103 protein-coding genes (1 of these 103 running past the window's edge) are annotated in these 113,287 nt (G+C 62.9%); 57 read left to right on the forward strand and 46 right to left on the reverse strand.

The annotated features are described in order from the left end of the window. Together H1S03_RS08955 and H1S03_RS08960 are read right to left on the reverse strand one after the other, a co-directional pair. Positions 1-506, reverse strand: the start of a protein-coding gene (locus tag H1S03_RS08955) for an AMP-binding protein (RefSeq protein WP_185804125.1). It extends 1,432 nt beyond the left edge of the window; only the first 506 of its 1,938 coding nucleotides appear in the window; the start codon lies at positions 504-506; its stop codon lies off the left edge, out of view. A 112-nt stretch (positions 507-618) separates the two neighbouring features. Further along, positions 619-1,380, reverse strand: coding sequence for a glucose 1-dehydrogenase (locus H1S03_RS08960; RefSeq protein WP_185804126.1), 762 nt, complete (start codon positions 1,378-1,380; stop codon positions 619-621). A 126-nt stretch (positions 1,381-1,506) separates the two neighbouring features. Here H1S03_RS08960 and H1S03_RS08965 point away from each other — a divergent pair, with 126 nt between their 5' ends. After that, a complete protein-coding gene (locus H1S03_RS08965) occupies positions 1,507-2,835 on the forward strand; it encodes a TetR/AcrR family transcriptional regulator (protein ID WP_185804127.1) in 1,329 nt (442 codons plus the stop codon). A gap of 80 nt (positions 2,836-2,915) precedes the next feature. Here H1S03_RS08965 and H1S03_RS08970 read toward each other — a convergent pair whose 3' ends face one another. The 6 genes from H1S03_RS08970 to H1S03_RS08995 are packed head-to-tail and all read right to left on the reverse strand — an operon-like array spanning position 2,916 to position 7,899. Then, complete coding sequence (locus H1S03_RS08970; protein WP_347339220.1) at positions 2,916-3,320, reverse strand: PaaI family thioesterase; 405 nt, start codon at positions 3,318-3,320, stop codon at positions 2,916-2,918. Beyond that, the gene (locus H1S03_RS08975) at positions 3,313-3,798 is read right to left on the reverse strand and encodes a PaaI family thioesterase (RefSeq protein WP_185804128.1); all 486 of its coding nucleotides are present in this window, start codon (positions 3,796-3,798) and stop codon (positions 3,313-3,315) included. The genes H1S03_RS08970 and H1S03_RS08975 overlap by 8 nt, the downstream gene beginning before the upstream one ends. 12 nt (positions 3,799-3,810) lie before the next feature. Continuing rightward, positions 3,811-4,614 carry an enoyl-CoA hydratase-related protein gene (locus H1S03_RS08980; protein ID WP_185804129.1) on the reverse strand — a complete coding sequence of 268 codons (804 nt, stop codon included), beginning with the start codon at positions 4,612-4,614 and terminating at the stop codon, positions 3,811-3,813. Next, on the reverse strand, positions 4,607-5,461 hold the full coding sequence (locus tag H1S03_RS08985) for an SDR family NAD(P)-dependent oxidoreductase (protein WP_185804130.1): 855 nt from the start codon (positions 5,459-5,461) through the stop codon (positions 4,607-4,609). The genes H1S03_RS08980 and H1S03_RS08985 overlap by 8 nt, the downstream gene beginning before the upstream one ends. Positions 5,462-5,471: 10 nt before the next feature. Next, the gene (locus H1S03_RS08990) at positions 5,472-6,671 is read right to left on the reverse strand and encodes an acyl-CoA dehydrogenase family protein (protein WP_185804131.1); all 1,200 of its coding nucleotides are present in this window, start codon (positions 6,669-6,671) and stop codon (positions 5,472-5,474) included. A 13-nt stretch (positions 6,672-6,684) separates the two neighbouring features. After that, entirely contained in the window at positions 6,685-7,899 is a 1,215-nt protein-coding gene (locus H1S03_RS08995) for an acyl-CoA dehydrogenase family protein (RefSeq protein ID WP_185804132.1), read from the reverse strand. A gap of 136 nt (positions 7,900-8,035) precedes the next feature. Here H1S03_RS08995 and H1S03_RS09000 point away from each other — a divergent pair, with 136 nt between their 5' ends. The 12 genes from H1S03_RS09000 to H1S03_RS09055 all read left to right on the forward strand — a co-directional run bounded on the left by H1S03_RS09000 (position 8,036) and on the right by H1S03_RS09055 (position 22,948). After that, a complete protein-coding gene (locus tag H1S03_RS09000) occupies positions 8,036-8,821 on the forward strand; it encodes an enoyl-CoA hydratase-related protein (RefSeq protein ID WP_185804133.1) in 786 nt (261 codons plus the stop codon). 20 nt (positions 8,822-8,841) lie between these two features. Next, positions 8,842-10,641, forward strand: coding sequence for an acyclic terpene utilization AtuA family protein (locus H1S03_RS09005; RefSeq protein ID WP_185804134.1), 1,800 nt, complete (start codon positions 8,842-8,844; stop codon positions 10,639-10,641). Between the two features lie 11 nt (positions 10,642-10,652). Further along, on the forward strand, positions 10,653-12,122 hold the full coding sequence (locus H1S03_RS09010) for an acetyl-CoA carboxylase biotin carboxylase subunit (RefSeq protein ID WP_185804135.1): 1,470 nt from the start codon (positions 10,653-10,655) through the stop codon (positions 12,120-12,122). Further along, complete coding sequence (locus H1S03_RS09015) at positions 12,122-12,625, forward strand: acyl-CoA carboxylase biotin carboxyl carrier protein subunit (RefSeq protein ID WP_221892650.1); 504 nt, start codon at positions 12,122-12,124, stop codon at positions 12,623-12,625. The genes H1S03_RS09010 and H1S03_RS09015 overlap by 1 nt, the downstream gene beginning before the upstream one ends. A 2-nt stretch (positions 12,626-12,627) precedes the next feature. Beyond that, positions 12,628-14,235, forward strand: coding sequence for an acyl-CoA carboxylase subunit beta (locus H1S03_RS09020; protein WP_185804137.1), 1,608 nt, complete (start codon positions 12,628-12,630; stop codon positions 14,233-14,235). A 339-nt stretch (positions 14,236-14,574) separates the two neighbouring features. Beyond that, positions 14,575-15,759: a lipid-transfer protein gene (locus H1S03_RS09025; RefSeq protein WP_166188221.1), complete on the forward strand. Its 1,185-nt coding sequence runs from the start codon at positions 14,575-14,577 to the stop codon at positions 15,757-15,759. Positions 15,760-15,783: 24 nt separating this feature from the next. After that, entirely contained in the window at positions 15,784-16,614 is an 831-nt protein-coding gene (locus H1S03_RS09030; RefSeq protein ID WP_185804138.1) for an SDR family NAD(P)-dependent oxidoreductase, read from the forward strand. 134 nt (positions 16,615-16,748) lie between these two features. Further along, positions 16,749-17,378 (forward strand): TetR/AcrR family transcriptional regulator, encoded by a 630-nt coding sequence (locus tag H1S03_RS09035; RefSeq protein ID WP_185804139.1) that lies wholly within the window; start codon positions 16,749-16,751, stop codon positions 17,376-17,378. Positions 17,379-17,381: 3 nt separating this feature from the next. Next, positions 17,382-18,980, forward strand: coding sequence for an acyl-CoA carboxylase subunit beta (locus tag H1S03_RS09040; protein ID WP_185804140.1), 1,599 nt, complete (start codon positions 17,382-17,384; stop codon positions 18,978-18,980). Positions 18,981-18,990: 10 nt separating this feature from the next. Further along, a complete protein-coding gene (locus H1S03_RS09045; protein WP_185804141.1) occupies positions 18,991-19,785 on the forward strand; it encodes a crotonase/enoyl-CoA hydratase family protein in 795 nt (264 codons plus the stop codon). Then, positions 19,770-21,785: an acetyl/propionyl/methylcrotonyl-CoA carboxylase subunit alpha gene (locus H1S03_RS09050; RefSeq protein WP_185804142.1), complete on the forward strand. Its 2,016-nt coding sequence runs from the start codon at positions 19,770-19,772 to the stop codon at positions 21,783-21,785. Before H1S03_RS09045 ends, H1S03_RS09050 begins: the two co-directional genes overlap by 16 nt. Then, positions 21,782-22,948: an acyl-CoA dehydrogenase family protein gene (locus H1S03_RS09055; protein ID WP_166188207.1), complete on the forward strand. Its 1,167-nt coding sequence runs from the start codon at positions 21,782-21,784 to the stop codon at positions 22,946-22,948. Before H1S03_RS09050 ends, H1S03_RS09055 begins: the two co-directional genes overlap by 4 nt. A 149-nt stretch (positions 22,949-23,097) precedes the next feature. Here H1S03_RS09055 and H1S03_RS09060 read toward each other — a convergent pair whose 3' ends face one another. Further along, the gene (locus tag H1S03_RS09060) at positions 23,098-23,568 is read right to left on the reverse strand and encodes an Lrp/AsnC family transcriptional regulator (protein ID WP_185804143.1); all 471 of its coding nucleotides are present in this window, start codon (positions 23,566-23,568) and stop codon (positions 23,098-23,100) included. A 120-nt stretch (positions 23,569-23,688) separates the two neighbouring features. On the opposite strand from H1S03_RS09060, the gene H1S03_RS09065 reads away from it, so the two are divergent. The 3 genes from H1S03_RS09065 to H1S03_RS09075 all read left to right on the forward strand — a co-directional run bounded on the left by H1S03_RS09065 (position 23,689) and on the right by H1S03_RS09075 (position 30,232). Further along, positions 23,689-26,061, forward strand: a complete 2,373-nt coding sequence (locus tag H1S03_RS09065; RefSeq protein WP_185804144.1) for a transketolase-like TK C-terminal-containing protein — start codon at positions 23,689-23,691, stop codon at positions 26,059-26,061. A gap of 346 nt (positions 26,062-26,407) precedes the next feature. After that, a complete protein-coding gene (locus H1S03_RS09070) occupies positions 26,408-28,744 on the forward strand; it encodes a Hint domain-containing protein (protein WP_185804145.1) in 2,337 nt (778 codons plus the stop codon). A gap of 165 nt (positions 28,745-28,909) precedes the next feature. Then, positions 28,910-30,232 carry a 1-acyl-sn-glycerol-3-phosphate acyltransferase gene (locus tag H1S03_RS09075; protein ID WP_249777867.1) on the forward strand — a complete coding sequence of 441 codons (1,323 nt, stop codon included), beginning with the start codon at positions 28,910-28,912 and terminating at the stop codon, positions 30,230-30,232. A 21-nt stretch (positions 30,233-30,253) separates the two neighbouring features. Here the strand turns inward: H1S03_RS09075 and H1S03_RS09080 are convergent, their stop codons facing one another. From H1S03_RS09080 to H1S03_RS09095, 4 genes are all read right to left on the reverse strand, one after another. Then, a complete protein-coding gene (locus tag H1S03_RS09080) occupies positions 30,254-32,461 on the reverse strand; it encodes a PAS-domain containing protein (protein WP_185804147.1) in 2,208 nt (735 codons plus the stop codon). After that, complete coding sequence (locus H1S03_RS09085; RefSeq protein WP_185804148.1) at positions 32,452-33,615, reverse strand: FIST N-terminal domain-containing protein; 1,164 nt, start codon at positions 33,613-33,615, stop codon at positions 32,452-32,454. The genes H1S03_RS09080 and H1S03_RS09085 overlap by 10 nt, the downstream gene beginning before the upstream one ends. 28 nt (positions 33,616-33,643) lie before the next feature. Then, on the reverse strand, positions 33,644-34,354 hold the full coding sequence (locus H1S03_RS09090; protein WP_185804149.1) for a response regulator: 711 nt from the start codon (positions 34,352-34,354) through the stop codon (positions 33,644-33,646). A 116-nt stretch (positions 34,355-34,470) separates the two neighbouring features. Continuing rightward, positions 34,471-36,234 carry a PQQ-dependent methanol/ethanol family dehydrogenase gene (locus H1S03_RS09095; protein WP_166188192.1) on the reverse strand — a complete coding sequence of 588 codons (1,764 nt, stop codon included), beginning with the start codon at positions 36,232-36,234 and terminating at the stop codon, positions 34,471-34,473. A 297-nt stretch (positions 36,235-36,531) separates the two neighbouring features. Between H1S03_RS09095 and H1S03_RS09100 the strand changes: the two genes are divergently transcribed. Together H1S03_RS09100 and H1S03_RS09105 are read left to right on the forward strand one after the other, a co-directional pair. Then, positions 36,532-37,494, forward strand: a complete 963-nt coding sequence (locus H1S03_RS09100; RefSeq protein WP_185804216.1) for an ABC transporter substrate-binding protein — start codon at positions 36,532-36,534, stop codon at positions 37,492-37,494. Positions 37,495-37,539: 45 nt separating this feature from the next. After that, positions 37,540-38,190 (forward strand): ABC transporter ATP-binding protein, encoded by a 651-nt coding sequence (locus H1S03_RS09105; protein WP_185804150.1) that lies wholly within the window; start codon positions 37,540-37,542, stop codon positions 38,188-38,190. Here the strand turns inward: H1S03_RS09105 and H1S03_RS09110 are convergent. The 6 genes from H1S03_RS09110 to H1S03_RS09135 are packed head-to-tail and all read right to left on the reverse strand — an operon-like array spanning position 38,172 to position 42,824. Further along, the gene (locus H1S03_RS09110; RefSeq protein WP_185804151.1) at positions 38,172-38,708 is read right to left on the reverse strand and encodes a tetratricopeptide repeat protein; all 537 of its coding nucleotides are present in this window, start codon (positions 38,706-38,708) and stop codon (positions 38,172-38,174) included. The two genes, H1S03_RS09105 and H1S03_RS09110, sit on opposite strands and share 19 nt — an antisense overlap. 58 nt (positions 38,709-38,766) lie before the next feature. Beyond that, on the reverse strand, positions 38,767-39,558 hold the full coding sequence (locus H1S03_RS09115; RefSeq protein ID WP_185804152.1) for an ABC transporter permease: 792 nt from the start codon (positions 39,556-39,558) through the stop codon (positions 38,767-38,769). Then, positions 39,555-40,271 carry an ABC transporter ATP-binding protein gene (locus H1S03_RS09120; RefSeq protein WP_185804153.1) on the reverse strand — a complete coding sequence of 239 codons (717 nt, stop codon included), beginning with the start codon at positions 40,269-40,271 and terminating at the stop codon, positions 39,555-39,557. Before H1S03_RS09120 ends, H1S03_RS09115 begins: the two co-directional genes overlap by 4 nt. Then, a complete protein-coding gene (locus H1S03_RS09125; protein ID WP_185804154.1) occupies positions 40,268-40,690 on the reverse strand; it encodes a hypothetical protein in 423 nt (140 codons plus the stop codon). The genes H1S03_RS09120 and H1S03_RS09125 overlap by 4 nt, the downstream gene beginning before the upstream one ends. Positions 40,691-40,698: 8 nt before the next feature. Further along, entirely contained in the window at positions 40,699-41,661 is a 963-nt protein-coding gene (locus H1S03_RS09130; RefSeq protein ID WP_185804155.1) for a YVTN family beta-propeller repeat protein, read from the reverse strand. Beyond that, the gene (locus H1S03_RS09135) at positions 41,658-42,824 is read right to left on the reverse strand and encodes an ABC transporter substrate-binding protein (RefSeq protein WP_185804156.1); all 1,167 of its coding nucleotides are present in this window, start codon (positions 42,822-42,824) and stop codon (positions 41,658-41,660) included. Before H1S03_RS09135 ends, H1S03_RS09130 begins: the two co-directional genes overlap by 4 nt. Positions 42,825-43,038: 214 nt before the next feature. Between H1S03_RS09135 and pedF the strand changes: the two genes are divergently transcribed. The 6 genes from pedF to H1S03_RS09165 all read left to right on the forward strand — a co-directional run bounded on the left by pedF (position 43,039) and on the right by H1S03_RS09165 (position 49,020). Continuing rightward, entirely contained in the window at positions 43,039-43,740 is a 702-nt protein-coding gene (pedF, locus tag H1S03_RS09140; RefSeq protein ID WP_185804157.1) for a cytochrome c-550 PedF, read from the forward strand. Between the two features lie 9 nt (positions 43,741-43,749). Then, on the forward strand, positions 43,750-44,643 hold the full coding sequence (locus tag H1S03_RS09145) for a substrate-binding periplasmic protein (RefSeq protein WP_430700895.1): 894 nt from the start codon (positions 43,750-43,752) through the stop codon (positions 44,641-44,643). A gap of 79 nt (positions 44,644-44,722) precedes the next feature. Continuing rightward, entirely contained in the window at positions 44,723-45,271 is a 549-nt protein-coding gene (locus tag H1S03_RS09150) for an SRPBCC family protein (RefSeq protein WP_185804158.1), read from the forward strand. Between the two features lie 26 nt (positions 45,272-45,297). Further along, positions 45,298-45,783, forward strand: a complete 486-nt coding sequence (locus H1S03_RS09155) for a (2Fe-2S)-binding protein (protein WP_185804159.1) — start codon at positions 45,298-45,300, stop codon at positions 45,781-45,783. Positions 45,784-45,847: 64 nt separating this feature from the next. After that, complete coding sequence (locus H1S03_RS09160) at positions 45,848-48,220, forward strand: xanthine dehydrogenase family protein molybdopterin-binding subunit (RefSeq protein WP_185804160.1); 2,373 nt, start codon at positions 45,848-45,850, stop codon at positions 48,218-48,220. A gap of 11 nt (positions 48,221-48,231) precedes the next feature. Further along, entirely contained in the window at positions 48,232-49,020 is a 789-nt protein-coding gene (locus tag H1S03_RS09165) for an FAD binding domain-containing protein (RefSeq protein WP_166188158.1), read from the forward strand. A gap of 142 nt (positions 49,021-49,162) precedes the next feature. Here the strand turns inward: H1S03_RS09165 and H1S03_RS09170 are convergent, their stop codons facing one another. Next, a complete protein-coding gene (locus H1S03_RS09170; RefSeq protein ID WP_185804161.1) occupies positions 49,163-50,041 on the reverse strand; it encodes an FAD:protein FMN transferase in 879 nt (292 codons plus the stop codon). Beyond that, positions 50,038-52,128 carry a 4Fe-4S binding protein gene (locus H1S03_RS09175; RefSeq protein WP_185804162.1) on the reverse strand — a complete coding sequence of 697 codons (2,091 nt, stop codon included), beginning with the start codon at positions 52,126-52,128 and terminating at the stop codon, positions 50,038-50,040. Before H1S03_RS09175 ends, H1S03_RS09170 begins: the two co-directional genes overlap by 4 nt. Positions 52,129-52,230: 102 nt before the next feature. On the opposite strand from H1S03_RS09175, the gene H1S03_RS09180 reads away from it, so the two are divergent. The 8 genes from H1S03_RS09180 (at position 52,231) to H1S03_RS09215 (ending at position 62,715) form a co-directional block, all read left to right on the forward strand. After that, positions 52,231-53,007 (forward strand): ABC transporter permease, encoded by a 777-nt coding sequence (locus H1S03_RS09180; protein ID WP_185804163.1) that lies wholly within the window; start codon positions 52,231-52,233, stop codon positions 53,005-53,007. 140 nt (positions 53,008-53,147) lie between these two features. Beyond that, entirely contained in the window at positions 53,148-54,431 is a 1,284-nt protein-coding gene (ccrA, locus tag H1S03_RS09185) for a crotonyl-CoA carboxylase/reductase (RefSeq protein WP_185804164.1), read from the forward strand. 190 nt (positions 54,432-54,621) lie between these two features. Next, positions 54,622-55,704, forward strand: a complete 1,083-nt coding sequence (locus H1S03_RS09190) for a PRC-barrel domain-containing protein (protein ID WP_185804165.1) — start codon at positions 54,622-54,624, stop codon at positions 55,702-55,704. Between the two features lie 98 nt (positions 55,705-55,802). Next, positions 55,803-56,435: a glutathione S-transferase family protein gene (locus H1S03_RS09195; protein WP_166188139.1), complete on the forward strand. Its 633-nt coding sequence runs from the start codon at positions 55,803-55,805 to the stop codon at positions 56,433-56,435. Between the two features lie 46 nt (positions 56,436-56,481). Further along, positions 56,482-57,291, forward strand: coding sequence for a uracil-DNA glycosylase family protein (locus H1S03_RS09200; protein ID WP_185804166.1), 810 nt, complete (start codon positions 56,482-56,484; stop codon positions 57,289-57,291). Then, entirely contained in the window at positions 57,284-57,814 is a 531-nt protein-coding gene (gene moaB, locus H1S03_RS09205; RefSeq protein ID WP_185804167.1) for a molybdenum cofactor biosynthesis protein B, read from the forward strand. The genes H1S03_RS09200 and moaB overlap by 8 nt, the downstream gene beginning before the upstream one ends. 80 nt (positions 57,815-57,894) lie before the next feature. Next, positions 57,895-59,367, forward strand: coding sequence for an efflux RND transporter periplasmic adaptor subunit (locus H1S03_RS09210; RefSeq protein WP_185804168.1), 1,473 nt, complete (start codon positions 57,895-57,897; stop codon positions 59,365-59,367). Between the two features lie 3 nt (positions 59,368-59,370). Then, the gene (locus H1S03_RS09215; RefSeq protein ID WP_185804169.1) at positions 59,371-62,715 is read left to right on the forward strand and encodes an efflux RND transporter permease subunit; all 3,345 of its coding nucleotides are present in this window, start codon (positions 59,371-59,373) and stop codon (positions 62,713-62,715) included. On the opposite strand, the gene H1S03_RS09220 is transcribed toward H1S03_RS09215, so the two are convergent. Beyond that, a complete protein-coding gene (locus H1S03_RS09220; RefSeq protein WP_185804170.1) occupies positions 62,716-63,501 on the reverse strand; it encodes a protein-disulfide reductase DsbD domain-containing protein in 786 nt (261 codons plus the stop codon). A gap of 126 nt (positions 63,502-63,627) precedes the next feature. Between H1S03_RS09220 and H1S03_RS09225 the strand changes: the two genes are divergently transcribed. Further along, the gene (locus H1S03_RS09225) at positions 63,628-64,206 is read left to right on the forward strand and encodes a YqgE/AlgH family protein (RefSeq protein WP_221892652.1); all 579 of its coding nucleotides are present in this window, start codon (positions 63,628-63,630) and stop codon (positions 64,204-64,206) included. A 19-nt stretch (positions 64,207-64,225) separates the two neighbouring features. Here H1S03_RS09225 and H1S03_RS09230 read toward each other — a convergent pair whose 3' ends face one another. From H1S03_RS09230 to thrC, 3 genes are read right to left on the reverse strand one after another with little or no spacing between them, the layout of a single operon-like run. After that, a complete protein-coding gene (locus H1S03_RS09230) occupies positions 64,226-64,801 on the reverse strand; it encodes a GNAT family N-acetyltransferase (protein WP_185804172.1) in 576 nt (191 codons plus the stop codon). Between the two features lie 4 nt (positions 64,802-64,805). Next, positions 64,806-66,068 (reverse strand): M16 family metallopeptidase, encoded by a 1,263-nt coding sequence (locus H1S03_RS09235; protein WP_185804173.1) that lies wholly within the window; start codon positions 66,066-66,068, stop codon positions 64,806-64,808. Next, the gene (gene thrC / locus H1S03_RS09240; RefSeq protein WP_185804174.1) at positions 66,065-67,447 is read right to left on the reverse strand and encodes a threonine synthase; all 1,383 of its coding nucleotides are present in this window, start codon (positions 67,445-67,447) and stop codon (positions 66,065-66,067) included. The genes H1S03_RS09235 and thrC overlap by 4 nt, the downstream gene beginning before the upstream one ends. Before the next feature lie 186 nt (positions 67,448-67,633). Here thrC and H1S03_RS09245 point away from each other — a divergent pair, with 186 nt between their 5' ends. After that, complete coding sequence (locus tag H1S03_RS09245) at positions 67,634-69,055, forward strand: FAD-binding oxidoreductase (RefSeq protein WP_185804175.1); 1,422 nt, start codon at positions 67,634-67,636, stop codon at positions 69,053-69,055. 100 nt (positions 69,056-69,155) lie between these two features. Here H1S03_RS09245 and H1S03_RS09250 read toward each other — a convergent pair whose 3' ends face one another. Beyond that, entirely contained in the window at positions 69,156-69,686 is a 531-nt protein-coding gene (locus H1S03_RS09250; RefSeq protein WP_166188094.1) for an adenine phosphoribosyltransferase, read from the reverse strand. A 279-nt stretch (positions 69,687-69,965) separates the two neighbouring features. Here H1S03_RS09250 and H1S03_RS09255 point away from each other — a divergent pair, with 279 nt between their 5' ends. Beyond that, positions 69,966-70,133 (forward strand): hypothetical protein, encoded by a 168-nt coding sequence (locus tag H1S03_RS09255; protein WP_166188090.1) that lies wholly within the window; start codon positions 69,966-69,968, stop codon positions 70,131-70,133. 30 nt (positions 70,134-70,163) lie between these two features. Here the strand turns inward: H1S03_RS09255 and H1S03_RS09260 are convergent, their stop codons facing one another. Beyond that, on the reverse strand, positions 70,164-71,033 hold the full coding sequence (locus H1S03_RS09260; protein WP_185804176.1) for an S-methyl-5'-thioadenosine phosphorylase: 870 nt from the start codon (positions 71,031-71,033) through the stop codon (positions 70,164-70,166). A 1-nt stretch (position 71,034) separates the two neighbouring features. After that, the gene (locus H1S03_RS09265; protein WP_166188085.1) at positions 71,035-71,643 is read right to left on the reverse strand and encodes a flavin reductase family protein; all 609 of its coding nucleotides are present in this window, start codon (positions 71,641-71,643) and stop codon (positions 71,035-71,037) included. Between the two features lie 143 nt (positions 71,644-71,786). On the opposite strand from H1S03_RS09265, the gene H1S03_RS09270 reads away from it, so the two are divergent. Next, positions 71,787-72,275 (forward strand): GNAT family N-acetyltransferase, encoded by a 489-nt coding sequence (locus tag H1S03_RS09270; protein ID WP_185804177.1) that lies wholly within the window; start codon positions 71,787-71,789, stop codon positions 72,273-72,275. 123 nt (positions 72,276-72,398) lie between these two features. Further along, positions 72,399-73,664 (forward strand): cation:proton antiporter, encoded by a 1,266-nt coding sequence (locus tag H1S03_RS09275; RefSeq protein WP_166188079.1) that lies wholly within the window; start codon positions 72,399-72,401, stop codon positions 73,662-73,664. 57 nt (positions 73,665-73,721) lie between these two features. On the opposite strand, the gene H1S03_RS09280 is transcribed toward H1S03_RS09275, so the two are convergent. The 6 genes from H1S03_RS09280 to H1S03_RS09305 form a co-directional block, all read right to left on the reverse strand. Then, positions 73,722-74,828 carry a site-specific DNA-methyltransferase gene (locus H1S03_RS09280; protein WP_166188076.1) on the reverse strand — a complete coding sequence of 369 codons (1,107 nt, stop codon included), beginning with the start codon at positions 74,826-74,828 and terminating at the stop codon, positions 73,722-73,724. A 71-nt stretch (positions 74,829-74,899) separates the two neighbouring features. Next, a complete protein-coding gene (gene rnhB / locus H1S03_RS09285) occupies positions 74,900-75,526 on the reverse strand; it encodes a ribonuclease HII (protein ID WP_185804178.1) in 627 nt (208 codons plus the stop codon). A gap of 37 nt (positions 75,527-75,563) precedes the next feature. Next, entirely contained in the window at positions 75,564-76,649 is a 1,086-nt protein-coding gene (locus tag H1S03_RS09290; protein ID WP_185804179.1) for a PA0069 family radical SAM protein, read from the reverse strand. Between the two features lie 150 nt (positions 76,650-76,799). Continuing rightward, positions 76,800-77,906: an alkane 1-monooxygenase gene (locus tag H1S03_RS09295; RefSeq protein ID WP_185804180.1), complete on the reverse strand. Its 1,107-nt coding sequence runs from the start codon at positions 77,904-77,906 to the stop codon at positions 76,800-76,802. 95 nt (positions 77,907-78,001) lie between these two features. Further along, complete coding sequence (locus tag H1S03_RS09300; RefSeq protein ID WP_221892653.1) at positions 78,002-79,204, reverse strand: MFS transporter; 1,203 nt, start codon at positions 79,202-79,204, stop codon at positions 78,002-78,004. Between the two features lie 78 nt (positions 79,205-79,282). After that, positions 79,283-80,317 carry an A/G-specific adenine glycosylase gene (locus tag H1S03_RS09305; RefSeq protein ID WP_185804219.1) on the reverse strand — a complete coding sequence of 345 codons (1,035 nt, stop codon included), beginning with the start codon at positions 80,315-80,317 and terminating at the stop codon, positions 79,283-79,285. Here H1S03_RS09305 and H1S03_RS09310 point away from each other — a divergent pair. Beyond that, positions 80,316-80,903: a DUF721 domain-containing protein gene (locus H1S03_RS09310; RefSeq protein WP_185804181.1), complete on the forward strand. Its 588-nt coding sequence runs from the start codon at positions 80,316-80,318 to the stop codon at positions 80,901-80,903. The genes H1S03_RS09305 and H1S03_RS09310 overlap by 2 nt on opposite strands. A 29-nt stretch (positions 80,904-80,932) precedes the next feature. Beyond that, entirely contained in the window at positions 80,933-81,577 is a 645-nt protein-coding gene (locus H1S03_RS09315) for a DsbA family protein (protein WP_221892654.1), read from the forward strand. A gap of 244 nt (positions 81,578-81,821) precedes the next feature. On the opposite strand, the gene speB is transcribed toward H1S03_RS09315, so the two are convergent. Continuing rightward, complete coding sequence (speB, locus tag H1S03_RS09320) at positions 81,822-82,763, reverse strand: agmatinase (protein WP_185804182.1); 942 nt, start codon at positions 82,761-82,763, stop codon at positions 81,822-81,824. A 190-nt stretch (positions 82,764-82,953) separates the two neighbouring features. Between speB and H1S03_RS09325 the strand changes: the two genes are divergently transcribed. The 9 genes from H1S03_RS09325 to H1S03_RS09365 all read left to right on the forward strand — a co-directional run bounded on the left by H1S03_RS09325 (position 82,954) and on the right by H1S03_RS09365 (position 90,652). Continuing rightward, on the forward strand, positions 82,954-83,601 hold the full coding sequence (locus tag H1S03_RS09325) for a GntR family transcriptional regulator (RefSeq protein WP_185804183.1): 648 nt from the start codon (positions 82,954-82,956) through the stop codon (positions 83,599-83,601). Continuing rightward, a complete protein-coding gene (locus tag H1S03_RS09330) occupies positions 83,598-84,191 on the forward strand; it encodes an extensin-like domain-containing protein (protein ID WP_185804184.1) in 594 nt (197 codons plus the stop codon). Before H1S03_RS09325 ends, H1S03_RS09330 begins: the two co-directional genes overlap by 4 nt. 37 nt (positions 84,192-84,228) lie before the next feature. After that, positions 84,229-84,972 carry a (Fe-S)-binding protein gene (locus tag H1S03_RS09335; protein ID WP_185804185.1) on the forward strand — a complete coding sequence of 248 codons (744 nt, stop codon included), beginning with the start codon at positions 84,229-84,231 and terminating at the stop codon, positions 84,970-84,972. Continuing rightward, a complete protein-coding gene (locus tag H1S03_RS09340; RefSeq protein ID WP_185804186.1) occupies positions 84,969-86,396 on the forward strand; it encodes a lactate utilization protein B in 1,428 nt (475 codons plus the stop codon). Before H1S03_RS09335 ends, H1S03_RS09340 begins: the two co-directional genes overlap by 4 nt. Further along, a complete protein-coding gene (locus H1S03_RS09345) occupies positions 86,393-87,013 on the forward strand; it encodes a LutC/YkgG family protein (RefSeq protein ID WP_185804187.1) in 621 nt (206 codons plus the stop codon). Before H1S03_RS09340 ends, H1S03_RS09345 begins: the two co-directional genes overlap by 4 nt. Continuing rightward, the gene (locus H1S03_RS09350) at positions 87,010-87,363 is read left to right on the forward strand and encodes an MmcQ/YjbR family DNA-binding protein (RefSeq protein ID WP_185804188.1); all 354 of its coding nucleotides are present in this window, start codon (positions 87,010-87,012) and stop codon (positions 87,361-87,363) included. Before H1S03_RS09345 ends, H1S03_RS09350 begins: the two co-directional genes overlap by 4 nt. A gap of 177 nt (positions 87,364-87,540) precedes the next feature. Next, positions 87,541-88,185: a 50S ribosomal protein L25/general stress protein Ctc gene (locus H1S03_RS09355; RefSeq protein WP_185804189.1), complete on the forward strand. Its 645-nt coding sequence runs from the start codon at positions 87,541-87,543 to the stop codon at positions 88,183-88,185. 81 nt (positions 88,186-88,266) lie between these two features. Then, the gene (gene pth / locus H1S03_RS09360; protein ID WP_185804190.1) at positions 88,267-88,974 is read left to right on the forward strand and encodes an aminoacyl-tRNA hydrolase; all 708 of its coding nucleotides are present in this window, start codon (positions 88,267-88,269) and stop codon (positions 88,972-88,974) included. 91 nt (positions 88,975-89,065) lie between these two features. Further along, the gene (locus tag H1S03_RS09365; protein WP_221892655.1) at positions 89,066-90,652 is read left to right on the forward strand and encodes a SulP family inorganic anion transporter; all 1,587 of its coding nucleotides are present in this window, start codon (positions 89,066-89,068) and stop codon (positions 90,650-90,652) included. 238 nt (positions 90,653-90,890) lie between these two features. On the opposite strand, the gene H1S03_RS09370 is transcribed toward H1S03_RS09365, so the two are convergent. Next, positions 90,891-91,619 (reverse strand): SapC family protein, encoded by a 729-nt coding sequence (locus tag H1S03_RS09370; RefSeq protein WP_185804191.1) that lies wholly within the window; start codon positions 91,617-91,619, stop codon positions 90,891-90,893. A gap of 154 nt (positions 91,620-91,773) precedes the next feature. On the opposite strand from H1S03_RS09370, the gene ypfJ reads away from it, so the two are divergent. The 3 genes from ypfJ to H1S03_RS09385 are packed head-to-tail and all read left to right on the forward strand — an operon-like array spanning position 91,774 to position 94,236. Further along, positions 91,774-92,643 (forward strand): KPN_02809 family neutral zinc metallopeptidase, encoded by an 870-nt coding sequence (gene ypfJ, locus H1S03_RS09375; protein ID WP_185804192.1) that lies wholly within the window; start codon positions 91,774-91,776, stop codon positions 92,641-92,643. 50 nt (positions 92,644-92,693) lie between these two features. Next, entirely contained in the window at positions 92,694-93,329 is a 636-nt protein-coding gene (locus H1S03_RS09380; protein WP_185804193.1) for a PRC-barrel domain-containing protein, read from the forward strand. A gap of 7 nt (positions 93,330-93,336) precedes the next feature. Continuing rightward, the gene (locus H1S03_RS09385; protein ID WP_185804194.1) at positions 93,337-94,236 is read left to right on the forward strand and encodes a YihY/virulence factor BrkB family protein; all 900 of its coding nucleotides are present in this window, start codon (positions 93,337-93,339) and stop codon (positions 94,234-94,236) included. A gap of 22 nt (positions 94,237-94,258) precedes the next feature. Here the strand turns inward: H1S03_RS09385 and H1S03_RS09390 are convergent, their stop codons facing one another. Then, positions 94,259-95,083: an MBL fold metallo-hydrolase gene (locus H1S03_RS09390; RefSeq protein ID WP_185804195.1), complete on the reverse strand. Its 825-nt coding sequence runs from the start codon at positions 95,081-95,083 to the stop codon at positions 94,259-94,261. A 156-nt stretch (positions 95,084-95,239) separates the two neighbouring features. Then, positions 95,240-96,445, reverse strand: coding sequence for a cation:proton antiporter (locus H1S03_RS09395; RefSeq protein ID WP_185804196.1), 1,206 nt, complete (start codon positions 96,443-96,445; stop codon positions 95,240-95,242). A 397-nt stretch (positions 96,446-96,842) separates the two neighbouring features. Here H1S03_RS09395 and H1S03_RS09400 point away from each other — a divergent pair, with 397 nt between their 5' ends. Further along, positions 96,843-97,280: a universal stress protein gene (locus H1S03_RS09400; protein WP_185804197.1), complete on the forward strand. Its 438-nt coding sequence runs from the start codon at positions 96,843-96,845 to the stop codon at positions 97,278-97,280. 11 nt (positions 97,281-97,291) lie between these two features. Further along, positions 97,292-98,833, forward strand: coding sequence for an alanine/glycine:cation symporter family protein (locus H1S03_RS09405; protein WP_185804198.1), 1,542 nt, complete (start codon positions 97,292-97,294; stop codon positions 98,831-98,833). Between the two features lie 59 nt (positions 98,834-98,892). On the opposite strand, the gene H1S03_RS09410 is transcribed toward H1S03_RS09405, so the two are convergent. The 7 genes from H1S03_RS09410 to H1S03_RS09440 all read right to left on the reverse strand — a co-directional run bounded on the left by H1S03_RS09410 (position 98,893) and on the right by H1S03_RS09440 (position 106,350). Continuing rightward, positions 98,893-99,864, reverse strand: a complete 972-nt coding sequence (locus H1S03_RS09410; RefSeq protein ID WP_221892656.1) for an SIS domain-containing protein — start codon at positions 99,862-99,864, stop codon at positions 98,893-98,895. Then, complete coding sequence (locus H1S03_RS09415) at positions 99,861-100,727, reverse strand: PfkB family carbohydrate kinase (RefSeq protein WP_185804199.1); 867 nt, start codon at positions 100,725-100,727, stop codon at positions 99,861-99,863. Before H1S03_RS09415 ends, H1S03_RS09410 begins: the two co-directional genes overlap by 4 nt. Next, on the reverse strand, positions 100,724-101,770 hold the full coding sequence (locus H1S03_RS09420; RefSeq protein ID WP_185804200.1) for an ABC transporter ATP-binding protein: 1,047 nt from the start codon (positions 101,768-101,770) through the stop codon (positions 100,724-100,726). Before H1S03_RS09420 ends, H1S03_RS09415 begins: the two co-directional genes overlap by 4 nt. 3 nt (positions 101,771-101,773) lie before the next feature. Continuing rightward, complete coding sequence (gene argH / locus H1S03_RS09425; RefSeq protein ID WP_185804201.1) at positions 101,774-103,261, reverse strand: argininosuccinate lyase; 1,488 nt, start codon at positions 103,259-103,261, stop codon at positions 101,774-101,776. Beyond that, positions 103,258-104,133, reverse strand: coding sequence for a carbohydrate ABC transporter permease (locus H1S03_RS09430; RefSeq protein WP_185804202.1), 876 nt, complete (start codon positions 104,131-104,133; stop codon positions 103,258-103,260). The genes argH and H1S03_RS09430 overlap by 4 nt, the downstream gene beginning before the upstream one ends. Beyond that, on the reverse strand, positions 104,130-105,026 hold the full coding sequence (locus H1S03_RS09435; RefSeq protein ID WP_185804203.1) for a carbohydrate ABC transporter permease: 897 nt from the start codon (positions 105,024-105,026) through the stop codon (positions 104,130-104,132). Before H1S03_RS09435 ends, H1S03_RS09430 begins: the two co-directional genes overlap by 4 nt. Before the next feature lie 70 nt (positions 105,027-105,096). Further along, positions 105,097-106,350: a sugar ABC transporter substrate-binding protein gene (locus tag H1S03_RS09440; protein WP_185804204.1), complete on the reverse strand. Its 1,254-nt coding sequence runs from the start codon at positions 106,348-106,350 to the stop codon at positions 105,097-105,099. Positions 106,351-106,474: 124 nt separating this feature from the next. On the opposite strand from H1S03_RS09440, the gene H1S03_RS09445 reads away from it, so the two are divergent. From H1S03_RS09445 to H1S03_RS09455, 3 genes are read left to right on the forward strand one after another with little or no spacing between them, the layout of a single operon-like run. After that, positions 106,475-107,653, forward strand: coding sequence for an ROK family transcriptional regulator (locus H1S03_RS09445; RefSeq protein ID WP_185804205.1), 1,179 nt, complete (start codon positions 106,475-106,477; stop codon positions 107,651-107,653). A 9-nt stretch (positions 107,654-107,662) separates the two neighbouring features. Further along, the gene (locus H1S03_RS09450; RefSeq protein ID WP_185804206.1) at positions 107,663-109,963 is read left to right on the forward strand and encodes a PIG-L family deacetylase; all 2,301 of its coding nucleotides are present in this window, start codon (positions 107,663-107,665) and stop codon (positions 109,961-109,963) included. Continuing rightward, the gene (locus H1S03_RS09455) at positions 109,964-110,827 is read left to right on the forward strand and encodes a DMT family transporter (protein WP_185804207.1); all 864 of its coding nucleotides are present in this window, start codon (positions 109,964-109,966) and stop codon (positions 110,825-110,827) included. Between the two features lie 89 nt (positions 110,828-110,916). On the opposite strand, the gene H1S03_RS09460 is transcribed toward H1S03_RS09455, so the two are convergent. Continuing rightward, the gene (locus H1S03_RS09460; RefSeq protein WP_185804208.1) at positions 110,917-112,029 is read right to left on the reverse strand and encodes an S-(hydroxymethyl)glutathione dehydrogenase/class III alcohol dehydrogenase; all 1,113 of its coding nucleotides are present in this window, start codon (positions 112,027-112,029) and stop codon (positions 110,917-110,919) included. 134 nt (positions 112,030-112,163) lie between these two features. Between H1S03_RS09460 and H1S03_RS09465 the strand changes: the two genes are divergently transcribed. Further along, a complete protein-coding gene (locus H1S03_RS09465) occupies positions 112,164-113,177 on the forward strand; it encodes an AbrB family transcriptional regulator (protein ID WP_185804209.1) in 1,014 nt (337 codons plus the stop codon). The last annotated feature ends 110 nt before the right edge of the window (positions 113,178-113,287 follow it).

Raw genomic sequence — 113,287 nt, forward strand, 5'->3', positions numbered from 1 at the left:
GCGAATCCGGAAAACAGCGGCACTGCCACGGCGCCCAGCCGGGCGATCCCCAGCAGCGCGGCCTCGATTTCGGGTATCATGGGCATGTAGATACCCACAGCCTGTCCGGGCTTCACGCCACGCTGCGCCAGCGCGGAGGCCACGCGCGCGGTTTCGGCGGCGAGATCGGAATAGGTCCAGCTGCGCTGGCTTCCGTCCTCACCCACCCAGTCGATCGCGATCTTGTCGGCCAGACCGTTTTCGATGTGAGCGTCCAGACAGGTTTCCGTCAGGTTCAAGGTGCCACCCACGGCCCACCGGATCGATTCCGGCCCATCGGATATATCCCTCAGCTGGGTGTAGGGGCGGCTGAACTTTATGCCGGCAAAATTGATTACGCGGTCCCAGAACCAATCCGGTTCAGCATTCGCCCGTTGGGCAAGGTCTTCATAACTGTCCGCGCCGCAATCCCTCAGGAAAGCTGCGAGCGTGCTTGAACGCTGAATGTCAGAATCTGGCTGGAACATGTGTCACCTTTCTTCAACGAAAAAGGGCCGCACCGGTGGCGCAGCCAGTTAGGGAGGTAACTTTGTACACGGATCGGCGGCCATGCCCAGTGAGAAGCATGGCCGCCAGCGATCATCCGTGCATGGACAGACCGCCCGAAACCGAAATCACCTGGCCGGTGATGAATCCGGCGTCATCGGACGACAGGAAGCAGATGACCCCGGGATAATCCGTGGGCTGTGCCAGACGCTTCATCGGAATGGCCCGCTTCAGCCCCTCCGCGATTTTCTGGCCGGCTTCGCCCTGTGCAACCTGGGCGAACAGCGGCGTATCGGTCGGTCCCGGTGCGACGGCGTTCAGCTGGACACCCTTGCGTGCGAGCTCACGTGCAACGGTTTTCGTGAACGAGATGATGCCGCCCTTGCAAGCGGAATACACAGCCTCACCCGACGAGCCGACACGGCCCGCATCCGATGCGATGTTGACCACGCGGCCGCCACCGTTCTTGACCATGCCCGGCAGCACCGCGTGGTGCATGTTCAGGGGGCCGTAAAGATTGATGTCGATGATCTTTTTCCAGAGATCCTCATCGGTATCCAGGAACGGCTTGATCAGATCCCAGCCGGCATTGTTCACCAGCACGTCGATCGGGCCGCCAGCCTCGAACTCCGCAACTGCCTTGTCGACCTGTGCGCGGTCGGTGATGTCAGCCTTGAAGGCGGACGCCTTTCCACCGGCATCAACGATCAGTTGTGCGGTTTCGCGTGCTCCATCCTCGTTCATATCGAAAACAGCAACCTCGGCACCTTCTTCGCCGAACCGTTCGCAGACAGCGCGCCCGATGCCGCTGCCACCGCCGGTCACGATTACACGTTTTCCACTCAATCCTCGCATATGGAGGTCCTCCTCTTTCGCTGGCGTCATTACAAAGAACTTGATTCGAGCGTCCTTTCGCGTATTCTAACACTTGTTAGATTTATTGCAATGGACAGCCTTGTCACTGACAAGTATCGACTATGAATGGTGAGGCAGTTTGATGACGACACGCAAACCGACGATGATTTGAGCAAGTCGGAGAGGACACGCGGAGACATTCTCGCAGCGGCTGCCTGCCTTTTCCGTCACGAAGGTTACTATGCGACAACGATGCGCAGCATCGCGCAGGAAACCGGTATCGAAGCGGGCAGCATCTACTACCATTTCGACTCGAAGGACCAGATATTGAGCGAGGTGCTCGATATCGGTGTTCGCGCGCTCTATGAACAGGTCAGCAGCATAATTCGCGCTAACAAGGGCCATCCGGAGCGGTTTCGCGAGACATTCGCGCAGCTCATCGAAACGCATCTGACCTATCTGTTGACGACAAGTGACTATACCTCGGCCAATATCCGGAATTATCCGATGTTGTCGGACGAGGCTCGCGCGCCCCACCGGGATCTGCGTGCCTCCTACGCACGGGTCTGGAGCGAATTTCTCGAAGAAGCCAAGGAAGCGGACCTTTTGAGGAGGGACATCTCCGTTTCGGCCATTCGGCAGTTTGTGCTCAGCGCGATGAACTGGACCGTCGAATGGTATGACGTGGACCGGCATCCCGTGCATGTCCTGGCGGAACGCATGAGCAATCTCATACTTGACGGAATGTCATCGCGTCACCGCGCGGATACCGGCGGGTCCAAGATGATCAGTCACATTGCCTACAAGGCCCCTGAGGCGACAGGCAAGGCGGCGAAAACCCGTTCCGATATCCTGCTGGCCGCCGCGCGCGTGCTGCGGGACAATGGTTTCAAGGCGACCACATTGCGGCAGATCGCTGCAGAAGCGGACATGCAGGCGGGCAGTGTCTACTATCATTTCAAATCCAAGGAAGAGATAGTGGACGAGGTTCTGAACGCGGGATTGAGCGATTTGCTATCCGGTGTCAGCGCCGCGGTAGAAGAGTTTCACGAACCTTACGACCATTACGCCAGGATCGCGACGGCCATCTGGACGCATCTGGATTTCCTGTTCAAGGCGAGCGAATTCACGTCCGCCAATATCAGAAGTTATGGGATGCTGCCCAACCACTTCAGGGAAAGACACGGCAAAATCCGGCATGATTACGGAAGGCTCTGGGACAGAATACTCAGAGACGCGCAAAAGGACGACGCGATCAGATCGGATATCAAGATCGTTCCCCTGCGGCAGGTGATGCTGGGCGCCCTGAACTGGACGGTGGAGTGGTTCGATCCAAACAGGACGGGCGCGGACGGCTACCTTTCCCTTCCCGAATTCTCCGAAATGCTCATCAAGCTGCTGCTCGAAGGGATTTGCAACAGAGCGGACCCCACCGAACAGGTGCAGATCCACTGAGTTCTGCGCTGGCGCGGCCCCCGTCCCGATCAGACGAGAGGCCGGCCCGCCCGGTCAGGGGGATCAGGTCAGAAGCCAGATCACACCAGAAGGAAGTGATATAGCCCTTCTGCGATCGGTTTTTCCCGCTCTATCTGCCAGGTAATCACGCTGAGGCTGGCGATGCGCTTGCCCTTGCGGGTGACATCGGCGCGGGCATATAGCGGCCCCTTCATGCCCGGTCTGAGGTAATCCACCGTTAGATTGATCGGCTTGGCCGGAACGTCCGCGAAATCGGGATGGACGGCGATGGCGGCCGTCGCCTCCATGAAGCTGGCGATGATGCCGCCGTGGTAATGCTCCATGACCGGGTTTCCGATATGGCGTGATTCAAAGGTCATCTCCGCTTCGGCATGCAGGTTGTCCAGGCTTTGCACCTCGAAGTTGAGAAACCGGAAGAACGGAACCCGGGAGACATTGGCATTGACGGTTTGCAAATCAATCACGGGTTTTTCCTTTTGTCATCGCGTCAAACAGGCTGACGTCGCCGCGGGTCAATGCAAACGAGGCGGTTCCACGGGCGATTTCCGCGTCCTCATGGCCATCGAAACAGATACTGCCGGAATTGAAGGCGATATGCCGGGTTTTCCGAAAGCAATGCGCGCGAACGATGACATCCGAGCGGGAGCGCGCCGGGCGCAGATAGTCAACTCTGAGGTCCAGGGTCGCCATGGTGCTGACCCCTTCGATGGACACGAAGTTCGCCAGCCCGAAGACACTGTCCAGCAGGGCCGTCAGGATGCCGCCATGCAGCAGGGTTTGATCGCTGTCGACACAGAAGTCTGGATTGAACGGCATGCGGACCCGAACCCCCTCGGAGGAGACGTCTTCGATATCGAGCGCCATGTGGGTGATCAGGCCCTTGCCACGCGCATTCCACATCTGCGCGATCTGTTCCATTTTCGTCTTGCTGATGTCAGACATGCGGTCTTTCCTTTAGCGCCCGGTAAAGCTGGGTTTTCGTTTTTCCATAAACGCGGAGACCGCCTCATGGTGGTCCTCGGTCTGATGCATCAGCGCCTGATAGGCCGCTGCGGAATTCAGGAAATCAGGCAGATCCATCCGTTCGGCGTTGCGCATCAGGCGCTTGGCAACCCGTACAGCACGCGGCGGCTTGGCTGCAATGACCGACGCCCGTTCGCGTGCCCGTTCCATGAGGTTTTCATGGGGCACGACATCCAGAACCATACCGATTTCAAGCGCCTCCTTCGCCTCGACCATACGGCCCGAGAATGTCAGGTCGGCGGCCCGTTGATGGCCCAGACGGCGCAGCATGAACCAACTGCCCGCATCGCCCGGAATGATCCCGAGGTTCAGGAACACCTCGCCGAACTTCGCTTTCTCGGATGCAATGCGCATGTCGCACATCATCGTCAGATCGCATCCCGCGCCGACCGCAGGGCCGTTGACCGCCGCGATGGTGGGGATGTCCATGTTGTAGAGCGCCTGCGGCAGGCGCTGCACGCCGTTGACATAGCTTTCGGCGGCGGCCAGCGGTTCCTTGCGGAAAATGCCGTCGGGATCGTTCATTTCCTTGATATCGCCGCCGGCGCAGAATGCCGTGCCGGCACCGGTCAGGATCATGACGCTGACCTGCGGATCGGCCTGCACCTTCGCGAAGGTATCCAGAAGGGCCGAAATCATTTCGTTTCCGGTAATCGGATTGCGACGCTCCGGATCGTTCAGCGTAACGGTGGCAATCCTGTCAGCGATATTCAGAAGGACAATGGGTTCACTCATCTTTTCCGTCTCCGCGCTCGCGTTTGTCGAACATATCGGGGTTGATCATATCGCGCGCGTCATGACCCATGTGAAGGGTTTCGCCGCCATCGACATAGATGTCCTCACCGGTGATGAAGTTCCCCAGATCAGACGCGAGGAAAATGATGGTGCCGGCGATGTCCTCGGCCATGCCCATCCGGTTGAGGACCGAGCGGTTCAGCTGTTTCCACCGCTCGGGCGGGATGGGATAGCGGCCAAGCGCTTCGGTCTTGATCGTGCCCGGCGCGACGCAATTGAGGCGAATGCCATACTCGCCCCATTCGGCGGCAAGCGTCTTCATCATGCCGGTAACACCCGCGCGGGCGGCAACGGTGTGGGTAAACCCGGTAAGTGCGGTCCGCCCTGAAATCGCAGTAACGAACACGACCGATCCGCCGTTATCATACATGAAATGATCGGCGGCTGCGCGGGTCATCTGCCATGACCCGATCAGGTTGTTGCGGATCACCGCCTCGAAGCCCTTGTTGGTGATATCGCGCGCAGCGGCGATGTACTGCCCGCCTGCATTGTTCACCAGCACGTCAAGCTGCCCGTAATGTTCCTTGATGCGGCCCATCGCGTTTTCGATGCTGTCCTCGTCGCGGGTGTCGCCAGGAACGACGAACGCCTCTCCACCCGCTGCACGGATCATTTCGGCAGTCTCCTCCAGCGGTTCCTCGCGGCGCGCGAACAGCGCCAGTCTGGCCCCGCAGGAGGCCATTTCCAGTGCCGTTGCCCGGCCCATTCCCGAACCCGATCCGGTGACAAGGGCCACCTGGCCCGCCATCAGATCCGGTGCATAACGCGATGTCTTTTTCTCGCTCATGTTTTCACTCTCAGTTTTTCAGAAGTTCGCCGGAAATGATCAGCTTGCGCACTTCCTGAGTGCCCGCGCCAACCTCCAGAACACGGCCCGTGCGGTAAAGCCGGTTCACTTCCGTGTCGCGCATGTAGCCCGACCCGCCGTGGATCTGGACGGCCTTGTCCAGCACGAATGACGTGACCTCGGCGGCCTTGAAGATCGCGGCGGCGGTCAGCTTGTGAATTTCGCCGCGTCCGCCTTCGCCCTCCTTCAGGCCCTCGCACATCGCGACGGTTTTCAGCGACAGGCTGCGCGCCGCCTCAAGCTGTGTGTACATGTCGGCCAGCATCGCCTGCACCATCTGGAAGCTGGCGATCGGCTTGCCGAACTGCTGGCGCGTCTTGGCGTAGTCGATGGAGATATCCAGCGCCCGCTGTGCAATGCCCAGGGCGTTGAAGCAGACGATAGCGCGCTCCAGGTCCAGCCCCGACATCGTGACCGCCACACCGCCGTCCAGCTTGCCCACCATGTTCTTGGCGGGCACGCGGCAATCCTGGAAAACCAGCTCCCCGGTCGGCGACCCGCGAAAACCCATCTTGTTGAGCTTCTGCGCCACCTTGAAACCGGGTGTGTCCGTCTCGACGATGAAGGCTGAAATCCCCTTGGCGCCCTTTTCGGGTGAGGTCTTGGCATAGACCAGCACCAGATCGGCAATCGGCCCGTTGGTGATATAGATCTTTGACCCGTTCAGGATGTAGTCGTCGCCATCCTTCCTGGCCGTGGTGCGCATTGAGCCGAGCGCGTCGGACCCGGCACCCGGTTCGGTCAGGCCCAGTGCGCCGACCAGCGTGCCGTTGCATAGCCCCGGCAGATATTTGCGGCGCAGATCGTCATTGGCGTTGCGGTAGATATTGTTGACGCACAGGTTGTCATGCGCCACATGCGTCAGCCCGATCGCGGCAGAGGCGCGCGACAGTTCTTCGGTGATGATGCAGGCGGAGGTAAAATCGAGCCCGGCACCGCCGAATTCCGGCGGCACGTTCAGGCCGAGATACCCCATCTCCCCCAGCTTGGGAAAGACGGAGGGCGGCAGGTCGTCGGTGTCGTCCATTTCCGCGTTCAGGTGGTGGAACTCGGACATGAAGAACTTGCCGGCCTGATCGGCCAGCGCCTGCTGTTCATCCGTCTTGAAATGAGTCGGAAGGTCGATGTCGTTGCGCAGTTGCTTGTTCATGATCTTGTCCCCCTCAGGCGCGCAGCAGTTCTTCGGCGATGATGATCTTGCGCACTTCACTGGTGCCCGCGCCGATCTCCAACAGCTTGTTTGCGCGGAACAGCCGGTTGATTTCGGTGTCCTGCATGTAGCCGGAGCCGCCATGGATGTGGCAGGCCTCGGTGACGGCCTTGTTGAACGCCTCACCCGCGTACAGGCAGGCGGCGGCGGTCAGCTTGTGAATCTCACCACGCCCACCGGCCCCCTTGGGAAGGCCGACACAGGCAGCCAGCGCGCGATAGCTGAAGGCGCGCGCGGTTTCGACCTCGGTATAGATCTCGGCCAGTTTCGACTGCACCATCTGGAAACTTGCGATCGGCTTGCCGAATTGTTCGCGGATCTTGGCGTATTCCAGACCCAGCTCCAGCGCGCGGTCGGCCATGCCAACGCAGAGCGAGGCGACCATCGCTCGTTCCAGATCCAGCCCGCTCATCACCACCGCGACGCCGCTGTTTTCAGCGCCCAGCATTGCGGAGGCCGGCACCCGGCAATCCTCGAATACCAGTTCCCCGGTCGGAGAACCGCGAAAGCCCATCTTGTCGAGCTTTTGCGCCACCTTGAATCCGGGATTGTCGGTGTCGATGATAAAGGCCGAAATGCCCTTGGCGCCTTTGGACTTGTCGGTTTTGGCGTAGAGCAGGATCACGTCCGCGATCGGCCCGTTCGTGATGTAGATCTTGGAGCCATTGATGATGTAGTCGTCGCCATCGCGACGCGCCGTGGTCGCCATGGAGCCAAGCGCATCGGACCCGGCACCGGGCTCGGTCAGCCCCAGCGCTCCGACCAGATCACCGGAACACAGGCCCGGCACATACTTCTTTATCTGTTCCTCGGACCCGTTGCGCAGCAGGTTGTTCAGGCAAAGATTGTCATGCGCCCCGTGCGACAGCCCCACGGCCGGATTCCATTTCGAGATCACTTCGGACACCAGCGCCTGCGTGAATTCGTTCTGGCCCGATCCGCCGAATTCCTCGGGCGCGGTGATTCCCAGAAGGCCAAGCTCCCCCATCTGTTTGAACAGATCGTCGGGCCACCATTCCTCCGCGTCCATGCGGGCCTGCAGCGGGTGCAGCACCTCGCGCGAAACGCGGTCCACATGATCGACGATCTGGCGCTGCTCATCGGTCAATGAATAGTTGGCCCTGATGGCTTCCAAGGCTGCCATGTCAGGTTCGTTCTGGCTGGTCATTATCGTTCCTCCCCGAACAGAATGACATCTGTAGTGTTGACCAAAATCAAACACATGTTAGAAAATAGATCAAGGCAAGCTTTTCGCGACCTGACGTTGCAAGCAAGGCAATTGCCAATGCGGGGAGGTTCTGGAGATGGCTGAGAACGTCGTACAATCGCAGGCGCGAGGGCATGAAACGCGCATCACGATTTGCCGCCCCGAACGGCGCAACGCCATGAACCGCGATGTGGCTGAGGGCATGATTGCCGCGCTTCAGGCGGCCGAGGCTGACGCCAATTGCCGGGTGATCGTATTGACCGGCGCGGGGGAGCTAGCCTTTTGCGCGGGCGGCGATCTCAAGGCGGGGGCCGAAGGGGGCCCGTTCGTTCAGGACCCGGCCGATCCCGAGCATTTTGCCGGTAAGCTGTTCGACGCGATTCAAGCCTGCCGGAAGCCGACCATAGCCCGCATCAACGGTGTCGCCGTCGGCGCGGGCGCGGGGATCGTCTGTGCCTGCGATCTGGCGGTGATGGCGGATCACGCCCGGATCGGAACGCCGGAGGTAAAGGTGGGCCTGTTTCCCATGACCATCGTTCCGCCGATGATGCGCGTGTTGCCACGGCGCAGATTGATGGAGATGTTCATCACCGGCGTCCCCCTGACCGCCGAGGAATCGCTGCGCTATGATCTGGTCAATTATGTGACGGATGGAGCCGGGCTGGATGACAAGATTTCGGAACTGGTTGACCAGATCGCCGCCCAGTCGCCCACTGCCATTCGGCTGGGCAAATATGCCTGCCACGCGATGCAGGACATGACCTATCCGCAGCAGATGCGCTTTGCCGAAACGCTGTTGCCGCGCGTGGCACAGACAGAAGATGCGCGCGAGGGCTTCGATGCTTTCATCGCGAAACGCAAACCTGAATGGACGGGCCGCTGATACGGCGCTGAGGAGGGAATATGTCAGATCGAAAACTGCGCATCGGATGCGCCTCCGGGTTCTGGGGCGATACGCCCGAAGCGGCTGGCCAGTTGGTTTCCGGCGGACAGATCGACTATCTGGTGTTCGATTATCTGGCGGAAGTCACGATGTCCCTGATGGCGCGCGCCCGTGCCAAGTCGCCTGAGGCGGGCTTTGCGCCGGATTTCGTCAAGACGCTCGTGCCGTTGCTTCCGCAAATCAAGGCCAAGGGCATCAAGGTCGTGGCCAATGCCGGTGGTGTAAACCCGCGCGGCTGCCGCGATGCGCTGGCCAAGGCCGCCGCCGAGGCTGGAATCGACCTGTCCATCGGTGTGGTTCTGGGCGACGATCTGTCAGGGCAGGCCGGTGATATTCGCGCACGCGGTCAGCGGGAAATGTTCTCCGGCGTGGATTTTCCCGACGATATCTGGAGCATGAATGCCTATCTGGGTGCCCGCCCCATCGCGACCGCGCTGGATGCGGGGGCCGATATCGTGATCACCGGACGCTGCGCTGACAGTGCCGTGGCGCTGGGCCCACTCATGCACGAATTCGGCTGGAGCGATGAGGATTGGGACAAGCTCAGCCAGGGATCGCTGGCAGGCCATTTGATCGAATGCGGTCCTCAGGGAACCGGGGGCAACTTCACCGACTGGCGCGACGTGCCGGGATGGGACAATATGGGCATGCCCATCGTTGAAGTGTCCGAGGATGGCAGCTTCGTCATGACAAAAACCCCCGATACCGGCGGGTTGGTTGTGCCGGGATCGGTCGGCGAACAGATGCTCTACGAGATCGGCGATCCGCGGGCCTATCTGCTGCCGGACGTGATCTGCGACTGGTCCGGTGTCACGCTCGAACAGGTCGGTCCCGATCAGGTGCTGGTCAAGGGGGGCAGGGGACTGGGGCGCACCGACAGCTACAAGGTTTCGGCCACCCATGCCGACGGCTGGCGCGCGGTCACCACTCTGACGCTCGCCGCCATTGACGCCCCGGCGAAGGCCGAGCGTGTGGCCGAGGCGATCCTGACCCGCTGCCGCCGGATTTTCCGCGACAGGAACTTGGGCGATTTCCGACAGGTCAGCGTTGAGGTTCTGGGGGCCGAAGCCGCCTATGGCGCCAACGCCCGCGCCAAGACCCGCGAAGTGGTGCTCAAGATCGGCGCGGTGCATGAGGATCGCAGCGCGCTCAACATTTTTGCCGGGGAAATCGCGCCCATGGCCATTTCCACGGCGCAGGGCCTGACCGGATTTTTCGCCGGGCGCCCGAAGGTGCAGCCGGTGGTTCGCCTGTTCTCCTTCCTGCAGGACAAGGCTGACACCCCCGTTGAGGTCGAGGTGGACGGAACGCAGGTGCCCGTCACCGTATCGACAAATTCGGTCACGCTCGATCCGCCGTCGGGGCCGCAGGTGGAAAGCAGCAAGGCCGGGCCTGACGCCGTCAACGTGCGGCTTGTCGATCTGGCGTGGGGTCGGTCGGGTGACAAGGGCGACATCGCCAATATCGGCATCCTGGCGCGCAAGCCGGAATATCTGCCCTACATCCGCTCCTCGCTTACCGAGGAAAGGGTGAAGGACTATTTCGCGCATCTGTGCCACGGTGCGGTCGAACGTTTCGACCTGCCGGGAAGCCATGCGCTGAACTTCCTGCTGCATGAATCACTGGGCGGCGGCGGTATCGCCTCTGTCCGCATCGACCCGCAGGGCAAGGGCTTTGCGCAGATGCTGCTGGACATCGAGATTCCCGTACCGGCCGATCTGGCCGCAAGGGACGGGCTTCATTCCGCCGAGAGCGCATGAAAGGAAGTAAGATGAGTATTTCCAAACTGCTGGTCGCCAACAGGGGGGAGATCGCTGCACGTGTCTTGCGCACCGCCAAGGCACGCGGCCTTGCCACCGCCGTGTTGCGCCACCCGTCCGAGCAGGAGGGACCGGCCCATCTGATAGCGGACGAGGTCGTGAGCATCGACGGCCCCACCCCCGTTGCCGCCTATCTCGACATCCCGCAGATCGTCGAGGTCGCGGAAAGGATTGGCGCGGACGCGGTGCATCCGGGCTATGGCTTCCTGTCGGAAAATGCAGGCTTCGTCGCGGCACTTGAGCAAGCCAGCGTCACCTTCGTCGGCCCCACATCCGAGGTCATCGACCTGATGGGCGACAAGGTGCGGGCCCGCGGCTTCGTCGAGGAGCGCGGCTTCCCGGTTGCGCCATCGGCCATCGAGGATGACGACCCCGCCACCTTCGTCGAACGCTCCCGCGCGGTGGGCTATCCGCTGCTGATCAAGCCCTCGGCGGGCGGCGGCGGCAAGGGAATGCGCGTCGTGCGTGAGGACAGCGCACTGGAATCCGAGATCGAGACCGCACGCCGTGAGGGCGAGCGCTATTTCGGTGACGGTCGTCTGTTCGTCGAACGCTACATCGAACGCCCGCGCCATATCGAGGTGCAAGTCATGGGTGACGGGCAGGGCAATGTCGTTCATTTCTGGGAACGCGAATGCTCGATCCAGCGCCGGTTTCAGAAGATCATCGAGGAAACGCCGTCTCCGGCGCTCTCGGCGCAGCAGCGTCTGGACATCTGCGAAACCGCCGCCGGGATCGCGCGCGCGGTCAACTATCGCGGGGCCGGAACCGTCGAGTTCATCTATGCGCAGGACGGGTCCTTCTATTTCTTGGAAATGAACACGCGCCTACAGGTCGAGCATCCCGTGACGGAGATGGTCACCGGCTTCGACCTCGTCGCGGAACAGCTGCGCATCGCGGCGGGTGAGGGGCTGAGCGCCGCGCAGGACGACATTGCGCAGTCCGGTCACTCGATCGAGCTGCGCATCTGCGCCGAGGACGCAACGGAGGATTTCCGCCCCGCCATCGGGGACATCCTGCTGCTGGACGAACCGCAGGGCACAGGCGTGCGAGTTGACAGCGGCATCCTGGGGGGTGGTAAGGTCACCACCGATTTCGACCCGATGCTGTCCAAGCTGATCGTTCACGCCCCGGACCGTACACAGGCCATCGCGCGGGCGCGACAGGCGGTGCAGAATTACGTTATCCTGGGCGTTACGACCAATACAGGCTATCTGGATGCGATCCTGGCGCACCCGGATTTTGCTTCGGGTGACATCTCGACCGGATTTCTGGCCGAACAGGCGGATACGCTGACAGCACCGGGCGAGGACATATCAGACTTGCTGATCGCCGCGACCGCTCTGTCGGACGACCGGCTGGTGGGCGAAGTCATGCAGATACCTGAGATGCACCGTAAAATGGGCGGGTGGAGAAACTGATGCGGCGGATATTCCAGATCGACGGCGAAGAGACCGAATGCTGGCTGTCGCATGACGGCACCAACCTGATTGTAAACATGCCCGATGGCTCGGTTCCCTGCCGGTTGGACCCGACAAGCGAACCGGGCGGTTATGTCCTGCGCGCACGCGGGCGTGTGCAGGAATTGCGTCTGGCCGTCGGACCTGACGCAACTTTTGTGCATCTGAACGGCCGTGCATATGCGATCGGGCGGGTTGATCCCGCAGAACGTCTGGCCGGAAGTGATAGTGGCGCGGCCGACGATCGCATCATCGCGCCGATGCCTGGTGTGGTCGTGGCGGTGAACGCCAAACCCGGCGATCAGGTCAAGGAAGGCCAGATCCTGCTCGTCATCGAAAGCATGAAACTCGAAACCAGCCTGGCCGCACCGCGCGACGGGGTGGTTGCTGAAATACCATTTGCCGCAGGTGACAGTTTCGGGCTGAAGGCCACGCTCGCCCAACTGGCCCCCGAGGAGGACTGACCATGCGCCGGATCGAAAGCCAGATTGACACGAATGCTCCCGACTTCAAGGCCAACCATGCGGCCATGACCGAGCGGTTGAAGGAGTTCCACGCCCGCCAGCACGCGGCGCGTTTCGAGCGCCCTCAGCGCGATATCGACCGCCTCGCCCGTCAGAACAAGCTGGGCGTGCGGGAGCGGCTGAAGCTGCTGCTGGACCCCGGCACGCCGTTCCTGGAGTTCTCGACCCTCGCCGCCTGCCGCGAATATGACGGTGCGGTGCCCGGTGCCGCCGTGGTGACGGGCATCGGCATCGTGCAGGGGCGCGAGGTCGCCATTCACGCCAACGACGCCAGCGTCAAGGGCGGTGCGTGGTATCCGCATACCGTCAAGAAAATCGTGCGGCTGCTGGATGTCGCGCTGGAAAACCGCTTGCCGGTCATTCACATCTGCGACAGCGCCGGCGGCTTCCTGCCGCTGCAACACGGCGTCTTTCCCGACCGTTATCTGGGCGGGCGGGTGTTTCGCAATCAGGTCAAGTTGAGTCAGGCCAACATCCCGCAGGTCGCCATCGTCGGCGGGCACTGCACGGCGGGCGGCGCTTATGTGCCGACGCTCAGCGATTACAACGTCATCATCGAGGGCACCGGAGCGATCTTCCTCGGCGGTCCACCGCTGGTCAAGGCCGCGACCGGCGAGGAGGTCGGCGTTCAGGAACTGGGCGGGGCGGTCATGCACACCTCTGTCTCGGGCACCGGCGACTACCGCGCCGCCACCGAGGAACACGCCTTTTCACTGGCACGCGAAATTGTCAGCCAGTGGAAGCGCACGCCGAAGACAATCATCGAGACCGCCTCCTTCGAGGAGCCATACTACGAGCCGAAAGAGCTATACGGGATCATCCCCAAGGACCGGAAGACCCAGTTCGACATGCGTGAGGTTCTGGCCCGGATCGTGGACGGTTCGCGCTTTCACGAATATCAGCCCGATTACGGCACCACGATGATCTGCGGTTATGCCCATATCTGGGGCTACAAGGTGGGGATTCTCGCCAATAACGGGGTGCTGTTCAACGACAGTTCGCTCAAGGCCGCGCATTTCATACAGCTTTGCAACCAGAACCGGACGCCTCTGGTCTTCTTCCAGAACATTACGGGCTACATGGTGGGTCGCGAATATGAGGAACGCGGCATCGCGAAGGACGGCGCAAAGATGCTGATGGCGCAGGGTGGGTCGGTCGTGCCGAAATTCACCGTGATCGCCAATGCCTCGTACGGGGCGGGCAATTACGGGATGTGCGGACGGGCCTGGGATGCGCGTACGCTGTTCATGTGGCCGCAGGCAGAGATCGGCGTGATGGGGGCGGATCAGGCAGCGAACACCATGGCCGACGTCAAGATCCGGCAGCTTGAGCGCGAAGGCAAGAAGCTGAGCGATGAGGAAATCGCCGCCATTCGCGACCCCGTGCTGGAAAAATTCCGCCACGATGTTGAGGCCTATACCTCTACCTCAGAGCTGTGGGATGATGGCATCCTCGACCCGGCGGACACGCGCAATGCGCTGGGCATGTCCATCTCCGCCTCGCTGAACGCGCCGATCGACGATCCGCATTACGGCATATTCCGGCTGTGACAACCAGGTCCGGCGCGCTTCGGCGCCCCGGATCGCCCCGCTACCCTTTCGGGGTGGCGGGCGCGTCGTTTTGTGGCGCGTTCGGGCCTCGACGCTGAGCGAGCGTTGCCGGGAATAGCGCCAGAAAATCTGCGAATTCCGGACGATACGCCATTCACGCTGTCCTTCGGCCCGCGCGGTGCGAATGCCCGAACATATGCATGGGTCCGGAACCCGATACCCTACGTCACGAAGCGATTTTGTTGACAGAGCCAAGCGTGGCTATGTAATTTCTAACAAACGGTAGAAAATGCGAGTCCGCCCGATCCGTCGTGGCCGGCTCGAACCTGGGAGAGAGACATGACAGATAAGGCTTATGTGGTTGGCGTGGGGATGGTCCCGTTCCAGAAGCCTGGAAAATCCGATAGCTATGACGTGATGGCCGCCACGGCCACCCGCTCCGCTCTGGCAGATGCGGGGCTGGATTACGACAGCGTCCAGCAGGCCTATGTGGGCTATGTCTATGGCGACAGCACAAGCGGCCAGCGGGCGCTGTACCATGTCGGCATGACCGGGATTCCGGTTGTGAACGTGAACAACAACTGCTCGACCGGTTCATCCGCCCTGTTCCTGGCCCGTCAGGCCGTTGAAAGCGGCGCGGTGGAATGTGCGCTGGCTCTGGGGTTCGAGCAGATGCAGCCCGGCGCACTTGGCGCGATGTTCCCGGATCGGATCAGCCCGTTCACGGCGTTTGACGAGGAAACCGACGATCTGGTGGGTAACTCCGAGATCCCGCTGGCGCTTCGCTATTTCGGTGGCGCGGGCAAGGCGCATATGGATGAGTTCGGCACCTCGATGGAAACCTTCGCGAAAATCCGCGCCAAGGCCAGCCGTCACGCGGCCAAGAACCCCGTCGCCCTGTTCCGGCAGGAAATGACCGCCGAAGAGGTCATGGCCGCTCCGGTCATGTGGCCCGGCGTGATGACACGGCTGATGGCGTGCCCGCCGACCTGCGGTGCGGCTGCGGCAATCATCTGTTCCAAGGAGTTCGCGGACAAGCACGGCCTCGACAGTTCCGTTCGGATCTCGGCGCAGGCCATGACAACGGACGGGCCGGAGACGTTCGGCGCGCACGACATGCGTGAGGTCGTGGGCTTCTCGATGGCCAAGCGTGCTGCCGAGCAGGTCTATGAGGCAGCGGGCATCGGGCCCGACGATGTGGACGTGGTCGAATTGCACGACTGTTTCGCCCACAACGAGCTTATCACCTATGAGGCGCTGGGCCTTTGCGCACGTGGCGATGCGGCCAAATTCGTTGACGATGGTGACAATACCTATGGCGGCAAATTCGTGACCAACCCGTCGGGCGGTCTTTTGTCCAAGGGGCATCCGCTGGGTGCGACCGGCCTTGCGCAGTGCACGGAACTGGTCCAGCAGCTTCGCGGTCAGGCCGATGCGCGTCAGGTCGACGGGGCGCGTCTTGCGCTCCAGCATAACCTTGGCCTCGGCGGGGCCTGTGTGACCACGCTTTACGAAAAAGTCTGACAGCGCCATTCGGAAGGATAAGCCATGACTGATAAACTTGACGGGCGCGTGGCGCTGGTCTCCGGCTCCGGCCGGGGCATCGGACGGGAAATCGCGCTCAAGCTGGCCTCGGAAGGGGCGCGGCTGGTGATCAACGATCTGGATGCCGATCCAGCCAACGAAACAGCCGAAGCAATCCGCGCCGCCGGTGGCGAAGCGGTGGTTTGTGCGGGCAGCGTGACCGAAGACGGCTTTGCCGAGCGGTTCATCAGCACCGGCGTCGAAAGCTTCGGTGGGCTGGACATCATCGTGAACAACGCAGGCTATACCTGGGACAGCGTCGTTCAGAAGATGACGGACGAGCAGTGGCAGGCGATCATCGACGTTCATATGACCGCGCCGTTCAGGATCCTGCGTGCCGCACAGCCGGTGATCAGCGCCAAGGCCAAGGAAGAAGCCGCCGCCGGGCGCGAGGTCTTCCGCAAGGTGGTGAACATCTCCTCCATCGCGGGGACCGGTGGCAACCCGGGTCAGATCAACTATTCCGCCGCCAAGGCCGGGATCCTGGGGGTCACCCGGACCATGGCCAAGGAGTGGGGCCGCTACAAGGTGAACGTCAACGCAGTGGCCTTCGGCCCGATCCGCACCCGCCTGACTGAGGGCAGCGCGGATGGCGACAGCACGATCACGGTCGAGGAGAAGGAGATCAAAGTGGGCGTGAACCCCGATCTTCTGTCCCAGATGGAGCGCATGATCCCCTTGGGCCGTGTCGGCACACCCGAGGAAGCCGCAGGCGCGGTCTATCTGTTCTGTGCGCCGGAATCGAACTTCATCTCTGGCCAGCACGTCATCTGCGGCGGCGGCTTCGTGATTTAACACCGGCCGGTCGGGACAGCACGAACAGGGTTGTCCCGACCTTCCATATCCAGCGAAATACGAAATAGAGCTTGCCGGATGATGCGGTTCCAGTTACCTAACAGTTGTTAGTTATGGTGGCGCGAAGGGCGATCATGTCCGAACTTGCAGCGAAACAGGCATCACAGGGCGTCCGCAGTCCGGTCGGGCGAGAGGGCGTGCTGGACGTTGCGGCAAAGCTTTTCCGCGAGCAGGGCTACGGGTCCGTATCGCTGAGAAAGATCGCCGAAGCCGCCGGGATCAAGGCAGGCAGTTTATACTACCATTTCGGCTCCAAGGACGAGATTGTCGCGGCCGTCTTGGACGTCGGCATTCAGGTCGTCCACGACAGCATGCGCCAAGCCGTTTCGGCACTGCCCGAAGGCACCGGTGCCGAGGCGAGCCTGCATGCCGCGATCGGCGCCCATCTGCGCGCGCTTCTGGATGTTAGCGACTACACTTCGGCCAATGTGCGTATTTTCGGGCAGGTGCCGCAATCCGTCCGCGATGCCAACCTGCCCACGCGCCGCGCCTATGAGGCCGAATGGGATGCACTGCTGTCCCGGCTTCAGCAGGAGGGCGCGCTGAAGAGCGACGTCGATATTCGCCACCTGCGCCTGATGTTGATCGGCGCGCTGAACGCCACGCTCGATTGGTTCGACCCGGCTCGCGGCAGCGCAGAGGCGCTGTCCCGCACCTATGCCGATGTGTTCCTCAACGGGATACTTGAAAGACAGGATACCTGATACATGGCTCGTCTTGACTCAGCGGTTCTGACCGCATCCGAGACCTTCGCGCGCAATCACGCGGCGCAAAGCGAACGCGTCGAAACCCTGCGCACGCGGATCGCCGAGGCCACGTCGGGCGGTCGCCCCGATATGGTGGAACGCCACCGCAAACGTGGCAAACTTCTGGTGCGCGAACGGATTGACCTGCTGGTGGATCCGGGTACGGCGTTTCTGGAGCTGTCATCGCTGGCGGCCTATGGTCAATATGGTGGGGAGGTTCCCGGCTCCGGCATCGTGACCGGCATCGGTATCGTTCATGGGCTGCCGTGCGTGGTTATCGCGAATGATGCCACGGTCAAGGGCGGCTCCTTCTATCATGAGACGGTGCAAAAGCACATTCGCGCCCAGGAAATCGCGGCTGAGAACAGGTTGCCCTGTCTGTATCTGGTCGATTGCGGCGGGGCCTATCTGCCGGAACAGGATCGGGTCTTTCCCGATGCACGTCATTTCGGCAATTCCTTCTATCGCCAGACCAATATGTCGGCCAGCGGGCTGCCGCAAATCTCCGCCGTGTTCGGCGGCTGCACGGCAGGCGGGGCCTATATTCCGGCCCTGTCGGACGAGCTTATCATGGTGCGCGGCAACGCCCGCATCCATCTGGGCGGGCCATCGATCGTCAAGGTGGCGATCAACGAGGAGGTCGATGGCGAAACCTTGGGCGGCGCCGAAATGCACACCAGCGTCTCCGGTGTTTGCGACCATCTGGCCGAGGATGAATACCATGCCCTCGCCCTGATGCGCGACATCGTGGCCGAGCTGGGTCAATCGCGCCCGATGCAGCCTGACACGCCACCCGCGCCGCCCGCGCATGACCCCTCCGAATTGCTGGGCGTCATCAGCGCCGATCGCAAGGAACCCTATGATATGCGCGAGGTTCTGCTGCGCATGATAGATGCCGGCGAATTTCGTGAGTTCAAGCCGGGCTGGGGCGAAACACTGGTCTGCGGAACGGCCCGCATCCACGGTTTTCGCGTTGGTATCCTGGCCAATAACGGCGCGCTTTTGTCCGAGAGCTCGCTGAAGGGCGCGCAATTCGTATCCATGTGCGACCAGCGCAACATCCCGCTTTTGTTCCTGCACAACATCTCCGGCTTCATGGTCGGCACGGAGGCGGAGCGCGGCGGCATCGCCAAGGACAGCGCCAAGCTGGTCTATGCCATGTCAGTGGCCAAGGTGCCGCGTCTGTCGGTCCTGCTTGGCGGATCCTATGGGGCTGGCAATTACGGCATGTGCGGGCGGGGGTTTGCGCCGAACTTCCTCTTTGCGTGGCCCACGGCGGAACTCGCCACCATGTCCGCCGACATCGCCAGCAATGTGATGCTGGAACTGCGCAGACAAAAGGGCGGTGATCCTGAAAAGATGCAGGCCGATCTGGCGCAGATCGAGGCGCAGGTGCGCGCTCAATACGGCGAACAGTCCGATCCCTATTATGCGACCTCGCGGCTTTGGGATGACGGGCTGATCGAACCGGGTCAGACCCGCGATATCCTCGGCCTGTGCCTGTCCATAGTCTCTTCGGTGCCCGAGGCAGGGCGCCACACGCCCGTCTTCAGAATGTGAGGCCCTTGATATGACGACCACCTACGAAACCATCCTGCTTGAGACCGACGCGCGCGGCGTCGCCACCGTAACCTTGAACCGCCCGGACAAGCACAATGCCCTGAACGGCACGCTGATCGCCGAACTCTATGACGTCGCCGAAAAGCTGGCCAATGATGACAAGGTGCGCATCGTGGTTCTGACCGGCGCGGGCAAGAGCTTCTGCGCCGGGGGTGACTTTAACTGGTTCGCCTCCAACATCGAAAAATCCCGCGCCGAGCGGGTGGAGCAAAGCGCCACGCTGGCGCATCTGCTGCGCCGCCTCGATACCTTGCCCAAGCCCCTGATCGGGCGGATCAACGGGCCGGCCTATGGTGGCGGCGTCGGAATGATATCGGTCTGCGATTACACCATCGGCGCCGAAGGGTCGCGCTTTGGCCTGACCGAGGTGAAGCTGGGCCTGTTGCCGGCCAATATCTCGCCCTATGTCGTGGCGCGGATCGGCAAGGTGCATTCGCGCGAAACCATGCTGTCGGGCGCCCTGTTCGACAGCGCGCGGGCCGCGCGGATCGGCCTGCTGACCGAGGTTGTCGCCGCTGATGGACTGGACGCTGCCGTTGAAGGCGTCGTGCACGATCACCTTCAGGCCGCACCGGGGGCCGTGGCGGATACCAAGGCGCTGATTGCCTATGTCGCGGCGCACGATCTGGAAACCAACATGATCTATACCGCCGACCGGCTGGCCGATGCATGGGAAACCGACGAGGGGATCGAGGGCATCAACAGCTTCCTCAAGAAGGGCACTCCTTCATGGCGGATAAAATGAGCTTTACCCGCGTCCTGATCGCCAACAGGGGTGAGATTGCACGGCGAATCCAGCGCGGCTGCCGCGCGCTGGGTGTGGAAACGGTCGCGGTCTTTTCCGAGGCTGACCGCGATGCGCCCTTTGTGGTCGAGGCTGATCACGCCGTGTGCATCGGCGGGGCCGCGCCCGCGGACAGCTATCTGAACGTCGATGCCATACTGGATGCCGCCCGGGTGACCGGGGCCGGTGCCGTGCATCCCGGCTATGGTTTCCTGTCCGAAAACGCAGGGTTCGCCGCCGCGGTCGAGGGGGCCGGTCTGGTTTTCATCGGGCCCGATGCCGACGCGATCGCAATGATGGGCTCGAAGATCGAGGCCAAGGCCGCAGCCGAGGCGGCAGGCGTGCCCGTTTTGCCCGGCTATCGCGGCGAGGACCAGTCCGACGCGCGATTGCTCGAAGAGGCGCAGACGCTTGGCACGCCGTTTCTGGTCAAGGCCAGCGCGGGCGGCGGCGGGCGCGGCATGCGCCTCGTCACAGATCTGGCCGATGCGCCCGAGGCCATCACCTCCGCGAGGTCCGAGGCGAAGGGCGCCTTTGGCGACGCGGCGGTGTTTCTGGAACGCTATGCGCCCCGCGCGCGCCACGTCGAGGTGCAGGTGCTGGGCGACAGCCACGGCACTGTGCTGCATCTGGGCGACCGGGATTGTTCGCTGCAACGCAACCACCAGAAGCTGATAGAGGAAGCCCCCGCCGCCGATCTGCCCGATGCCCTGCGCGATGACATGCGCGCGGCGGCGGTCCGTCTGGCACAATCCATCGGCTATCGCTCGGCAGGGACGGTGGAATACCTCTACGATCCGGCACGCGGGGAATATTACTTCCTCGAAATGAACACCCGTTTGCAGGTGGAGCATCCGGTGACGGAGGCGATTACCGGCATCGATCTGGTTGAATGGCAGTTGCGCATCGCCCGGGGCGAGGCGCTGTCGCTGGCTCAATCCGATGTGCGGTTCAACGGACACGCCATCGAGATCCGCATCGCGGCGGAGAATCCGGCCGAGAATTTCCGACCCGAAACGGGCCAGATCACCCTCTGGGCGCCGCCTGCGGGCGTGAGGCTGGACAGCGGAGTCGCGGCAGGCTCGGTCGTGGGTCACCATTACGATTCCATGTTGGCGAAGCTGATCGTCCATGCGCCCGACCGGGCCGGGGCGATCCGGCAGGCGGTCGCGGCGATTGATGCCTTCGCTGTCGGTGGCGTCGGTCTGAACCTGTCCTATCAACGCGCCCTGTTGACCCATGCGGATTTCGAGGCGTTCCGGCACCACACCTCGGGATTGCCCGAGATGTTTCCGGGCGGCTGGACCCAGCCCATACCCGATGCCCGCGACATCGGCCTGGCCGCCATGGCGCTGCATCTGCATCTTGCCCCGACGGGCGGATCGCCTTGGGAAAGCCTGGGGTCATGGCGGCTTACGGCGGCGGCGGGGCGGCCCGGTGCGGCGTCCTATTGGACCACATCCGAGGATGATCCGATCCGCATATCCGGCACCCCCCCCGCGCTTTCCGCCCTACTGCCGGATGGTCAGAGCACGACCGTCGAGTCCGCCACCCTGACCAGCGACCGCCTGTCTGGACGCATCGACGGCGTGCCCTTTTCGCGCATCGCACATGTCGAACGCGCCCGCGATCATTGGCGGGTGCACCTTCAGACCTCGGCGGGGATCTGCGCGGTGGAACTGCGCACCCTCGAAGATCGGCATCTGGTCCGCGCCGGGGCCGGGGGAAGCGGCGCTGACCTGCTGACAGCCCCGATGCCCGGTGCCGTGGCCGAGGTGCGCGTCGCACCCGGTGACCGCGTCGCCGTCGGTGACACGCTGGTGGTGCTCGAAGCCATGAAACTGCTGCAAAGCCTGCCCGCGCCGGTCGCGGGCATCGTAACGGAAATCTATTGTGCACCGGGCGATACAGTCGCCGGGCACGCACCACTCGTCAAACTCGACCCGGAGGAAAAGACATGACCAGCCAGGATACCATCACTGCGGCCAACGGCCCGTTCAACGAAGATCTCGAGATGATCCGCGCCCAGCTGCGCCGCTTCATCGAGACGGAGGTGACAGCCAAGGCCGACGCATGGGAAGAAGAGGGCATGGTGCCCCGCGACGTGCTGCGCCGGATGGGCGATCTGGGCGTGCTGGGAATGCGCTATGATGAGCAATATGGCGGCGCCGGGCTGGATGTGATGTCCAGCGTGGTTCTGGCAGAAGAGGTCGGCCGCTCCACCTTTGGCGGATTTTCGGCCACGGTTCTGGTGCATACCGACATGGCCTCGCCGCATCTTGAAAATGCCGGAACACCGGAACAAAAGGCCCGCTGGATGCCGTCGATCACCTCGGGTGAGAAGATCGCCGCCGTCGCGGTGACCGAACCCGGTGCCGGGTCGGACGTGGCGGGTATGCGCACCCGCGCGGTGAAGGACGGGTCCGACTGGGTTCTGAACGGCACCAAGATGTTCATCACAAACGGCGTGCACGGCGATATCTATTTCGTCGGCGCCAAGACCGATCCCGATGCCAAGGGCTCACGCGGGATCACCATGTTCGCGATCGAAAAGGGCACGCCTGGATTCTCGGTCGGTCGTGCGTTGAACAAGACCGGCTGGCTGTGCTCGGACACTGCCGAACTGATCTTCGAGGATGTCCGCGTCCCTGCCGAAGACGTGTTGGGTGAGGTCAACAAGGGCTTCTATTCGGTCATGAAGAACTTCCAGAACGAGCGGATCGTGCTGGGCGCAATGGCCTGCGCCGAGGCGCAGAGCGCGCTGGACATGACCGTGGACTATGTAAAGCAGCGCAAGGCCTTTGGCGGCGTGCTGTGGGACAAGCAGGCGATCCGCCAGCGTCTGGCCGATTGCCAGACCCGCATCGCGGCAGGCCGTCAGCTGGTCTATCATGCCGCAGGGATGGACGCCGCGGGTCTCGACTGCGTGAAGGAAGTCTCGATGGTCAAGGCCTATTGCGGCGAGCTGGTGAATTCCGTGCTCTATGATTGTGTGCAGTTCCATGGCGGCATGGGCTACATGCGCGAAACCCCAGTGGAGCGCATGTCGCGCGACGCCCGCGTTCAGGCCATCGGCGGAGGTGCCTCCGAGGTGATGCTGGAAGAGGTCGCCAAGCGGATGTGAGCCATCACTGCCAAGAACCCGGCGAGCTGGCGTGAAGAACGCTGGCTCGCTGAAAAGGGGCCGGTGCGTGGGTTATGGAGCCCTCTCCATGCCCTCCCGCAAAAGATTGCAGGTAGCGCGGCTAACTCACCGGTAGCCCCCGCACCAATTCACGGATTGCGCGATATGCCGGATTTCACCCGGCGGATCGGGATCGAGGATTCGATGGAGGCGACGCCGTCGATCTTGACCAACCGTTCGATCATCAACTCCTCGAATTCTTTTAGCCCCGTCACGGTAAGGCGCAGCAGGTAGTCGCGATTGCCGGTCATCAGCCAGCAGTCCACGACCTCGGGAAAGGTCAGGATCGCGGATTCGAAGCGGGCGAGGGCCTGATCCACCTGCCGGTCGAGCTTGACGGAGACAAACACCGACATCGCGAAGCCGAGCGCGGCCTCGTTTATCAAAGCGGTATATCCCACGATGGTGCCAGACTGCTCCAGCCGTCTCAACCGGCGGATGACGGGTGTCGCGCTGAGGCCGACACGCTGGCTCAACTCCGCCGCGCTGATCCGCCCATCAAGGGTAAGCTCACGAAGAATTCTGATGTCGATTTCATCCAGAGTAGGATTTTCCACCATGCTACCTCGTATCGTGGCGTATTCACCTATCATAGGACGCGCGCCAGCCAGCAATTGCAAGAAACCAACGCAAGTGCGCTGATAGGTTCGGCCGAAACATCTTGCCTGAGGATACGTGACATGAGCCGGAACCTGAAAATCGTCGAGCAGCGCCTGTTGTGGCTGTCGCACTGGATGATCCACAACGCCAACCACCTGCGCGACAAGGAAGACGGCATCAAGATCGGCGGGCATCAGGCCTCCTCCGCGTCTATGGTCTCGATCATGACGGCGCTGTATTTCTCCGCTCTGCGGCCCGAGGACAGGGTTGCGGTCAAGCCTCATGCCTCACCGATCTTTCATGCGATCCAGTACCTTATGGGCAACCAGACGCGTGAGAAGATGGAGGCGTTTCGGGGCCTGGGCGGTGCGCAATCCTATCCCTCCCGGACCAAGGACACCTGCGATGTCGATTTCTCGACCGGATCGGTGGGGTTGGGCGTGGCGATCACATCCTTTGCATCACTGGTGCAGGATTTCATCACGGCAAAATCCTGGGGCGAGGACGTGCAGCCGGGGCGTATGGTGGCGCTGGTCGGGGATGCGGAACTGGACGAGGGCAACATCTACGAATGCTTGCAGGAGGGGTGGAAGAATGACCTGCGCAACACGTGGTGGATCATCGACTACAACCGCCAGTCGCTGGACGGTATCGTGCGCGAGGGGCTGTTCCGCCGGGTCGAGAAGATCTTCGACGCGTTCGGCTGGGATGTGGTTCGGGTGAAATACGGCGTGCTGCAACGCGCCGCCTTTGCGGAGCCGGGCGGTGAAAAGCTGCGCGCCTGGATCGACGACTGTCCGAACCAGCTCTACTCCGCGCTGACATTCATGGGGGGCGCTGTCTGGCGGGAACGCCTCATGGATGCGTTGGGCGATCAGGGGGATGTCAGCGCGCTGATCGCCCGCCGCTCGGACAAGGAGCTGGCCGACCTGATGGAAAACCTCGGCGGGAACTGCGTGGAGACGATGGCCGAGGTCTTCGCCGGCATCGACCACGACAGGCCGGTCTGCTTCCTCGCCTATACCATCAAGGGCTGGGGCACGCCCATTGCCGGGCACAAGGACAACCATGGCGGCCTGATGAACAAGACGCAGTTCGCGCAATGGCAGGATCATATGGGCGTGGCCAAGGGGCAGGAGTGGGAGAAATTCGCCACCGTCGCGGACCCGGACGCGCTGCAAGGCTTCCTCGATTCCGTGCCGTTCTTCGCCAAGGGGCAACGTCGGTTCAGCGATGCGCGGCTGAGCGTCCCAGATATCGAGATGGCCAGCGACAGGGACATCTCCACCCAAACGGCCTTTGGCAAGATCCTGGATGATCTGGCAAAGGGGTCCAGCGATCTGGCGGCGCGGATCGTCACCACCTCACCCGATGTGACGGGCACGACCAGCCTTGGCCCGTGGGTGAACCGGCGCAAGCTGTTTGCGCGGACGCAGCAATCGGACACCTTCATCAGCGAGAACATCCCCTCCACCGCCAAGTGGGAGTTCACCCCCGAGGGTCAGCATATCGAACTGGGCATTGCGGAGATGAACCTGATGCTGCTGTTGGGCGCGGCAGGGTTGAGCCACAGCCTGTTCGGCAAACGGCTGATCCCCATCGGCACAGTCTACGACCCGTTCGTGGCACGCGGTCTGGATGCGCTGAACTACGCCTGCTATCAGGACGCCCGGTTCCTGTTGGTCGGCACGCCCTCTGGTGTGACGCTGGCGCCCGAGGGGGGCGCGCATCAATCCATCAACGCGCCCCTGATCGGGATGAGCCAGGACGGGCTGGCCGCGTTCGAGCCTGCCTTTGTCGATGAACTGGCCGTCATCATGGGTTGGGCCTTCGACTATATCCAGCGCGACGGGGAGGGCGACCGGGATGAGCGGACATGGCTGCGGGATGAGACGGGCGGCTCCGTCTATCTGCGCCTGACCACGAAACCGCTGGAGCAACCCGTACGCCGCGTGAACGAGGATTTCCGTCAGGGTGCCGTGGACGGGGCGTACTGGCTGCGCGAGCCCGGCCCGAACTGTTCGGTCGTCATTGCCTATCAAGGCGCCGTGGCGGATGAGGCGATCGCGGCGGCGGGGATGATCGCCGAACATCGTCGCGACGTGGCCGTACTGGCCGTGACCTCCGCCGATCGACTGCATGCGGGGTGGAGCGCCGCGCAGAGGGACCGCGCGCGCGGAAACCCCGCCGCGATGAGCCATGTGGAAAGGCTGCTGCAACAATTGCCACGCGATTGCGCGATGGTCACTGCGATAGACGGTCATCCCGCAACGTTGAGCTGGCTGGGCGCGGTTGCAGGTCATCGCACCATTGCGCACGGGGTCGAGCATTTCGGACAGACGGGAACGATCGGCGATCTTTACCGGCATTTTCGAATCGACCGCAGATCGCTGGTTCAATCAATCAGCGCCCTGACGGCCGGCGCGTCGATTGATTTTGCCCGCTCAGGTTGAGGTGTGTAGCGTGTAAATTTACACGTTATGGCTCTTACATGCATATTGAAGGTATAAAAAAACGTTAGCTGCGCGGTTCCGTAGCGTCACCGCGTGGCTTTCTTCTTGAAATGCGCACAGTATGAATATGTTAATGAATACATGCTAGTTCGGCTAGGTCGGGGGATCACGCCGTTCGGGTATCGATGGGGATTGCGCTTTGCTGCGATATAAGTATCAGCGGCGAACGCATTGGGGGACACAGTGAAGCCACTCGCCTTAAGGTTGATTTGCCAGTCATGGGCTGGCAATGATTATCGCACTCTAGGCAAGCGGGAAAACACATGTGTTGTGTGGGGGTTAGAGCATGGCCAGTAATTATCGTTACGGCGGCGCCTATATCCTGAATGTCAGCAACAATCAGATTCTAAATGTGGGCGTGACGGTGTCGATCACCGACAACGCGACAGACAACACGTACACAGCTTACACCAACGATTCGACGCAGAGTTTTTCCCTGACCGGATCCTCCGTGGACGGCAACTATACGGCTGAGGAACAGGCCGGCACCGCCACCTTCACCTCCGGCGGCACGACATTGACGGGAACGTTCGGGGTCTTCACTGACAATGGTACGACCTATGCTTTTTTCATACCGGAATCCGGCACGGGCACCTTCACTGCCGGTTCGACATGGTCCGCGAGCAATGTCACCTCGGACGGATTCGGATATTCCGACGTCACCGCACAGGGTAACGACACGGTAACACTGGACGATGCGGGCCCGCGGATCGTTCAAGGCGGTGCCGGCAATGACAACATTACCGGATCGCAACAGGCCGATACGCTGTATGGTGGATCCGGGTCCGACACGATTTCGGGTCGGGGTGGCAACGATGTCATCTATGGCGACTCGGACGCTGCTCCACGGCTTGCGTTCCAGTGGTCCGAACTGCCCGATTCATCGGGCGACGGCTCTACTGTCGATGATAACGAAGAGCTCGCCACAGTGGATGAGACCGGTTTCGCGACACAGAATGTCGGCGGTATCATCGTTTCGCTGGATTACGATGAGCAGGCGAACGGCCAGGACGTCACCTTCCAGGACCTTGCCCAATATACGACCGGTATCGACACCGGCGGTACGGGTGCGGTCGACGGCAACTCTTCGGCTCAGGTGCTGGGATCACGATCTGGCTCGGATCCGAACACGTCCGTAGTGACCGTCAATTTCTCATCTGACACATCCGAATATCAGGATACCGTTTCCAACGTTCAGTTTCGCATCAACGATATCGATCAGAATGGAACGAACGGTTTTCGTGACCGGGTCACTGTGCGCGCCTATGACGCAGATGGAAACCGCATTGCCGTCACGCTGCAATCCGGCGGCGGGGGGACAGCTGGCCCTACGCTGAGCGACCGGGCGGGCGATGGCTATACTGGTGTGGACACCGCGCTGGGCAATGCAGGGACCAACGCCAACGATGCCGGGGGGTCTATCAAGGTCACGGTCAACGGTCCCGTCGCCCGGATCGAGATCGACTATGAAAATGTCGGAACGTCGAATCAGGCGATTTACATCACGGATATCTATTTCACTCCCATCGCGGCGCCGGGAACGGGCGCAGGCGACAGCATCGACGGCGGCGCCGGCAACGACACCATCTATGGACTGGGCGGAAACGACACGATCAGAGGCGGTGACGGCACAGATTCCATCGAGGGTGGCGCGGGCAACGATACGCTGAGGGGCGATGCCGGCAACGACACCATTCTGGGCGGCGCCGGAAACGATACGCTGGACGGTGGGGCAGGCACTGATACCCTGACCGGCGGGGACGGGTTCGATACATTCGTCGCGGATGGCACGGGCGATCTGATCTCGGATTTCAACACGGCTACGGGTCAGAATATCGACGATGGCAATCAGGCCAACAACGATTTCGTGGACCTGTCTGCCTATTATAATTCCGGCACGCTGGCAGCCTACAATTCCGCCAATGGCACCGACTTCACTCAGGCCATCATTGCGTTGCGAGACGATGCGGCGGACGGCGTACTCGATTCCGCGGGCGGATTGCGCCTGCCGGGTGTCTCACCCGATGATCTGACATTCGACAACACCAACGTCATCTGCTTCACGCCCGGCACGTCCATCGTCACGGCGACAGGCGGGCGTGCGGTCGAGACGCTGCAAATCGGCGATCTGGTGGCGACCCGGGATCATGGCCTGCGCCCCCTGGTCTGGGTCGGGCGGCGTGAACTGACGAAGGCGGAGGTCGAGCAGAAACCGCAACTGGCACCGGTTCTGATCCGGCGCGGTGCTCTGGGCCCCGACAGTCCGAACCGTGACATGATCGTTTCGCCCCAGCACCGTATCCTGCTCAAGGGAATGAAACTGGCTCTCATGACAGGTGAGGCCGAGGCTCTGGCCCCCGCGATCGGGCTGGTGAACAGCGATACGATCGTCAGCTGTGCGCCGCAGGCTGTCACCTATCTGCACCTGATGTGCAGCAATCACGAGGTGATCCGCGCCGACGGGGTCTGGACCGAAACATTGTTCCCCGGCGATCAGGCCCTGTCCGGACTGACGGCGGAGGCGCGCGCAGAGGTATGCGAACTGTTCCCCGATCTGACAGGATTCGTGCCTGCCCGAACCTTGATGGCGAGCAGGGAGACCCGCTGGTTGCGCGCAGTCTGACCTCTATCCTGTGTGGGGCGTATGCTGCGAGCATCTGGTGCGAACTGCGACGCGCTTCTGTCTTGGTGAAAGCTGTTCGGGCTGGACGTCATCGTCGCGCTGACGCAAAGTCGCGCAATGTTTCAAACCGTCGAAATTCCAATCTGGCTTGTGTTTCTCGGCGGTTTGACACTGACCATCGCGGTATTGAACCGCGTGCTGGTCCCGTCGGTCCGCTGGTTTTTCCGGGCGCGCATCAACCGGGCGCTGCGCCGTGTCAACGAGCGGTTGCAGCTTTCGATCAAGCCTTTCAGCCTGACCAAACGGCAGGTTCTGGTGGACAGGCTGACCTACGACCCCGTTGTGATGTCTGCGGTCGAGGCGGAGGCACGCCATCGTGGCATCCCCAACGAGGTCGCAGCCGAGGAAGCCGCCAGATATGCGCGCGAAATCGTGCCGAGTTTCTCCGCCGCGACCTATTTCCTGTTCGGCGTGAAGTTGAGCCGCTGGATCGCGCAGAAACTGTACCGGGTGCGGCTGGGCACGAATGAGAGCGCCTCGCTGGAGGGGATCCACGCCGACGCAACGGTGATTTTCGTCATGAACCACCGATCCAATTTTGATTACCTGTTGGTGACCTATCTGGCGAGCGAGCGCACATCGCTGAGCTATGCCGCCGGGGAGTGGGCGCAAATCTGGCCCCTGGAACAGCTGGCCAAGGCGATGGGCGCGTTCTTCATCCGGCGCAGGTCGGAAAATCCGCTCTATCGCAAGGTCCTGTCGCGATACGTCCAGATGGCGACGGAGGCAGGTGTGACACAGGCCGTCTTCCCCGAGGGCGGCTTGAGCCGCGACGGGAAGCTGCGCCCGGCAAAACTGGGCTTGCTAAGCTATATCCTGCAAGGGTTCGATCCCGCGGGCACGCGCGATGTGGTCTTCATTCCCGTCGGGCTGAACTACGACCGGGTGTTGGAGGATCGGATCCTGGTCGGTTCGGAACTGGATGAAAAGGGCCGCCCCCGCTTTCGTGCGAAGGTCTCCACTGCATTGTGGTTTTTCCTGCGGCATCTGTGGATGCGCATGATCGGCAAGTGGAACCGCTTCGGCTATGCCAGCGTCAGTTTCGGGGCACCGATCACGCTGCGCTCCCTGTCATCCGATGGCCGTATCGGCGCGGAGGCATTGGGCCATAAGCTGATCGACGCGGTGGGAAAGGTCGTGCCCGTTCTGCCCGTACCGCTGGTTGCGCAGGTTCTGCTGGACAGTGGCACGCCGCTGCGCCGGGCGCAGATCGTGGATCGCGCGATGGTGCTGAAGGATCGCCTGGTGGATCACGGCGCGCATTTCCACCTGCCGCGCGGCGATTTCGATTATGCTGTCGATGTGGGTCTGCGCGCGCTCGTACGACGCAAGGTTCTGCGTGAAACTGATGAGGGCTACCGGCTGAACCCCGCTCAGGAACCCTTGCTGGCCTATTATGCAAACTCGATCGCGCATTTGCCGCGCTGATTCCGGGTCCATCTCGCCCGATCAGATGCTCTGCCCTTGCAGCGCGTTGGTAAAGAATTCCAGCAGTTTTTCCTTGTCTATGGGTTTTGAGAGGAGTTGCAGCCTGTTCGTGTGACAGGCTCTGTGCAGCTCCTCGCTGCGGTCGGCTGAAATCATCGCGGTCGGGATCCTGCCATAGGTGTCGATCAGATCGCGGTAGAGCTGAATTCCCGAGGCGTCGGACCCCAGTTGATAATCCAGCAACATGAAATCGGGCACCAGCTGGATCTCGGCCAGCAGGTTTTTGGCCTCTGTCGCGTTATGCGCCAGCAGAACCTCTGCGCCATGAGTCTCGATCATCAGGGAAATTGCGTTGGCGAGCCTGAGGTCGTTTTCCACGAGCAGCACCACCATGCCCTCGATGGCGTTGCCCCATTTGGCGCTGGATTTCGGCAGGCCCAGGCGATTGCCGTGCGAGCCGGTGGCGATCTTGACGGTCAGGCCGAAACAACTGCCCTTTCCGACTTCGGATTGCAGCGTCAAGTCATGGCCCAGACCCTTCGCGGCACGCTCCACGATAGCCAGCCCCAGGCCCAGGCCGTCACTGCTGTTCGATTGGTCGAGGCGGGCGAATTCCTGAAAGATCGTTTCGCGGTGTTCCATGGCAATGCCGGGGCCGGTGTCCCAAACCTCAATCCGCGCGGTGCTGCCCGTGCGGCGCACACCCACAACGATACGTCCGGTTTGCGTATATTTGATGGCGTTGGTGATGAGGTTTTGCAGGATCCGCCGCAAATATCCCACATCGCTCAGAATGCTCAGACCGCTGTCGATAATGGTAAGGTGCAGGCCTTTGTCCTGCGCCATCGGGGTCAGCTCATCGCGCAGCAGCGCCAGGATCGGGGACAGCGACACGGCGCTTTTGTCGAAGGCCGCCTCTCCTGCGTCAAGCTTCGAGATGTCGAGCAGCGCGCCGATGATGTTCTCCATCCCCAAAAGGGCGTTTTCCGCCTTGCTCAACACCAGCCGGGCATCGGGTTCGTCCAGTCGATCGGACAGCGATGACATGAACAGCTTCGCTGCGGACAGGGGCTGCAACAGGTCGTGACTGGCCGCGGCGACGAAGCGGGATTTGGACGCGTTCGCGCGCACCGCGTCGGCCAGCGCCTCGCCCAACTCCTCGGTCCGCGCGATCACGCCCTGTTCCAGTGTTTCGTTGATTTGGGAAAGGGCACGCGTCGCGTTTCGTTCGGCAGACACGTCCGTAATGCTGATGACGAACCCGCGATCGGGCATTTCTTGGGCAAAGATGCTGAGCGTCCGCGTCGCGCCGCGCGTTACCTCGAACGCGATGGGGCGACGGTGGGCACGTCGTTGGGTCCACCTGAGCAGCTTCTCCGCACTGAACCCGCCATGAAAGACCGTCTCTTTCTCAAGCGTCAGCAGCAGGGTCGAAAAGGGCAGGCCCAGCACGCCGCGCTCCGGCGGCAGCGCCAGCATACGGTTCATGATCTTGTTCCAGCCGACCAGTTGCCCCTGGTTGTTGAAGATGCAGACCCCCTGGTTGAGATGGTCAAGCGTGGCTTGCAGAATCTCCGACTGGTGGCCCAGCATCTTGTCACGCTCTTCGCGCTCGGACAGCATCATGTCGGTGACGTCGGTCTGCAGGATCACGGTGCCGCCATGTGCGGTGCGGTGCTCACTGATCTGAAGCCAGCGGTTCCAGACCAGACTGACATTGAACACGACGTGATCCTGGCTGTGATGCGACAGGCGCATTCTGGCCCAATCCTCGGGTGTTTGCCCCGCCGGGACGGCCAGGAAACGGCTGTGGGAGATCATCGTGACGTAATCCGAAAACAGCAGCCCCTCCTTCAACTGGTCCGCCACGTCACCGATATCGCTGCAGAACCGGCTGTTGAAATGCACCAACCGCTCGTTCGGATCGAACAGAGCGAAACCCTCGTCGATGGTTTCGATAGCCTCCGCAATGTTGGATCGGGTCTGCTCCGTCTCGACATTGGCCTGTTCCAACTGAGCATTTGTCTCTCGCAGCAGGTCGAGGGTCTTTTCCAGTTCCCGCGTGCGCTGGCGGACCTGCGTTTCCAGCAGGGCAGCCCGTTCGAATTGCTGATAGGCCAGCCCGGATTGATCGTTTTTCTGTTCGACCCGGCGCATCAGGGACTGAGCGATCTGCAACAGCTTTTCGTTCTGCCGCTCGATCGAGTCGTTGGGGTTGATCAAGGACATGTGGGCCCCGTATTCTTGCGATAGATCGCGACGCCGGTCATCGTCTGGTTCACATGCAACGGTCCGATCTGTTCGCCATAGGTCGAGAAGCCGGTGACGTTGAACTGTGACAGCACGTCGGAGACTTCGCGGGAGACCTGGCTCTGCTCCGCCTCGATCCGGCGCAGGATGCAGTCGCATCCCAGAATATCGGTAAAGGCCGCCCCGGCGGTCAGGGCGCCGAATTTCTGGCGCAGATGCTCGGCCATGTTTTGCGGCTCGGCCACGGTCAGCACCATCCCCTCATCTATGGCGGAAAAGAACACCAGCTCACCGGCCTCGTTCACCTGATGGATGGCGCGGACATGGTGGTCGCCGCCGATCCGCACGACGACCGGGTGCGACGCGAATGTGAAGGGGTCCATCTGGTCGGGGTCCTTGCCGATGATCCGGGCATATTCGCGGCCTGCGGGTTCGGCATTTATGGACTTCACGATCCGGCGTTCGGGATCGGCATCCGTCACGACCATCCGGGTTTCGGTGGGCAGAAAGTGATCCAGGCTGAAGACCTTGGTTTCATGCACGCTCTGCACGAGGTTGAGCACCGCACCCTTGAGCAGGATCTTGCCGTTGATCGCCACGAAGGTGGCCTGAAAATCCGCGCCGTCACCTGCGGACGCGCCAAAGAGCGGCATGTTGCGCAGCGCGGGTGAGATCAGGGCCGTCAGCATGTCCTCCTGCAGGGACAATCCATCGATGATCAGGAACACGAAACCGCTTTTCATGTCGGGGTTGGCCCTTTCCAGCGCCACTCGCTCACGCGCGATGCGATAGATTTCGGGCTTGGCGTGGAACCGGTCCAGATCGTTGATTGGCAGGGACCTGGTCGCGAAATCCGATTTGGGAAAGCCCACGGCGATGATCAGACCTTCCTCGTAACCTGCCATGCCGATTTCACCCGCGGTCGTGCATGCGACCGTATCTGTATCGGGATACAGCCGCTCCGCTTCCTGCACCACGGTGTGAAAGTCGGTCTGGGGTGTGACGAACAGGATCAGCAGGCTGAGGGGGGTGTCTCCGAGTTGCGCTTTCAGTTCCGCGACCGGCGCGGTCGTGCTTGCGCGGACCTGGGCCTTGTGCAGCAATCCTGTTTGGGACGGGCCATGCGTGGTCATTCAGGTCTTCCTCCCCGTGTTGCGAACGTCAGGGTGCCTGCTCCGCATTTGGCAGGGCCTCGAAATACCGTGCCTCCTGCACCACGAGGACGGCCTGCGTGCGGCGCTGAACGCCGAGCTTGCGCATGATTGCGGTGACATGCGCCTTGACGGTCCCCTCCGCTATGGTCAGATCGAAGGCGATCTGCTTGTTCAGCTTGCCTTCGCAGATCAATTCCAGGATGCGGCTTTGCTGATTGGTCAGTGAGGACAGCCGTTCGATGATCTGGGTCTGGCGTTCCGAGCTTTCGGATTCGACGAAGCCTGCGGGTTTGTAGACGCGGTCGTTGGTAATCTCGTCCAGCGCCTGCTTGAAGATTGCGCGACCGGAATGTTTTGGCACGAACCCCGATGCACCGGCGGCAATCGCCCCGGTGATGACGTTGTTTTCGGTCATCGAGGATACGACGAGCACGGGCGAGCGGTCCGACTGACGCTTGATACGCACCAGGCCCTCGAACCCCTTCACATCGGGCAGATTCAGGTCCAGCAGGATCAGCGCGGGCGGCGGGGCACGGTCGAGAACGCGCAGGCCGGCCTCGATATTGGTTGCGGTTCGAACGTCGGTAAATTCCCCTGTCGCGCGCAGCGTCAGCTCCAGCGCGTCGCAGAACAACGGATGATCGTCGATGATCAGCGCCCACCGGTGGTGGGGATCCGGGGCGTCGTGATCTGACGAAATCTGCGCGTTTGCTGCCATGCGTCAACTCTAGCGACATGGCGGGATCGCTGCCAATCCGCCAAAGGTCATAATCACGAAAAAAGACGCGCCCCCGATCAGGGAGCGCGCCAGAAAAGCCAGTTGATCCAGGGAGATCAGTTACCGGCGAGTTGCTCGGGCAGGCGGAACGTCCACAACAGGCCGCCCTGGTTGAGGTAGTTCACGGTCTGCGCGACCTCACCACCCCACAGAGGAACCGCGCCGCCCCAGCCGGAGATGACGGAGACATATTGCTCACCATCCTGTTCCCAGGTGATCGGCTGGCCGACGATGCCGGAGCCGGTCTGGAAGGACCACAGGACCTCACCGGTTTGATCGTCGAAGGCGATGAACTCACCCTCGGGCGTTCCGGTAAAGACCAGACCGCCGCCCGTGGTCATGACGCCACCCCATAGCGGAGCGGGGTTCTGGAATTCCCAGACGATTTCGCCGGTATCCGGGTCGATCGCCTTCAGGCTGCCGATATGGTCCTCGTAGTTCGGCTTGATCGTGAAGCCGGAGCCAAGATAGGCCGCGCCCTGACGGTAGGTGATCGGTTCGTTCCAGATATCCATGCCCCATTCGTTGGATGGAACGTAGAACAGTCCGGTGGACGGGGAATGCGCCATCGGCATCCAGTTCTTGCCGCCCAGGAAGGACGGGGAGGCGAAGACGACCTCGCCCCGTGCGCCGTCTGCGGTCTCGCTCGGATCGCCGGGGCGGGCATCCTCGTTGAAGATCGGACGACCGGTTTCGTCGATACCTTCGGCCCAGGTGATGTCCTTGACGAACGGTGTGGCGGATACGAAGGCCCCGTCCTCACGGTTCAGAACGTAGAAAAAGCCGTTCCGGTCCGCCGTGGCGAAGCGGTCGTTGCCCTCACGGTCGGTATAGGCGACGACTTCGTTCACGCCGTCATAGTCCCACCCCTCACGCGGGGTGGTCTGGTAATGCCACTTGATCTCACCGGTTGCCGGATCAATGCCGAGGCGGGAGGCCGCGTACAGGTTGTCGCCCGCATTGCCCTCGACCGGGGTTCCCGCGTTGCGCAGATGGCTGTTCCAGGGGGCCGGGTTGCCCGTGCCGAAGACCAGCGTGTCCGTGCTCGCATCGTAGGAGCCGCCCAGCCAGGTTGCACCGCCACCTGTCTGCCACATGTCACCGGGCCAGGTCGCGTTCAGCTCACCAGTCATGGTGCTTTCTTCGCCGTTCAGCGTGCCCATGTGACCCTCGATCACCGGGCGGGTCCAGACCAGATCGCCGGTCTCCGCGTCGCGGGCCTGCACCTCTCCGACGATGCCGAACTCACCGCCGGAATTTCCGGTGATGATCAGGCCGTCCACGATCAGCGGGGCGGCGGTATAGCTGTAGCCCGCGCGGTAATCCGCGATCTTCTTGTTCCACACCACGTCGCCGGTCATGCGATTCAACGCCACGATGCGCGCGTCCAGCGTGCCGAAATAGACGTTGTCGCCATAAATCGCGGCGCCCCGGTTCACCACGTCGCAGCAAGGCAGGATGCCCTCGGGCAGGCGGGCGTCGTACTGCCACAGTTCCTGACCGGTCTTTACGTCGATGGCGTAAAGGCGGCTGTACGATCCGGTGATATACATGATGCCGTCATAGATGATCGGCTGGGTTTCCTGGCCGCGCTGCTTCTCACCCCCGAGCGAGAACGCCCAGGCCGGAACCAGGTTATCCACGTTGTCGCGGTTGAGAATGTCCAGCGGTGAGTGGCGCTGCAAATCGCGGCCCATGCCATTGGTCAGCACATCCGCGGTGGATGTCGCATCGTTGAGCAGCATCTCCTCCGTCACTTGCGCGTGCGCCATTCCGGTCGTGGCGAGCGTGGCTGCCAGAGTAAAAGCAAACCGTTTCATTTTGACTCCTCCCATGTTTGTTCGAGATCATCCACGTCGCCCATTTCCTGACCGTAAGCGTCTGCGTGCGCCTATCGTGAAGCGTGATCACGTGGCAGTATCCGGTAAAACGGCCGTTTTGCGATATAGAACCTTGGTCATACGCCCCATGCTGGTCTGATCCGCCCCGTGCAGGGGCCCGCGCACCGGGATTCAGCCGGCCGTTCCGGCGCGGGCGCACCCCCCTTTGGTCGTATTCCGGCGCGACACCGACCTGCTAGTCTTTCACGTGACATTGGGAGGCATAAAATGACGATGATGAAAAAAATCGGCGGCGCGATCGTCGCCGCATGTATCGCCACGGCGGGTTTGGCGGATACGCCGGTTCTGCGGGCGTCCGTCTTGCAGTTCGGCACCGTGAACTGGGAGCTCGACACGATCCAGCACCACGGGCTCGACGCTGCGAACGGCTTCGATCTGGAGGTTCAGGGCGTCGCGGGCGGTTCGGCGGCGCGGGTCGCGTTTCAGGGGGGGGAGACCGACGTGATCGTCGCGGACTGGCTGTGGGTTGCCCGGCAACGCGCCGCCGGGCGGGACTATGTCTTCATCCCGTATTCGAAGGCCGTCGGCGGCATCATGGTTCCGCACGACAGCACCGCGCAGGACCTCAGCGATCTGGCCGGGCAACGCATCGGCATCGCCGGCGGGCCGCTCGACAAAAGCTGGCTGATCCTGCAGGCCTACGCGCAGAAGAACTTCGACATGGACCTCGCCGCGGAAACCGAACAGGTCTTCGGGGCGCCGCCTCTCATCTTCGGTACGGCGATGGCGGGTGATCTGGATGGCGCGATCAACTTCTGGCATTTCGGCGCGAAGATGACGGCGGGCGGGATGCGCACATTGGTGGATGTCGCGGAGGCCTCCGTCGATCTGGGACTGGATCCGGAGACGCCTCTTCTGGGCTATGTCGTGAACGGCGCGCTGGTGCGTGAACATCCCGAACTGGTGGAGGGTCTGTCGGCGGCCTCACGCGCGGCGAAGGATATTCTGGCCACCGACGATGCGGAATGGGATCGTCTGCGCCCACGCATGAATGCGGATACCGATGCGCAATTCGCCGCATTGGTTGCCGGATTCCGCGCCGGAATTCCCGCCTCCGGCCCGATAGATGAGGCGGCGGCGGCCCGGATGCTGGCGCTGATGTACGAACTGGGCGGGGAGGACCTGCTGGGCGAGGCATCCGAACTGCCCGAGGGCGTGTTCGTGCACACCGGCAGCTAGGGTGCGACGCAGATCCAAAACCGGGCCCATGGCCGGGGCGGACCCATGACGGAAACGGGCGGTGCGCCCGTTCTCGATCTGCATCTGCGGGGGCTGGCCTATGAGGGGGCTGACATCCTCGGCGATATCTCCTTCGCAATCCCGCGCGGGCAGACCGTCGCACTGGTCGGCCCGTCGGGAATCGGAAAATCATCGCTGCTGCGGATCTTTGCCGGGCTGGAACGCGGCTATGACGGAACATGTACCGTCACGGGGCGCACCGCGATGGTGTTTCAGGAGCCGACGCTGCTGCCCTGGCGCAGTTTGCGGGACAACATCACCATCGCGGCGGGCGTCTCCACCGATATCGCGGATGCGGTGCTGGCCGATGTGGGGCTGGCGGATCGGCGCGACGCATTTCCCAACCGCCTGTCACTGGGCCAGCAACGTCGCCTGTCACTGGCGCGGGCCTTCGCGGTGCGGCCGGACCTGCTGTTGATGGACGAACCTTTCGTCTCGCTCGACCCGCAACTGGTGGGGGAGATGATTGCCCTGTTCGCCAGATTGCGGGACGCCTACGGCGTCACGACCGTGCTGGTGACGCATGTGGTGGAGGAGGCCCGGCAACTGGCGGACCGTATCCTGACCCTGTCAGGTCAACCCGCACGGGTCGCCAGCGATACATTCAACATCGCTGCTCAGAAAAGCGGGGCGTAGCGCCAATTGTCAGCGTCGGGTGTGATCACGTCCAGATCGTAATCCGCATCGGCCAGCCGCCGCGCGATGTGCAGGCCGTCCTGCGCGGCCTCACCCACCAGTTGCCGGCCACGTTCCTCATCCTGCTGAACGCCGTGCCCGCGCATCAGGCTGATCCCGTAATTGAACTTTCCTACCGAATCGCCCAACTCGGCGGCGCGGCGATCCCATTCGGCGGCTGCTTCGGGGTCGTAATCCCCGCCGAGGCCGTTATTGTCCAGCTGCCCCATCCACGTCATCGCGGCGGTGTAGCCTGCGCGCGCGCAGTTCTCCAACAGGAACCGGGCCGCGGCATGATTGCCGGATTTCGTCAGCGGATAGCCCATGGAGCACAGGACCATGCCGGTCTCACCCTCCTCGGCCCGTTCGATGAAGCGTTGCCACGTCATCTCATCGGGATTGGTGGTTCCGAATTGCGACAGATCCTCGGCCATAGCCGGGGCGCCGCACAGGGCGAAAGCGATAATGATCTGTTTCATGAGGGTCATTCTATCACCATCGGGCGAAGAAATCAGTACTGCTATGGTCGTAGATCCGTCATCCCCTGCCGCGCGGCCCCGTGATCCGGGGGCTGTAGCCCCACAGGGCCGCAACCGTGAACACCGCCGCTGCCAGCACGGTCCAGAACAGCGCCGGGCCGTTGAACTCAACATAGAGCGCGAAGCGGATCAGCTCGACCGCGTGGGTGAACGGGTTCACCGCGCAGATATTGTAGAGCAACTCGGACGATTCAGCCATTTTCCACAAGGGGTAGAGCGCGGAGGAAAGGAAGAACATCGGGAAGATTACAAAATTCATCACCCCCGCGAAATTCTCCAACTGCTTGATGAAGCTGGACAGAAGCAGTCCCAGAGACCCCAGCATCAGCCCCGCCACGACCAGCGCCGGCAGCACGGTCAGATAACCCGCGACAGGCATCTTGATGCCCAGGGCCGCCGCGATGGCCAGAAAGGCATAGACCTGAAGGATGGATATGGCTGTCGCACCCAGCAGCTTGCATGTCAGCAGCCACCATCGCGGCAGCGGGCTGGTCAGCAGCAGCTTCATCGACCCCATCTCGCGATCGTAGATCAGGCTGAGCGAGGATTGCATGCCGTTGAACAGCATGATCATGCCGCACAGACCGGGCACGATATAGGTCTCGTAGGTGATATAGGTCTGATAGGGCGGGATGATCGACAGTCCCAGCGCCGCACGAAAGCCTGCGGCGAAGACCAGCAGCCAGACCAGCGGGCGCACCAGAGCCGCGACGAAGCGTTCGCGCTGGTGGACGAAGCGCAGCGCCTCACGCAGAACGATCGCGATCAGGGCGGTCAGATAACGGCTCATGCCGGGGCCTGCGTCATGGTGAGGAACGCTTGCTGCAAGGGGCGCCCGCCAGCGATTTCCCCGGCCAGACCGTCGCGCAGGACGCGGGTCCGGTGCAGCACGATCAGGCGGTCGTCGGGGCGGACTTCATCCGCCAGATGGGTCGCCCACAGCACGGTCGTGCCGTCGGTTGTCAGGTCGTGGACGTGATCGGTGATGGCGGCGCGGGCCGCTGCGTCGAAACCCACCGTCGGCTCATCCAGCAACAGGACCTTGGGGTCATGCAGCAGGGCGCGGGCGATCTCGGTGCGCCGCCGATGACCGCCGTTCAGGGCGCGGGCCTTTTCCTCCGCCCGATCCGCGATGTCGAGCCGTTCGAGGACATGGGCAATCCTGAGCGCCCGCCTCTTGCCGGACAGACCGTGCAGGGCGGCGAAATAGGTCAGGTTCTGACGAACGGTCAGGTCGAGATCCAGCGTCGATTGCTGAAACACGATCCCCAGTTGCGCCAGGGCTGCGCGGGGTGCGCGCTGCAGATCATGACCCGCGATGTGGATCTGACCGGAGGGCGGCACGAACAGCCGCGTCAGCAGGTTGAACAGCGTCGATTTGCCCGCGCCGTTCGGCCCGAGCAAGGCACAGAACCTGCCCTGACCGACCTCGAACCCGACATCGGTCAGCGCCTGCTTGGCACCGTATCTATAGTTCAGCCCCTCGACGCGGATCGCGCTCATTCGATGGTGATCTCGATCCGCTGGGTTTCGCCGGTGGTGCCGGGGATCTGCATGGAATAGGCGCCCGGTTTGATGGCGAGGAATCCGATCTCCATCTCACCTGCCTCGTCGAATTCGACGCTGTCCAGCCCGAGGGGGCGGATCTCCAACCCTTCGACCACGATTTCGTCGATCCAGATCGCGCGAAAGAATTCCGGGCCGACCAGCGCCAGTTCCTGACTGCCATCGCCCTGAATTTCGAACTCGTAATAGGTGCCGGATTTCAAAACCCATGGCTCGGCGGAAATCGGCTCCCCCGCTGACAGGATGATCGGCGGCAGGTCTTCCTTGTTGCTGCCCGATAGCACACCTGCGGCACCAAAGCCATCGGCCAGTGCGGGTGTTGCCAGAAGGGCGAGCGATGCGATGAAAGCTTTCATGGACGATCCTATTGAGTTGGACGGAAGGCCGCACCCCAGGGGAAGCGACCGACGTCGATGGATTTGAGAGCAGTTCTGTTGGCCACGTCGATGACCGTGACATCGCCCGAGACGCCGTTTGTGGTGAACAGCAGCGACTTGTCCGCGTTGAAGGCCATGTGCCAGACGCGGCGCCCGACGAGGATGTAATCCTTGACCTCCAGCGTTTCGGTATTCACCACGGCGATATGGTTGGACGGGCCGAGGGCGACGAAAGCTGTTCGTTCATCGGCGGAAAACTCGAACCCGACCGGCTGCACCCGGTCGCGGTGCACGCCCGGAACCTCGAAGTCGATCTTGCCTATCTCGGACTGGTCGGAGGTGTCGAAGACCGTGATCGTGCCGCCGATCTCGGAGCTGACCCACATCTGCGCGCCGTCATGCACGAATTCCGCGTGGCGCGGGCGGCTGTCCACCAGGGTGTTGGCGAACAGCTCCTGCGTTTCGGTGTCGATCCAGTGGGCCATGTTGGTGGTTTCGGACGTGGTGATCGCGATGGTGCCGTCCGGTGAGATGGCCATGCCCTCAGGCTCCACCCCCACGTCGATCTGCGCGATGACCTGCCGGGTCTGCGTGTCCACGACCGTGGTGATCGCATCGTCCTCGTTCGCGATGTAAAGATGCCGGTCGTTGGGGTGCAGCACGAATTGTTCGGGATCCTCGCCCGAGGGCAGGTCGTGCAGGATCTCTCCGGTCGCGGGGTCCATCACCTGCACCGCGTCACTGTCGGACGCGCAGATATAGACGACGCTGTAATCCTTGGAAAACGTGATGCCGCGCGGGCGTTCGCCGGTGGGATAGGTGGCGATAACCTCCAGCGTGTCGATCGAGATGACGGAAACGGTGTCGTCCTTCTCGTTCGTCACCCAGATTTCATCGGCTGCGGCGGGTGCTGCCAGCAGGCAACAGATCAGACCTGCGCTGCGTATCATTCGAAGACCTCGCAATTGCTTTCGGGGCGATCCAGCCCAAGGGTATCCAGCTCGTTGACCTGATGCAGGAACCCCTCAAGCGGGGCCTGCGCGACCAGGGCGCGTGGGTGGGCGATGGCGATGGGTTGGCGCAACTGGCCGTTCCAGTCGCGATAGGTCAGCGGGCGGCCCTTGAATCCGGGCAGTTCGAAATCCTCGGACAGGATATAGTCGCGCAGCACCTGCGGATCAGCGGAATCGGTGCGGGTTACCGCCTCACCTATTGTGCGGATGGCGGCCCAGGCGGCGTAATCCACACTCAACATTTCGCGCGCGTGACGTTCGGAAAACCGGCCCTGCAACTGGGCCGCGCCCCACTGCTCGATCACCGGGGACCAGGTAACGGCGGTCAGCCCCTCGGACCCGGCGACAGGGCGGGCCTGCCATGTGTTGTAGAGGACGTAGCGCCCGAAATCGTGCAGTTCGTCCGCCAGGATCATCACGTCATAGTCACCGAGGCTCTGCGTGAACAGTGGCACCTCCTGCGAGGCGGAGCGGCGCATATCCGCCTCGAAATCCCAGGTTTTCTCACCTTCGAGGCCCAGGCCGAATTTCGCAAGGCTGCGGCGCATGGCGGCCGCGTAGGCCACGTCCTGCGGATGAACACCGGCAATCATCACCAGATCGGTCCAGCGGCGAAACAGGAAGAATTGCGCCAGCGCATCCGTGCGCATCGCGTCCGACGGCAGGGTGTGCAGCAGGTTCGCGCGACACTGATCGTCGCGCAACGCGATATCGCCGGAGGATACGTTGAACAGTGTCGCATCGCGCGCTTGCGGCAGGTCCGCAATCGCCAGCATCACGTCCGCCGGCGCGTCGATCAGGATGAACGGCGTCACCGCCAGCATTTCCGCCGCCGCCGCGACCGGGTCGGTCCCGTCCTGGACCGTGGTTGCCGTCAACTCGTAGCCATGGCCCAAAAACCGCCCGGTGGTGATGTTGTCCTCCAGCCCGGTCTGCGCCCCGGCCAGTCCCAGGTCCTCCGGAATGGGGTCGAGATTGGACAGGGTCGGCGGTTGGGGCGGGCGCCCTGAAAGATACCCGATATTCAGGTTGACCTCGGCGTGGGCTGCCACCCCGAAGAACAGACATGTGAACAGTGCCAGATACGTGCCTTTTGCCATGTCCAAAGTCTTAACAAACGGCAGGGTGCCTTGGGATGAGACCTTAGTCTTGTGGCGGGAGCCTTGGGGCGGGGCGTGCGTTCAAGAAAGGGCGGGGCGTGGGTTCAAGCAAGGGCGGGGCATGCGTTCAACCAAGGTCGTATATGCCACCCCCGCGACACCTGATAGCCGTTTGGGCAACCGATCGAAAAAATGAACGGACAGGGAGCGATACATGAACCGCATTACCAGGAAATTCGCCATTGGCACCTTTATCTGCGGGTCGATGATCGGCACGGCCTTCGCGGCTGGGCTGCCATTGGGGGTGTCGCCGGTGGATACCGGCGATCTGCCGCATACCGGTGATGAATGGCTGATGGAAAACCCCTACCGGGCCGAGGTCGCGGGTGAGGATGTCTGGAGAGAGGCCCTCGCCGTGGGGGAATCCGGCTACATCCAGAACTGCGCGCGCTGTCACGGGCTGGGGGTCGTGTCGGGCGGTCTGGCCCCCGATCTGCGTTTCCTCGAAGCGGAGGAATACGGCGATTCGTGGTATGTCGAACGCTTCCGTTCGGGCTATTCGCAAAACGGCACCACCAAGATGCCCGCCTTCGAGGAAACCCTCGGTCAGGACGCCGCCTGGGCGATCCGAACCTATATCGAGACCCGCCCAGACGATGAGGTAATGGCGGAGTATGTGGACGAACTGGCCGAGCTGCGCGATACCCTGCGCGCCGTGGGCGATGACACGGACAGCGTCGATCCGGAGGCGCTCAAATCCCGCCTGAACGAGATTGCCGCCGAAATTCCGACCATGTCCGGTGCCCCGGTGGCTGACAGCATCGCCTCGCGCGCGGCGCAAATCATCGACGGCACCGCCGAGGGGTATGTTCATGCCGCCGAAACCCTGACGATCGGTCTGTCGGCGGCGCATTAGGGGGTGCGGGTGGTGATACGCTCTTTGCTGTTCGCGCTGGGCCTGCTTGCGGCCGGACCGGCTGCCGCCCAGGATCCCTGCGCCTACTACACGCCGCAGCCCCGGCCGCAGAATGCCGGACGCGATATCGTGGGCCAGGAACTGGATGTGATTCAGGAACAGGGCCACATGCTGTTCGCGGTCTACGCGGATTTCCCGCCCTATTCGTGGCAGCAGGGCGGGCGGCCGACCGGCGTGGATATCGAGATAGCGGAGCTGATCGCCGAGGATCTGGGCGTTGACGCGCGGTTCAACTTCGTCGCGGCGGGGGAGAATCTGGAGGCCGACCTGCTCAACAACATCTGGAAAGGTGCGGTGATCGGCGGGCGGATCGCAAATGTGATGATGCGCGTCCCCTACGATTCCGCGTTCAGTTGCAGGGTGGAGCAGGTCGTCTTTACCGGGCAATACGGCGCGGAATCCATCGCCATCGCCTATGACAAGGCCAGCTATCCCGATGCGCCGCCCGTTCCCGCATACTTCCGGTTCGACAGTGTCGCGGTCGAAAGCGATTCGATCTCGGATTTCTACCTCGCCTCGTTCGCCGGGGGGCAACTGGCCGGAAATGTAAGGCGCTACCCCACGATGGCCACCGCGATGGAGGCGTTGAACACCGGTGAGGTCATGGCCGCGATGGGGCCGCTGGGGCAGCTGGAATACGGCCTGTCGGAAAGCTCCGCCGTGCACAACCCGCCCCTGCCCGGTTTCGCGGTCAGCAAGTGGACGCTGGGCGTTGCGGTCAACTTTCGGTATCGCCCGCTGTCCTATGCGGTGGACGATGCGATCAATGCCGGGCTGCAGGATGGCCGGATCGCAGGGATCTACGAAAGTTACGGACTGACCTTTCAGCAGCCGGAGCGGTGAGGGCGGACTAAGCCCTTGGTCGCATAGTCCCGAGCAGCCGCCGCCCCTAATCTGAGTCGAAGCAACAACGGATATTGTCATGAACCTCACTGGATCGCGCACGATCAACGCAGACGTAAAGACGGTCTGGGCCGCACTTCTGGATCCGGATGTCCTGAAGGATTGCGTTCCCGGCTGTACCGAGATGGCAGGCTCCGCCGAGGAGGGGTTCGAGGCGAAGGTCGTGCAAAAGGTCGGCCCGATCAAGGCGACCTTCAAGGGCATCGTCCAGATCAGCGACCGCATCGAATATCAGAGCCTCAAGATCAGCGGTGAGGGTAAGGGCGGCCCCGCAGGATTCGCCAAGGGCGGCGCGGATGTCCGCCTGGAGGAGCAGGGCGACAGTACGGTCCTGAACTACGATGTCGAGGCGAAGGTGGGGGGCAAGCTCGCCCAGCTTGGCTCTCGCGTCATAGACGGTTTTGCCTCTAAGATGGCGGATCAGTTCTTCGAGAACTTTCAAAACGCGGTCGAGAAGGGGCCGACCGGGGACACCACGGATGAGTCGGCTGCTTCGTCCGGTGATGCCCCTGCGGCTGAAACGGATGAACCAAAAAAAGGGTGGCTGGGCCGGATACGCGGCCGCTGACCACTGCAATATAATGGGAGGATATGATGGCTAAGGTTTCCATGACGGTGAACGGAACTTCGGTTTCGAGGGAAGTGGAGGGTCAGACGCTGCTCGTCTCGATGCTGCGCGAGGATTTGCGCCTGACCGGCACGCATGTCGGCTGCGACACGTCCCAATGCGGCGCCTGCGTCGTGCACGTGAACGGCAAGGCGGTGAAATCCTGCACCATGTTCGCCGTCGAGGCAGACGGCGCCGAGGTCTCCACGATCGAGGGGCAGGCCAATGCCGACGGAACGCTCAGCACGATCCAGCAGGCATTTCAGGAACATCACGGTCTGCAATGCGGGTTCTGCACGCCCGGTATGGTGATGTCGGCAGCAGCACTGCTCAAGGACAACCCAACCCCGACCGAGGGGGAGGTGCGCGCCTATCTGGACGGCAATATCTGCCGTTGCACCGGCTACCACAACATCGTGAAGGCCATTATGGCCGCGTCCGGGCAGGACGTGTCCGCGATCGCCGCCGAATAATCAGACTGTCGATGAATCTGGGGCGAGAGCCTTTCAAGACGAACAGCCCCGAGGGAGGAATAAAATGCCCAAAGATGGTGGAATAGGAGCGCCGACACGGCGCCGCGAGGATTACCGCTTCCTGACCGGTCGCGGCCGGTACAGTGACGATATCAAGACCCAGGGCGAGTGCGCGGCGATCTTCGCCCGCTCGACCGTTGCTCACGGCACGATCAAGTCGATCGACACGTCCGCCGCCGCCGCCATGCCCGGCGTGCTGGCGATCTTCACCGGCGAGGATTTCGTCGAGGTCGGCGGCAACCCCGCAGGCTGGCTGATCAACAGCCGCGACGGGGAGCCGATGAAGGAGCCCAAGCGCCCGGTTCTGGCCCATGGCAAGGTGCGCCATGTCGGTGACGCATACGCCGCCGTGATCGCGGAGACGGTGCAACAGGCCCGCGACGCAGCCGAGATGATCGAGATCGACATCGAGGAGCACGACGCCGTCGTCAACATGAAGGACGCGCTGGCCGGCACCACCTATGTGCACGATGAAATCGGCACCAACCAGTGCTTCGACTGGGGCTGGATCGAGGACAACCGCGCCGCCACCGACGCCGCCATTCAGGGCGCGCATCACGTCACCACGCTGGAACTGGTCAACAACCGTCTGGTCCCCAATGCGATGGAGACGCGGTGTTCCATCGGGCATTACGATACGGGCACGGGTGATTATACCCTGCACACCACCAGCCAGAACCCGCACCTGACGCGGCTTCTGCTCAGCGCCTTCGTCATGGGGATCCCGGAAAACAAGCTGACCGTGATCGCACCCGATGTCGGCGGCGGCTTCGGCTCCAAGATCTATCACTACGGTGAGGAAGCCCTGGTTCTGGCCGCGGCCAAGAAGCTGGGCCGCACCGTCAAGTGGACCTCGGACCGCAGTGAAGCGTTCCAGACCGATGCGCATGGTCGTGACCACGTGACCAAGATCGAACTGGCGCTGGACGAGGAAGGAAACTTCCTGGCCTTTCGCACCGAAACCCACGCGAATGTGGGGGCGTATCTGTCGAACTTCTCGACCGCGACGCCGACCTTTCTGCACGGCACGCTGATGGCGGGCAACTATACAGTGCCCAATGTCTATGTGAACGTGAAGGCGGTGTTCACCAACACGGCCCCTGTGGACGCCTATCGCGGCGCCGGCCGTCCCGAGGCGACCTATTCGCTGGAACGTGTCATAGACATGGCCGCCCGCGAAATCGGCATGGACCCGATCGAACTGCGCCGCAAGAACTTCATCAAGCCGGACCAGTATCCTTTCGCCTCGGCTGCGGGTCTGGAATATGACAGCGGCAACTATGACGCCCTGATGGACCAGATGGAGAAGGTCGCCGACAAGGCCGGTTTCGCTGCGCGTCGCGCGGAATCGGAATCCAAGGGGCTTCTGCGTGGTTTCGGGGTGAACGCCTATGTCGAGGCTTGCGGTATCGCGCCCTCGAATCTGGTGGGTGTCCTCGGCTCGCGTGTCGGGCTCTACGATGCGGCAACGGTGCGGGTGAACGCGACCGGCAACCTGTCGGTGATGGTCGGGGCGCACAGCCATGGCCAGGGACACGAGACGGTGTTCCCGCAGGTCGTGGCCGAGATGCTCGGGATAGATCCGGGCAGCATCGACATCGTGCACGGCGACACGTCCAAGATCCCGTTCGGCATGGGAACCTACGGCTCTCGCTCGCTGGCTGTTTGCGGCTCCGCCGTTGTGCGGGCGACCGAGAAGATCATCGTCAAGGCGACGAAGATCGCGGCGCACATGCTCGAAGCGGATGCCGCCGATGTCGAATTCAAGGACGGTACGTTCAGCGTGGTCGGCACCAACCAGTCCGTCAGCTTCGGTGAGGTCGCGCTCAAGGCCTATATTCCCCACCAGTTCCCGATCGAGGATATCGAACCGGGGTTGGAGGAAACGGCCTTCTACGATCCGGCCAACTTCACCTATCCCTCCGGTGCCTATTGCTGCGAGGTCGAGGTTGATCCCGAGACCGGCAAGGTCCGGGTGAACCGGATGACGGCAGTGGATGATTTCGGAAACGTCATCAACCCAATGGTCGTGACCGGTCAGGTCCATGGCGGTCTGGGGCAGGGCATCGGACAGGCGTTGATGGAAAACACCACCTACGATTCTGACGGTCAGCTGCTGTCGGCCAGCTATATGGATTATGCCATGCCGCGCGCCGACGACCTGCCTTTCTATACCGTCGATCACTCTCAGGGCACGGCTTGTACGCACAACCCGCTGGGCGTGAAGGGATGTGGCGAGGCAGGCGCGATCGGATCGCCCCCCACGGTGGTGAACGCCGTCATCGACGCGCTGCAATCGGGTGGCAAGAACGTCACCCATATCGACATGCCCGTGACCCCGCACCGTGTGTGGTCCGCCATGAAGAACGCTGGTTAAGGAGAGCGGATATGTATGCATTTGATATAGAATGTCCGACATCGGTGGCGGATGCCGTCACCGCTTTGCAGGCTGAGGAGGCACAACCCTTGAGCGGGGGGCAGACTCTGATCCCCACGTTGAAACAGCGGCTGGCGGCACCCTCCACGCTGGTTTCCCTGACCAAAATACCGGAGATGCAGGGCATCGAGGCGAGCGGCGGAACCGTGCGCATCGGTGGGGCGGTCACCCATGCGACCGTGGCCGCGTCGGTGGGGCAGGCTTACCCCGCGCTGGCCGACCTTGCCTCGCGTATCGGGGATCCGGCGGTTCGCAACCGGGGCACGATCGGCGGATCGCTGGCCAACAACGACCCCTCTGCGTGCTATCCTGCGGCGGCGCTGGGCTCGGGGGCCACGATCATCACCAACACGCGTGAAATCGCTGCCGACGATTACTTTCAGGGCATGTTCGTCACCGCGCTGGAGGAGGGGGAGATCGTCACCGGCGTGTCCTTCCCCGTGCCCGAGAAGGCAAATTACCAAAAGTTCATCCAGCCCGCCTCACGCTTCCCCCTGGTGGCGGTGTTCGTTGCCAAATACGGCGACGGCGTGCGGGTGGCTGTCACCGGCGCCTCGAATGAGGGCGTGTTCCGGTGGGCGGAGGCGGAACAGGCGCTGTCCGCGAACTTCTCCGCCGATGCGGTTTCCGGCTTGCAGGTCGATGACAGCAACCTGATCGCGGATCTGCACGGCAGTGCCGATTATCGCGCACATCTGATCAAGGTCATGACCGGCCGCGCGGTGACGGCGGCAGCCTGATTGTTCTTGCAGCGAAAGGGCGTCGGAGCGATCCGGCGCCCTTTTTCGTGCGCAAAGGGTTGTATCAGCCATGACCCACGAGGCCGAGGCCTGACGATCTGAGTTTGACGGAGCCCAGACTTGCAGATCAGCGGCTGGCAGATCAAAGGCTGGTCAGGTTTCCATCCGGATCGACCAGCGTGATGCGCTGAACGCCGTCCATCTGCCGAACCTGCCGTATCAACGACATCGGCGCGAGGCACAGCGCGGTGGACAGGCAGTCTGCCAGCGTGGCATTCGCCGCCTCGACCGAGACCGTAGACCACAACGCGCCCCGCGCCGGATGCAGGATATGCTGCCGGTGTCCAACCTGCATGGCTGACGGGCTGGAAGTCGCGATCGCGGTGTTTCGTATCGTGCGCATCCCCAGCACGCCGAAGCTCGGATCATCCAGGCCCAATCGCCAAGGTCCGCCCAGGGCGCTGTACTCACCGATATTGACCAGCGCCTCGCGCAGACCCAACGCTTTCAGCCGGGCGGTGACCAGATCGGTCGCGAAGCCCTGCGCGATACCGTTGAAGGTCAGCGCCTGATCTGCCGCCAGGGTAATACGGGAGTCGTTCCAGCGCACTCTGTCCCATCCGACCGCCTGGGCGGCAGCGTTCACATCGCCCCCCTGCGCCATTGCCAGCCACAGCGGCTGCACCGACGGATCGAACAGGCCCTGGGTCATCCGGTGACCACGGTCCGCAACGGCAACCAGTTCCATGAACCGCGGGTCGTGGGGGGCGAGTGTTCCGGTGCGGTTCAGCGTCGAAAGGGCCGAGGATGGATCGTAGAGGCTGAACAGCCGCTCGACCTCACCCAGCAGCGGCGGTATTTCCGCGATGGCGCGTTCGGCAACCTCACGCGGGCCGTCGATGGTCAGACTGACATCCGCGCCCAGCGCCCGACCTCGCCACGACTGCGCTGCGACAGCATGGCCCGGCGCGGCCGCAGCGGCGGCGGCGATGGTCAGGAACCTGCGACGGGTAAGCCTCATGCCGGGACCTCCTGTGATCGGGCGCGGGCTTTCTTGGCCTGCACGATCAGCGGAACGCATTTTTTCGGGTCATCGTGAATGGTCACGCAATCGAGACATTGGAAACATTCCGAATACTGAATCTCCCCGGTTTTTTTGATCGCTCCGTATTTGCACTTCACCTTGCAAAGCTGACAGGGCGATCCGCAATCTGGCCGCCGCTCGATCCACTTGCGCCCCCGCAACAACCCGCCGATCGCCATCACGGCGCCCAGCGGGCAGACATAGCGGCAGAACCCCTTGAACAGCACCATGGACAACAACAGCAGCCCCACGGCATAGGCCACGTAATACCATTCGCGGACGAAGAATGTGGTGATTGCGGTCTTGAACGGTTCGACCTCTATCGCCTTGTCCAGCCGCGCCGGAGCGGTAAAGATCAGCGTGATCAATGCGGTCAGCACGACATACTTGATCCATTTCAGGCGATTGTCCCATGCGGGCGTCGGCTCGATCTGCGGCAGTTTCAGGAACCGTCCGATATGGTGCGCGAACTCCTGCAATGCGCCGAACGGGCACAGCCAGCCGCAGAACAGGCCCCGCCCCCACAACACGAAGCCCAGAATTGTCACGATCCAGATCACGAGCGAGAACGGATCGTAGAGCAGGAACCCGAACGCCCCCCCGGACTGGGCGGTGCGGATCACAGCCAGCGGTGTGGCGATGGACAATTGCCCCTGACCCCACCAGCCGATGAAAACCGTAACGAAGGCCAGAATGCCAAGCCGGATCGGCGTGAAATACCGGTGTCCGGCAAGCCTGTTCAGGCGAAATCCCAGAACGCCGATCAGTCCCACCAGAAACACCGTCAGGATGATCAGGTCAGTCGAGCGGTTGCGGATCGCGTCGACCCAGGGCGGCCGGGCCGTGGGGGTCTGCGGTCGCAGGAAAAACCGCTCATCCGTCGAAACCGCCGTGCTCAATGTGACGGTGCCTATTTCGGGCTGGAACATGCCATGCTCGCGCAGACTGGCGATGTTCAACTGCCATTCGGTCGTGGGGTCGAAGCCCAGCCGCCGGTCGGTTCGCAGGATCAACGCGGTTCCGTCTTGCAGTTCGGTCGGCAGATCGGGGTGCAACTGGATGAACAGATCGGCATCGCGAAAGGCAATGGGAAACCCGCCCTGTTCGGCGCTGATCAGATCGGGGGAGGTGTTGCGCACGAACTCCTCCGTTACCAGACCGTGCCGCGCCGTTTCGATCAGCAGCACGGGTTCATCCGTGGGGGAGAGTTGCATGAATTGTTGCAGGTCCTCGAACGTGCCCGGGTCCAGAACCGCACGCGCGACCGAGGGCGGCCCGATATCGATGGCCCACAGGTCGAGGTACAGCCCCTGCGGATCGGCCCGCCCTTGCGGATCGTCATATTCCCAGATCGTGCCGGTGAATTCCGCATCCACCTGCGCATTGGTCACGGCAAGGTGCGAGACGAGACCCTGCGCGACCAGATCGTTCCAGCTCAAATCCTCGACATGGTCGGGGTTCGGATAGGCGGGGGGACCCGTTGCGATGCCGCTCATCTTTTCGCGCGCGACGTTCAGGGCGGCGGCCATGATGCTCTCATGCGCGATGCGGACCGAGGCCGTCGCCTTGGTCACGCCGTCCAGATAGATCAGCGCGGATCCGTCCGCACCGCTGCCATAGGGACTGCCCACGACGAGGCTGTCGGAAATCGAGAGACCGCGATATTGTTCGAAGAACTTGTGGAACGGTGCCTCGCCCAACCCGGATACGAAGATCGGCTCGTTATGCGAGATCAGCTTCACGTCCAGAAAGCGCCCCTCCAGATCCAGAACGACCAACAGGTTGATCGCAGCGCCGGAAAATCCGGGCAGGGGGGCCATCGGCTCCGTCTCGAAAACAAATCCGGCCTCCGCCCCACCGGAATTGAGCAATTGCCAGACCCCGTTGTCGCCCAGACTTTCCCCCAGCGACATCGGCGGCGCGACATATGAGGCGATGACCTCACGCTCCAGCGGCTGCGACTCTGCGTAGGCGGGGGTCATGGCAAGCAGCACGAGGCTGAGGGCGAGGCGAAGAATGCGCATGGATCATGTCTAGGTGTCCCCTGCGCGTTGTCCTATGCGACTTAGGTATCAAAGGTGCAGTTAGCCATTGGGATGGCGCGGCATTCATGGAAGGATTTCTGCATGATCCGCGACCTGTTCCGAACAAATGGTATCATCACCGCCCTGTCCCTGATGGGGCTGATGATCCTGTGGACCGTCCTTGCCTGGCTCAAGGGGGATCCCGATGTGCTGCCCATGCCGCTGGAGGTGTGGAGCATCGTTCGGCGTGAGGCCGCATCAGGTGATCTGGCCTATCACATGATCGCCACCATCGGGCGGGTGGCGGCGGCGTTCGCGCTGGCAATGGCGCTGGGCCTTGGCATCGGGGTCGTTCTGGGACGCTCCCCCGCGCTGGATCGGTGGTTCGGCATCTGGCTGGTGGTGTTCCTGAACATTCCCGCGCTGGTGGTGATCGTGCTGTGCTATCTGTGGATCGGGCTGAACGAGGTTGCGGCGATCACCGCCGTGGCCCTGAACAAGACGGCAATGGTGGCCGTCACGATTCGCGAGGGGACCCGCGCCCTCGATCCCAGATTGCGCGACATGGCGCGGTCGTTCCAGATGTCACCGCTCGACACGTTCCGCCACGTCACCGTTCCGCAGCTGTGGCCCTATATCGCGGCGAGCACGCGCAACGGCCTGGCCATCATCTGGAAGATCGTGCTGGTGGTGGAGTTTCTGGGGCGCAGCAACGGTGTCGGATTTCAGATTCACCTTTATTTTCAGTTGTTCGAAATCGGCTATGTCATGGCCTATGCGGTGAGTTTCGTTGCCTTTGTCCTGGTTCTGGAATGGACGGTCATCAATCTGTTCGAACGTCGGGCCACGCGCTGGCGCGCGGGTGAACCCGGATCGTGACGCACCGGCCATGCGCCTGATTTTTTGTGCACCGCACCTAAAAATTCGCTTGCTTACCGCGCAATCTCATTCCATATCGTAACTCACAAACGTATTTTTATTGCGCAACTAAATTGCGCACAGCCCGAAGGGAACGTTGCATGGTTCAGACGGAAACCAACCCTGCCGCCGATCCGGAGAACCGCCCGGTGAAGGATTTGTACGAAATGGGCGAGTTTCCGCCCCTCGGACATGTGCCCAAGCAGATGTACGCCTGGACCATCCGGCGTGAGCGTCATGGCGAGCCGGATCAGGCCTTTGCCCTCGAAACCGTCGATACGCCCGTGCTCGACAGCAACGAGGTGCTGGTCCTCGTGATGGCGGCCGGTGTCAACTACAATGGCGTGTGGGCGGGCCTTGGCACGCCAATCAGCCCGTTCGACGGTCATGGCGCACCCTACCACATCGCGGGCTCCGACGCGTCCGGCATCGTTTGGGCCGTGGGTGACAAGGTAAAGCGGTGGAAGGTCGGTGACGAGGTCGTCATTCACTGCAACCAGGACGACGGCGATGATGAGGAGTGCAATGGCGGCGACCCCATGATGTCTCCGAGCCAGCGCATCTGGGGCTACGAGACCCCGGACGGGTCCTTCGCGCAGTTCACCAATGTGCAGTCGCAACAATTGATGCCGCGCCCCAAGCACCTGACATGGGAGGAAGCGGCCTGCTATACTCTGACCCTCGCCACTGCTTACCGCATGTTGTTCGGTCATGCCCCGCATGAGCTGCGCCCCGGTCAGAACGTTCTGGTGTGGGGGGCTTCGGGGGGTCTCGGCTCCTATGCGATCCAGTTGATCAACACGGCAGGCGCCAACGCGATCGGCGTGATTTCGGACGAAAGCAAGCGTGAGTTCGTGATGGGTCTGGGCGCCAAGGGCGTCATCAACCGCAAGGACTTCAACTGCTGGGGCCAGATGCCGACAGTGAACACGCCTGAATACAAGGACTGGTTCAACGAGACGCGCAAGTTCGGCAAGGCGATCTGGGAGATCACCGGCAAGGGCAACAACGTCGACATGGTGTTCGAGCATCCGGGCGAAAGCACGTTCCCGGTATCGGTCTTCGTGGTGAAGCGTGGCGGCATGGTCGTGATCTGCGCCGGGACCACCGGCTATAACCTGACCTTTGACGTGCGCTATCTGTGGATGCACCAGAAACGTGTTCAGGGCAGCCACTTCGCCAACCTCAAGCAGGCCAGCTCCGCCAATCAGTTGATGGTAGAGCAGCGTCTGGACCCCTGCATGTCCGAGGTGTTCGAGTGGAACGAACTGCCCGCCGCACATACCAAGATGCTGCGCAACGAGCATAAGCCCGGAAACATGGCTGTGCTGGTCTGTGCGCCCAGAACAGGGCTGCGGACCTTCGAGGATGCCGTGGACGGCTGAAACCGGCTGAACAGAACATTTGGGCTGTTCAAGGCCCAGTTGAGCGTAAAACCGCCTATCCCGCCCTGCGGGATAGGTATTTTTGTTGATATGAAACCTCGAGATGAAACCTCAATGCGGGTTGCGAGTTGGATCACTGTGTGGATCGTGACGCTTTCAGATTTCACGCAGCCAATTTGAGGTATGTACCATGAAAAAGTTTCTTATGACGACCGCCGTGGCACTTGCGATGACGACAACCGCATATGCCCAATCCGCATCTGTAGAGTATATCCAGAGCGCCGAGGCAGACGCGCTGATGGCGTCCAATCTGCTGGGCGCGCGTGTCTACGCAACCGAGACCGATGAGGAAATCACCTATTCGGCAGGAATGGAAACCGAGTGGGACGATATCGGTGAGATCAACGACGTGATCGTATCGCGCGATGGTTCCATCGAGGGTGTCGTTCTGGGCGTCGGAGGCTTCCTTGGAATGGGTGAAAAGGACGTCGCCGTATCCATGGACGATCTGCGTTTCGTATCCGACGGGGCCGATGCCAATGACTGGTTCATCGTCGTGACCACCACGGCGGAGGCGCTCGAATCCGCGCCGACGTTCACCCCTGCAATGGAAGTGAACACCACGGCTACCGATGTTTCCGACGATATTCCGAACACGATGGAAAACGGTGATACCGACACGCAGATGACTGCACCCGGCGCGATTGACGCCGAAGTCGACAGCGAACTTTCCGCCGATGCAGATGTTGAGACACGCGAGGTTGAGACCGAAATCGTCTCCGACACCGAAGCCATGACCGATGAGGCCATGGACGAGGTGGACGAAATGGCCGAGTCCACCGGCGACGCGCTGGAAAATGCAGGCGACACGCTGGAAAACACCGGTGACGCCATCGCGGAGGAAACCGGACAGCTGGCAACGAATGTCGAGGAATCGATGGACGAGACCATCGCCGCGACCGAGGAAAACCTTGAGGCGATGGACAACCCCATGGAAGGCTTCTCCGAGGTCGATATCGCCAGCTTGACGCAGGACGATCTGATCGGTGCCGAGGTCTATGGTGCCAATGATGAAAACGTCGGCGAAGTGGGCGACGTGATGGAGAACGGCGTGCTGATCGAAGTCGGCGGCTTCCTTGGGCTTGGTGAGAAGCAGGTCCTCGTACCGCTCGATGATTTGAGCGTCATGACCGACACCGACGGTGAAGTTCGCATCTACGTGAACGCAACTGAGGAATCGCTGGAGGCAATGCCGGAATTTGAAGCGAACTGATCCCGGCTGGATCCTTTGGAACGTTACGAAACGAAGCCCCGGACTTGCGCCGGGGCTTTTTCGTGTCTTTGATCGGCGCAAACTGATGGAGGATAGTCATGACACTGCCAGAGCCGAAATTGCTTTACGATACGCCCCGCGCCCCCAACCCGCGCCGGGTGCGGATATTCATGGCCGAGAAGGGCATCGACCTGCCCCGGTCGAACATCGACATCATGGCCGGAACGCAATTCAGCGCGGATTATCAGGCGAAGGTCGGATCCCACCACGTGCCTGCCCTCGAACTCGACGATGGGACAGTGTTGACGGAAACCGTCGCGATCTGCCGCTATCTCGAAGCGCTGCACCCCGAGCCGAACCTGATGGGCCGCGACCCGCTGGAGGCCGCGAAGGTCGAGATGTGGAGCCGGCGCGTCGAATTCCATTTGATGACGCCCGTCGCCGCCGTTGCGCGGCATGGCATCCCGGCGATGGCCAGTCTGGAACACGGTGATCAATGCCCCGAATGGGCCGCTGCGAACGACAGCCGCGTGGATGCGGGCCTGACATGGCTTGAAAACAGCCTGAAAGACAAGGAGTGGCTGGCCACCGATCGCTTCACCGTTGCAGACATCACGGCCATCGCGACGCTGGGCTTCATGCACCTGATTCGCAAGAAAGTGCCGGAGACGCACGTGGCGACCCTTGCCTGGCTTGATCGCTGCAATGAACGCGGCACGATTGTGGACTGATCACGGGGCGCGGTAAGGTCACCTGACGACAGAGGGGATTCGCGCCGTGGACAATACCGATCCGGAAGCCTTGCTCGCCGCGCTTGCCTGGCAGGTCGAGCTGGGCGTGGACGCGGCTGTTGGCGACGTACCTGTCGATCGCTATGCCGCGCCCCCACCGCCGGAACCGATCACTCGCCAAGCTGACGCGCCCCGCCTTGATGCGCCACAACGGGCGCGCGCGCCGCAACAGGATGACGATCACGCCCAGCTGGTGGAGCAGGCCCGACAGCTTGCCGGCAGAGCGGCGACACTGGCCGAACTGCGCAGCGCGATGGCGGGCTTCGACGGCTGCATCCTGAAACAGGGCGCGCGAAACCTCGTGTTCAGCGACGGCCACCCCGCCGCCCGTCTGATGATCGTAGGGGAGGCCCCCGGCAAGGATGAGGACCGAGAGGGCAAACCCTTTGTCGGGCGCTCGGGTCAATTGCTGGACAAGATGCTGGCCGCGATCGGTCGCGACAGATCGGACGACAGGCCAGATGGCGGCGTCTATATCACCAACGTCCTGCCGTGGCGCCCCCCTGCGAACCGCGACCCCGGCAAGGATGAAATGGCGATGATGAAACCATTCCTGTTGCGCCATATCGCCCTGGCCGCGCCCGATTGCCTGCTGCTGCTGGGAAATGCCGCGATGAAGACCCTGTATGAGACGGATCGCGGGATCACCGCAATGCGGGGACAATGGCGCGAGGTCGGGGGCATAGCGGCCATCGCCTCCTTCCATCCGGCCGCCTTGCTGCGAAACGGGCTGCACAAACGGTCGGCCTGGCAGGATTTGCAGATGCTGAAATCGAGGTTGGATACATATGGCTGAACGTGACTTCGTCCCTGTCCGCATCGCGGTGTTGACGGTATCGGATACGCGCACCCCCGCCGATGACCGGTCGGGGGATACTTTGGTCGCGCGGATTGCTGCGGCGGGTCATACGCTGGCGGCACGTGATATCGTCCAGGACGACCGCGATGCCATCGTGGCCCGCTTGCGCGAATGGATCGCCGAGGATGGCATCGACGTCATCATCTCCACCGGCGGCACGGGCCTGACGGGCCGTGATGTGACGGTTGAGGCGCACCGCGAGGTCTATGAAAAACAGATCGACGCCTTCGCGACCCTGTTCACCATGATTTCGGTCCGCAAGATCGGCACCTCCGCCGTGCAGTCGCGGGCCTGCGGCGGCGTGGCGCAGGGCACGTATCTGTTCGCGCTTCCCGGCTCACCCGGCGCGTGCAAGGATGGGTGGGATGAAATTCTGTTCCATCAACTGGATTACCGCCACATGCCCTGTAACTTCGTCGAGATCATGCCCCGGCTGCAGGAACATCTTCGCCGGAAATGATGTTCCGGTCGCGGGACCGGCAGGAAAGCTGAAAGCACAAGGGCACGGATCGGTGGTTTGCCCTTCGCATCGGAGATGTCATGCGATTTGTTCTGCGCAGTCTGGTCGCGCTGGTGTTGCTGTGCCTGACCCTGGGTCTGGTCGGCATTGGAATCGTGCAGATCGTTCAGTCGCGCAGTGCCGATGAAGCAGGTGGTCGCCCGCGTGGTGCGTCGGGGCGCGAGAGGACGTTCGCGGTGTCCCTGGCGGAGATAACGCGGCAAACCGCCCATCCCGTGATTTCCAGCTATGGTGAGGTCGAGGGCGCCCGCGTTCTGGAACTTCGCGCCGCTACAGGCGGTGTGCTGACCGATCTGGCGGCGGATTTTCGCAACGGGGCCGCCGTGGCCCAGGGCGATCTGTTGTTCGAGATAGACCCCGCCGATGCTACCGCCGCGCGAAACCGGGCCGCCGCCGCCGTGCAGGAGGCCTCGGCCGCGCTGTCGCAGGCCATCGCGGCCCGCGAACTGGCCGATGATGAACTGGCCGCCGCCGTTTCGCAGCGCACTTTGCGAGCGGCGGCACTGGAACGTCAGCGTGGTTTGGAGCAGCGCGGGGTCGGAACCTCGATCACGACGGAAACGGCGGAGCTGGCGCTGAGCCAGGCCGAGCAGACCGTCCTGACCCGCAGGCAGGCGATGCTGTCGCAGGACGCCGCGATTGATCGGGCCGAAATCGAATTGACACGCGCCCGCATTGATCTGGAGGAGGCCGAGCGCACTCTGGCCGACACACGTTATCTGGCCCCCTTCGATGGGCTGCTGACGAATGTGACGGCGGTTCCGGGCCGCCGCGTCTCACAAAACGAGCAGTTGGCCGTCCTGATCGACCCGACCGTGCTGGAGGTGGCGTTTCAGGTCACGACCGCGCAGTTTGCCCGCTTGCTCGACGCGGAGGGGGCGCTGACACAGGCCGCAGTCACGGTTTCCCTCGATCTGGACGGGGTGCCGTTCGCGGTGCCGGGGCGCATCGTGCGCTCGGGCGCGGAGGTCGCGGCCGGTCAGACCGGACGACAGCTCTACGCCGCGCTGGACCTTGAGGGGGGCGCGGTCCTGCGACCCGGAGATTTCGTCGCCATCGCCATTTCCGAGCCTGCGCTGACCGACGTATCGACAGTGCCCGCAGCGGCGTTGACCAGCACGAACGAGCTGTTGATCGCGGGGACCGACGACCGGTTGCAGGCGTTCGCGGTGGAGGTGCTGCGCCGGCAGGGCGATGAGGTCATTATTGCGGATGCGCCTGTGGGCGCGCGATACGTGGTGGAGGTCCGCCCCCAACTGGGCCCCGGTGTCGCGATCACGCCCATCGTTTCGCAGGCCGAGGAGGAGCAATCCGCCGTCGAATTGCCGCGAACCATATCTCTCGACCCCGAACGCCGGGCGCGGCTGCGGGCATTTGTCGAGGGCAACACCGCGATGCCCGCGGATGTTCGGGCCCGAACCCTGTCCGCGCTGGAGGCTGAAGAAGTGCCCCGCGCCACGGTCGAACGGCTGGAACAGCGTATGGGGGGCTAGATCATGCTGTCATATTTCGTCAGGCATCGGACCGCCGCGAACCTGATCCTCGTGATGATGGTGGCATTGGGGCTGGCCGCGCTGACCCAGATCAGGGCGCAGTTTTTTCCCGACGTGATCGTGGACAGCGTGTCCGTCTCCGTCCGCTGGGACGGGGCAGGGCCGGAGGACGTTGACAATGCGGTCGTGGCCCCCCTGGAACCGGTTTTGCTGGCGGTGGAGGGGGTCATCAGCACCCGTGCGACGGCGCGCGAAGGTTCCGCCACCTTGCGGATGGAGTTCGAGCCGAACTGGGACATGGCGCGCGCGGCGGCGGATGTGGAAACGGCCGTGAACTCCGTCTCGACCCTGCCGACGGATGCGGACGACCCGGTGATCCGGCGCGGTATCTGGCGCGACAGGGTGACGAATGTGGTGATCTCCGGCCCGGTGGGGGCCCAGCAACTGGGCCGCTACGCCGACGAATTCGTGGCCCGCCTGTTTCGTGAGGGGGTGACGCGCACCACGATCTCAGGTCTTGCTGCGCCCTCCGTCGTGGTGGAGGTGCCGGAGGCTGCGCTGATCCGCAACGACCTGACCCTGTCAGCCATCGCGCAGGCCATCGCCGACAGCGCGGAAACCGATCCAGCGGGGGAGGTGGCAGGCGGCACCGCCCGTGTTCGCACCGGGGTCGAACGCCGCTCGGTTGAGGAAATCTCACAGATCGCCGTGCGCACGCAGGCCGATGGAACCGCGCTGCTGGTGCGCGATGTCGCCCGGGTCGCGGACGAAGGCGTCAGCCGCGATCAGGCTTACTTCGTCGGCACCGATCCGGCCATCGCCGTGCGCGTGGATCGGTCCAATCAGGGCGACGCGATCGAGATGCAGGCCACGGTGGACCGCGTCGCGCGCGAGATGGAGCAGACACTGCCCGAGGGCGTTGCGATCACCCTGACCAACACGCGGGCCGAACAGGTTTCGGACCGGATCGACATCCTGCTGGACAATGGCCTGATGGGTCTGGCGCTGGTCGTGGTCCTGTTGTTCCTGTTCCTGTCGGCGCGCACGGCATTCTGGGTGGCGGCAGGCATTCCCGTCGCGATGCTGGCCACCGTGGCGATGATGTTCGTCTTTGGCATCACCATCAACATGATTTCGCTGTTCGCGCTGATCATCTGTCTGGGCATCGTGGTGGATGACGCCATCGTCGTGGGGGAACACGCGGATTTCAGGCATCGCCATCTGGGAGAGTCGCCCCAGAACGCCGCGATCAACGCGGCCCGGCGGATGAGCTTGCCCGTGCTGTCCTCGACCATCACCACGATCATCGCGTTTTCCGCCCTGGTCGTGATCGGCGGACGGTTCGGTTCGTTGATCGCGGACATACCTTTCACGGTGTCGGTCGTGCTGCTGGCCAGCCTGATCGAGTGCTTTCTGATTCTGCCCGCGCATATGCGACACGCCCTGTCCGCGCAGAGCAAGGTCCGCTGGTATGACGCGCCCTCGTACTGGTTCAATATCGGATTCAACAAGGTGAACCGCACCCTGTTTCGTCCGTTGATGCGACTGGTCGTCATCCTGCGCTATCCGGTTCTGGCGGGCACCTTCGCGGTGCTGGCATATATGCTGTCGCTGTTTTTCTCGGGTGAGGTGGTCTGGCGCTTTTTCAATTCGCCCGAACAGGCCGAGCTGACGGGAAACATCGCGATGGTCAACGGCGCCACCCGCGCGCAAACGCAGGCGATGGTGGTTGAGCTGGACCGTGCCGTCACGGAGGTGGGGCAGCGGTTCGAGGCGGAATACGGGCGCGATCCGATCCTCTTCGCCATGACGCAGATCGGCGGCAATACCGGGCGGGCCATCAGCGGCAGCGATCAGAAGGATCCCGATCAACTCGGCTCCATTTCCATCGAGATTCTGGATTCCGACAATCGCCCCTATTCCGCCGCCACTTTGCAGCAAGCGATCGAGGATGAGATCGTGCGGCATCCCAGGCTGGAAACCCTCAGCTTTCGCCGCTGGGGCTCCGGCCCCGGAGGGGATGGCCTGTCGGTGGAGCTGTTCGGCGCGGATGCGCAGACGCTCAAGTCCGCGTCCGAGGCGTTTCAGGCGGCATTGATCCCGTACGAGGTGATTTCAGCGGTCGAGGACGATCTGCCCTATGACAAGACCGAACTGATCCTGGACCTGACCCCGCGCGGCGCCGCGCTGGGGCTGACGACGGACAGCATCGGCAGTGAACTGCGCCAGCGGCTCGGCGGGATCGAGGCGCTGACCTTCCCCGCTGGGGTGCGTTCGGGCAGCGTGACCGTGCGGATGCCCGAGGCGGAATTGACGGCGGATTTCATTCAGGATGCCCGCGTCAGAACGCCGGGTGGCAACTGGGTGCCCCTGTCCGAGGTCGTCTCGGTCCAGACCCGGCTGGGATTTTCCACCGTGTTGCGCGAAAACGGCCAGCGCGTCATCACCGTGACCGGCCAGATGTCCGAGGACGATCCCGCCCGCGCGGCCGAGGTCATAGATATGCTGCGAAACGAGGTTCTGCCCCGCATCGCGGGCGAATACGGGGTCGAGTTCCTGATGACCGGTCTGGCCGAGCAGGAGCGTGATTTCCTCAACGAGGCGCTGGTCGGCTTTGTGCTGTGCCTGCTGGGCATCTATCTGACGCTGTGCTGGGTCTTCTCCAGCTGGGTGCGGCCTTTCGTGGTGATGGCGATCATACCGTTCGGGCTGATCGGGACAATCTGGGGGCATTACCTGTGGGACGTCCCGATGAGCCTGTTCACCGTGGTCGGTCTGCTGGGCATGACCGGCATCATCATCAACGACTCGATCGTTCTGATCACCACGATCGACGAATATTCGAGGACCCGTGGCACGATACCCGCCCTGGTCGATGCGGTGTCCGACAGATTGCGGCCGGTGATGCTGACCACGCTGACCACGGTTCTGGGCCTGGCGCCCCTGCTCTATGAGAGCAGCTTGCAGGCGCAATTCCTCAAACCCACCGTGATTACCCTGTGCTACGGCTTGGGTGCGGGAATGTTCCTGGTGCTGCTGGTGGTGCCTGCGATCATCGCGATCCAGATGGATGTGGGGCGAATATCGCGCAGCCTGCGGCGTGCGCTGTTCGGGCGTAACCTGCCGCGTGGGGCGCGCATGACAATCATGGGCGCTACCGGGATCAGCCTTGCATTGACAGCCGGGGCGATTGCGCTGGCGGCGCGGCCCGGTCTGTGGCCAGCGGTGGGTGCCGCCGATGTGCCGCTGTTCGTATTGCTGACCGGTGCGCTGATCGCGGTGGCGGTGGTTGCGGCGGTTCTGGTGCCGCTGTTGATCCCACGGCCCGGCGCAGTCGCGGCGAAGTGATCAGCAGCCGGTCAATTCCACCGCGCTGCGCCCGGAGGAAACCAGAGTGATGCGCATGTCCTCACGCGACATGGCGAAGGCCCCGTCCCCGAACCATTCCATCGGTGCACTGAACAGCAACCCGTCGCCCTGTTCCACCGCATCGGGTGTGCCGATCCACAGGTTGGGGTCGGCGGTTTCGAACACGGCCACAAGATCGCGTTCCAACGGGTGATCCGCCCGTATGGTCGCGTCCAGCCGCCAGGCATCGGCAGCGGGGACCACCGCGCAATCGGCCACCAGCCCGGATGCCTGGCGGGTCGTGTCGCGGCGCGCGCGGGCCAGTTCCTCCGCATTGTGGACCTGACCGGCGGGCAAAAGCGCGCTCGCCTCGGCATGGGCCGGAATGCAGATGTCCGAACACAGCCCGTAGTCCAGCGACAGTCGCAAGCGGGCATCGGCCTGTGGATCGGACATGTCGAACAGGATCGGAAAGACGACACTGTCGTGATAGCCGAGCGAGCGCAGGCCGTAAGTGTCGAACACCTCGGGCACGGGCCATTCGACCGTCGCGGAGGTCACGTTGCTGGATCCCGACCAGTCGAAGACGGGGGGCAGGCCGCCCTCACCCGGTTGACGCCAATAGGTTTTCCACCCCTGCGCCATGGTGATCTGCACCCCTGCCAGATACTGCCCCGACGCCGTCATGTGACCCGGCAGAATGGTGACGTCGCTATAGGCGTTCACATTCTGCGCCTGCACGGCCGGGGCTGAGAGGAGGAGGAGGGCAATCGCGACTTTGTGCATGTATAGGGTCCGATAGGCAAAGGGCGGTATGTCCAAAAACAATACTCATCCGGGACGGAATGGAAAATCACTTCGGCGGCACTCGGCTGTCTTGACGTTATGTCATCCGGGGACAGATTGAATGGCATGAATGACACAGATAAAGCATCTCCATTTTTCGATGGAACCCTGCTGGTTGCCTCTCCGGGCATGGTGGATCCGCGTTTCGCGGGCGCAGTGATTTTCCTGTGTACCCATTCGGATCGCGGCGCGATGGGGCTGGTCATCAACAAGCCCGCCGCCGGTGTCGCGTTCGAGGATCTGGCCGAGCAGATGGACGTGGAACCCGCGCCGAGCGTGCCCGAGATTCCGGTAATGATCGGCGGCCCGGTTGAGCGGAGCCGCGGATTCGTGCTGCATTCGCCTGATTACGCATTGGATTGCAACACGTTGAACGTGAACGACTGGTGTTCGATGACGGGTCATTTCGCGGTGCTGCGCGAATTGATGGGGGGCGCGGGGCCTGAACAGGCCGTCCTCGCGCTGGGATATTCCAACTGGGGGCCCGGACAGTTGGAAAGCGAGCTGCGCGACAGCTCATGGTTGATGGTGGACGCCTCACCCAAGCTGGTGTTCGAGACTGCGCCCGATGATGTCTGGGAGAAGTGCCTCAACACCATCGGCATTGATCCCGCCATGCTGCATTCGGTTGCAGGCCGCGCCTGACGCACCCGCCTGACGCAGCCTAACCCCTGCCGCGACGATCCTGTCGCAGGCAGGCGTAGACGACATGCGTGCGCCATTTTCCCGCGATCTGAAGAAAGCTCTGCGCCACACCCTCATACCGAAAACCCGCCTTTTCCAGAACCCGGCGCGAGGCCGCGTTCTCCGGCAGGGTGGCCGCCTGAACACGGCTGAGGTCCAGTGGGCCGAAGGCATGTGCCACGACCGCTTGCAGCGCCTCGGACATATAGCCGTGGCCGGTGAATTGCTGACCCATCCAGTATCCTACAGTGGCGTATTGCGCCGGTCCGCGCTGGATATTGTCCAGCGTGATCGCGCCGAGCAGGACGTTGTCCGCAGCCCGGAAGACGAACAGCGGAACGGCCCGCTCCGCCTTGATCGCCCGCGCGGCCCAGTGCGTGCGGGTTCGGAACGCGCTCAGGCTGAGGTGATCGTGGGCGCGCAACGGCTCCCACGGATACAGGTAATCGTAGCCATCGCGGCGCAACGTTGCCCAGTCGATGTGATCGCTCAAGCGTGGAGGCCGCAGATACAGCCGCTCGGTTTTCAGCAACAATTCCGTGCGACGCCGGAACATCGTGTCAGGCGACCAGACGTGCCGTCAGATCGCCAAGCGCGGGCGTCCTGTCCACGGGCCCGTACAGTGCCATCGCCGTCTGGCCCGACACGACCAGACGCGCAGCATGCGCCATCACGCTTTGCGCGGTTACCGCCTCGATCCGGGCGATGCTTTCGTCCAGCGACGGCACCCGGTCCCAGATCGCCAGCATACGCGCCATGCGTTCGGCCCGGGACGAGGGACTTTCCAGGCCCATCAACAACCCCGCCTTCATCTGCGCCTTGGCGCGGGCGATCTCGACCTCGCTCATGTCTTCGGTGCTGCGGCGGAATTCATCGATGGTCAGTTCGGCCAGCCCCTCGATCTCCTGACTGCTGGTGCCGGCATAGATCGTCAGCATTCCCGTATCGGCATAGGAGCCGGGCTGCGCGAAGATCGAGTAGCACAGGCCGCGTTTCTCCCGCGCCTCCTGAAACAGACGAGAGGACATGCCGCCGCCCAGCGTCATCGCATAGACCTGGCTGTCATAGATATCCTCGGCCCGGTAGCCGGAGCTTTCCAGCGCGAAGGTGAAGTGCGCCTGCTCCAGATCCTTGACCTTGCGCATCTCGCCCCCCTTGAACGCGGCGGGTGCCTCGGCGGGTTTCGGACGGCGGGTCAGATGGCCGAAGGCGTCCTCCGCCGCGCGCACGATGCGGTCGTGATCCACGCCCCCGGCAGCGGAGACGATGAGGTTTTCCGGCCCGTATTGCTGTGCCACGAACCGTTCAAAATCCGCGCGGCCAAAGGCCTTCACCCGCTCGCTGGGGCCAAGGATGGTCCGCCCGAAGGCCTGTTCGGGATACGCTGTTTCCTGCAACCAGTCGAAAATCACGTCATCCGGCGTGTCGTGCGATTGCCCGATCTCCTGCAGGATCACGCCGCGTTCCACCTCGATCTCCCTCGCGTCGAAGGCAGGGTTCAGCACGATGTCCGAGATCACGTCGAAGGCGAGGTCGCAATCCTCGGCCAGAACGCGGGCGTAATAGGCGGTCATCTCACGGCTGGTATAGGCGTTGATGTAACCGCCGACATCCTCGATCGCCTCGGCGATTTGCAGGGCGTTGCGCTTGGCCGTGCCCTTGAACGCCATGTGCTCCAGAAAATGCGCGATGCCGTTCTGATCGGCCGCCTCATGCCGACCGCCCGCCGTGACCCAGATGCCCAGGGTCGCGCTTTTCATGCTGGGCATGTGTTCCGTCACGACGCGAACCCCGTTGGGGAGCCGATGCAGTTGAACTGTCATAGAGTGCCTTCGATATGCTTTTCGAGCGCGGAAAGCTCACCCGGCAGCCGGGTCAGGCGCTCTGGCCGTTCATACAGGTCCGCCATCCGGGGTGGCAAGTCCGGGCGAATGCCGCAGGCCTGTTCCACCGCATCGGGAAACTTGGCGGCGTGAGCGGTGGCCAGCGTGACCATAGGGGCGCTCCCGTGCGCTTCCCGCGCGACCTTTGTACCGACGGCACAATGGGGACAGATGACGTGGCCGGTGGTTTCGGCCATCAGCCGGATTTCGGCGAGGGTTTCCTCCTCGCTCGCACGGCCACTGTCGAACTCGGCGCGCAGACGGTCCAGCGCGCCCTGGCTCAGCGTGAACTGGCCGTTCTCCTTCAACTCACCCATCAACTGGGCGATGGCACTGCCCTCACGGTCATACAGATCGAACAGCAGCCGCTCGAAATTCGACGACACCTGAATGTCCATCGACGGGCTGATCGAGGGGGCGACGCCCTCCTTCTCATGCGCGCCCGATTGCAGAGTGCGGTGCAGGATGTCGTTCTGGTTCGTGGCAATCACCAGCCGGTCGATGGGCAGGCCCATCCGCTTGGCGACGTAGCCGGCGAAGATATCTCCGAAATTGCCGGTCGGCACGGTAAAGCTGACCTTGCGTGCCGGTGCGCCCAGCGACACGGCGGCGGTGAAGAAGTATACCGCCTGCGCCAGCACCCGCGCCCAGTTGATCGAGTTCACGCCCGCCAGACGCACGCGGTCGCGGAATTCCAGATCGTTGAACATGTCCTTGACCAGCGCCTGACAGGTGTCGAAATCCCCATCCACGGCCAGCGCGTGCACGTTGTCCTCGACCGGGGTGGTCATCTGGCGGCGCTGCACCTCACTGACCCGCCCGTGCGGATACAGGATGAACACGTCCACCGAACTCAGCCCGCGAAATGCCTCGATCGCGGCGGAGCCGGTATCGCCCGAGGTCGCGCCGACGATGGTCACGCGCTGCCCGGATCGTTTCAGCGACGTCTCGAACATCTGCCCGATCAACTGCATCGCCACGTCCTTGAACGCCAGGGTCGGGCCGTGATGCAGCTCCAGCAACCAGTCGTTCGGCCCGGTCTGCACCATGGGGCAGCGGGCGGCGTGATCGAACCCGGCATAGGCGCGCTGGATGATTTCACGAAACTCCGCGTCGGAGAACGTCTCATCCACGAAGGGTTTCATGACGCGGAACGCGACTTCCTCATACGGCAATCCGGCCAGCGCGGCGATGTCATCCGCGCTCATCTGCGGCCATTCGGCCGGCACGTACAGTCCGCCATCACGGGCAAGTCCGGTCAGCATCGCTTCTTCGAAATTCAGCTCCGGTGCCTGTCCCCGTGTGGAAATATAGCGCATTGGATCGTTCCTCATCCTGACATTGCCCACAGGCTTATCGTTCCTGTCCCCTATGGAAAACAGCAAAAACACCGCTGAACGCCGTCTGTGCAGGTTCGCGCCACGGATTCGCCCGGTATCTGCGTGCAGGCGGGACGAAATCCGATAATGGGTGACAGGGGCGCGCGCAGTTTCTATCCCTGACGTATGAGCCTTATACCCGCCACCCCCGACTTTCTCGACCATCTGAAGGATGCGATTCCGGCCCTGCGCTGCGATCCCGCCAGCGCGGGCTGGCTGGAGGAGCCGCGCGGAAAATGGCAGGGGCAGGCGCTCGCCGTTTTGCGCCCCTCCTGCGTTGAGGAGGTGGCGAGCATCCTGCGCCTGTGCAACGAGGCGCGCGTCGGCATCATCCCCTATGGCGGCGGCACGGGTCTGGTCGGCGCGCAGGTGATCGAGGCGCCGGGCATCCTGCTGTTGTCGCTGGATCGGATGCACGCGATTCGCGACACCGCGCCCGAGGACAACATGATCGAGGTCGAGGCCGGCGTGACCCTGCAATCCGTGCAGGAGGCCGCCGCCGCCGCCGGGCGTCTGTTCCCGCTGTCCATCGCCTCCGAAGGCACGGCGCGGATCGGGGGTGTCCTTGCGACCAATGCGGGGGGGACGGGTGTGCTGCGCTACGGCAATACCCGCGATCTGGTTCTGGGGGTCGAGGCGGTTCTGGCCGACGGCACAATCATCCGTGACCTCAAGCGGTTGCGCAAGGACAACACCGGCTACGATCTGCGGCACCTGCTGATCGGATCCGAGGGGACGCTGGGTGTCATCACCGCCGCCAGCCTGCGTTTGTTTCCCCGTCCGGCGGAGCGGGCAACCGCTTTTCTGGCGGTCGAGGGTCCCGCCGATGCGCTGGCGCTGCTGCACGCGCTGCAATCACAACTGGGCGATGTGGTCACGGCGTTCGAGCTGATGCATCGGCAGGGCATGGATTTTCTGGACGAACACGGCTTCCAGATGCCCCACCCGCTGGAAACCCGTCCCGACTGGATGGTGCTGGTCGAGACGAGCGGCGCCTCCGGAACGGTCGCCGCGTTGGAGCAGGCGCTGGGCGCCGCGTTCGAGGAGGAGCGGATTTCCGACGCGGTTCTGGCCCAGTCCGATGCGCAGCGCGACGCGTTGTGGGCGATCCGCGAAACCATACCCGAGGGGAACCGCCTGACCGGGTCGATCATGTCACATGATATTTCCGTGCCACTGTCGCGGCTGGCGACCTTCGTTGAAAGGGCCGGCAAGGCCGTTCGTGCGGTCGCCCCGGATGTGCGGATCAACTGTTTCGGTCATGTCGGGGACGGCAATCTGCATTACAACGTCTTTCCCGCGCAGGGTCGGGCGCGTCAGGACTACGCCGCCCAGACCGAGGATATTCAGCGCGCGGTACATGATGTGACGCACGATCTGGGGGGATCGGTCAGTGCGGAGCATGGTGTGGGCAGGCTGAAGGTCGGCGATCTGGAGCGGTATTCCGACGCCGGCCGTTTGCGCACGCAACGCGCCGTGAAGGCCGCGCTGGACCCGAGAGGCATACTGAACCCGGGTGCGGTTTTGAGCGGTGCCCCTCTGGGGTAAGAAGGACACCGCTCACAGGCCAAGGCCAGGCAAGCAGCAATCCGGTATCCCGGATGCCAGAATGCATAGCCCTACGACGTTAAATGATCGTTAACAGCGTCTATTCACCGGTATAGCTGCACAGGCTGTGAACCTCGACGCCCATCGCCTCCAACCGGGCGCGGCCACCCAGATCGGGCAGATCTACGACAAAGGCGCATCCCGCGATCTTGCCGCCCATCCGTTCGATCAACTTGATCCCGGCCTCCGCCGTGCCGCCGGTGGCCAGCAGATCATCGACGATCAGGACGCTCTCACCGGGTTGGAACGAATCCGTGTGCATTTCCACCGTCGCGGTGCCGTATTCGAGGGTGTAGTCCTGCGATATCCGCTCATGCGGCAGTTTGCCTGCCTTGCGCACCGGGATGAACCCGACGCCCAGCTGGTGCGCCACCGCACCGCCCAGAATGAAGCCTCGCGCCTCCAGCCCCGCCACCCGGTCAATCGGCCGGCCTGCAAAGGGGTGGAGCAACATATCGACCGCCATGCGAAAGCCGCGCGCATCGTTGAAGAGGGTGGTCACGTCCCGAAACATGATCCCCTCGTGCGGGAAATCGGGGATCGTTCTGATGTAGTCGGAAATGGATTTCATCGGGGCCGCTTTCGATCTGTGGTTCAGATCGTTTTCGCGCAGCCCCCCATGTGACGCAAGAGCTTAGCGGAACCGATCACGAAACGACCGGTACAGGCTGCTGGGCAACCAGGGCAGGTGCGGTTTGTTCCAATCGCTGCGATCGCGCATGACGATCGCTTGTGCTGCTGCAATATTCATATAACTCATCCTTTGTGGGACACCCCGAATCGGGGCATGATGTTCTCTGCTATACAAAGTATATACATTCGATAGCCTTTCAAGCGCCGGGACCGCCTCGTGAACAAGAAAAACGACAAAAAGTCCGGAAAAAAGAGCAGTCAGCTCGTTATCCGGGTCGAAAAAGAAGATCGGGATCAATTCGTGAAACTGTGTGAGGAGCTGGACACATCCGCCGCGCGTGAGATCAGGCGCTTCATGCGCGAATTCGTCCAGCAGAACGGCTGACGCGGCGGTCGCGCGCGTCAGCCGGGATGTTTACAGCATCCGGCCGGCCACCGCATCCAGCTTCGCCACCAGGTCTGCGTCGCGATGCTCCGCGCGGGTCAGGATCGCGAATTCCAGCGCCTTGTCACAGCCATGCGGGCAATCGGCGCGATCGGCTCCCAGCAGACCGGGCAGTCGCGCGACCAGTCCGCGCGCCTTGTCCGCGTTGCCCGTCATCGTGGCGATGATTTTGGTCACATCGACCTCACCGTGATCGGGATGCCAGCTGTCGTAATCCGTAACCATCGCGATGGAGGCATAGCAAAGCTCCGCCTCACGGGCGAGCTTGGCCTCCGGCATGTTGGTCATGCCGATGACGTCCGCATTCCAGCTCTCGCGGTACATTTTCGATTCCGCCAGAGTCGAGAATTGTGGCCCCTCCATCGCCAGATAGGTGCCGCCTCGATGCACGCGAATGCCCTCGGCCTCCGCCGCGGCTTGCGCAGCGTCGGACAGGCGTGGGCAGGTGGGATGCGCGACGGACACATGGGCAACGCAACCGGGGCCGAAAAACGATTTCTCGCGCGCATAGGTCCGGTCGATGAATTGATCCACCACCACGAAATCACCCGGTGCCATTTCCTCGCGGAAGCTGCCGGTCGCGGACAGGCTGAACAGATCGGTCACCCCCAACCGCTTCATCGCGTCGATATTCGCGCGATAGGGCACGGAGGAAGGCGAGTGCACATGCCCGCGCCCGTGCCGCGGCAGAAACACCATCCGCACCCCGTTCAGCGTTCCGATAAAGAACTGATCCGACGGCGCGCCCCACGGCGTGTCCACGCTGACCCATTCGGCCCCTTCGAGGCCCGCAATCTCGTAGAGGCCGGAGCCGCCCATGATTCCGATCACAGTCTGCATTTCATTTCTCCTCCGGTCGGTTCAGGCTGAATTTCTCTCGCACGACCGAGTAATCGCGATAGCCCATGCGGGCCAGCGGATTGAAGGACAGGACATCGAAAATGCCGTCCTTCAGGCAATCGTCGCGCATATGAATACCCGTCACCTCACCCAGGATCATCAGGTTGCCCTTCCCCTCCAACGTCACGATCTGTGACAGTTTGCATTCCAGCGAGGCGGGTGCCTCGGCCACCCGCGAACAGGCGATGGTTTCGCACGGGGATTTGCCCAGCCCGGCCAAATCGAATTCATCCGTGTCCTTGTCCCACGCGCCGGAGGTGGTGTTCATCGCGTCGCGCAGTGCGTAGCTGACGATATTGACGCAGAACACTCCGGTTTCGCGGATATTTGCGACACTGTCCTTCGTGCCATCGCGGTCGGGTTTGATGCCGGTGGACGAAAACATCAGTTGCGGCGGCACGTAGGCCGTGGCGTTGAAAAAGGAATACGGTGCCAGATTCTCTCCGCCATCGGCCCCGCGCGTGGAAATCCAGCCGATGGGACGGGGTGTGACGATGGCGTTATACGGATTGTGGGGCAGGCCGTGGCCGTCTTCGGGGCGGTAGAACATGAACTCTCCGGGTGTTTGAGGGGCTTGGCGGTATGCGTCCACCGTGCTAGCCCATCGGAATGTAACCGAAAAGGAGCACAGGCCAAGGATGCGACGAGGACAGGCCCCATCACCCTGACCGCGACCCTCGATCCGGAGTCCCCATGACCCGCCTGCTGCCCGAACGCCCCCACGACACACCTGAGGTGGAATACCTCTACGATCTTGCCTTCGCGCCGGGGCGCACCGCCTTGTCCAGCTACCGCCTGCGGGCCGGTCCCCCGGTCGAGGGGTTGAGCTGGATGGTTCGCGACGATTACGACAGCTTGTCGGCGGCTATCCGGTACTGGCCGGTGCGCGCAGGCGACAGCCCGTGTCTGCTGCTTGGCCCCATCGCCGTGCACCCGACCCGGCAGGGTGAGGGGCTGGGCGGTCTGCTGATGCGCCACACGCTGGCGCTCGCGCCGGATCTGGGCTGGACGCGCGTGATCCTGGTCGGCGATCCACCATATTACACCCGGTTCGGGTTTCGCCGGGACCTCGCCACCGGGCTGGAATATCCACCGCCCACGAACCCCGATCGACTGCTTGCACTGGAGCTGGTGCCCGGCGCGATGGAAGGGGTGGCAGGCCCGGTCACCGCCGGGGCCTGATCCCTTTCACTTTCACGAAATATCCCCGCCGGAGGCATCCTTGACGCGCTGGCGCACAGGACGCTGGACCGCCGCACACCCGGCACGCTATGCCGAATGCAACGACAGCGGATGGAGCGGCGCATGGACATTATTCAAATCACATCGATCCTGATCGTTCTGGCGGGCCTGTTCGGAACCTTCAACTACCTCTACCTCAAATTGCCCGCCGCGATTGGCATCCTCGTGGTGTCGCTGGTGGCGTCGTTTCTGATCCTCGGTGTCGATCTAATGCTGCCAGATCTGGGGATCGGTGTGACCGTGCGCACGACCGTGACCGATATCCACTTCTCGGATGCATTGCTCGAAGGCATGTTGGGATTACTGCTGTTCGCGGGGGCGCTGCACGTGTCGCTTGACCAGTTGCGGGCGCAAGCTCTGCCGGTGCTGTTGATGGCCACGATTGGCGTGGCGTTGTCGACGGTAATCGCGGGCACGGCCTTTTCACTTGTGACCGGAATGCCGCTGCTGATCGCGCTGGTCTTCGGGGCGCTGATTTCACCGACGGACCCGGTCGCGGTGCTCGGCGTGCTGCGGCAGGCGAACCTGCGCGAATCTCTCGAAACCAAGATCGCGGGCGAAAGTCTGTTCAATGACGGGGTGGGCTACGTCGTCTACCTGATCCTTGTGGCGTTGGCATTTCCGGTGGCAGGGGGGCATGCCACGACGCTTTCCGACGCCGGTCTGCTGTTCGTGCAGGAGGCGATCGGCGGTGCGCTTCTGGGCGGTATTCTGGGATGGCTGACGTTTCAGTTGATGAAGCGGGTGGACGATTATTCGCTGGAGGTGCTGCTGACGCTGGGCCTCGCCTTCGGTGGGTATTCGCTCAGCCTGGCGCTGCACGTCTCGGCACCCATCATGGCGGTGGTGGCGGGATTGTTCATCGGCCATGTCGGCACGCGCTACGGCATGTCCAAGGTTACGCGGAGCTATGTGGACGGGTTCTGGAAGCTGGTGGACGAGATTTTGAACGCCGTCCTGTTCCTGCTGATCGGTGTGGAGGTGTTCGCCGTCGCCTTCTCCGCCGATATCCTGCTGGCTGGAACGGCGGCCATTGCCATAGCACTGGTCGCGCGGCTGGCGGCTGTCGCGGTGCCAGTGCTGATGCTCAGGCCATTCCGGCGTCAGGAAAGGGACGTGATCCCGGTGATGACCTGGGGCGGGTTGAAGGGCGGCATATCCATCGCACTGGCGCTGGCGCTGCCAGATGGGGAGTGGAAGCCGCTGATCCTGGGCGCCACCTATTGTGTTGTGATCTTCTCGATCATCGTACAGGGCCTGACCGTGGCCCCGCTGGCCCGGCGGCTGGCCGCATCGGCATGGATGCACCGGGACGAAGACGAGGTATAGGCTACCCGGTCGCGCCGATTCAGGGGCGCGACCGGAAGACCGGATTTATGCCGGGTTTTATGCCGGGGCCATCTCCGCCCGGATTTGCTGGCGCAGCACGTCGATGGGCGCCCACTCACCCTGCCGTTTATACGTCCAGTAGGTCCACCCGTTGCAGGACGGTGCGCCCTCCAGAACCGCGCCGACCTGATGGATCGAGCCCTTGGTGTCGAAGGCGACCAGCGTGCCGTCCGCCCGCACCTTCGCCTTGTGACGCCCGTTCAGGGACCGCAACTCCGCCCCGACCTTCAACAATCCACGCTCCACCAGCGTGCCGAAGGCAACGCGCGGTTCGGCCCGTTTCGATTGCGTGACCTGCAGGGCGTCGCGGTCATAGCGCTTGATCTCGGCCAGACGCTTTGTCGCGACCTTGCGATATGCGGCCTCACGCTCGATGCCGATGTAATGGCGGCCCAGACGTTTCGCCACAGCACCCGTGGTTCCGGTGCCGAAAAACGGGTCGAGCACCACATCCCCCGGCTTGGTTGAGGCGATCAGAACCCGGTGCAGCAAGCTTTCCGGCTTTTGCGTCGGATGTGCCTTGTCGCCGTTATCGTCCTTCAACCGCTCGCCGCCATTGCAGATCGGCAGCAGCCAGTCGGAGCGCATCTGCACCCCCTCGTTGAGCGATTTCAGAGCCTCGTAGTTGAAGGTATATTTGCCACCATCCGACTTCGCCGCCCAGATCATCGTCTCATGCGCGTTTGTCAGACGCTTGCCGCGAAAGTTCGGCATCGGGTTCGATTTGCGCCAGACGACGTCGTTGAGGATCCAGTAGCCCTGATCCTGCAGGGCCGCGCCGACGCGGAAGATATTGTGATACGATCCGATCACCCAGATCGCGCCGTTCGGTTTGAGGATACGTTTCGCCGCCGCCAGCCATTCACGTGTGAACCGATCATAGATCGCAAAGCTGTTGAACTGATCCCAGTGATCGTCCACCGCATCGACTTTGGAATTGTCGGGCCGGTGCAGATCACCCTTGAGCTGCAGGTTGTAGGGTGGATCCGCGAAGATCAGATCCACTGATTCCGCAGGCAGAGCGTTCATTCGTGCAACACAATCCCCCGCGAGAATGGTGTCGAGGGGGAGCTCATCGCTCGTCTGTTTTTGCCGGATCGCCATGTGCTGCTGCCCTTACATCTTGTTTTCTCCAAAATGCCGGGTGAGCGAATCGCTGTCAATTTTCAATCGAATCAACGTGTTGAATAATTTTGTTGAACCAATATCTTGTGTATGGGTGCGAACCCCCTACGATGATGTGGTGTTACGCCATAGCGTGACAGGCCATCGCGGTGGGCCTTTGTGCCGTAGCCCATGTTGGTTTCCCATGCGTAACCCGGAAACTGTTGCGCAAGGGCAACCATCTCCCTGTCCCGAGTCACCTTGGCGACGATCGACGCGGCCGCGATGGCCCGCGATTGCGCGTCACCCTTCACCACGGGCAGTCCCCGGCAGGGCAGATCACGCGGCAGCTTGTTGCCGTCGATCAGGGCAATCGCGGGGCAGGTTTTCAGGGCGCTGACCGCGCGTGACATCGCCACAAGTGACGCCTGAAGGATGTTCAACTCCTCGATTTCACGCAGGTCCGCGCGCCCGATGGCAACCTGGCAGGATGACATGATCGCATCGAAGAATGCGTTGCGCTGCCGCAAGCTGAGCGTCTTCGAATCTCGCAGCCCCTCAGGCGCATCGGGGCCGAGGATCACGGCGGCGGTGACGACAGGTCCGGCCCATGGGCCGCGACCAACCTCATCCACCCCGCAGACGGGGCCGAAATGCGCGAAACGCGCTTCGAATTCAGGATCGGGAAACACTGTCATGCCCCGACATACCGCAGCTATCCAGCGCAGAAAACCGTTAGAAAAGTGTAAACTGGTCGCCCTTGCGCGCGGGCAGTGCGAACCGCGAACAGTCGAGCGGGGCGAGGCGACGGCGGAGGTCATGCCGTTTCATCGCGGCCTCAACCCGCCGCGCGATCAGGTTGGCGTAGACGCCCTCACCCTTCATCCGTTTGCCCCAGTTGCTGTCGTAATCCTTGCCACCATGCATTTCGCGCACCTGCGCCATGATGCGATGGGCGCGGGCGGGGTAGTGTTCGTCCAGCCAGTCCCGAAACAGGGGGGAGACCTCACGCGGCAGACGCAGCGCCACGTAAGAGCACCATGTCGCGCCGGCCCGTGCGCCGGCTTCGATAATCTTCTCGATCTCATGATCGTTGAGCGCGGGAATGATCGGCGCCACCATGAAACCCGTGGGCACACCGGCGCGGGCCAATGCGCCGATGGCGCGCAGCCGTACCTGCGGCGCACTGGCCCGCGGCTCCATCCGTCGTGACAGATGCGGGTCCAGCGTGGTCAGCGACAGCGCGACCTTGGCCAATCCGCGCCGAGCCATGCGCCCCAGAATGTCCGTGTCCCGCGTGACCAAAGCGCCCTTTGTCACGATGGCGACCGGATGGTTGTAGGCATCCAGAACTTCGAGGATCCGCCGCATGATCTGGCGGTCCTTCTCGATCGGTTGATAAGGGTCCGTATTGGTGCCGATGGCAATGGTCGCGGGGATATAGCCCGGTTTTCTGAGTTCCTTTTCAAGAAGTTGCGCAGCATCCGGCTTGGCGAAAATACGGCTCTCGAAATCCAGCCCGGCGCTGAGGCCCAGATAGGTGTGTGTCGGTCGGGCAAAGCAATAGATGCAGCCGTGTTCGCACCCCTTGTAGGGGTTGATCGAGCGGTCGAACGGCACATCGGGGGACTGGTTCCGGGTCAGGATCCTGCGGGGGTGATCGTCGAGAACCTGCGTTTTTACAGCGGTTTGCTCCTGCGGCTCCCATCCATCATCGGCGCGGTGATGGCTCAACGCCTCGAACCGGCCGGTCAGGTTGCGCAGCGCACCGCGCCCACGGCGGGCCTGCTCTTCGATATCGTCCGTAAAGAGATCGTTCATACTTCGCCCTCACTTTGGAACAAAGTAGGAACAAACATCTGATTCGGGAAGGGGCAGCAGCTGTGCTCGGACGTAAAATGTGGCCCCAGATGGCGGGGGCTTCAGGTTTTTCCACGAGCGCGTGGCCGACGCATAGCGGCTTCGCGCCCATCATGTCGCCACCGGGTTGGAGGCAGCCTTGTAGGCGCTCCAATCCTGAATGTCGGGATAGAACTGACGCCGCCATGCGCGCACACGCGGGTTCATTACCCTGCGAAACAGCGGTGGGCAGGTGGCCAGCACGGTCATCACCGGATAGCCGAAGGGCAGTTGCGGGGCTTCACTCTCATCTCGCGCCTGCAGGAGGGGAAAGCGGCGGTTGGGTTTGTAGTGATGATCGGAATGGCGCTGCAGGTTGATCAGGAACCAGTTCGACACACGGTGGTTGGAGTTCCACGAATGATGCGGTTTGACATGCTCGTATTTTCCCTGCCCCAGATGACGACGGGTCAGACCATAATGCTCGATATAGTTCGTCGCCTCCAGATGTATGATCGCGACGATGACCTGTACGCAGAACAGCCCGATGCCGACCCACCCCCCGATTGCGAACGCCAGCAGCAGAAATGCCAGACTGGCGGCGGCGTAGCGATACATTGGGTTGCGGAGGTGATGCGCGGGCAGGCCCCTGCGCGCCAACATTGCCCCCTCCGCCCGCCAGGCGCTGATGACCTGCTGATACAGTACGCGGGAAAAAAAGCGGTGGAACCCCTCGTTATAGCGGGCCGTCACCGGATCGCGCGGTGTGGCGACGTAGCGGTGGTGGATCAGAATGTGCTCGGATCTGAAATGACCGTAGAGCACCATGGTCAGCAGAAACTCACCCATGCGCGGTTCCCAGCGGGTGCGCTGGTGGATCAGTTCATGCGCGAAATTGATGCCGATGGCCCCGGTCGCAATGCCGGTCACGACCATCAGTCCGATGGATTCGGCAGTGGACAGCGTGCCGTGCACCCCCCACCACAGCGCACCGAAGACCAGGACGAATTGCATCGGGGGCCAGACCCACGTGACCATCTTGTGCCAGAACAGGTGTCGCTCATGCACCGTCGGGTCGGCATTCGTGGTGTCCATCTCCAGCACGCTGTCCAGAACGGTGATCAGCCCCAAAGTGTAGAGAGTGACAGCCGCCAGCCACCATCCGCCCAGCCAACCGGCCAGCGCGATCAGCGGGAAGAGCGATAGCGACAGCCAGAATTGCAATGCGGGCGCGGGCATCGTGGGGTCCTCCGGTCTTTGGTCGAGTGTGCGGTGCATGGCCAGGTCCGGCAAGTCGCGACGCTGCCGGACGGGGCGAAATGACGCGGGGAATTTCACCGCGCTTCCAGCGGTAAGCGTCGTGCCGCGATGCCCAGCGCCAGCAGGGCGACGAGTCCGACCACCACATAGGCCACCAGAATTTGCCGGATATCCGTATGGCTCATCGTGTCGGCATCGTCGGCCAGGCCGGATGCCAGAAACAGTGAGCCCGCGAACAGCAACCGCCCGACCAGGCTTTGCAATGACAGATAGGTCGCCCGGGTCGCATCGCCGAGCAGCGGTTGGATACGCGCCAGAATGAACGGCCGCGACAGGCTGTCAGGCACCATACGCAGCAGCAGGAACGCGATCGCGATGGCCGAACCGGTCGCCGCCAGCACCCCCGCCAGCCCGATCTGCATCGCGAAGGCCAGCAGCAGGATCGTCGCCAGCCCGATGCGGCGGCGCAGGCGCAATGCGATCAATGAGGCTGCAACGGACACCAGCATCATGACGGAAGATACTGCGCCGCTGACCACCGGCGCCTCGGCTGCAAGGCCGGCGCGGTCCAAAGCCTCCAATATGAACGGCTGGCCGAAAACGAAGGGCAGGTGGCTGTAGCCGTACATCAGCACGCTCAGCACGAACAGCCAGATCAGGACCGGATGCACCAGCGCGGCGCGCAACGAGGCACTGCGCAGAACCTCCGGACCGGAGGGGAGCCTGCGCGACGGCTCCACCAATCGCAGGCAGAGCGCAAACATCGCCAGAAAGGCCAGACCCGCTGCCAGAAATGGCAGGGCGGGCCACCAAAGGCTCATCATGCCGCCGGTCACGGCGGACAGGGCGAGCGCGGTGAAGGTGAACCGCCATGCGCGAAGCTCCTGCGCCTCGACCTCCGCCGCGCGCCCCTGCGCGACAAGGCTTTCGTAAAGCAGTGCTGTATCGGTGCCCGATGCAAACGCCGCCGATGCGCCGAAGAACATTTGCGCCACCGCGAAGGCGGCAAAGCTGTCGCCCGTCACCAGCAACAGGCAGGCGATCAGTCCTGAAAGGGCTGAGACGAGCAGCGTGATCCGCCGCCCCAGCCGGTCGGACAGGTAGCCTGACGGCACCTCCAGCACCGTGGTTCCGATATCGTAGATCGCATAGAGGACGATGGCATCGGCTGCCGACAGCTCCGTCTGGAAAAACAGGAACCAGACCGCTTGCCAGAAGATCAGGTTCTGGCAGAACTTGATCCATGGGTAGAGGGTGATGTTGCGTGCGACGGACATGGGAATCCTCCTGCCGGTCAGCCTAGGGGCAGAATGCCGTGCAGGCGACGATTATCATGGGTGCTGCGCAGGTCCGGTTCACCGGTGGCTCCGCGCCAGCCGCAGCGCCTTGGCAAATACAGTCGGCAGATCGTCGGGGTTTGCAGCTTCGACCCACAGGCCGCGATCGGGCGTGGCGGTGGAGGTTGCGACCGCGACGGTCAGGATCAGGTGAAAATGGGTGAAGGTGTGGCGCACCTCACCCACGATCTGCCAGTTCGCTGCGAGCGGCGGCGCAGGTTGTGGATCGTCGGAAAAATCGGTGGAGGGCAGCGCAAGCATTCCGCCCAGCAGACCCTTGGGTGGGCGCGTCTCCAACAACTCCGCGCCGTCGGGGCGGCGGGCGAAATAGGCGGTGCCGTGGCGGACGGGCTTGGCCTTTTTCGGTCTTTTGCGCGGCAATTCGGTGGCGATGCCGGCCAGACGCCCCTCGCATTCGGACATCCATGGGCAGATGCCGCAGGCCGGGTTGCGTGGGGTGCAGATGGTCGCGCCCAGATCCATCACCGCCTGCGCGTAATCGCCGGGGCGGACTTGCGGCGTATGGGACGCCGCCAGCGCGCGCAGGGTCTGCTTGCTGTCGGGCAAGGGCTCCACCACGGCGTGGCGTCGGGCCATCACACGCTCCACATTTCCGTCCAGCACCACCGCAGGGCGGTCGAAGGCAATGGCCGCGATGGCGGCGGCGGTGTAGGGGCCGATACCGGGCAGGGTCAGCAATTCCGCCTCCGTATCGGGGAAACGACCGTCGCGCGCCGTGACTTCGCGGGCGCATTTGAGCAGGTTGCGTGCCCGCGCATAGTACCCAAGACCCGCCCACGCGGCCATTACGTCCTCATCCGGGGCGGCGGCCAGATCGGCGACGGTGGGCCAACGGGTGGTGAACTTGATGAAGTAATCGCGCACGGCGGCAACCGTGGTTTGTTGCAGCATCACCTCGGACAGCCAGACGAAATAGGGATCGGCCCGGCGGTTCGTGCTCCCGCCGGCCATGGGATCAGTCACCGGAGGCACGCGCCACGGCATCGCGCGGGCATTGGCGTCGTACCAGTCAAGCAGAGTCTGCGCGTCCATGTTTTCCTCGACCACGGGGGATGTTATCGTGCCCGTCGTAACGGGGGACAGGAACGTGCGCAAACCGGGCAAGCCGTCGCAGCCGCGACGCAGCTGGAAATTCACGCAGGCGGGCAGCCTGATCGCGCCGCAATTGCGCAAGGCCTCGGAAAAGCGGGGATTTGCGCATACGCGGCTGTTGACCGATTGGGATGAGATCGTCGGCCCGCAGATCTCGGCACTCGCCCGGCCGGTCAAGGTCGGCTACGCCCGTCAGGGATTCGGTGCGACGCTGACGGTTCTGGTCAGTGGCGCCGCCGCCCCGCAGGTGCAGATGATGGCACCTCAGATCCTGGAACGGGTCAACGCCTGCTATGGCTACGCGGCGATCAGCAGGATCAGCCTGACGCAATCGGCACCCGGTGCCCAGATTCCAAACATGGCGCAGGGCTTCGCGGAGGGGCAGGCTAGCTACAATCCGACTGCGCCCCGCCTGCCGGAGGAGCGGATCGAGGCCCTGCGATCAGACCTTCGTGAGGTTGGCGATGACAGCTTGCGTGAGGCTCTGATGTCCTTAGGTAAAAACATCGAGAGCAAGTCGCTCTAACGCGAACGTATAATGGGGGAATACCCGACATGACGACGATCTTCACACGCCGCACGGCGATCGCGACCGGGGCGGCCTCCGGGCTGATGCTGAGCGGACTGCCCGTCTGGGCGCAGGACGCTGCCACGGGTCAGGCCGAGGCGACCGGCCCGGATACCCGCGCCTATGTCATGGGCGACGCCGACGCGCCGGTGCACGTGATCGAATACGCTTCGCTGACCTGCTCGCACTGTGCCCGGTTCCATTCAGACGTGCTGCCGCAACTGCGTGAGGATTACATCGAGACCGGCAAGGTCAAGTTGGAGTTCCGCGAAGTCTATTTCGACCGTCTGGGCCTGTGGGGCGGTATGCTGGCGCGCTGCGGCGGCGGAATGCGCTATTTCGGCATTGTCGGATTGCTGCTGGAGCGGCAGGCGGACTGGACCCGCGTTTCCTCGGGCGAGGAAGCGATCGCGGCGATGCGGCGCATCGGGCTGGAGGCGGGTCTGACCGACGCGCAGATGGACGAATGCCTGCAGGATTCCGCGCTGGCCGAGGCGCTGGTCGCGAAATATCAGGAGCATACCGAGGAATATCCGATCACCGGCACGCCGTCCTTCGTCATCGACGGGGAACTGAACTCGAACATGAGCTATTCGGATCTGTCGGCCAAGCTGGACGCGGCGCTGGGCTGATCCCACGCCGGGCGAGCGGAATAGAGGGGGGCAGTGCCGGATGGCGCCGCCCCCTTTCATTTGTAAAGGGCGGTGCCGACGCCAGGGTCTGCCATGCCAGTGGATATGTTCACCGAATATACTGGCGGTCCGAACAATTGGCGAAGGCCCCTTCCAGCTTACCCTTTATCGCGACGCTCCGTAGATATCGGGAGCGACGTGCCAAGCGCATGAAGCCAAACCGCATGAGAGATGTGTCAGGCGATCAGGCGTTGCTGGCATAAAGGCATAGCATCTCCAACGCGATGGTCGCACCGGCCAGGGCGGTGATCTCCCCCACATCATAGGCGGGGGAAACCTCGACCACGTCGCAGCCGACCATGTTCAAACCGTGCAGACCGCGCAGGATGCTCATCGCCTTGTGCGTGGACAGCCCGCCGATGACCGGGGTGCCGGTGCCCGGCGCGCAGGACGGGTCCAGCGCGTCGATGTCGAAGGTGACATAGCAGGGCGCATCGCCCACACGCGCCCGTATCGCGGCGATGGTGTCCGCCGTCGGGGTGTCGTTGACGGTGAGGGCGTCGCGCACCTCGATCCCCATCGGGTCGTCATTGGTGGTGCGGATGCCGACCTGAATGGACTTCGCCGGGTCGATCAACCCCTGTTCCACGGCGTGATAGAACATCGTGCCGTGATCAATGCGGGTGCCGTCGTCCTTCCACGTGTCGGTATGCGCGTCGAACTGGATCAGAGCCAGCGGCCCGTGCTTCGCGACATGCGCCTTCAGCGACGGATAGGTGGTGAAGTGATCGCCGCCGATCAGCAGGGTTTTCGCGCCCTGTGCGTGGATATGCGCAATCGCCGCCTCGATCATGGCGGGCGTCTGTTCGGGATGGCCATGCTCGATGTGAATGTCGCCCCAGTCGCCGACCGCCAGGCGCTGGAACGGGTCGAAACTGGACGGCCACGCCCGCGCCCAGGCCAGGTTCGTGGAGGCGGTGCGCACCGCGCGCGGGCCGAAGCGGCTGCCGGGCCGGTTCGTGACCGATGTGTCGAAGGGCACCCCGACCACCGCGACATCCACCCCGGTCAGCTCGCGTACATATTTGCGCCGGCAAAAGCTGGTGGCCCCGGAAAAGAACATCTCGTCATGGGTTTCCGCCTTCAGATCGGTGGCGGTAAAGGCGTAGTCCTTGCGGTGGTCCATGAAATCTCTCCCGGTGAGGTTTGCGTGCACAGTTGCACCTGCACTGCATATGCTGTCCAGACGTGCTTTCACTTTCTGAAAATATCCCCGCCGGAGGCATCCTGCCGTCAGCGGGCCTGCGGCGCGGATATTTGGGGAAAGTGAAAGGCAGCAACTTGACGCCCCGGCGCGGTGGGCGGATCATTCCGGCATGAACATCACGCAAAGCATCGACGGCCCCGGTCCCGCGCATGAGCGGGTCTATCGACGGTTGCGAAACCGTATCCTGCACGGTGAGATCGAGCCGGGGCAAAGCCTGACCCTGCGCGGTATGGCGGAGGAGATGGATGTCAGCATCACCCCCGTGCGTGAGGCCCTGCGCCGTCTGGCGGCGGAGGGGGCGGTGACGCTGTCGAAATCGGGCCGAATCTCCACCCCCGCTCTGACGAACGAGCGGATCGAGGAGTTGGCCGCCATCCGTGCCTTGTTGGAGCCGGAACTGGCGGCGCGTGCCTTGCCCCGCGCGCATATGGCGCTGATCGACCGGTTGCAGTCCATCAACGGTGAGATTCAGCGTCTGGTCAGTGAGGGCGCGCGCAACGGCTATGTGCGCGCGAACATGGAGTTTCATCGGACGTTGTATCTGCGCGCGCAGGCCCCCGCGATGCTGGCCTTGACGGAGACGATCTGGCTGCAGTCTGGCCCCACCCTGCGCGCGATGTATGCGCGCCAACAACAAACCCGCGCCGTGGATCATCACATGAAGATCATCGCGGCGTTGAAGGCGGGCGACGAACCGGGCCTGCGGTTGGCGATCCGCGCCGATGTGACCGGCGGATTGCGGATGCTGGTCAGTTGAGGCGCCTCATCTGTGTCGTGATGCTGGCCCTGACCGCGTGTGGCAGCGGCGACAAGCGCCGTGCTGGCGCGGTGGATGGCGCGCTGTGCGGCGATCCGCGGCTGCAGGGCGAAGCGCTGCCCCCGGTGATCGACGGCGGGGCCTGTGCGATCGCGGCCGCCGTCCGGGTCTCGGCCATAGGCACCGTCGCCATCGGGGGCGCTCCGGTGATGGACTGTCGGACGGCGCTGGCCTTTGCCGACTGGACGGCAGGCGGGCTGTCGCGTGCTGCCCGCAAGGGCGGGCGTAAGGTTTCGCGCGTTGACACGGTGGCCAGCTATGCCTGTCGCAACCGCTACGGGCGGGCAGGCGGGCGGATCAGCAACCATGCGCTGGGCCGCGCGGTGGACGTGTCTGCGGTGGGCTTCACCGATGGCAGTCGTTTGAGCGTTCTGCACGATTGGACCGATACCACCATCTTGCAGGAGGCGGCGGGGCACGCCTGCGGGCCGTTCGACACCGTACTGGGCCCCAATTACAACGCGGCGCATCGCGATCACCTGCATCTGGATGTCACCGACGAATATGGCGGCGCTACGTTTTGCCGTTAGCCCGTGCTACAAGAGTCTGATCAATTCGGAGAGTTTCATGCCCCGCGTCGCCCTGTTCGTCACCTGCCTCGTCGATATGTTCCGGCCTTCTGTCGGGTTCGCCACCGTAAAGTTGCTGGAGGATGCCGGGTGCACGGTTGAGGTGCCTGAGGCGCAGACCTGTTGCGGACAGCCTGCCTACAATTCCGGCGACCGGGCGACGGCGGCACAGATCGCGCAGCAGGTGATCGTAGCGTTTGAGAGCTATGATTACGTCGTGGCACCGTCGGGCTCGTGCGCGGGCACCATCGTCAAGGATTATCCCGATCTGGTGCAGGGGGCATGGGTGCCACGTGCGCAGGCGCTGGCGGCGAAAACGCATGAGATCACATCCTTCCTCGTGGACGTGCTGGGCGTGGAAAGCGTAACCGCCGACATGCCGCGTCTGGCGACTTATCACGACAGTTGTTCCGGCCTGCGCACCCTTGGCGTGCGGGACCAGCCGCGCAAGTTACTCGCCTCGACCGGGGTCACCGTGCGCGAGATGGATGAGGCGGAGGTCTGCTGCGGCTTTGGCGGCACCTTCTGCGTGAAATATCCCGACATCTCGGCCAGCATGGTCGCGGACAAGGTGCGCCATGCCACCGATACGGGGGCGGAACTGTTGCTGGCCGGCGATCTGGGGTGCCTGATGAACATGGCCGGCAAGGCCAGTCGTGAGGGGCGCGGCATCGAGGTGCGGCACGTGGTCGAGGTTCTGGCCGGAATGACCGACACCCCCGCCATCGGAGAGCCGAAATGAGCCTGCACGCGTCCACCACTCCGCAGTTCAAGCAGAATTCACGCGACGCGCTGGCGGATGAAAACCTGCAAAGCGCCCTGCGTTCCGCCCGCAACGGCTTCGTCGGCAAGCGCGCCATCGCCCGCGCAAAGATGGGGGAGGATGAATTCGATGCCCTGCGCAACCGGGGCCGCGATTTGAAGAATCACGTTCTGGCCAATCTGGGCGATTATCTGGAGGCGTATGAGCGTGAGGTCATAGCCTCGGGCGGGCATGTGCACTGGGCCGAAACGGCCGCGGATGCGCAGGCCATCGTGCTCGACATCTGCCGCAAGGCAGGGGCCAAGACGGTCAACAAGGGCAAGACCATGATCTCGGAGGAATGCGGGATCAACGACCACCTTTCCGCCAACGGGATCACGCCGGTCGAAACCGATCTGGGCGAATACATCATCCAGTTGCGTGATGAGACGCCCAGCCACATCATCGCCCCGGCGGTGCACGTCACCGTTCCGCAAGTGCGTGAGGAGTTCCTGAAGGCGCACACCCATCTGGACCCGGACCGCGATCTGTCCGGCCTCGACACTCTGCTCAAGGAGGCCCGCGCCGTCCTGCGCGCGAAGTATTTCGAGGCGCAGGTCGGCATCACCGGCGCGAACATGCTGATCGCGGAAACCGGGCAGAGCGTCATTGTCACGAATGAGGGCAATGGCGATCTGAGCCAGAGCCTGCCCAAGGTGCACATCGTCATGGCCTCGATCGAGAAAATCGTGCCGACGATGGAGGATGCGGCCACAGTGCTGCGCATCCTCGCCCGCTCCGCCACGGGGCAGGACATGAGCGTCTACACCACCTTCAGTCAGGGGCCGCGCCGCGCGGGCGATCCCGATGGCCCCGAGGAATACCACGTCGTCCTGCTCGACAATGGCCGGTCCAACATGCTGGGCACGGAGTTTCAGGACATGTTGCGCTGCATTCGCTGCGGGGCCTGCATGAACCACTGCCCGGTCTATCAGACGGTTGGTGGTCACGCCTATGGCTGGGTCTATCCCGGCCCGATGGGCGCGGTTCTGACGCCCAGCCTGATCGGGGTGGAGGAGGGCGGCCACCTGCCCAACGCCTCGACCTTTTGCGGACGCTGCGAGGATGTCTGCCCGATGCGAATCCCGCTGCCCAAGATGATGCGTCACTGGCGTGAGCGTGAGTTCGAGAGGAACCTGACCCCCGCCGCCACCCGCTGGGGCCTGGGCATCTGGGGCTGGTTCGCGAAACGCCCGGCGCTCTACCGGCTGGCGACGCGCGGTGGCATGGCCGGGTTGCGCTTGCTGGGACGGGGGCGGGGCCGCTTGGGCAAGGTGCCGCTGGCCGGCAGCTGGACCGACGCACGCGACATGCCCGCGCCGCAGGGCGATACCTTCATGGCACAGTGGAGGGCGAAGCGATGAGCGCGCGTGATCGTATCCTCGGGCGCATCCGGCGCGTGGCCACAGGCGACGACATTGTCTGGCAGGGCGGCGGGGCGACGCCCGCAATCGCGCGGACCAGTGGCGCGGACCGGGTGGAGCGTTTCATCGCGCAGGCCACCGCTGCCGACGCCACGGTCACCCGTCTCGATGGATTGGCGGACCTGCCTGCCGCGCTGGCCGAGGAATTGCGCAACCGCAACCTGCCCGCCGCAATCCGGCACGGGGCGGAGCCGGACTTCGCCGCGCTGGACTGGGGCACGGTGGCAGCATCGCAGGGCATGGGCCGAATCGATGAGCCCGCCACCCTGTCCAAGGCCCGCTGCGCCATGGCGGAAACCGGAACGCTGGTCCTGACCTCCGGCCCTGACAATCCCGTGACGCTGACCTTTCTGGGCGAGACGCATTTCGTGGTGGTGGATGCGGCGGATATCGAAGCCGGGTTCGAGGGGGTCTTCGCCGACCTGCGCGCGGCAGGATCCAGCCCGCGCACGGTGAACATGGTGACGGGCCCGTCGCGATCCGCCGATATCGGGCAAGTCCTGCAACTGGGCGCCCATGGACCGATCGCGTTGCATATCTTCGTGCTGGGCGCATGAGGTCCGCGCTGGATGATCACGCGGCCAGTCTGCCCGGCGCGTTCATGGTGGTGCAATGGGGCGACGCCCATGTCTACAAGGTCGGCCCCCCGGAAAAGGCGAAGGTCTTCGCGATCCTGGGGCTCCAGGCGAACCGCGTGACGGTCAAGTGTCAGGACGTGGACACCGCCGATTTCCTGATCGAGATCGGGGCCGCAGAGCGGGCGAAATACCTGCCGCGCGGCGGGTGGGTGTCCTTCGATCTGAACGATACGGCGCTGGACGATCTGCTGGTCCGGATCGACACGTCCTACGACACGGTGCGCGCCGGTCTGGCGAAGGCTGTCCAGGCCGCGCTGCCGCCGCGCTGATTCTTCTGTCTCCAAATATCCCCTTCGGACATCCGCGCCGCACGGGGCGCGCAAGTATTTCACGGATCGTGCACGCGCCTCTTTATCTCCACCGGTTTATCGACTAAGGGACAGCTTCGCGCGGCGCTTACACCCCTGGAGGATCGCCGCCATGAAACGGATTTTAGGAGAAAGCCAATGGCTGAGAACACGATTCTCGAAGCAGTGGCGCGTGATGCATCGGGCAAAGGGGCTGCTCGGGCTGCGCGTCGTGAGGGGCTGGTCCCCGGTGTGATCTACGGTGGCAACGCGGAGCCGCAGTCGATCAGCGTCAAGTTCAATGAGCTGCTCAAGCTGCTCAAGGCGGGCAAGTTCCTGTCCACGCTGATGAACGTCAAGGTCGACGGCAAGGACAACAAGGTCATCTGCCGCGCCGTTCAGCGCGACATCGTCAAGGATCTGCCGACGCATGTCGATTTCCTGCGCCTGTCCGATCGTAGCCGCATCAACCTCTACATCCCCGTCGTGTTCGAGAATGAAGAAACCTGCCCCGGCATCAAGAAGGGCGGCACGCTGATCGTCGTTCGTTCGGAAGTCGAGCTGAAGGTGACCGCGAACAACATTCCCGACCAGCTGGTCGTGGATTTGGCCGAGTTCGAGATCGGCGACACCATTACGATCTCCGACATTACCCTGCCCGAGGGCACGCGCCCGATGATTACCGGCCGCGATTTCGTGATCGCGAACATCCAGGCGCCGGGTGGCCTCTCCACCGAGGATGAGGACGAAGACGGCGAGACCGAGGTCATCGAACAGACCGATGATACGGTCATGAACGACTGATCCGGTCCCATCTGTGGACCTGAGGACGCGCACCGCTTATTCCAAGCGGTGCGCGTTTTCGTTTGTGAAGGGGATATCGCCATGAAACTGTTCGTCGGACTGGGCAATCCGGGCGCGAAATACGCGCGCAATCGGCACAATATCGGCTTCATGGCGTTGGACCGTCTGGCCTGGGACCATGGGTTCGGGCCGTGGCGCACGAAGTTTCAGGGCGATGTGGCCGAGGGGCGTCTGGGCACCGAAAAGGTCTGGCTGCTCAAGCCCGCGACCTTCATGAACAATTCCGGTCAGTCGGTGGGTGAGGCGATGCGCTTCTGGAAGATCGACCTGCCGGACCTGAGCGTGTTTCACGACGAGCTGGATCTGGCACCGGGTAAGGTGCGGGTCAAGCAGGGCGGCGGTCACGCGGGGCATAACGGCCTGCGCTCGATCCACGCGCATGTCGGCCCGGATTATCAGCGGGTGCGGTTGGGCATCGGCCATCCGGGTCACAAGGATCGGGTGTCCGGCTATGTCCTCTCCGATTTCGCCAAGGCGGAGGAAGGCTGGCTGGACGACGTGCTGCGTGGCGTCAGCGATGGCGCGGCAGAGCTGGCAAAGGGCGATAGCGGCCGGTTTCTGAACGCGGTCGCCCTGCGCGTCGCTCCGCCCCGGTCGTCGAAATCCAAACCCGGGCAGGCGGCCTCGGATCCGGTGCCGAAGGCCGGTTCTGCGCCCGCAGCCCCCACCGAATCCCCCACCGACGAGCGCAGCGCGCTGGAGCGTCTGGCCGATCGGTTTCGACGATAACCGCCGGGTTTCCCTTTACACTTCCGCAATGCTATGAGCGCGGATCGAACGGCTGTGCCACGGCGCACAGATTCCTCCTGAAAGGATTTCCATGCTTCTGGCCCCTTACCTTCAACGTCACTTCAACAACTGGTTCCGCATGGATGGACCGCAGGTTCGCACCGAGGTGCTGTCGGGCATCACCGTGGCGCTGGCCCTGGTGCCCGAGGCGGTGGCCTTTGCCTTCGTCGCCGGGGTGGAGCCGCTGGTCGGACTGTACGCCGCATTCATGGTCGGTTTGATCACCTCGCTGTTCGGGGGACGACCGGGCATGATCTCCGGCGCGACGGGGGCGTTGGCCGTCGTGATGGTGGCACTGGTGGCGGAGCATGGCGTGCAGTATCTGTTCGCGACCGTGGTTCTGATGGGGATCATTCAGGTGATCTTCGGCGCGCTGCGATGGGGCAAGTTCATCCGGCTGGTGCCGCAGCCCGTCATGATGGGCTTCGTCAACGGTCTGGCGATCGTGATCTTTCTGGCCCAGTTGGAGCAGTTTCAGATCGCGACCCCCGGTGGCGGGCACACCTGGCTGCAAGGGGCCGATCTGGCGCTGATGCTGGCGCTGGTCGGGCTGGCCATGGCGATCATCTGGCTGTTGCCGCGCATCACCCGCACGGTTCCGGCCCCGCTGGTCGCGATCATCGGCGTCTGGGCTGTGGTGGAACTGCTGGGCCTCGACACGCGCAACGTGGGCGATCTGGCCAGCATCGAGGGTGGCCTGCCTACCTTTGCCATCCCGATGGTGCCGTTCAACATGGAAACGCTGGGGATCATTCTTCCCTACGCGCTGATCCTCGCCGGGATCGGCTTGATCGAAAGCTTGCTAACCCTCAACCTGATCGACGAAATCACCGAGACGCGGGGCCGCAACTCCGTCGAGTGCGTGGCGCAGGGCGCGGCGAACATCGTTACCGGTTTCTTTGGCGGCATGGGCGGCTGCGCGATGATCGGGCAGAGCATGATCAACATCTCGTCCGGGGCGCGGCACCGGCTGTCGGGCGTCGTGGCGGCGCTGGCGTTGCTCAGCTTCATCCTGTTCGGATCGGCCCTGATCGAGCAGATCCCGCTGGCCGCGCTGACCGGCGTGATGTTCATGGTGGTGATCGGAACCTTCGCCTGGCGGACGTTCCAGGTCATGCGCAAGGTGCCGCTGTCGGATGCGCTGCTGATCGTGGTGGTGACCGGTGTGACGGTGGTTGAAGATCTGGCCGTCGCGGTGGTCGTGGGCATTATTCTGGCCTCTTTGGTGCATTCCTGGCGGGTCAGCCGCCTGGTCAGCGCGCGCACGTGGCGCTCCGATGATGAACGGGTGAAGACCTATCACCTGAACGGTCCGGTGATGTTCGCCTCCACCGACAAGTTTCGCGAGTTGTTCACGCCCAAGACCGATCCCGCCCGCGTGATCGCCGATTTTACCGACAGCCGCGTCTGGGACATGTCCGGGGTCGATGCGCTGAAATCACTGGCAGAGCGGTATATTCGTGAGGGCAAGACGCTGGAGTTCCACGGCCTCAGCCCCGATTGCGCCAAGCGTCTGGGCGATTATACGCGGCTGGTGGTGCGCGATGAGGAGCACGATCCGAAATACGAACTGTTCGTGGATCGCGACAACCCGCCGGGCGCGCCAGTCGGGCACTGAAATCGCCGGGTCACGCTTCCAGTCGCGATGCAGCACAGATGCGGCAGCGTGACTCGTCTGTATCGGTGCTCGGTTCGGAATGAATGCCCGGCCAAGCGGGCCGCCGTCACAGGCGCGTAACCGATTGTGTCGAAGTGTGTTGCTGCGGAGGCGATGACCGCAGCGGGGCGTCTCACCGTCCAAGCGAGACAGTGGAGGCGAGGTCCGCGCCTGATGCGCGGGCCCCGCAAGGTCTGGGTCAGGCAGCCTTGGCGGCGAGGCGCTGATTCATTGTCGGCAGATTGTTGAGCGAGTGCAGATGCAGGTAGCACAGCTCCAACTCATCCGTCTTGGCCATCTCGGCCAAAGTCTCGGCCGGGACCTGCCGCAGGGCGTCGCGCTTGATGGTCTTGAACCCGGTCAGGCTGGATTGCTTGCCCTCCGCATCGCGGAACTGCGCCTGTGCGGGCTCCAGCAAATCCAGCTGCGCCAGACGCTTCGCGAACATCTGGGTGCGGTTGAACTGCGCCTGATAGTCGGACGTGAACTTCAGCATCCGCTCCAGATATTCGGTCCGCTCGCCCTGACTGTCGAACAGACGCTCGCCCTTGCCGTCCTTGTTGAAGCCCTCGAACTCCTCATCAATGCACAGCGTGAAGGAGGAATTGTCCTCCGTCGCGGCGAAGACAAAGGGATAGCGGCGCAGGAAGGCGGGGATATATCCGCTCAGCCATTTTCCGTTTTCGCCGATATGCGCGTTCTCACCATCGCGCTGGCCCAGAATGACCGAGGGGAAGATCGCGTCGTCCTCACCCGCGAAAACGATGGTATGCTCGCCCGCCGCGGCCGCGAATTCGGCTGCCAGCAATGGCACGGAGTTGATTCCGCTGGCAAAGGAGAAATCGCGGCCCGCCAGAACGGACCAGTCTCGATGCGCTTCCGACGAAACAGGTACTGCGCGCTCGTAGATCATTAGTTGTTTGGTCATTGGTCGTCGCTCCCGGACAGTCTTCGGTTTGAATTCGTTATCGCAAATGATGTGCACCATTCATAGCCTAATAGGAGGGGAATCATGGCGTGACCGTGGCCTTTGACACGCTTCGCTATAGTTTCCTGTCTCTAACCAGCGGTGGAGGTTGAATATGAAGTGGCGTGGTCGCCGTGCGAGCAGGAATATTTCGGATCGGCGCCGCTCTGGCGGCAGGGGTGCGGGACGCACCGTCGTCGCTGGCGGTGGCATCGGGGCGGTTGTCGTGGTTCTGGCCGGGCTGGTGTTCGGGTTCGATCCGTCCTTCATCCTCAACAGCGGTCTTCTGGACGGGGGGCCGGTCCAGCAGACCAGCGCGCCATCCGGCCCCAATCGGATAGATGATGAGACGGAGGAGTTCGTCGCCGTTGTCCTGGCCGATACCGAGGAAGTCTGGACCGACCTCTTCCAACGCGCCGGTGCCAGTTATCCCCGGCCGACACTGGTCCTGTTCAGCGGCGTCGTGGGGTCCGCCTGCGGTCAGGCGTCCAGCGCGGTCGGTCCGTTCTATTGCCCGGGTGACGAACAAATCTACATCGACCTCGATTTCTTCGACGTGATGGACCGGGAGCTCGGCGCGCGCGGTGATTTCGCAAAGGCTTACGTGATCGCACATGAGGTCGCGCATCACGTCCAGAACGTGCAAGGCATCCTGCCCGAGGTGAACGCCCAGCGACAGCGCGTCAGCGAAACCGACGCCAACCGCCTGACCGTGCGGCTGGAATTGCAGGCGGATTGCTATTCGGGGATCTGGGCCAATCGTGCGGAACAGATGTTCGACACGCTGGAGCCGGGCGACATAGCCGAGGCGATGAATGCCGCCGAGGCGATCGGCGACGACGCCCTGCAGCGCCGCGCTCAGGGCTACGTCGTGCCCGACAGCTTCACCCACGGAACGTCGGAACAACGCATGCGTTGGTTTGACCGGGGATACCGCACAGGTTCCGTTTCGGACTGCGACACGTTTGCGGAAACCGAACTCTAGCCCGTCGGGGGGCGTTGATAGGGTGAAGCACTTAATGTGAGGGAATTTTCATGCTGATGAAATTGCACGATCTGACCACCCTGTCGACGGAAACGCCGGGTGGCGAGGCCGCCAAGGTTCGCGGGCTCTACCTGACGGCGGAGATGAATGTCCGCGAGGTTGTCGTGGACATGAACGGCTTGCTGGACCTGCGCACCATCGCCATGCCAGCGGCAGCGTTCGGAACCCCCGATGTGGAGGCCGGAACATGGCCCGTAGACATCACGACCGAGGCAATCAAGGGATGTGAGCCGGTTCGCCAGGAACCCGAATCCGCGCTGGAAAAGGTTAAGGACATGGTCTTCTCACCCCTGCCAGAAACGCGCGGCACCTTGCGTTCGGGCGAAGCCTACAAGGGCCTGTCCCTCGACCTGAACGAAGGTCCAGTGGGTCGCGTGCTGGACATCGTTGTCGATACCGATACCATGATGGTTCCGTTCGTAGTGGTGGAAACCGGATCGTGGCTTCCCGACCGGCAAGTGCTCCTGCCCACTGCGAAGATCAATTCGATCAACTGGGACGATGGCAAGGGCAAGGTCGATGCAACGCAGGAGGAGATCAGTGCCGCCCCCGACGTGTTCGAGAACGACCAGATTACCACTACGGGATCAGGCACCTTGCTGACATATTACGGCATCGGAGCATGAGGAGTATTTGAACCCCCGTCTGACATATGGCCTGCGCCCGTTGACCCGCTTGACGCGACGCGACTGGTATCTTGCCATGGGCCGTATCATTGATGGTGTGGGTGGCCGATCGCTGTTTCTGGCGGCCGGCGGAATGGCTTTCTTCGCGACGCTGTCGATCTTTCCGTTTCTGGCGTTTTTGATCGCGACATATGGCTACGTCTCCGATCCGACGATCATCCTCATTCATATCAACGAGATGAGGGATTTTCTGCCCCCCTCTGCATTCGACCTTATCCAAGGTCAGTTGATGAGCATCCTTTCCACCGAAAGGTCCGATCACGGCTTGCGCGGTTTGTTGTCCATCCTCTTTACCTTGTGGTTCGCACGCGCCGGTTCGAACGCGCTTTTGGAGGGGTTGAACCTGGTCTTCTCAGATCGGGAACGCAGGACATTTCTGCGCCATACGGCAACGGCGATCATCCTGACCCTGACCCTGATCGGCATCGTTATTTTCGCCCTTCTGGCGCTGGTCGCGATGCCGGTGCTGTTCGCGTTCGTCCCACTGCCGGGCAGCACGGAAATACTGGTGCAGGCAGTGACCTACGGAATAGGTCTGGGGGCGATGACGCTGGCGATCGGGATGTTGTACCATTTCGGCCCGAACCGACGGGGTGAGCGGTTGCCGCTTTTTTCGTTCGGGGCAATCGTGGCGGCGATCCTGTGGATGTCAGTCTCGGCGATGTTTTCCTATTACCTGGGAAATTTCGGCAATTACAATGAGATATATGGTTCGATCGGCGCGGTTGCCGCCCTGATGATGTGGTTTTTCGTTACCAGTTTCATCGTCTTGTTCGGCGCATTGCTGAACCGCGAGATCGAACGGGCACCACGCTATTGGCGACCGCAAACTCCGGTGGAGAGCTAGAGGTTCCTGTGACACCCGCGCATCACAGCACATATAGGTCACCTTCTCTGGCTGCGCCGGAATCGGGGAATTCGCGGCGCAGTTCCGCTTCGATCGCGTCCAGTGCACTATCCGTCAGGGACGGGGCGTGATGAAACAATCGCCAGGATGTCACATGCGAGGCTGCGCAAATCCGGGCCACGTCCTGCCACGAGGAATGCCCGTAGCCGCGATATTCCGTGATCTCTGCCGGGGTGAACATCGTGTCGAGAACGGCCAGATCGGCGTCCCGCAACATGTCCGCCATAGAGGCATCGCCCTGCGCATCGCCAAGCTCGAAGTCGGGGGCGAAGACGAAAACCCGGTCGCGATATTCGATACGAAATCCATATGCGACTGACGGGTGGTTGAGGCGATACGGAATGAGATGAGCGCCGCCTTTCAGAGCGATCCGGTCGCCTGTCGCAAAGCTCTCGAACGTCAATCTGCCGGGATGGCTGTCCAGCTCGTTGGGGCAGAACGGTTGGGAAAACAGTTTGTTTAGAATGGTTTGCGGCCCCTCACCCGTATGGGCGGTGCCCCCATGGACATTCAGGTGCGTCCGCGCCGACCTGAGGGGAGGAAAAAAGTTCAGCCCCAGCACATGGTCGTAGTGATAGTGGCTTAGAAACAGGTCCATATCCTGCGAAGCCTCACCGCCTATTGTATCCCCCAGCCGCACGATCCCGGTTCCGGCGTCCAGAATCGAGATCTGCCCGTTGATCCTGACGCTGACGCAGGTGGTGTTGCATCCGGCGCGCTGATGATCGGGGTGGTAGACGGGGATGGAGCCTCGGGCGCCCCAGATCTGGACTTCGAATTCCGACATGATCGTCCTCATCGTGCCGGAAAAGCCTGCCGTCCCTCGGCCATCCGGTCCATGGTGAGCCCCCACCAAGTCACGGAAGTCTGTGCGAATGGCGGCGCTCTGTCAAATATCGCGGCATCCTGTGGTGCTGTATCCATCTGGAAACAGGGCATTCTCTCACTCCGCGCCATCCAGTCGCGGGCCGAAACGACGCGCGGCGATTGCGGCGGTCGCGCCGTGCAGCAGCGCACTGGCCAGCGCAGTCAGGGTCGCGATGGCGACGATGACCTCGCGGTGGGGCAGGGACTCGATCTGATCGACGATCAGCAGCGCGAACAGCACGGTCGCCAGCCCACGCGGCCCGAACCATCCGATGAACAGACGCACCGGCCCGCTGGCATCCGTGCCGATCAGCGACAGCCAGATCGCGACCGGCCGCACCACGAACAGGCTGGCACCAATCAGACACAGCACCGGGGCCGAGATCGCATCGACCGCCCGTGGCACCAGCGCCAATCCGATAAGCAGGAATGTCCCGAGGGTGAGTATCGTGCCCTCGGACTCCATGAACTCACGCAGTTGATGATCGCGGCTGTCCTGCGTCGCCCCGAACCCCGCCCCTCCGGCAAAGGCGGCGAGAAATCCGTTGCCACCTGCGATGTCAGAGATCAGATAGCACAAACCCGCCATTGCGATCAGGGCGATCCCCTCATACCCGGCGGCGCTGAACCCACGGTTGCGCGCCCATGCCAGACAGCGGCCGCCGCCCCATCCCAGTGCCGCGCCGATGCAGATGCCAAACCCGATCTGCCAGACCGTGAACAGCAGCCAGTTCTGGTCCTGCACCTGATGAAGCCCTCCCACGGACAGACCTCCGAACAGCAATACCGCCGGCAGGGTGAGGCCGTCATTCACGCCGCTCTCGACGTCCAGCGCCCGGCGGACACGTCGCGGCACGGCGGGATTGGTTACGACAGCCTGCCCCAATGCGGCATCCGTAGGGGCCAGGATCGCCGCGACCAGGGCAACCTCCCAGTACGGCCAATCCGGCAACAGGACGATGCCGACCAGTGTGCCCAGTAACATCGCCAGCGGCAGGCCGAGCAGCAATGTGCGCTGCGGCCAGACATGCCGCCTTCGCAGGGCGCCAATGTCGATGATGGAAGCATCGGAAAACAGAACGATCACCAGGGTGATTTCGGCGAGGATGTGCAGGGCCTTCTGCGCCCCGCCCAACTGAAAGACGTCCATCTCCGCCAGCAGCCAGCCCAATATCAAAAACAGCATCGGTCCGGTCAGTACGCTTGTCGTCAAACGCCGTGCGAAGGCTGCGTATAGCAGCGCGACTGCACCGATGATGAGGAGTCCGGTCTCTTGCGTCATCGAAATCCGCCCGTGTTTGTATGGCCGCCACCTTCGCCCCCGGCGTCGCGTTGAGGCAAGCGACGATCCGACTGCGCGCGCAGAGCGGATGCACCATCCCTACGAAACTGCACCTTGATTCCTCTGTAGTGTGGTAACGTGACATTGCGGCGGCGCACGTACATTCAGCGCCCGATGACCTATTCTCTGAAAATCGCACATCAGGAAGTACTATCGCCTGAATTTTCAGTCATAAGAAGTACATTTGCCTGACAGATTTCTACAAATAAGTAGATTTGGCCGTAATAATTCTGCAATATTTTTCAAGGGCCAGAAAAACAAAAACCGCTGCTGACCTTTGCATAGCTTTGCCCTGATCGGTAAAGGATCAGCCGGGATAGCGTAGGAGAGATTCCTGATGCCGTCGAAACTAGTAGTCGGGCTGGATGGCCATGCGTCGGGGGAGCGTGCACTCGCCCATGGCATGCGACTGGCCGAGTTGATCGGAACATGTGAGCTTCTGGTCGTATATGTGATCGAATGGTCACCGTTTTCGTTCCAGACAGCCGAGGAGAACGCCCAGCGGCACAAACGTCGTGAGGAGGAGATCGCAATGGCAAAGAGCCGTGTCGTCGATCCCGCCGTGCAGAGGGTCAAATCCGCCAATATCGAAAGCCGGGGCATCGTCAAACACGGTGACGTGGCGCAGATCCTCAATACCGTTTGCGAAGCTGAGGGGGCGGAGCAGATCATCGTCGCGCGATCGTCCGAGGGCGGCTTTGCGAAGCGGTTCTTCGGCTCGTCTACCTCCAACCTCGTGATGAATGCCACCGTGCCCGTTACGGTCGTCAATTAAGGAATCGGACCATGAAACTCTTTCCAACGCTGCTGGCGCTGTCCGCGACGGCGACCGCGGCCTCCGCGCAGGAGGCGATGTCCCTGGACGAACGGGTGAACGAGGTGTTCGCGAACGTCACCGGTCCTTTCGTCAACCTGATCTTCGCCCCGCTGCCCGGAACGGCATTTCCGTGGATCGTGCTGTGGCTGGTTGTCGCGGCGTCGATCTTCACCGTTTATTTCGGTTTCGTGCAGTTCAGGTTCTTCGGCCATGCGATCCGACTGGTGAAGGGCGATTATTCCGATCCTGACGATGCGGGTGAGGTCAGCCACTTCCAGGCGCTGGCGACGGCGCTGTCGGGCACCGTCGGGCTGGGCAACATCGCGGGTGTCGCGGTGGCCGTGGGCATCGGCGGGCCGGGGGCGACATTCTGGATGATCCTTGCGGGTCTGCTGGGCATGGCGTCCAAGTTCACCGAATGTACGCTGGGCGTGAAGTACCGCAACGAATACCCTGACGGGACAGTCTCGGGCGGGCCGATGTACTATATCCAGAAGGGGTTCAACGAGCTTGGCCTGCCGGGGGGCAAGATCCTGGCCGTCCTGTTCTCGATCTTCTGTATTCTGGGCGCACTGGGCGGTGGCAACATGTTCCAGGCCAATCAGGCACATGCGCAGATTTCGGGGATCGTCGGGGCCTATCCGGGATGGATTACCGGCGTGATCTTCGCGGTTGTGGTGTTTGCCGTCATCATCGGCGGTATCAAATCCATCGCCCATGTGACGGAGAAGATCGTGCCGTTCATGGGCATCCTGTATGTCGGTGCGGCGCTGATCATCCTGCTGGCCAACTTCGATCAGATCGGGTGGGCATTCGGTCAAATCTTCGCCGGGGCCTTTACCGGGCTGGGTGTTGCGGGTGGTCTGGTTGGCGCGTTGATCCAGGGGTTCAAGCGGGCAGCATTCTCGAACGAGGCGGGCGTCGGCTCGGCCGCGATCGCGCACTCCGCCGTAAAGACGAAGGAGCCGATCACCGAAGGGTTCGTGTCCCTGCTGGAACCGCTGATTGATACGGTCGTGATCTGCACCATGACGGCACTGGTCATCACCATTTCCGGCCAGTTGATTGTGGACGAAGCGACGGGTCGTTTCGTGCTGAACGAAGCAGGCACCGCGATCGCGACAATTGGCGATACCAGCGGCGTGGCGCTGACCTCGGCGGCATTCGGCACCGGTATCAGCTGGTTCCCGTATGTCCTGGCCATCGCGGTGGTGCTGTTCGCATTCTCCACCATGATCTCCTGGTCGTATTACGGTCTGAAGGCGTGGACCTATCTGTTCGGAGAGGGCAAGACGACCGAGATCGTGTTCAAGGTGATCTTCTGCATCTTCATCGTGATCGGTGCGGCGGCCAGCCTTGGCCCGGTCATCGACTTCTCGGATGCGGCGATCTTCTCGATGGCGGTGGTGAACATCTTCTGCCTGTACTTCCTGATGAAGCTGGTGCGCAAGGAATTGCGGTCCTATTCCTCGCGGCTGTCCGCAGGTGAGATCAAGGTGTACAAGAACTGATCGCGCGGGGGCGTCACGCGGCGCCCCTGCATATTGCTCGAAACGGTCACGTGCTGGGGTCAGCGCGTGACCGTTTCCTTTTTCAGCCTGCGGGGGGCGTCGGGATCGTGGCCGCGCGCGCGGGCCGCCTGCTCGATGCTCAGGTAAAGCGAGGGCAGCGCCAGCAAGGGATCCAGTATCGGATGCAGGGGCGCCGTCGTGATGCGCAGCGGCTTGATGCCATGCGTGGCGAGAGCGTCCAGCGGGCCATCCATGCCCGGACCCTCGCCTATCGCGATCACCGCCGCTTCGGGGCCGATGGCGGCGACAGGGCCGTGCAGGGATTCCGCCGCGCTGAGCGCAAGCGCCGGCATGGCACAGCATTCTGCGGCCTTCAGCGCCAGTTCGCGGGCGATGCCCAGACCGGGCCCGCGCCCCAGAACCACCGCCCAGGGGGCTTCGGCCAGTGCTTCGGAAATCCGGTCACAGGCCATCAAGCCATGCGTCAGGCGGTCGGGGGCCGCATCCAGTGCGGCGTGCAGGACCGCGTCCTCACGCCATTCGGCCAACAGGCGCAACCCGGCGAGGACGGTGTTCACATAGCTCTTGGTCGCGGCCACCGCGCGTTCGGGGCCGGCTTGCAGGTCGATGGTGTGATCGCAGGCATTCGCCAGCGGACTGTCGGGCGTGTTGGTCATGGCGACTGTCATCGCGCCACCGGCGCGCAGGGCACCCGACAGGGCGATGATATCCTCGCTCGCCCCCGATTGACTGAACGCCAGCGCCGCCAGTCCCGCGACGTTCAGTTTCGCCCCGTGGATCGAGGCGACCGATGGCCCCATCGAAGCAACCGGCAGGCCCGCGCCGATTTCAACTGCGTATTTCCATACATTCGCCGCATGGTCCGACGATCCGCGTGCGACCGTTATCAGGGCGGGGGGTGCGAGCAGGCGCAGGCGTGCAGCCACCTGCGCGATGGCTGGGCGTGAATCTTCCAGCCGCGCGGCGGCTTGCGGAATCTCCAGCGTTTCGGTTCGCATCAGGTCAGTCATGATCGCACCATACCCGAAATACCGCCCGTTCCACCAAGCGCGCTGACAGCGGAGGCCCCGATCCGATTGCCTGCGGCAAGGCAGTCGGACGTGGGACGCCCTGCCAACCAGGAATCCAGAAATCCCGCATTGAACGCATCGCCGGCGCCGGTGGCATCCTCGACACGGACGGGGGTGGTGGGAACGTGCAGATCTGTGTCACCGAACCGCGCCCTTGCCCCGTTCGCCCCACATTTGATGATCGTCAGGGGGGCCGCGTCAAGCATTCCGGCTGCATCCAGCATCGCGGCCTCTTCTTCGTTGGGCAGGAAGATATCGACCGACCCGATCAAAGGGCCTGCGTCGGGAGGCAGGGTATCCTCCCAGCCGCAATCGAGCGAGATGGTGATCCCCTCGGCCCGCGCGGCGGCGATCAGGTCGGGATGTTCCAGAAGGGTGCGCAATTCGCCTATATGCAGGTGGCTTGCGCCATCGAAGGACAGGGTATCGGGCAGGGCGCGCCCGGTACGGCGGGTGACGAAGGCACGATCCCCATCCATCGGCAGGGCGACGGTGATCTGCGGATCGGTGCCATCGGGGGCAGGCGCACACCCGGACGCGCCGACCCCGGCCCTGGCGATCTGGTCGCGCACGGTGTCTTCGAACGGGGCGGCGGGCAGAGTGGCGACGAGGTCAGCATTCCGCCCCAGCGCGGCCAGCCAGGCGGCGGTGATGAACGCGCCGCCCCCGGCGTGCAGGCTCAACCCCTCGGCAAAGATCTCCTGCCCCATTGCGGGCAGACGACCGGTGCCGGAGAAGACCAGATCGCAGTAGAGCCTGCCGGCGCAGACCACGTTACGGTGGGTGTCGCGGGCATCCTTCACCGGATTGCCAACCCGCTGGCGCGATCGAAGATATGCAGATCCGCAATGTCCGCGTCCAAATGAACCTGCTCCCCGACCAAGGGGGGCGTGCGGCCTGAGGCCTTGGCGATCATCTCCCCGGCTGGGGTATCGACGTAAATCAAGGTCTCGGGGCCGAGCGGTTCGGTCACCGCCACGGTGCCGGTCAGCAGCCCGTCACCCCCGACCGGACGCAGGTCGTCGGGGCGGATGCCCAGCGTCACCGGCCCCTGGGTCGCAGCCTTCGCGATGGAGGCGCCGCCGGGCAGGACGATGCCGGACGCGGTGGCATCGGCCGAAATCATGTTCATCGAGGGCGCGCCGATAAAGCGCGCGACGAAGGTGTTGGCGGGGTTGCGATAGACATCCTCGGGCGTGCCGACCTGCTGGATGTGGCCATCCTTCATGATGACGATCCGGTCGGCCATGGTCATCGCCTCCACCTGATCGTGGGTCACGAACACGATGGTGGAGCCGACACGCTGGTGCAGCTTCTTGATCTCCAGCCGCATCTGCGTGCGCAACTGGGCGTCCAGATTGGACAGAGGCTCGTCGAACAGGAACAGGGCCGGATCGCGGACCATCGCGCGCCCGATGGCGACGCGCTGACGCTGACCACCGGACAGGGCGGCGGGCTTACGCTCCAGATATTCGGTCATTTCCAGAAAGTCCGCGACCTCCTCCACCCGTTTGGCCTTGTCGGCCTTGGGCATCTTCGAGGACCGCAGCCCGAATGCGATGTTCTTGCGTACGCTCATATGCGGGTAGATCGCGTAGTTCTGAAACACCATCGCGATGTCACGTTCCTTGGGCTCCAGGTTGTTGACGACACGCCCGTCGATGCGGATTTCACCGCCCGAGATTTCCTCCAACCCCGCGATCATGCGCAGGGTGGTGGACTTGCCGCAGCCCGACGGCCCGACGAAGACGATGAATTCGCCGTCGGTCACGGTCAGGTCGATGCCGTGCAGGACCTCCGTATTGCCATAGCGCTTGACGAGGTTGTGCAGGGAAAGTTCAGCCATGGGTCAGGACTCCTGAAGGGCGGAGAAAGCGGTGTCGAGGGCGGCCGAAGCCTCCTCGCGCCGCGTGATGCGTCGGGTCTGCGCGGTTTGCAGGTGATCCAGAGTGCCGGTGTAGGTCGTCAGGGCGGCGGCCAGCGCCGCAGGTGCCGGACCGCCGGGCCGGTCGCGCCGCGCGACGAAGGTTTCGGGCGACACCGTGATCTCGAACTCCCGCGGGTCGAGCATGGTATCGCGCCCGGTGATCTGCGTGAAACCGGCACGAAAGGCATCGTACCCCTCACCCAGTGGCCTGCCCGCCGCGATGACGGCGCGGGCCGTGATGGCCGCGACCTCATGCGCCTGACGGAAGGTCAGGTTCTCGTCGCGCACCAGCGTGTCGGCCAGTTCGGTGATGGTGACGCAGGCGGCGTCCATGTTCCGCCGCACCCGGTCCGCATTGATCGTGCAGGCGGGCAGGAACGCGGTGAGCAGGTCCAGCATCCGGCCCCCGCTTTCGAATGCGGCATACCCGGCCTGCTGCACCTCCCCCTCAGAGTCGTTCATGTCGGTGAAGGGGGTGTTGCGCATGGTGTCGACCATCACGTCACACCGCCCGGCGGTCACGGCGGCGAGGTGGCGCATATGCTCGATGGGCACCGGATTGCGTTTCTGCGGCATGATGGAGCTGATCTGCACAAGGGAGCCGGGAACCGACAGTTGCCCCACCTCGAACGCGGACCAGAACGCCATGTCCTGCACCACGCGGCCCAGATGCACGAAGGGCAGCTTCATCGCGGAATAAAGCCCCGTGATATAATCGACGGAGGCGATGCAGCCATAGGAGTTAAGCAGCGGTTCCTCGAACCCCAACAGCGTCGCCACACGCGCCCGGTCGATGGGAAAGCCCGTTGTCGTGATCGCTGCCGCACCCATCGGGCACAGGTCTAGGGGGGCTATCGCGGCGCTCAGCCGTTCCGCATCGCGCAGCACCACCTCCACCATCGCGGCCAGATAATGACCGAAGGTGGACGGTTGCGCCGGTTGACCGTGGGTATAGGCGACGATGGGGGTCTGCGCCTCACGCCGGGCCGTGTCGATCAGGGCGGAGGCAAGGGTCAGAAGCTGGGCCACCATCCCCTCCGCTCGCCAGCGCAGCGCCATCTTGAACAGGGTGTGGTCCATATCGTTGCGCGACCGGGCAGTGTGCAGCGCGCCGCCCAGATCGCCCAGACGGGCGCGTAGCTCTGCCTCGACCAGGAAGAACCAATCCTCATGCTCCCCGGTATAGGTCAGCGCGTCACGGTCCGTTTCCACCTCGATGGCGGTCAGGGCTGTGGCGATCTTGGCTGCGTCCTGTGCGTTCAAAATGCCGGTTTCATGCAGCATCACCAGATGGGCGCGGTTGATCGCGTCCATATCGGCGGCGTGATTGGTCTTCACCCCCTCGAACAGGGGGGCGAGGACCGTATCCTTGTAAACGGGGTGCGGGAATTTTTGCAGATCGACACTCATCCCTTCAGCCCCGCCATGACAACGCCGCGAATGATGAACCGTTGGAAGATCAGGAACACCACCAATGTGGGAATGGTCGAGATCGCGGCCCCGGTCATGATCAGCTCCCACGCCACATCCGCCTCATCCCCGAACCCGGCGAGGCCGACGGGCAGCGTGTACATGTCGGTGGAGTTGGTTACGATCAGCGGCCACAGGAATGCCGTCCAGTTGCCGAGGAAGACGAAGATCGCCAGTGCCGCCAGTGCCGGGCGCACCAACGGCATCGCCACGCTCCACCAGATCTGGAACTCGTTCAGGCCGTCGATGCGCGCCGCCTCGATGAAGTCATCCGGCACGCTTTCGAAGAACTGCTTCATCAGGAAAACACCGAACGCGGTCATCAGACCGGGGAACATGATGCCCCAGTAAGTGTCGAGCCAGCCGAAGCTTTGCGACATCAGATACCACGGGATCACCAGCATCTCCGTCGGGATCATCAGGGTGGACAGGATCGCGATGAATACCAGCGTGCGGCCCGGAAACTTGAACTTGCACAAGGTGTAGCCGACCAGACTGTCAAAGAACAAAGCGGAGATCGTGGTCAGCGTCGCCACGATCATCGAATTGACGAACCACCAGTAAAACCGGCCATCCTCCAGCACGTAGATGTAGTTCTCGAGCGTCGGTTCCTCGGGGATGAGGTTGACGTTATAGACCTCCCACGGCCATTTCAGCGAGGTCGAGATCATGTAGGCGATGGGCATCACCATCAGAATGCCGCCGCCGAACAGCAGCAGCCAGCGGATGATCTGCCCCATGTTGCGCGGTTTGCGCGGGGCCTTGGTGTCGAGGGTTGCCGCCGTCGTCGGCCGGATATCTGTCGCGGTCATCGGTCGGCCCTCAGCAGCCAGAGTTGGATCAGGCTGACGATCAGCAGGATGGTGAACAGCACCACCGTCTGCGCCGCGGCATAGCCCATGTCGAAGGAGTTGAACGCGGTGTCATAGATCATCAGCACCAACGGTTTGGTGGAGTTCAGCGGCCCGCCGGGATTGTTCGTCGTCATGTTGAACACATGGTCGAAGATCCGCAGGAACCCGATGGAGGAAAACACCACAATGAACACAATCGTCGGGCGCAGCAGCGGCAACGTGATTTCCCACAGCACGGTCCACCACGACACGCCGTCGATGCGCGCGGCCTCGTAATAGCTTTGCGGGATGGATCGCAGCCCGGCCATGAAGATGATGATCTGAAATCCCAGCCCGGCCCAGACCGCCGGCGCCAGAACGGCCGGCAAGGCATTGGTGGTGGAGTTCAGGAACGCGATCTGCTCGATCCCCACGCTGGCGAGCATATTGTTGAACAGACCGATGGGCACGCCCTGATAGAACCAGCGCCACACCCAGGCCATCGCCACGGCGGAGGTCATGAAAGGCAGGAAATACAGCATCCTGATGAATGAATGCCCGAACCGCAGCTTGTCCAGATGATAGGCGACCACGAAGCTGATCAGCAGGCTGACCGGCGTGCCGATGATCAGATACAGGAACGTGTTGGCGAAGACCTTCCAGAACACGGGGTCGTTCACCAGCTTCACGTAATTGTCCAACCCGGTCCAGGTCCGCGATCCCAGCAGGTTCCAGTCCTGGAACGAAATCAGGACGGCGTTGCCGGTCGGATAGAAGCGGATCACGGTATAGAACAGTACCGGCACGGCCAGGAAAATCCAGGCCCAGACGATCTGCTTCTGACGGATGGTCAGGTCGCGGTAACGGAACATTGGGGACGCTTTCGGTTATATTGAGCAAGGCGGCCCTCGAAAAGGCCGCCTTGCAGACTACGCTGACACATTAGTCGGCGTAGTATTCGTCGAGGATGGCCTGCTCGGCTGCGGCCGCCTCGGACAGGCTTTCGCCCGCGTCCTGTCCACCGATGTTAATGCGGCTGACCATATCCACAAGTACCTGACGTTGGCTACTTTCATTCGCGAACGTTGTGGTGTGCGCATATTCCAGACCACGGATGAAGGGGCCGAAGACCTCATCGTTGACGTTCTCATCGGTCATGCCGACCGATGGTTTCGCGGGCAGTTCGCCTACCACGTCCAGCCAAAGCTGCATCGCGTCGTCCGAGGTGATGAACTGCATGAACTTGACGGCGGCGTCGAATTTCTCACCCTCGGCCTTGGTGGTGATGGCGTTCACCCAGTACGAGGAATAGTTCGATTGCGTGCCGTCCGGACCGGCCGGAAGCTCCGTCACGCCCCAGCGCAACCCGCGCTGATCTGCCAGCGATCCGACGCGGAACGAGCCGTCGATATGCATCGCAGCGCGGCCTGCCCTGAAGGCGGCCTGCGGCTCATCCATGAAGCCCTCGACCGTCACGCCATGTTCGGACTGAAGCCCCGTGTAGTAATCGAGCGCGGCCCGGCCCGCTTCCGTATCGTAATTCACCGTCCGGTAATCGTCGAGATAGGGTTCCCCGCCGAACTGGCGGATCAGAACCTCGCGGAACCAGTGGTGATCCTGCGCCGTCATGCCGGTGGTAAAGCCGACCTGCGTGATGTTGCCTGCGCCGTCCCGCTCCGTCGTGGCCTTTGCGACCTCGACCAGCTCCTCCAGCGTGGTCGGCGGCTCGACCCCGGCATCCTCAAGAATCCGCTCGTTGTAGAACAGGGCGAGGGAGCGTACGGCGGTGGGCAGGGCGTAATACTGGCCGTCCTTCTTCATCGCGCCGACCATGGGGAAGAATTCCGCGTCGATCACGGCGGGATCGAAGGCGTCGGTGGGCAGGGGCTGGATCAGGCTCGCCTCGATGTAGTCGTTCAGCCAGCCATAGAACAACTGCACCACATCCGGCCCTTCGCCCGCCGGAATCGCGGCGGCGACCTTCGTGCGATAATCGGCATAGGGGAAATGCGTCATGGTGACGGTGATGTCGGGGTTTTCCTCCTCGAACGACGCGATGAGCTGCTCCATCGCCTCGACCCGCGCGTCGAAGAAGTACTGCCAGTATTCGATTTCGACATCCGCCGAGGCGGCACCCGGCAGAAGTGCGGCAGTGGCTGCTCCTGCAAGTATAAAGGACTTGAGTTTATTTCGCATTTTCTGCGTCTCCCTGTTGTGCGGCCGCCGCCCTGGGGCGTGGCAGATAGCGTCGATACCCGCGCTGAGGAAAGCTTGGATCAATTCAGTTGAATAATCAACCCGGTTGATTTAATCCGGATGCATGAAGCTGGAAACCGATCAGACAGGTGCGAATGGCGAACGGGCCCGGGTCCATAACCGGCAGCTGGTTCTGGGGCGTATTCTGGCCGCCGGAACGATGGGCCGTGCCCAGATCGCGCGGGCATCGGGGCTAAGCACGCAAGCGGTCAGCAAGATCATCGCGACGTTGGAACAGGACGGTCTGTTGCAGCAGCAGGGCACCCGGTCTGCCGGTCGCGGTCTGCCGGCCGTGCTCTATGCCGTGAATCCCGAGGGTGGCTATGCGCTGGGCTTCGAGGTGCGCCCGAACGTCATTCTGGGCGCATTGCTGAACCTCAAGGGCACCCGGATCGCCACCTTGCGGGAACCTGTGGACGCGGCGACCCCACAGGAGGCCGCCGCAATCATCGTGACGATGCGCGACCGGATGATCGCCGAAGCCGCCATCGACCCCGCGCGCATCATGGGGGCAGGGGTCGCTTTGCCCGGCCCGTTCGGGCGCACCGGGTTGAGCGCGGAGGCAAGTGCCCTGCCCGGATGGGAGGGCACCGACCCGATTTCGCTCATCGGTGGCGCGCTGAACCTGCCGATCACGGTGGAAAACGATGCGAATGCCGCTGCGGTTGCCGAACGGATCAACGGCATGGCCGAGGGGTTCGGAACCTATGGCTACCTGTATTTCGGGGCGGGCCTTGGCCTGGGTCTGGTCAATGACGGGCATCTGGTCACCGGTGCCTATGGCAATGCGGGTGAGATCGGGCATTTGCCCTTGGCGCATGACGGCCTGCTGCTGGAACGCGCGGTGTCCCGTCTGAGCCTGGTCGCGCGGTTGCAGGCTGCGGGCGTGGCCGCGCCCGATATAGATACGTTGAGCGCACTGGCCGCGCACAATCACCCTGTCGTGCAGGGCTGGATCGCGGATGCCGCAGCGCCGCTTGCCCGGGCGGTGCATGTTGTCGAGACGCTGTTCGATCCCGAGACGATCATTCTGGGCGGAGCGATGCCGCAAAAGATCCTCGTCGATCTGGTCGCGGCGGTCGATCTGAGTGCGGCGTCGATTTCCAACCGGGAGGGACGCGCGGTTGCCCGCCTGATCTGCGGTCGGACCGGGCGGCTGGTCGCGGCGGAGGGGGCCGCCGCACTCGTGCTCAACCGATTGTTCACGCCGCGTTTCGCCCCCGTGGCATCTGCATTGCAATAGAGGTTTTTCATGACGCCAGATCAGTCCCGCATCGCCGCCGAACGCACCGCACCGCGCATCGTCAGACTGGGACAGGCGTTGAGCGCGCTGCGCTCCGTCGTGGGGTTCATGAACACCGGGGCGCATCCCGATGACGAACATTCCGCCATGCTGGCCGCGCTGCGCTATCGTGACGGCATCGCGCTGAGCTATGCGTGCTCGACCAGGGGGGAGGGCGGACAGAACGATATCGGGCGCGAATCCGGCCCGGTTCTGGGCACCCTGCGCACAGCGGAGATGGAGCGCGCGGCCGAGGTTCTGGACATGAACCTGTACTGGTTGAGCCAGCGGCCCGGCGACATCCACGATTTCCGCTTTTCCAAGAGCGGTACGGAAACACTTGCGAAATGGGGACGCGACAGGACGTTGTCCCGGTTCGTCCATATCGTGCGGATGGAACGGCCAGACGTCATCTGCCCGACCTTTCTGGATGTGCCGGGCCAACACGGGCATCACCGGGCAATGACGGAACTGGCGCACGACGTCTTCGCGGCGGCGGCGGATCCGGGTTTCGATTGCGATTTGCCTGTCTGGGAGGTCTCCAAGATGTACCTGCCGGCCTGGTCCGGCGCGGGTCAGGCCTATGACGACGATCTGCCGCCGCCCCCCGCCAGCCTGATGGTGCAAGGGGGCGTCGATCCTCTGACCGGGTGGAGCTTCGAGCGGATTGGTCAGCAATCGCGAGCCTTTCACATGACGCAGGCCATGGGCCGTTGGGTGCCCGCAGGTGAGGAACGGGATTTCGCCCTGCATCTGGCCGCCACCCGGTTGAGCGGTGCCGACACCGCCATCACCGACAAGTTGCCACGCAGCCTGTCCGATCTGGGGGATCACGTGCAGTTGACCAAGGCCGATCAGGCCATTGCCCGGGCGTGCGACGCTTTTCCAGACGGTGCCGCGATCAGTCCGGCCACAGCCGAGGGTTTGCAGGCCGTTCGCGCAGCGCAGGAGGTCATGTCACAGGCCGAACTGGCGCGCCACGGTCATCGCTTGCAGCGGGCCGAACGGCAGTTGACCCGTGTACTGATGGAAGCCGCAGGGCTGGAGGTTCACGCCCGGGTGCACCCCGTCCTGCTGCGCCCCGGCGACACCGCCAGCGTCACAGTGGAAAAGCGCGCGGGGGATGCCGCCGTTTCCACCTCACTGATTTCAGGGAACTGGGGCAACTCGGGCGGCAATGCGCTGATCGCACCGGACAGGCTGAGCGATCCCTACCCCGATACCTGGCGGCCCGCCTGCCCCGACGCCCCCTGTATCGAGGTGCGGTTCGAAGTCGCCGGGGTCGAGGCCGTGCAGCATGTGGCGTTCGAGACGCCGCCGCGCGTCATACCCGCGGTAAGCGGTCGGGTCACCCCATCGGCCGTGCTGGTCAACCGCGCCGCGCCGCGCCAGATCGACTTGAGCGTTCGTGAAATCACGCCGCACGGTTCGGTCCCGTCATTCGACCTGCCTGCGGGGTGGGATCTGAACGACATGCGTCTGAACGTGCCCGAAGATGCCGCGCCAGGTGTGTACGAGGCCCGCCTGATGCTGGACAAGGAACCCGCCGACACCCTGACCCGGATCGAGTATCCGCACGTGGCGACGCGCACCTTTGTCGCGCCCGCGACCCTGCGCGTATGTGTGCTGGACGCGGTTTTGCCAGAGGTAAAGATCGCCTATGTCGGAGGCGGTAACGACCGTGTCGGGCATTGGATGCGTGCGATGGGACTGCATGTCGAGGAACCCGACAACGAGACCCTTCTGACGAGTCTGGACCGATTCGATACGGTGGTGATCGGTATCTTCGCCGTGCGATTCCGCAAGCTTGCCCCCGTCATGAGTCGCCTGCGAACCTGGGTCGAGCAGGGCGGCACGCTGGTCACGCTGTACCACCGGCCCTGGGACGACTGGGATCCGCAAGCCATACCGCCGCGTATGCTCGAAATTGGCGCACCCTCACTGCGATTCCGCGTCACGAATGCGGAGGCGGAGGTTGATGTTTTGCAACCGCGACACCCGCTGTTCAACACTCCGAACACGATCGAAGCCGCCGACTGGAACGGCTGGGACAAGGAACGCGGCCTGTATTTCGCCAAGGCGTGGGATGAGGCCTATACCCCTCTGGTCGCCCTGCACGACCCTGATGAGCCACCATTGCAGGGCGCATTGCTGAGCGGTGATATCGGTGACGGGCGGCACGTTCACTGCGCCTTGAACCTGCATCATCAGATGGAGGCCCTGACCACCGGCGCGTTCCGGCTGATGGCCAACATGGTGGCGAAACGCTAGATGACCCCGCCGCGCAACCTGTCCGGCGGCGCGTGGCAGCTCGCAGATATGTCGCTCAACATCTGGGCGCTGGTGATCGTGAAATCGGTTGGGCTGGACGTACCGGCGGCTCAGTTGGTCTTTCTGCGCGCGCTGACCGGGCTGGTCCTGATCCTGCCGTGGATCTGGGTCGCGCGCGATCGATTTCGCGGTTTGGACGACCTGCCGCTTCACGTGTTGCGGGTGGGGCTGTCGGCGGTGACGCTGACCGCCAGCTTCTTTGCGGTGGCGCGGCTGCCACTGGCGCTGTTCAGCGCGATCCAGTTCACGCGGCCCGTGGTAACGATGATACTGGCGACGTTCATCCTGCGCGAACTGATCCCGCGCAGGCGCTGGCTGGCGGCGGCAGCGGCGCTTGCCGGGGCGGCAATCGCCATCGGTCCCACCGGCGCGGAGTGGAGCTGGGGCCTGCCCGCCGCGGGTTTGGTCGTGTTGTCGGGAACCGGCGCGATCATCGTGACCAGACGGTTGAGCGCAGCGCCCCGTGTCGTGATGATGACGTTCTACACCGCTGGTCTGGCGGTCTGTACGGCCCCGTTCGCCATTGCCGGTTGGGTCAGCGTGCCCGCCGCGATCTGGCCGGCCCTGCTGGCCATCGGCATCTTTGCGCAGACGGCGCAATTCTGCTTTCTGGCGGCGCATTCACGGGCGGAGGCGGGATTCCTCTCCGTTCTGGGATACCTGTCGTTGCCACTGACGACGAGCATCGGATTCCTGATCTTCGGAGAGGTTCCCGAACCGCGATTCTATCTGGGCGCGGCGCTGATCCTGGGCAGCGCACTGGCCGTCGCGGCCCGTCCACGCACGTTACGGCAACGGGTATAGAGGGGCAAAGGCATGGGGCAGAGGCAAGTTCCGCTCTGCCACTGGAGGGATCGCGCGGCCCCCCGAAAGTGGAGGGGCCGCGCATCGGATCAGTATTCCACGACCGCGCGAATGGATTTGCCCTGATGCATCAGGTCGAAACCGTGGTTGATCTCATCCAGCTTCAGCTTGTGTGTGATCATCGGGTCGATTTCAATCTTTCCGTCCATGTACCAGTCCACGATCCTGGGCACATCGGTCCGGCCCCGTGCGCCGCCGAAAGCCGTGCCGCGCCATGAGCGCCCGGTGACAAGCTGGAACGGACGAGTCGAAATCTCCGCGCCTGCGGCCGCGACCCCGATGATGATCGACTCGCCCCAGCCCTTGTGCGCGGATTCCAGCGCGGTGCGCATCACGTCCGTGTTGCCGGTCGCGTCAAAGGTATAGTCCGCGCCGCCCTTGGTCAGGTTCACCAGATAGGGCACCAGATCGCCCTCGACCTCGGTCGGGTTCACGAAATCTGTCATGCCGAAGCGGGTGGCCATCTCGACCTTGGACGGGTTGATGTCCACACCGACGATTTGACCCGCACCGGCCAGTCGCAGGCCCTGAATCACGTTCAACCCGATTCCGCCCAGCCCGAAGACAATGGCGGTCGAGCCGATCTCGACCTTTGCGGTGTTGATGACCGCGCCGATGCCGGTGGTCACGCCGCAGCCGATATAGCACACCATGTCGAAGGGCGCGTCCTTGCGTATTTTCGCAGCCGCGATTTCCGGCATCACCGTGAAGTTCGAGAAGGTGGACGTGCCCATGTAGTGAAAGATCGGGTCGCCATCCAGCGTGCTGAAGCGGGAGGTCCCGTCAGGCATCAGACCCTGACCCTGCGTCGTGCGCACGGATTGGCACAGGTTCGTCTTGGGGTTCAGGCAGTATTCGCATTCGCGACATTCGGGAGTGTAGAGCGGGATCACATGGTCGCCGACCTTCAGCGAGGTGACACCGGGGCCGATCTCACGCACGATGCCTGCCCCCTCATGCCCCAGAATGGCGGGAAAGATCCCTTCTGGATCCGCGCCGGAGCGGGTGAATTCATCGGTATGGCAGATGCCGGTCGCCATGATCTCGACCAGCACCTCACCGTGGCGGGGGCCGTCTAGGTTGACCTCGGTGACTTCGAGGGGCTTGCCTGCCTGAATGGCAATGGCTGCGCGGGTTTTCATGGAACAACTCCCTGTATCCGTTTGCGACAAACTGAGCGAAATCAGACCGCTCGGCAAGGGTCGCAATCGGTACAAAGCACTGATTGGCGCGGTCGCGAGAGATGGATAAGATCGCGCCAAAGGCAGGAGGCAGCATGCAGGATGAGGCGGTGCGCACCATCAGGGCGCTGGTGATCGGGGCGATTGGCGGGGTGGCGGCATGGCTGGTGGGTTTGCCCGCACCCATGTTGATGGGACCAGCGATCAGCGTGACCATAGCTGCAGTGTCGGGTCAGCGGATGCACATGCCCGTCTGGTTGCGCGACAGTGCATTCGTCATCATTGGGATCGGTATGGGCGCAGGCGTCACGCCCGAAACGTTGCAGGCGGTGCGCACCTGGCCCGCCAGCATCGCGTTTCTGATTGTCGTCGTGGCCGCGATCCTGGTGGTCGGGGCCGCGGCGGTGGCGTGGCTGTTCGGCAAGGATTGGCGCACATCCGTTCTGGCCGCATCCCCCGGCCATCTGAGCTACGTCCTGGGCTTGGGGGTGGAGATGCGGGCCGATATCGGCTTCGTCACCGTGGTGCAGAGCCTGCGATTGCTGGCGCTGACCCTCCTCGTGCCGGTGGTGGTGGTCATGGGCGGTCAGGTCGGAACGCCCTCTCTGCCCGTGGCTCCATTGGCCCTGATCCCGCTGGCGCTGTGCATTCTGGCATCGGGCGTGAGCGGTATGATCCTGGCCCGTCTGGGCGTACCGGCGGCACTGTTGCTGGGCGGCATGTTCGTGTCGTCCTTCGCCCACGGCATCGGATTGATCCACGGCGGCGTGCCGGGATGGCTGGCCTTGCCTGCGTTCGGCGTGATGGGGACGCTGATCGGCACCCGCTTTGATGGGGCGCGCTGGGCGGTGTTGCGCGCCGCGCTGGGCGCATCGGTCGTTCTGACCAGCCTGTCGGTGGGCATCGCAATCATCGGGGCGTTCATGGTGGCGTGGCTGACCGATCTGCCCACGATGCAGGTGCTGATCGCCTTCGCCCCCGGTGGGGTGGAGACGATGGCCGCGATGGCGGTGTTGCTGGACGCGGATCCGGCCTTTGTTGCGGCGCATCATGTCTTGCGCCTGTTCGTGCTGACGGCGCTGGTGCCGCTGGCCTTGCGGTTGAGGTAAGGATGCCTCCGGCGGGGATATTTGGGGAAAGTGAAAGATGCCGTAATGGGGCTGTCGGCGAATCGAGCACGTTTCGCTTGTTTGTCAGCATGATCTGAAGTGCCGTTGCC

The organism is Pontivivens nitratireducens (assembly GCF_014235845.1).
GTDB lineage: Bacteria > Pseudomonadota > Alphaproteobacteria > Rhodobacterales > Rhodobacteraceae > Pontivivens > Pontivivens nitratireducens.

Bases quoted from the DNA above. Each gene is read 5' to 3' on its own strand.
- H1S03_RS08960 (WP_185804126.1), bottom strand. From the start codon at position 1,380: ATGCGAGGATTGAGTGGAAAACGTGTAATCGTGACCGGCGGTGGCAGC.
- H1S03_RS08965 (WP_185804127.1), top strand. From the start codon at position 1,507: ATGGTGAGGCAGTTTGATGACGACACGCAAACCGACGATGATTTGAGC.
- H1S03_RS08975 (WP_185804128.1), bottom strand. From the start codon at position 3,798: ATGTCTGACATCAGCAAGACGAAAATGGAACAGATCGCGCAGATGTGG.
- H1S03_RS08980 (WP_185804129.1), bottom strand. From the start codon at position 4,614: ATGAGTGAACCCATTGTCCTTCTGAATATCGCTGACAGGATTGCCACC.
- H1S03_RS08985 (WP_185804130.1), bottom strand. From the start codon at position 5,461: ATGAGCGAGAAAAAGACATCGCGTTATGCACCGGATCTGATGGCGGGC.
- H1S03_RS08990 (WP_185804131.1), bottom strand. From the start codon at position 6,671: ATGAACAAGCAACTGCGCAACGACATCGACCTTCCGACTCATTTCAAG.
- H1S03_RS08995 (WP_185804132.1), bottom strand. From the start codon at position 7,899: ATGACCAGCCAGAACGAACCTGACATGGCAGCCTTGGAAGCCATCAGG.
- H1S03_RS09000 (WP_185804133.1), top strand. From the start codon at position 8,036: ATGGCTGAGAACGTCGTACAATCGCAGGCGCGAGGGCATGAAACGCGC.
- H1S03_RS09005 (WP_185804134.1), top strand. From the start codon at position 8,842: ATGTCAGATCGAAAACTGCGCATCGGATGCGCCTCCGGGTTCTGGGGC.
- H1S03_RS09010 (WP_185804135.1), top strand. From the start codon at position 10,653: ATGAGTATTTCCAAACTGCTGGTCGCCAACAGGGGGGAGATCGCTGCA.
- H1S03_RS09015 (WP_221892650.1), top strand. From the start codon at position 12,122: ATGCGGCGGATATTCCAGATCGACGGCGAAGAGACCGAATGCTGGCTG.
- H1S03_RS09020 (WP_185804137.1), top strand. From the start codon at position 12,628: ATGCGCCGGATCGAAAGCCAGATTGACACGAATGCTCCCGACTTCAAG.
- H1S03_RS09025 (WP_166188221.1), top strand. From the start codon at position 14,575: ATGACAGATAAGGCTTATGTGGTTGGCGTGGGGATGGTCCCGTTCCAG.
- H1S03_RS09030 (WP_185804138.1), top strand. From the start codon at position 15,784: ATGACTGATAAACTTGACGGGCGCGTGGCGCTGGTCTCCGGCTCCGGC.
- H1S03_RS09035 (WP_185804139.1), top strand. From the start codon at position 16,749: ATGTCCGAACTTGCAGCGAAACAGGCATCACAGGGCGTCCGCAGTCCG.
- H1S03_RS09040 (WP_185804140.1), top strand. From the start codon at position 17,382: ATGGCTCGTCTTGACTCAGCGGTTCTGACCGCATCCGAGACCTTCGCG.
- H1S03_RS09045 (WP_185804141.1), top strand. From the start codon at position 18,991: ATGACGACCACCTACGAAACCATCCTGCTTGAGACCGACGCGCGCGGC.
- H1S03_RS09050 (WP_185804142.1), top strand. From the start codon at position 19,770: ATGGCGGATAAAATGAGCTTTACCCGCGTCCTGATCGCCAACAGGGGT.
- H1S03_RS09055 (WP_166188207.1), top strand. From the start codon at position 21,782: ATGACCAGCCAGGATACCATCACTGCGGCCAACGGCCCGTTCAACGAA.
- H1S03_RS09060 (WP_185804143.1), bottom strand. From the start codon at position 23,568: ATGGTGGAAAATCCTACTCTGGATGAAATCGACATCAGAATTCTTCGT.
- H1S03_RS09065 (WP_185804144.1), top strand. From the start codon at position 23,689: ATGAGCCGGAACCTGAAAATCGTCGAGCAGCGCCTGTTGTGGCTGTCG.
- H1S03_RS09070 (WP_185804145.1), top strand. From the start codon at position 26,408: ATGGCCAGTAATTATCGTTACGGCGGCGCCTATATCCTGAATGTCAGC.
- H1S03_RS09080 (WP_185804147.1), bottom strand. From the start codon at position 32,461: ATGTCCTTGATCAACCCCAACGACTCGATCGAGCGGCAGAACGAAAAG.
- H1S03_RS09085 (WP_185804148.1), bottom strand. From the start codon at position 33,615: ATGACCACGCATGGCCCGTCCCAAACAGGATTGCTGCACAAGGCCCAG.
- H1S03_RS09090 (WP_185804149.1), bottom strand. From the start codon at position 34,354: ATGGCAGCAAACGCGCAGATTTCGTCAGATCACGACGCCCCGGATCCC.
- H1S03_RS09095 (WP_166188192.1), bottom strand. From the start codon at position 36,234: ATGAAACGGTTTGCTTTTACTCTGGCAGCCACGCTCGCCACGACCGGA.
- H1S03_RS09100 (WP_185804216.1), top strand. From the start codon at position 36,532: ATGAAAAAAATCGGCGGCGCGATCGTCGCCGCATGTATCGCCACGGCG.
- H1S03_RS09105 (WP_185804150.1), top strand. From the start codon at position 37,540: ATGACGGAAACGGGCGGTGCGCCCGTTCTCGATCTGCATCTGCGGGGG.
- H1S03_RS09110 (WP_185804151.1), bottom strand. From the start codon at position 38,708: ATGAAACAGATCATTATCGCTTTCGCCCTGTGCGGCGCCCCGGCTATG.
- H1S03_RS09115 (WP_185804152.1), bottom strand. From the start codon at position 39,558: ATGAGCCGTTATCTGACCGCCCTGATCGCGATCGTTCTGCGTGAGGCG.
- H1S03_RS09120 (WP_185804153.1), bottom strand. From the start codon at position 40,271: ATGAGCGCGATCCGCGTCGAGGGGCTGAACTATAGATACGGTGCCAAG.
- H1S03_RS09125 (WP_185804154.1), bottom strand. From the start codon at position 40,690: ATGAAAGCTTTCATCGCATCGCTCGCCCTTCTGGCAACACCCGCACTG.
- H1S03_RS09130 (WP_185804155.1), bottom strand. From the start codon at position 41,661: ATGATACGCAGCGCAGGTCTGATCTGTTGCCTGCTGGCAGCACCCGCC.
- H1S03_RS09135 (WP_185804156.1), bottom strand. From the start codon at position 42,824: ATGGCAAAAGGCACGTATCTGGCACTGTTCACATGTCTGTTCTTCGGG.
- pedF (WP_185804157.1), top strand. From the start codon at position 43,039: ATGAACCGCATTACCAGGAAATTCGCCATTGGCACCTTTATCTGCGGG.
- H1S03_RS09150 (WP_185804158.1), top strand. From the start codon at position 44,723: ATGAACCTCACTGGATCGCGCACGATCAACGCAGACGTAAAGACGGTC.
- H1S03_RS09155 (WP_185804159.1), top strand. From the start codon at position 45,298: ATGGCTAAGGTTTCCATGACGGTGAACGGAACTTCGGTTTCGAGGGAA.
- H1S03_RS09160 (WP_185804160.1), top strand. From the start codon at position 45,848: ATGCCCAAAGATGGTGGAATAGGAGCGCCGACACGGCGCCGCGAGGAT.
- H1S03_RS09165 (WP_166188158.1), top strand. From the start codon at position 48,232: ATGTATGCATTTGATATAGAATGTCCGACATCGGTGGCGGATGCCGTC.
- H1S03_RS09170 (WP_185804161.1), bottom strand. From the start codon at position 50,041: ATGAGGCTTACCCGTCGCAGGTTCCTGACCATCGCCGCCGCCGCTGCG.
- H1S03_RS09175 (WP_185804162.1), bottom strand. From the start codon at position 52,128: ATGCGCATTCTTCGCCTCGCCCTCAGCCTCGTGCTGCTTGCCATGACC.
- H1S03_RS09180 (WP_185804163.1), top strand. From the start codon at position 52,231: ATGATCCGCGACCTGTTCCGAACAAATGGTATCATCACCGCCCTGTCC.
- ccrA (WP_185804164.1), top strand. From the start codon at position 53,148: ATGGTTCAGACGGAAACCAACCCTGCCGCCGATCCGGAGAACCGCCCG.
- H1S03_RS09190 (WP_185804165.1), top strand. From the start codon at position 54,622: ATGAAAAAGTTTCTTATGACGACCGCCGTGGCACTTGCGATGACGACA.
- H1S03_RS09195 (WP_166188139.1), top strand. From the start codon at position 55,803: ATGACACTGCCAGAGCCGAAATTGCTTTACGATACGCCCCGCGCCCCC.
- moaB (WP_185804167.1), top strand. From the start codon at position 57,284: ATGGCTGAACGTGACTTCGTCCCTGTCCGCATCGCGGTGTTGACGGTA.
- H1S03_RS09210 (WP_185804168.1), top strand. From the start codon at position 57,895: ATGCGATTTGTTCTGCGCAGTCTGGTCGCGCTGGTGTTGCTGTGCCTG.
- H1S03_RS09215 (WP_185804169.1), top strand. From the start codon at position 59,371: ATGCTGTCATATTTCGTCAGGCATCGGACCGCCGCGAACCTGATCCTC.
- H1S03_RS09220 (WP_185804170.1), bottom strand. From the start codon at position 63,501: ATGCACAAAGTCGCGATTGCCCTCCTCCTCCTCTCAGCCCCGGCCGTG.
- H1S03_RS09225 (WP_221892652.1), top strand. From the start codon at position 63,628: ATGAATGACACAGATAAAGCATCTCCATTTTTCGATGGAACCCTGCTG.
- H1S03_RS09230 (WP_185804172.1), bottom strand. From the start codon at position 64,801: ATGTTCCGGCGTCGCACGGAATTGTTGCTGAAAACCGAGCGGCTGTAT.
- H1S03_RS09235 (WP_185804173.1), bottom strand. From the start codon at position 66,068: ATGACAGTTCAACTGCATCGGCTCCCCAACGGGGTTCGCGTCGTGACG.
- thrC (WP_185804174.1), bottom strand. From the start codon at position 67,447: ATGCGCTATATTTCCACACGGGGACAGGCACCGGAGCTGAATTTCGAA.
- H1S03_RS09245 (WP_185804175.1), top strand. From the start codon at position 67,634: ATGAGCCTTATACCCGCCACCCCCGACTTTCTCGACCATCTGAAGGAT.
- H1S03_RS09250 (WP_166188094.1), bottom strand. From the start codon at position 69,686: ATGAAATCCATTTCCGACTACATCAGAACGATCCCCGATTTCCCGCAC.
- H1S03_RS09260 (WP_185804176.1), bottom strand. From the start codon at position 71,033: ATGCAGACTGTGATCGGAATCATGGGCGGCTCCGGCCTCTACGAGATT.
- H1S03_RS09265 (WP_166188085.1), bottom strand. From the start codon at position 71,643: ATGTTCTACCGCCCCGAAGACGGCCACGGCCTGCCCCACAATCCGTAT.
- H1S03_RS09270 (WP_185804177.1), top strand. From the start codon at position 71,787: ATGACCCGCCTGCTGCCCGAACGCCCCCACGACACACCTGAGGTGGAA.
- H1S03_RS09275 (WP_166188079.1), top strand. From the start codon at position 72,399: ATGGACATTATTCAAATCACATCGATCCTGATCGTTCTGGCGGGCCTG.
- H1S03_RS09280 (WP_166188076.1), bottom strand. From the start codon at position 74,828: ATGGCGATCCGGCAAAAACAGACGAGCGATGAGCTCCCCCTCGACACC.
- rnhB (WP_185804178.1), bottom strand. From the start codon at position 75,526: ATGACAGTGTTTCCCGATCCTGAATTCGAAGCGCGTTTCGCGCATTTC.
- H1S03_RS09290 (WP_185804179.1), bottom strand. From the start codon at position 76,649: ATGAACGATCTCTTTACGGACGATATCGAAGAGCAGGCCCGCCGTGGG.
- H1S03_RS09295 (WP_185804180.1), bottom strand. From the start codon at position 77,906: ATGCCCGCGCCCGCATTGCAATTCTGGCTGTCGCTATCGCTCTTCCCG.
- H1S03_RS09300 (WP_221892653.1), bottom strand. From the start codon at position 79,204: ATGTCCGTCGCACGCAACATCACCCTCTACCCATGGATCAAGTTCTGC.
- H1S03_RS09310 (WP_185804181.1), top strand. From the start codon at position 80,316: ATGTTTTCCTCGACCACGGGGGATGTTATCGTGCCCGTCGTAACGGGG.
- H1S03_RS09305 (WP_185804219.1), bottom strand. From the start codon at position 80,317: ATGGACGCGCAGACTCTGCTTGACTGGTACGACGCCAATGCCCGCGCG.
- H1S03_RS09315 (WP_221892654.1), top strand. From the start codon at position 80,933: ATGACGACGATCTTCACACGCCGCACGGCGATCGCGACCGGGGCGGCC.
- speB (WP_185804182.1), bottom strand. From the start codon at position 82,763: ATGGACCACCGCAAGGACTACGCCTTTACCGCCACCGATCTGAAGGCG.
- H1S03_RS09325 (WP_185804183.1), top strand. From the start codon at position 82,954: ATGAACATCACGCAAAGCATCGACGGCCCCGGTCCCGCGCATGAGCGG.
- H1S03_RS09335 (WP_185804185.1), top strand. From the start codon at position 84,229: ATGCCCCGCGTCGCCCTGTTCGTCACCTGCCTCGTCGATATGTTCCGG.
- H1S03_RS09340 (WP_185804186.1), top strand. From the start codon at position 84,969: ATGAGCCTGCACGCGTCCACCACTCCGCAGTTCAAGCAGAATTCACGC.
- H1S03_RS09345 (WP_185804187.1), top strand. From the start codon at position 86,393: ATGAGCGCGCGTGATCGTATCCTCGGGCGCATCCGGCGCGTGGCCACA.
- H1S03_RS09350 (WP_185804188.1), top strand. From the start codon at position 87,010: ATGAGGTCCGCGCTGGATGATCACGCGGCCAGTCTGCCCGGCGCGTTC.
- H1S03_RS09355 (WP_185804189.1), top strand. From the start codon at position 87,541: ATGGCTGAGAACACGATTCTCGAAGCAGTGGCGCGTGATGCATCGGGC.
- pth (WP_185804190.1), top strand. From the start codon at position 88,267: ATGAAACTGTTCGTCGGACTGGGCAATCCGGGCGCGAAATACGCGCGC.
- H1S03_RS09365 (WP_221892655.1), top strand. From the start codon at position 89,066: ATGCTTCTGGCCCCTTACCTTCAACGTCACTTCAACAACTGGTTCCGC.
- H1S03_RS09370 (WP_185804191.1), bottom strand. From the start codon at position 91,619: ATGACCAAACAACTAATGATCTACGAGCGCGCAGTACCTGTTTCGTCG.
- ypfJ (WP_185804192.1), top strand. From the start codon at position 91,774: ATGAAGTGGCGTGGTCGCCGTGCGAGCAGGAATATTTCGGATCGGCGC.
- H1S03_RS09380 (WP_185804193.1), top strand. From the start codon at position 92,694: ATGCTGATGAAATTGCACGATCTGACCACCCTGTCGACGGAAACGCCG.
- H1S03_RS09390 (WP_185804195.1), bottom strand. From the start codon at position 95,083: ATGTCGGAATTCGAAGTCCAGATCTGGGGCGCCCGAGGCTCCATCCCC.
- H1S03_RS09395 (WP_185804196.1), bottom strand. From the start codon at position 96,445: ATGACGCAAGAGACCGGACTCCTCATCATCGGTGCAGTCGCGCTGCTA.
- H1S03_RS09400 (WP_185804197.1), top strand. From the start codon at position 96,843: ATGCCGTCGAAACTAGTAGTCGGGCTGGATGGCCATGCGTCGGGGGAG.
- H1S03_RS09405 (WP_185804198.1), top strand. From the start codon at position 97,292: ATGAAACTCTTTCCAACGCTGCTGGCGCTGTCCGCGACGGCGACCGCG.
- H1S03_RS09410 (WP_221892656.1), bottom strand. From the start codon at position 99,864: ATGACTGACCTGATGCGAACCGAAACGCTGGAGATTCCGCAAGCCGCC.
- H1S03_RS09420 (WP_185804200.1), bottom strand. From the start codon at position 101,770: ATGGCTGAACTTTCCCTGCACAACCTCGTCAAGCGCTATGGCAATACG.
- argH (WP_185804201.1), bottom strand. From the start codon at position 103,261: ATGAGTGTCGATCTGCAAAAATTCCCGCACCCCGTTTACAAGGATACG.
- H1S03_RS09430 (WP_185804202.1), bottom strand. From the start codon at position 104,133: ATGACCGCGACAGATATCCGGCCGACGACGGCGGCAACCCTCGACACC.
- H1S03_RS09435 (WP_185804203.1), bottom strand. From the start codon at position 105,026: ATGTTCCGTTACCGCGACCTGACCATCCGTCAGAAGCAGATCGTCTGG.
- H1S03_RS09440 (WP_185804204.1), bottom strand. From the start codon at position 106,350: ATGCGAAATAAACTCAAGTCCTTTATACTTGCAGGAGCAGCCACTGCC.
- H1S03_RS09445 (WP_185804205.1), top strand. From the start codon at position 106,475: ATGAAGCTGGAAACCGATCAGACAGGTGCGAATGGCGAACGGGCCCGG.
- H1S03_RS09450 (WP_185804206.1), top strand. From the start codon at position 107,663: ATGACGCCAGATCAGTCCCGCATCGCCGCCGAACGCACCGCACCGCGC.
- H1S03_RS09455 (WP_185804207.1), top strand. From the start codon at position 109,964: ATGACCCCGCCGCGCAACCTGTCCGGCGGCGCGTGGCAGCTCGCAGAT.
- H1S03_RS09460 (WP_185804208.1), bottom strand. From the start codon at position 112,029: ATGAAAACCCGCGCAGCCATTGCCATTCAGGCAGGCAAGCCCCTCGAA.
- H1S03_RS09465 (WP_185804209.1), top strand. From the start codon at position 112,164: ATGCAGGATGAGGCGGTGCGCACCATCAGGGCGCTGGTGATCGGGGCG.